This window comes from Nocardia sp. NPDC051929 (genome assembly GCF_044548645.1).
GTDB lineage: Bacteria > Actinomycetota > Actinomycetes > Mycobacteriales > Mycobacteriaceae > Nocardia > Nocardia sichangensis.
On sequence record NZ_JBIUCG010000031.1, the window covers coordinates 1 to 99645 of the forward strand.

The following is a 99645-nucleotide window of genomic DNA, read 5'->3' on the forward strand; positions in this document are numbered from 1 at the left end:
GGCTCCACTTCTACAATCACCACCGAGCCCACTCCGCCATCGGCGGTCGCCCACCGGTCACCCGACTGACCAACCTCCCCGGACATCACAGCTAGTCGGCGGACACGGCCTCCCGGATGGCTTTCACGGCGGCGGTCGGGGCGTGGCCGGGGGGGACACCTTCGACGAGGATGAGGTCACCCTCGATGTGCCGCGTGCGCAGCGGTGCGATCTCCCGGTACGCGGGCGAGTCCCACCACGCTCGCGCCTCGGCGATCCCGGGGAAGCCCAGCATCACCACGGCGCCGGGCCAGCTGCCTTCTTTCACCTCGTGCGGTGTCGCGTGCACGAGGTAGTGGCCGCCATACGGCTCGAGGGTCGACGAAAGACGTTCCATGTAGTCCGCGATCTCCGGGTGCGCGGCGGCGTCCTGCAGGTGAGCTATGGCGTAAGCGGTCATAGCGTGATCGTGGCATGGCGATCGACCACAGTCGATTACCTGCCGGGTAAGCGGCGCTCGTCTCGCGGGAGAGTGCTGGGGAACCGACGAGCGGCAATACGAGCCCGCACAGAGCGCCCCGACACCGTGGTCACGGCTGGAACCGTTCCGTGGGCGCGGCGGTCGCCGTGCGGCCGTGCACCGGGAGGAGGTGCGGGCGTTTGGCGGTACGTCCGTCGCCGGAGGAGCGTCCGGTGAGCCGCCTACCGAGCCAAGGACCTAGGAAGGTTGCGGCCCAACGTATTTCGCTCCTCACCGTCGCCATTCGGGTGTCGGCGGGCAGCGGCGGCGTCAAGGGCGCGGCCCAGCTTTCGTCGGCGCCGGCTAGACCCAAGGCGTGGGCGAGAGCGTCGGCGATGCGCTGATGTCCGAGCGAGTTGGCGTGTAGCCGGTCGGTGCTCCACAGGCGGGGATCGGTGACGGCGGCGTGGTGGGCGGTTTCGGCGAGGACGACGCCGTGCCGTGCCGCCGAGGCGCGGATGCGCTGGTTGAGCGCGGTGACGCGACCGCCGAGCGGGCGCGCGAGCGGGGTGATGCGCGCGAGGTCGGGGAAGGTCAACGTCGCCACGACCGCGCCGTTGGCGGTGAGGGCGGCGAACATCGCGTCCAAGTGTCCGGCGACCTCGTCGGCGTCGAAATTCGGCCGCAGCAGGTCGTTGACTCCGGCGACCACGGTCGCGAGGTCCGGTCGCAGCGCCAGGGCGGCATCGAGTTGCTCGGCGCGGATCTGCCGGGCGAGTTTGCCCCGAACCGCGAGATTGGCGTAGAGCAGGCCGGGATCGGCCTGCGCGAGGCGTTCGGCGAGCCGGTCGGCCAGGCCGCGCAATCCGGTCCGGTCGTCGCCGTCGCCGACGCCCTCGGTCTGACTGTCACCGAGCGCGACATAGGTTCGGTAGGTCACAAGCCCAGCTCCACATCGGTGATCGGGTAGGCCACACACGAATGGGTGTAATCGAATCGAGCGTCGGAGAGCCGGAGTTTCGCCTCCTCGGCGTTGTGCACCTCACCCTTCAGAATCCGCACCCGGCACAGGCTGCATTCGCCGGAACGGCAGGCGGCCTCGGGACGAATACCGTTGTCTTCCAGAGCGTCCAGAAGTGGACGGTTGCGCGGGGTGCGGAAGGAGGTGTTGCCGACGGTGACGGTGACCTCCTGCGCCGGATCGATACCGGCGGGCCAGTGCGATTGGGCGGTGGGATCGCTGGGCGCGCCGTTGGCCTCGAAACGGATGCGTTTGCGCGGGTGGCCCAGCGCGGTGAGCTGCCCGAGGGCGTAGGGGTACAGCGCCTGCGGGCCGCACACGTAGACCATACGGCCGTCGAGTTCGCCCACCAGCCGGTCGATGGTTTCCGCGGTGAGGAAGCCGGTGGCTCCGGTCCAGCCGGCGGCGGGTTCGGCGATGACATGGTCCACGTCGATGCCGGGGTGGGTGGCGGCGATCTCGTCCAGTTCCGCGCCGAAGATGATGTCGGAGGCGTCGCGGGAGCCGTAGATCAGGTGGAAGGCGCGATCGAGACCCAGATCGGCGATCTCACGAATCATGCTCATGGCCGGAGCCACGCCCGAACCGCCCGCGAGAAACACCACGTCGTTGCCGTGAAAAAGCGGGTTGTGGTGGAAGGTGCCCATCGGGCCGGTGGTGGTGAGCACCTGCCCGATCTCGGCGGTGTCGACGAGCAGGTTGCTGACGCGTCCGCCGGGGACACGGCGGACGGTGAGGTCGTAGTGGGTCAGCCGGGACGGGCTGGAGGAGATCGCGAACGGGCGGCTGGTGCCGTCGATGAAGACGTTCACGTACTGGCCCGCCAGGAAGGGCGGCAGCTCGAACCGGTCGGCGCGCTCGAGTCGCAAGGTCTTGGCGGTGGCGGTCTCCTCGATGATCGCGGTGACCACCAACCGCAGCCGCTTGGGGTGGTAGGCGTCGATGGTTGCGCGTGTTTCTGCGGAGTAGTCGCGCGTATCGGGGACGCGGGCATCGATCTCGGCGAGGATCTCCGCCGCCCCGTCGAACCGTTCTGCGAGTGGGTGCTTCACGTAGTGTCCTCCGATCAGGCGGCTTTGGAGCGCAGGAGACGGCGGGCGACGCGCGCACCGGCCTCCAGGGTGGGCTGGAATCCGCCGATCCCGGCCCAGGAGCCGGCCAGATGGAGTCCGGGAACATGGGTTCGGCGTTCGCTGTCGCGGAACAGCCAGCCTTCGGTGGCGTCCTGGTCGTAGCCGTAGATCGCGCCGCCCGGATGCCCCAGGTAGCGCATCATGGTCAACGGTGTCGCGACGTCGACCTCTTCGATGGCGTCGCGGATGCCGGGGGTGATGGTTTCGCACAGGTCGAGCAGGGTTTCGGCGTAGGCGAACTTGGTGCGCGCGTACTCCGATGCGGCGATGTTCTTCCAGATGTCGGCGTACTGCAACGTCATCAGGCTGACGTGCGTGGCGCCGGCGGGCGCGAATCCGATCGGCGCGACATCGTAGGAGCTGACGCAGATGCCCCGCGCGGGCTCGAACGATTTCCACGCCCGGTAGGTGCGGTCGTCGTCGGCGTCCATGTTGACGAACGTCGTGCTGGTGGTGAAACCCAGTTCGGCCGGAGTCGCGTCCAGACCCATGTGCAGCACGAAGCCGGAGACACCGATTCGCCTGGTGGCCAGATCGTTGCGCACCTCGGCGGGCACGTCGATGCCTTCGAGCATGCCGTAGGTGGTCGGCAGTGACGCGTTGGAGACAACGTCGGCGGCGGTGACCTCCGAACCGTCTTCCAGCCGCACACCCAGAACCCGGCCGGATTCGGTGAGAACGGCCTCGGCGCCGGTGTTGAACCGCACTTCGCCCCCCGCGGCGAGGAAGGCGTCGAGGATGGCGGTGGACATCGCCTGCGACCCACCGCGCACATGCCAGGGCTTGAACTCGAAGTAGGCGAACAGTGTCAGCGCCAGATCCTGGAATCGCAGTCTCGACGGCGGCTGCCCGAGATAGGTCCAGTACATGCCAAGCGCGACCTTGATGCGGTCGTCATCGAAGAACTCGTCGAGCACGTCCTTCAACGGCCGCAATCCGTACTCGAACAGCACCGGGTCGATCTGCTCGACCGGCATCCTCCGCATGGCGGCGATCTGCCAGAAGCTCACCTGCCGGATCAGGTCGAAGAATTTCGCGGCCCGGTCGCGGTTGCCGGGGAACTCGGCCTCGATGGCGGCGACCGCGCCGTCCCAGTCCGCGGGCAAGGTGAGATCCAGCCGGCCGGGAATCACGGCACGATAGAGGTCGTGTTCTTGCACGAACTCCAGCTTGTCGGCGATGCCGAGTTGCTGGAACAGCCCTTCTCGCAACGACATCGGCTGACCATCGATGCCAACGCCGGACAGCTGGTGCAACGCGACCTCGAACTCGAAACGTCCACGGCGGAAGGATGTTCCGCAGCCCCCGGGAATATTGTGCCGCTCGAGCAGGAGGGTTCGCGCGCCCGCGCGCTGGAGGGTCGCGGCGGCGGTCAGCCCGGCATTGCCCGCGCCGATGACGATGGCGTCGTAGTCGCTCACGCTCCGGCGGCTTCCCGCTCGAGCTGCGCGGCGGCCTCGGCCTTGATCCGCTCGAACTGCTCACCCATACGCGCCGCGAGGGCCTGTGCCGCCGAGAGCGGACGCACCATGACCATGAAGTCGTCGATCTTGCCGTCCTCGTCGAAGTGCAGGAAGTCGCAGCCGGTCAGCCGCTTGCCGTCGACGGTGGCCTCGAACACGAACGCGTGATCACGACCGTCCGCATCGGCGATCTCGCGCACATAGCGGAAATCTTCGAACACGCGGATCACCGCGCGCAGGATGGCCGCGGTGATCGCCTTGCCCGGGTACGGCTGGAATGCCACCGGACTGGTGAACACCACGTTGTCGGCCAGCAGCGCCTCGATAGCGGCCTCGTCACGAGCTTCCACGGCTACGCGGAAGGGGTGCATCTCCCACCTCCTATACTCAAGAAATTTAATAGGTGACTTGAACCGTATCCAGGTCGAGTCGACCTGTCCATAGCTCGAAGGACAGATATTTGATTAATCTTCTCGAGTGGTAGCCTGAGCCGATGGCGCTACGTAACGCGGTGCTGGCCGCCCTGCTGGAGGGCGAGGCTTCCGGCTACGACCTGGCCAAGAGCTTCGACGCCTCGGTGGCCAACTTCTGGATGGCCACGCCCCAGCAGCTGTACAAGGAGCTGGAGCGGATGGCGGCCGATGGCCTCATCGAGACCCGGGTCGTGCAGCAGGAACGCAGGCCCAACAAGCGCCTGCACGCCATCACCCCCGCCGGGCGCGCGGCTCTCCACGAATTCGTCGAGAAGCCGGCCAAGCCCACCGCCATCCGCGACGAGATGATGGTGAAGGTGCAGGGCATGGACGTCGAGGACGCCCCCGCCGTGCGTGCCGCGGTAGCGGACAAGCTGGAGTGGTCCAAGTCGAAACTGGCCCGCTACGAACGCCTGCGTTCCCGGTTGCTGGACGGCCGCAGCGAGCAGGCGTACCTGGCCGAGGCCGAGCGGGTCGGCCCCTATCTCACACTGCTGCGCGGAATCTCCTTCGAGCAGGAGAACATCCGATGGGGAGAGTTCACGCTGTCGGTGATCGATCGGCGGATCGCCGCGCACGTGTGACCGTCGCGGCGAAAAGCCCGCACCACCAGTCGATACGGCGTTCTTTCTACACCGGGACTCGATCCGGTTCCGGTTCGCGGTCCTCGACCCGCTCGGTCGCGCTCGCCTGCGCGAGCGGACTTACCCGATGCAGCGCCGCGTATCCCACGCTCGCCGAGACCAGCGCGACGAATACCCCTAGGTTGCTGCTGCCCAGGCCACCCGCGCGGGCGGCAGGCGTGAACAGGTAGCCGAGCAGCGGGCCGACATGCGGATCGGGCGAGGTGACCAAGCCGAGCCCGGCGATGGTCGCGACGATCAGACAGCCGACTCCGACGCGGTTCACCTTGCCGTAGCCGCCGACCGGGCTGTACAGGGCCGTCCGGTCGTAGCCGACGCGGCGACGCTGCCACAGGTCGACCACGAAGATTCCGGTCCATGCGGCCATCACCACACCGGTGGTGGTCAGGAACGCCTGGAACGGAGCGAAGAACCCGGGGGCCGCGAATGCCACATAGCCGCCGGCAGCGGCGATCAGGGCCGCGTCGATCAGAACGGTGTAGTGCCGGGATATCCGGACGCCCAACGTCTGCAGCGCGAGCCCGGAGGAGTAGAGGCCGATGATGGAGCCCGACACGAAGCCCACCAGCGCCAGGATCAGGTAGGGCACCAGAAACCAGGTGGGCAAGTGGGCCGACAGCGCGCTGATCGGATCGGTGGCCGCCGTCGCCGCGATGTCCGGATCCCCCGCCGCGAGCACCGTGCCGAGTCCCATCAGAACGAGGGCGGGAGCGGTGCCACCGAACGTGATCCAGCCGACCAGCGCGCGTTTGCCTGCGGTGCGGGGCAGGTAGCGGGTGTAGTCGGCCGCGCAGTTGACCCAGCTCAAGCCCAGCGTGTTGGCGACCAGCATCACCCCGCCCACGAACGCGCCCACGCTGACCTGTCCGTGCGTCGCGAACGAGATCCTGGGCAGCGTCAGCACTACATAGACCACCGACAGCGCGGTGAATGCGAGGGCGAACCACTTCTGGATCCGCAGGATCACGTGACAGCCGTAGATTCCGATCACCGTGGTCACCACGATGACAGTGACGAGAGTGACGACCATGAGCGGTGCGGTGTCCATATCCGGGTCGAGCCGGTGTGCCACCGTGCGGGCCGCGAGGGTCGCCAGCACCGCCGAGAAGGTCTCCCATCCGACCAACGCCAGGTAGCTCAGCAGTGCCGGAATCTTGTTGCCGTGGAACCCGAACGCGGCGCGGCCGGCCACCATGGTCGCCGCTCCCCCTTGCTGCCCGGCCAGCGACACCAAGCCGAGCAGCAGGAAGGAGAGCACCGCGCCCACCGCCGCGGCCAGCGCCGCCACATGCCAGTCCAGGCCGAGCGCGGTGACGTACGGACCGAACGACACCAGGACCACATTGCAGCTGGTGCCCGCCCACGGCCAGAACAAGGCGCGTGGCTTGCCTCGACGTTCCTCGTCCGCGACCCATTCGGCGCCCTTGCGCTCGACGGACCAGTCCGACGGTTCTGCTGAACTCCCGACCATGTCGAATCCCATCGTCGAGGTGGGAGGAACCGCCGACCCAGTCTCACCACCGTGCACCTATATAACGTGCCGTTATGTGTTGGCCCATTATAAGTGCGAGAACGCCGATGGGGAACCAAAGTTGATAGCACAACCAAAACCGCAGCGCGGTGGCTTCACGGCGTTGGAAGCTCCCGTGGACTGGTGACAGATGAGCGGCCGTGCGGTCGTCAGCTCACTAATGCCTGCGGCGACAGTGTCTTCAGCATCCCGTTCGCCCAGCGCAGTTGCCGCAGCGTTTGCGGGTGGCAGCGCTGACAGAGGTCGACCAATTCGAGGTCCTGTGCCGCTTGGGCTCCTTGGGCCAGCAGTTCCCAGTCGAGGGACACGCCCGCCGCGACGCGGTGCAGACGGCGCAGATCGGCGAGCAGAAGCAGGGCCGGTTCCGGCCGACGGCCCAACCGGGCGCTCAGACGTTCCTGCAGAGCCGCGCCGAGGGCGTCGGTGCGGGGCTCGGGGCGCAGCTTCAGCCCGTATCGGCGGCTCGCGTCGGCAAGGTCGGCGATGTGGTCGAGGGACCAGCGCCGAATGTCCAACGCCACGTGCCGGATTTCGTGTTCGGTGACGTGGCGTGCGGAGATCGCGGACAACTCCCGGGCGAGTTTGCGCTCGGATCGGTGCAATTCGCGCAGCGCGATGCGGAGTTTCATCGGTTCGGGACCTCGAGCAGTTCGTCGTCGAGTGCCGCGGTCCCGCCCACGGTGGCGGCGATCCCCGACGTGATCGGCGCGGACGCGGTGGCGGTGGGGGCAGGCGCCGGATGCCCGTCGGCGCCCGCGAGCCGTTCGAGCTCGGCGGCGGCGGTCTTGAAGATCGGCTGTTTGGAGGCGGGATCCCAGTCGGTGATGGTCATTTCGTTGGCTGCCCGCTCGTGCTCGTGCGCACCTGCGGGATCATCCCAGTAGCCGTAGTGGAACGGCACGAACAGCACGCCGGTGCGAATGCCGGTGATTCGCGCCCGTGCCCGGATCGCGCCGCGTGGCGAGGAGATCCGCACCATATCGCCTTCGGCCACGCCGAGTTTCGTCGCGTCCTCGGTAGACAGTTCCACCCACACCCGCGGGGCGGCCGCCTGCAACTGCGGCGCACGCGCCGTCTTGGTGCGAGTGTGGAAGTGGTAGAGGGTGCGGCCGGTGATCAGGGCGAAGGGATAGTCGTCGCCGGGCTGCTCGTGCGGCGGCACATAGCGGGCGGCCTTGATGATCGCCTTGCCATCGGGATTGAGTGCGCGATACTCGGTCGGTTCCACCGGCGTTCCCGTGACCAGGTCCTTGCCGTAGCTTTCGCAGTACTGCGGGGAAGCGAAGAACTCGCCGTTTTCATACAGTCGCTCGGCCCCGTCGGGATGCTCGTCGTTGCAGGGCCATTGGATGCCGCTGCCGCCACGCAGGCGTTCGTAGGTGATCCCGGTGTAGTCACAAGGCCGCCCGGCACTGCACTTCTTCCAAGCCTCGAACGCCGATTCCGGGTCGCGCCACGGCGGCAATGGGTCGCCGTCTTTGTCCCGGAAGTCCATGCGCCGGGCGTAGTCGAGGAAGATGTCCAGGTCCGCTCGCGCCTGACCGGGTGGGTCGATCGCTTTGTCGGAGATGTGCACGGTCCGATCGGCATTGGTGAAGGTCCCGGTCTTCTCGCCCCAGGTCGCCGCGGGAAGGACGACGTCGGCGAGTTCGGCGGTTTCGGTGCGGAACAGATCCTGCACCACCAGAAACAGTCTCTCCTGAGCGAGAATGGACCGGATGCGACCCAATTGCGGCAGTGACACCGCCGGATTGGTGGCGCTGATCCACAGCATTCGAATCGTGCCCTGCTCCGCGTAGCGGAAGATCTGCATCGCGTGCGTCGGGGGCGCGTAGTGCGGAATCCGGTGCGTCTCGATATTCCACAACTTCGCCAATTCGGCGACGTGCTCGTCGTTGGCCCAATTGCGGAAACCGGCCAAGTCGCCGTCCGCCCCGCACTCCCGGGTGTTCTCGGCGGTGGGTTGGCCGTTCATCTGCAATATCCCGCACCCCGGCTTGCCGAGCATCCCGCGCAGGATGTGAATGTTGTTGACCTGCACCGCAGCCGCCGTCGCCTGGTGGGATTGGTAGAAGCCCTGCAACACGGTCGACAGCAGTCGTCGCGCGGTGCCCAGCAACTCGGCCGCCCTGCGCACGTCCGCGGCGGCGACGCCGCAGATCTCGGCCACCCGCTCCGGGGTGTAGTCGGCCACCGCCGAGGCCAATTCGTCGAATCCGACGGCGTGGGCGTCGATGTAGTCGCGGTCGATCCAGTCGTGCTCGATGATCTCGCGCAGCAATCCGTTCATCAGCGCGACATTCGTTCCCGGCAGCGGAGCCAGATGCACGGTCGCGGCCTTGGCTACGGGTGTCGGGCGCGGATCGACGCACAGCAACGCCGGGGGTTGCGCTCCGGCCAGGCGGTCGAGCATGCGCGTCCACAGGACGGTCTGGGTTTCGGCGACGTTGTGTCCGAACAACGCGATGACGTCGGCGTGGTCGACATCGGTGTAGCTGCCGGGCTGGCCGTCACTGGCGAACGACTCTTTGAGTGCCTGGGCCGCGGTGGCGGTGCACAACCGCGTGTTGCCGTCGAGATGGTTGGTGCCGATCGCCCCGTGCGCGATCACACCGAGGGTGTAGTACTCCTCCAGGAACAGCTGCCCGCTGGTGTAGAAACCCAGCGCACTGGGCCCCTGCTCGGCGAGCAGCTCCTTGCTGCGCTGGACGACGCGGTTCATCGCCGTGTCCCAGTCGGTCTCGACCAAGCGCCCGCCGACACGGATCAGCGGCCTGGTCAGCCGGTCGGGTGACGCGTTCGCCTGCCATCCGAACAGGTCTTTCGGGCCGAGCCGACCGTGATTGACCCGGTCTCCCGCGCGTCCACGGACCCCGACGATGCCGCCGTCCTTGACGGCGATGTCCAGCGCATCACCGTTGCTGTGCAGGATCGACGCCGACTGTACCCACTCGTCGACGTCCTGCTCCCGGACTCCGTCCGCCAGATGCATGTCCACGCGGGCGGGCCACGGCTTTCCCGGTTCGTACGGCGTCCGGTGGCCCCAGGGTTCGGCTATGCGGTCGTGCCTGATCACGACCCGCGCATACCCCACGCATGGTGCGGCAAACAGAGTCGGCGGGGTCGTGCCACACTGGCGTAGATGGAGCGAGCGAACGCTTTCCACGACGAGAGATCCGCACCCACCGCCGGTGGGGAGAGCACTCGCACGGTGATCGTCGCCTTCGGCGCGAACGTCGCGGTGGCGGTGGCCAAAACGGTCGCCGCGACGCTGTCCGGCTCGGCGTCCATGGTCGCCGAAGCCGCACATTCCTGGGCGGACACCGGCAACCAGATCTTCCTGCTCATAGCCAACCGTCGAAGCGCTCGCACCGCGGACGCGAAACGACCCCTCGGGTACGGACGCGAGGCATATGTCTGGTCGTTGCTGGCGGCGGTGGGACTGTTCGTCGCGGGCGCCGCGGTGTCGGTGTGGCACGGGATCACCGAACTGCTGCACGAAGGTCGAGGTGGACAGGATTACGCGATCGCCTACCTCGTGCTCGGAATCGCCTTCGTCTTGGAGGGAACCTCGTGGCTACAGGCCACGCGGCAACTCGGCGGCGAGGCGGAGAGCTTCGATCAAGACATCCTCGAGTACGTACTGAAGACCTCCGATCCGACTTTGCGCGCGGTTTTCGCGGAGGACAGCGCCGCACTGATCGGCATCGTCATCGCCTTCGCGGGAATGGGGCTGCACCAGCTCACCGGCGTGGCGGCCTGGGACGCACTCGGATCGGTGCTCGTCGGCGTGCTGCTCGGGGTGATCGCCGTAGTGCTCATCGACCGTAACCGGCGCTTCCTGACCGGTGAGCCCGCCTCGCCCGAACTCCGCGCCGCCGCGGCGGCCCGCATCGAGGAGATGCCCGAAGTGGCCTCGGTGCGCTTCGTGCGCCTGGAATACGTCGGCCCTCGGCAGGTCTTCCTCGTCGCGAGCGTCGACCTGGTCGGCGACCCGGCCGAGTCGAGCATCGCCCTCACGCTGCGCGCGCTCGAGCGCGAACTCGAACGCAACCCGCATATCGCCGACGCGGTCCTCACGATCGCCGCTCCCGAGAACGACTGAAGCCGAACCTGCCGCGCCCGCTCCTCTGGGAGCGGCGGATCATACGGCGACGGTGTCGGTTTCGCGTCGCACCGCCATGACCGGACCCGAGCCACGGACGAGTAGCCGGGCGGCGAGCGCGAGCACGGCGCTGATCACGATGGTGACCGCCATCGGGATTCCGGTCGCGGTGCCGCCGAGCCCGACCAGCGGGGACACCAGGGCGCCGAGCAGGAACTGGAGCGCGCCCAACAAGGCCGAGGCGCTGCCCGCGGCATGCGGGGCCCGGCCGACGGCCAGCGCGCTCGCCGTGCCGAGAATCGTCGTGAACGAGCTGACCAGGACGAACAGCACCGGCAGGATCAGCGCCGCCGAGGCGCCCGCGGCGAACAGAACCAGCAGCGCGACGCACAGGACCAGGATCACGCCCTGCCCGGCCGACAGGATCGACTGCGGGCGGAAACGCTTGGTCAGCCGCGAGCTGAGCACGCCGACGGCCATCATGCCCAGCGCGTTGACGGCGAAGACCACCGTGTACTCGGCGGTCGACAGCCCGAGCACGTTCTCGATCACGAACGGGGACGCCGAGATATAGCCCATCAACCCGGCGAAGCCGAGCGCGAACACGAGGGTGTACCCGAGGTAGCCGCGATCGGCCACCAGGGTCCGCACCACGCGGCCGGTGGTGGCGAGCCCGCCGACGTGGCGGTGGTCGGCGGGCAGCGATTCCGGCACCACGAGCAGGGCGCCGCAGAACATCGCCAGGAAGATCGCGCTCAGGACCCAGAACTCGCTGCGCCAGCCGACCGGAACCAGCGCACCGCCCAGCAGGGGCGCGACCACCGGCGCGATGCCTCCGATGCTGGCGAACAGCGTGAAGATCCGCGCGGCCGCCGCGCCGCTCACGCGGTCGGCCGCCACTGCGCGGCCGATCACGATCCCGGCCGCGCCCGAAAACCCTTGTGCGAAGCGCAGCACGACCAGCAGCCAGATGTTCGGCGCCAGCGCGCACAGCACCGTCATGACGGTCGCGGTCGCCGTGGCCAGCAACAGCGGCCGCCGCCGCCCGAACCGGTCGGACAGCGGCCCGATGACGAGCTGCCCCAGCGCCAACCCGATCAGGAAGGTCGTCAGTGTCAGTTGCACGCTCGACGCGCCGGTGTGCAGGTCGGCGGCCAACCCGGTGAACGACGGCAGATACATGTCGGTCGCGAACGGCGCCACCGCCGACAGCAGCCCCAGCACCACCAGCAGCGGTCCCGAGACCCCCGATGCGGTCGATTTCAGCACGACGACACCTCCAGATACTTATTTATGCATAAGTAATTTATCATGGAGGGTATGGGCCGTGAATCCGATCTGCGCGAGCTCGACGCCGCACTGCGAGAGCTCTCGCGCGCCGTACATCGCGCGGCCGAGCGCTTGACCCGGATGGAGCCGCTCACCCAGGCACAGGCCGAAGTACTCCGGGTGATCGTGCACGAGCCGGGTACCGTTCCCGGGCACCTGGCCGTGGTGACCGGCATGCGACCCAGCAACGTCAGCACCGTGCTGCGCCACCTGACCGAACTGGGACTGATCGAACGCGAGACCGACCCCGCCGACCGCCGCAGCAGCCGGATCCTGCCCACCCGCAAGGCGATCGAGAATGCCGCTCGCATCGACGCGGCGCGCACCCGCCTGGTTCTCGACGCGCTGGCCACCGTCGACGAGACCGAGGTCGGCAGATTGCTGGCCGCGGTCCCCGCCCTGCGCAGCCTGGCGCACGCCCTGCACGACCGTGGCTGACCACCTGCCGAACGATCAGCGCTGCGCCGGACCCGCCGTCCGAAGTGAGCGGCGATGCCGATCGGTCGTCGTCGTGGACCATGGCCGAGTAGCGAATTCGCCTGGCAACGATGAGATCTCGACATGGCCCTGATCGAGCGCGGTGGCGGTCACCACGCGCGAGGCCGGATGGGGACCGCCACTCCGGTGACTCCTGCCGGAGGCTCGGATCGCACCCGCCGATCAGTTCGTGATGGCGTCGAACATGCCGGGCTGATAGGAACCTCCCGGCATGCGCGTGATCACGCCGAGCCGGTTGGAAGCGTTGATCATGGCGACCAGGTAGACCAGCGCGGCGATCTGGTCGTCGTCGTAGTGCTCGCGCACCTCGGCCCAGGTCTCGTCGGAGACGCCTCGGTAGGCGTCGGCGAGCCGGGTACCCTCCTCGGCCAGCGCCAGCGCGGCCCGTTCGGCCTCGGTGAACACGCTGGACTCACGCCAGGCGGCGACCAGGTTGATGCGGACCGCGGCTTCACCGGCGGCCGCCAGGTCCTTGGTGTGCACGTCGGTGCACCAACCGCAGCCGTTGATCTGGCTTGCGCGCAGCTCCATCAGCTCCATCGTGGCCTTCGGCACCGTCGACTGCAGGATCGCCAGGCTGGTGTTCGCGAACCGCTTGCCGATCTTGGCGCCGATCTCGCTGTCGTTGAGATTGATACGGGGTCCCATGACGTGGTCCTCACTCGTGATGTCGTGTGCTGTGCACTGAACGAACACCAGACGTCGGCTGCCCGAGCCTCGTAACAGCGCACCGAAGTGACCTGCGCCACTGCGTATCGGTGTTACAAGACGGCAGGGACAGGCGTCTGATGGGTGACACAGCCGAGAGGGAACAGGAGCCACTTCATGGCCGACACATCGCAGAAGACGCCGGGCGATCACCACCCCGCCCCGGCTACCGCGGCGTTCGTCACCCACCGGAATCTGCTGTTCACCGTCGCCTACGAGATGCTCGGCTCGGCCGCCGACGCCGAGGACGTGCTGCAGGAGACCTGGCTGCGGTGGGCGGGCGTCGACCTCGGCACCGTCCAGGATCAGCGCGCGTACCTGGTGCGGATCGTCACCCGCCAGTCGCTCGACCGGTTGCGGACACTGGGGCGGCGCAAGGAGTCCTACGTCGGCCCGTGGTTGCCCGAGCCGCTGCTCACCGCGCCCGACGTGGCCGAGGACGTCGAGCTCGCCGACAGCGTGTCGATGGCCATGCTGCTCGTGCTGGAGACGTTGACGCCGATCGAGCGAGCGGTCTTCGTACTGCGCGAGGTATTCGATCTGAGCTACGACGAGATCGCCGAAGCCGTCGACAAGAGCCCCGGCGCGGTCCGCCAGCTCGCGTACCGGGCCCGTGCGCACGTCGCGGCACGCCGACCGCGCGGAGTCGTTTCGCCCGCCGAGACCCGTAGCGCCCTCGAGGCGTTCCAGCGAGCGACCGAAACGGGCGATCTGCAGCATCTGCTCGACATCCTCGCGCCGGACGTCGTCCTGCTCGGTGACGGCGGCGGCGTCGTGCAGGCCACCCTCGCGCCCGTCCTCGGAGCCGACAGCGTGGCCAGGATACTGGCGGCCGGGCTGGGCAGGCTCGCCGCGGTGTCGAGGCAGCCCGCGCAGGTCAACGGATATCCGGCGCTGATCTTGCGGCGTGACGGCGAGATCGACACCGTCTTGGCGCTTCGCATCGACGACGGCCTCGTCACCGGCCTCTACGCCGTGCGCAATCCCGAGAAGCTGTCCCGCATGGAGCGCGAGACGGCGCTGTGCCGCTGACGAAGGAGAGGGTCCGGCATCGGCGCCCCGGCGTTGTAGACGGCGTCGAGGACGGGATCGTTCCACACGCCACCGGAGAGCACGGCCCCGTCGCCGGGCACGATCCGGAGCGAGGAGCCGCTGCGCTCGGCTCCCTCGAACAACCCGAGCGCTGGTAAGACTCTCGGACCCACGGAGAGCCCACTGCCACGAATGCCGCGGACAGCACCGCCCAGCGCGCCGGCAGCAACGGCAGCGCGGGCACACCGTCCTCCACCACTGCCACGCCCGGCTCGGCCCTGGCCGCCGTGTCGGCGGGCCGCGATTGCCGATCGGCATGCCCGATACGGGCGGCCAGCCACAGCGACAGCCGGTCTCGCGGAAAGACTTCGAGGTCCGCTCGATAGATCTCGGGTGGGGAGAGGTGGTTGTCGGGGAACGGTTCGGCGTCGTAGTCGCACGGGAACGAACGGAGTTGCCGAAAACAATTTTTCGATGTCCATCGATCGATTCATGCTGCGCGCGATCAGAATTCGCTTGGCCTTTGATGAAGGCTCGACTCACTGCGGTGTAATCAATGTCGGAGGGCAGCGCGAGGCCGCCGACTCGCTGACCGATATCGACCACGCGTCGGGCGGACAGCTGGGCGGGTGAGCGGCACATGGTGCGCGACCGGATCGAGGAGATCCTCTCGCGGATGGATTCGCACATGGAAATTGAGGAGTGATCGCGGCGGGGGCGCGTCCGCGGCGGGCGGCAGTCACCGATCGGTGAGCCGGAGGGGGCCGCGTATCTGGCGGGCCACCGCGCGGAACCAGCCTATGTCGTGTCGGCCGCCCTCGGCGTCGAAGGCGGGCCGGAGTTCGTACCAGCGCAGGCCGGGGCGCAGGTGATGCACGCCGTGCAGGTTGAAGCTCAGCGCCAGTACTTCCAGTGGCGCGGGCAGTTTCAGGTTCAGCGCCTCGAGCGGCTCGTCGAGATCGGTGCCGTAGTGATAGGCGTTGTCCGACAGCGAGACGATCACGCCGCGCCCGGCCAGCGCCGCGAGCAACATCCACCAGTGCGGACCGTAGGCGGCGAACGCCGCACCGTGCAGCCCTACGACGACGGCCGCGTCGACGCGGAACTGCCGGAACACCTCGGGTCGCGCGAGGCGTTCGAGTAGCGGCCCCGCCACCGTGTCCGGCCCGTCCACCGCCCGGGCGAGCCCGTGCACCGCCGCGACGGGCAACGCCGCCAGCATGATCGCCGCCACCTCGAGCAGATACAGCCCGCCGAACAGCCGCAGGTAGTACCCGGGCGCGACCTTCGCCCAGGTGGAACTCGCCGGGTCGTAGACCTCGGCCCGCTCCCGAGTCCGGTTGTAGCGGTGGTGCAGCAGGTGACCGGCTTTGAGCAGCGCGAACGGCGACCCGTACAGCACGGCGAGGACGCGGCCGTACCGGTCGTTGCGAGACCGCGAGTGGTGCAGATTGCCGTGCACGGCCTCGTGGATCACCGACCAGAATGTCGTCGTCAGCAGTAGCAACGGCAGCAGGGCCCAGCCCCATGCTGGGTCGCCGGGAATCAGCAGCGGGAGCCCGAAGAGCTGGGCGATATTCAGCACGACCGCCGTGGCGGTCAACCGCGATCCGATCCGCCGTCCGTCGTCGCGCCGCTGCGCGTGGACAGCGCCACCGGTGCACCGTTCGGTCATCTCGCCCCCGGTCACCTCTCCGGTCTTCTCCGGAAACCGAGCGTGCACGACCTGCCCCACCAACACCCCTACAGGGGCTGTCGCCGCTCTTACATCAGTGCGACGAAACGGTGTTGCGGGAGAACGGTGTACGACGGCCACCTGCCCGAGCGATCGACACCGGGACCGACGACCGATGCCCGTGGCGAGATCGGGCGTCGTGGTACCGAGACCGGAACGAACCGATAACGGTTCCATGAATCGCGGGCTCGCCCGGTGGCACGCCGGGAAAGGCGAGAACCATGAAACTGACAGTCATCGGCGGTACCGGGCGGATCGGCTCTCGAGTGGTGCGGAAGCTGGCCGCGGCCGGGCACGAGGCCGTGCCCGCGTCGATGTCCACCGGTGTCGACGTGATCACCGGAGAGGGCCTGGACCGGGCGCTGGCGGGGGCCCAGGTCGTCATCGACCTTGCGAACTCGCCGACCTTCGACGAGGCGTCGGTGGATTTCTTCCGCATCTCCATGCGCAACCTGCTGGACGCCGGAGAGAAAGCCGGTGTCGGGCATCAGGTCGTGCTGTCCATCGTGGGCGTCGACCAGGTGCCCGGCCTGGACTACTACCGGGCCAAGAGCTTGCAGGAAGACCTGCTGCGGCTGGGCCCAACGCCGTACTCCATCGTGCGCGCCACCCAGTTCTTCGAGTTCATGGACGCGGTGCTGTCCTGGACCTCCGACGACGACACCGTCCGCCTGCCCGCCACCCCGATCCAGCCGATGGCCGCCGCGGACGTGGTCGACGCGGTCGTCGAGGTCGCCACCGGCGCTCCGCTGGGCGGGGTCCGCAATGTCGCCGGTCCGGAGGTCTTCCGCCTCGACGACCTCGGCAGGCTCACCCTGGCCGCTCGGCGCGACATCCGCACCGTCGTCACCGACGACACCGCGGGCATGTTCGCGGACGTTCCCGGCGACGTTCTCACGGCGGGCCCGGACGCCCGTCTGGCCGCAACGCACTACCGGGATTGGCTCGAGAAGCACGAGAGCACCCCGTGATCGACATCGCGGCTCATTCGGTTGCCACGGTCGCCATGGACAACTCCCAGAAGTCGGCGTAGCGGCCACCGAGACGCAGCAGCTCGTCGTGGCTGCCCTCCTCCACGATCCGGCCGTCGTCCAGGAAGACGATGTGATCGGCCCGCCGGACGGTCCGCAGCCGGTGCGCGACCATCACCACCGTCCGGCCCGCCATCAGGCGTTCGATGCCCTCGTGGACGGCGGCCTCGTTCACCGGGTCCAGCGCGGAGGTCACCTCGTCCAGCAGGACGATCGGCGCGTTCTTCAGCAGGGCTCGCGCGATCGAGACGCGTTGGCGCTCACCGCCCGACAACAGTGCGCCGCCCTCGCCGACGTTCGTCGCCCATCCGCCGGGCAGCCGATCGATGACTTCGTCCAACCCCGCCGCGGTCGCCGCCGCGCGCACCTCGGATTCGGTGGCATCGGGACGGCCCAGACGCACGTTCTCCTCGATCGTGCCGTCGAACAGATAGACGTTCTGGAAGACGACGGCGATCCGTTCCATCAATACTTCGGTGCTGATCGCGCGCACGTCCACGCCGCCGACGCGCACGGCGCCGTCGTCCACGTCGTAGAACCGTGCGAGCAGTTGCAGCAGTGTGCTCTTGCCCGCGCCCGACGGTCCGACGATGGCGACCCGCTGTCCCTCGGGTACCGACAGCGACACGTCGTCGATCACGGTACGACCGCCGTGCCGGAAGGCGACGGACTCGAACGCCAGGTCGTTGCCCACCGGCCGGATCGGTTCGCGAGGTTCCGGCAGCGGCTCGGTGCGCAACACGGTGTCGAGCCCGCCCAGCACGGTACGCGCGCTGCGGAGTTTGCCGCCGATCTCCGAGAGCGACAGCAGCGGATCCGCGCAGCGGGCCACCAACACCAGCATCGCCACCATCTCCGCCGCGCCGACGTTCCCGCCGAGCGCGAGGTAGGCGCCAAGGGCCAGCAGCACGGTGAACATCGCCTGGACCGTGAGCGTCAGCCCCACGATCCCTGGCAGCGCCGACAGCACGGCACGGCGGGACGCCCGCTCCAATCCCGACAGCGCGTCGTCGAGCAGCCGGAATCGCTCGGCCGTTCGGCCACCGGCTCGCAGCACCGGCTGTGCCTGGAGATACTCGACGACTCGCCCGGTTGCCTCCTTGGTGCGTTCGACGCGTTCGGCGTCGGCGGCGGCCATCGAACGTCCCGTCCAGATCTGGATCGCCGCCACGATCGGCACCGCGGCCAGCGCGGCCAGCCCCATGTGCCAGTCGAAGGCGAGCAGCACGGCGACGATCGTCAGCGGAGTCACAGCGGCGGCGATCGTCGGCGCCAGCAGATGCGCGATCACGCTCATCGCCTGCAGCACACCCTCGCCGGCGAGCACCGACACCTCTCCGACGCGACCGGCGGTGAACCAGCCGAGCGGTAGCCGGGCCAGGCGATCGCCGAAACGGTGGTAGACACCGCGCAGCAGCGTGGTGCCCACGAGGAAGCCGGACAGATCGCTGCGATAGCGCAGCGCCGCGTAGCACGCGATCGCCGCCCCGAACGCGAGCAGCCACGGCCAGGCGTCCGTGGGCGTGCTCCCGAACAGCGCTCGCAGCACCGGAACCAGAAGTGCGTAAGACAAACCTTCCGCTACCGAGGTCGCCGTCATCAGGGCCACGGTGCGTCGTACGGGCTGGGCGTACTCGTCGCCCAGCACGCGCAGCAGCATTCGGATCATCGGCGCTCCTCTCCTCGCGATGTCTCGTCGGCGAGCGGGCGTGCAGGCACGCTCCGCTGCCTGCTCCATGGCCCGAGCTCACGCCGGAGCATGCCACCGAGGGTTTCGACCTCTTCGGTGAGCGTGGACCGGTGCGATCGCCAGAATTCGGCGAATTTCCCGTTGCGGGACAGCAATTCGCCGGGCTTGCCACGCTCGGTGATCGACCCGTTCTCCAGCAGCACGACGGTGTCCGCGTCGGCGATGGTCTCCAGCCGGTGAGCGATGACCAGGATCGTCCGATCGCCTTCCAGTGTCGCCAGGGCTCGGCGCACCGCCTGCTCGGTGTGCGGGTCGGCGAAGGCGGTGGCCTCGTCGAGCACCAGTACGGGAGTATCGGCGAGCAGTGCCCGGGCGATCGAGATCCGTTGCGCTTCACCGCCCGACAGCTCGGCCTCCGCACCGAGCACCGTGTCGTAGCCGCGCGGCAGCTCGAGAATCCGATCGTGAATGTTCGCCAGCCGGGCGGCGCGCACCACGTCGTCGCGGTCGGCCTGCGGTAGCGCCAGTGCGATGTTGTCCGCGACCGACGCGCGCAGCAACCGCACGTCCTGGAAGACGAAGGAGACCATCCGATAGAGCGCCCGGCTGCCGAGCTCGCGCAGGTCGACCCCGCCGAGCAGCACCGAACCGTGTGTGGGGTCGAAGAATCGAGGAAGGAGCTGAACCAGCGTGGATTTTCCGCTGCCCGACGGCCCGACGATCGCGGTGACCGTCCCCGGCTCCAGGACCAGGTCGATGCCGCGCAGCACCTCGTGCTCGGCGTCGTAGCCGAATCGCACCTCCCGCAGTTCCACCCGGTGCCCCTGCGGCGCGAGCGGGCGCGAAGGTTCCGGCAGCGACGGCACCGCGAGGACCTCCCGGATCCGGTCGACCGCGCGCCGGGCCGCCCGCAAGTCGTCGAAGCCGTGGCCGAGCGCCGCCACCGGTGCGGTCAGACCAAGTCCGAGCAGCAGGAAGGGCAGCAGGTCAGCCGGGGCCATGGCGCCGCCGGTGATCAGGACCGCACCACCGGTCAGCACGACCAGCAGCACGAACGGCGGCGACAACACCACCTGCATCGCCGCGCCGAGTCCGGCTAGACCCCGCACCATGCGAAGGAAGGAGTCGGTGAAATCGTCCGCGGCCGTGCGGAATCTGCGGTGCGCGCGCTCGCCCGCGCCGAACGCCTTGACCACCGAGATGCCCTGTACGAACTCGACGGTGGCACTCGCGATCCGCGCCATCCCCGCGTCGAACTCCTGCTGCGCACGCAGCCGGGCCGGGGTCATCATCAAGGGGACCAGCGCCACGGCCAGCGCGACCGGTATCAGCGTGATCAACGTGAGCCGCCAGTCGACGGTGAACAGGTAGGTCAACGACACCAGCGGCACGACGAACGCGGCGACGAGCTCGCCGGGGGTGTGGGCGATGAGTGAATGCACGGTGCCGACGTCCTTGCCCACGATCTTCGACAACTCGCCGGAGCCGCGCCGGGAGAACCAGCCGATCGGCACCCGACCCAGTCGCGCGGCCAGTTTTCGGCGCAGCGACAGTTGCACCCGGCTGTCGAGCAGGTGCCCGATGCCGGACGACGCGGCCGTGAACACCAGCCGGACGAACAACCCGGCCGCCCCCGCGATCACGATCATCCGGACATGGCCGTGATCGATCGGGCCCGGCGACAACAGCGTTCGACCCAATTCGACGACCGCGAGCAGCGGCGCCAGACCGGCGACGGCACCGATGATCTGCAGGACGACGACGACGGCGAAACCGCCCAGGTACGGGCGCAGCAACCCCGTCCCATTTCCTCCCGCCGGGGAATCGGCATCCGACGGGGGCGGTGTGGACTGCTTCCTCGCCTCGGCGAGGTCGATGGTGGTCATCGTTCTCCCCTCTTCGCAATCCCTTTGCGGCTACGCGCTTTGCGCGCCGGTCGCGGGGTGCAGCGCGCGACGCAGCGCGGCGGCGAATTCGGCGCTCTGGCGCTGGGACACATCCGCGGACAGGATCGCCTGCGACCCGTGGAACGTGCCGGGCCATTGGTGCAGCTCGACCGGCACGCCCGCTTGCAACAGACGCAGCGCGTACTCGATGTCCTCGTCGCGGTTCGGGCAGTACTCGGCGGTGGCGATGTAGGCGGGAGGCATACCGGACAGATCCGTCGCCCGCGCCGGAGCGGCGTACGGCGTCGCGGGCGCGGAACCCAGATAGTGCTGCCACATCTGGGCCACTTTCGCCCGGGTCACGAACGGCGTATCGGTGAAAGTGCGCGCCGACCAGGCCAGCTGGCGGTCATCGAGGACGGGTTGGTTGAGCAGTTGGAAGCGGATCGGCGGCCCTTGCTCGTCGCGGGCCCGCAACGCGACCGCGGTCGCGATTCCCGCCCCGGCGCTGTGGCCGCCGATCGCGATCCGCGCCGGGTCGATGCCGAGCTCGACCGCGTGCTCGGCCGTCCAGATCAGCACCGCGTAGACGTCGTCGTGCGCGGCGGGGAACGGATGTTCGGGGGCCGAGCGGTAGCCGACCGAGATCACTGTCACACCAGAGTTGTCCGCCAGCAGGCCGGCCCACGGATGTTCGGTGTCCAGATCGCCCATGACGAATCCGCCGCCGCGCAGCCAGATGAGGGCAGCGCCCTGCGCCCGGTCCGGCCGATAGATTCGTATCGGCACGTCGAAATCGCCCGGCACCGTGCGATTTTCGATCGACACGCCCGCGATGTCCGGTACCGGAAGGGCGGCGACCAACTCGGCGAGGCGCTCCCGGGCGGCGCGCGGGTCGCTCAGGTCGGCCGGGGGGAAGAACGCGACTGAGGCTTCGAGTTCGGGGTCCAAGATCATGCCGTCGATGGTCGCGCCCTCGGCACCTGCTGGGCTTCCGCCGACGGGAGTCGCCGTCTACGTGAACGCGCGTACGCCGACGGCGATCGGCTGCGCAGGTCGTCGTAGCCGAACGCGCGGCCGTACTCGCCAGTGCTATGGCATTGTGAGTCAACGTGATTCGAGTCCCAGGCCGCGAACGCCTCGGCAGCGAGGTCAACCCGCTGATCGCTACGAGGTGAAGCCGGTCAGCCCGGTCTGGTAGGCGATCACGACGAGCTGCGCTCGGTCGCGCGCACCCAGTTTCACCATCGCGCGGCTCACATGGGTGCGTGCGGTCGCGGGACTGAGGAACAGCGCGGCGCCGATCTCGTCGTTGCTCATGCCCTGTCCCACCAGCGCCAGGACTTCGCGCTCACGGTCGGTCAGCACGGCGAGCCGGTCCTCGGCGGACTTGGCTGCCCGGCGCTGCGCGGTGAACTGACCGATGAGCCGCCGGGTGATCCGAGGTGCGAGCAGTGCGTCACCAGCGGCGATCACTCGGATGGCGTGCAGCAGTTCGGCCGGGCCCGCGTCCTTGAGCAGGAACCCGCTCGCGCCCGCCTGCAAGGCGTCGAAGACGTTCTCGTCGGTGTCGTAGGTGGTGAGGATGAGCACCTTGACCCGCTCCATCCCGGCGGCCGCGGCGATCTGGGCGGTGGCGCGTATCCCGTCCAGTCGTGGCATGCGGATGTCCATCAGGACCACGTCGGGGCGGGTGGCGCGAGCGAGTTCGACGGCTTCCGCGCCGTTGGTGGCTTCACCGACCACCGTGATGTCGTCTTCCAGGTCGAGCAGAACCTTGAAGCCGGAACGGACCAGGCGTTCGTCGTCGGCGAGCACGACTTTGATGGGTGGTGTGGCGTTCACGAGCGCGATCCGACCGGGGTCAAGGGTAGGCGGGCGGTGACCTCGAACCCGCCGCCGGGACGCGGCGTCGCGTCGAGTTCACCGCCGAGCAGCCGGCAGCGTTCGCGCATCCCGACGATGCCGCGTCCGGTCGTGGTGCTGCTATCCGTGCGGACCGGTGCGGCGGCGCGACCCTCGTCGGCGACCCGTATCCGCAAGGCGTCGATGCCGGGTTCGAGCGCCACGGTCACCCTGGTCGGACCGACGTGCCGGATCACGTTGGTGATCGATTCCTGCACGATGCGATAGGCGGCGCTGCCCACCGCGCTCGGTAGCGGCGTCACCGGGGGAGTCTGCTCGAAAGCGATGTCGAGCCCGGCATCGCGGGCCTTGCCGACGAGTTCGTCGATCTGGCCGAGCCCCGGGTAGGGTTCGCGCTCGTCGCCATCACGCAGTACACCGAGGATCGCGCGCATCTCGCGCAGTGCCCGCGAACTGGTCTGCTCGATGGTGCGCAGGGCTTCCCGGGCCTGTTCCGGTCGCTTGTCGAGCACGTGTGCGGTGACCCCGGATTGCACATTGATGATGGCGATCGCGTGGGCGACCGTGTCGTGGACTTCGCGGGCGATCCGCAGTCGTTCGGCGTCGACCCGCGCTCTGGCTTCCTCGTCGCGGGACCGTTCGGCCAGTTCCGCTCGTTCTTGCGCATCGGCGGCGATGACCCGGCGGGATCGCACGGACTCACCGAGGATCGTGCTGATCACCGACGCGCCGATCCGGAAGAACACCCAGCCGATGGCTACCAGCGGCTTGATATCCGCCGCGGCGATCAGCCAGCCGACGGCGAGGACCGCGATGCCCGCACCGGCGATCATCAGCGTCCGCCGCCCGTCGCCGTAGGCGGCCAGGGTGTACAGGGCGACGAAGAGTCCGAGATAGGAAAGCCGATCGGGGAAGCCGAGACCGAAATAGATCAGACTGGCCAGCGCCGTCACGCCGAACACCGCGACCGGCTGCCTGCGGCGGGCGGCGACCGCCAGGCCGCTGACGATCAGCAGGACATATCCGAATCCCGACACCGGCGTGTAGGCCGGCTCGAGCGGCACCGGTATCGCGGCACTCTGCACCTGGATCACGGTGACGAACAGCGCCAGCAGGACATCCGGGAACCAGGCGGGCCGACGCGAGAACCAGGCGGACAGCCGTCGTGCCGCCGCCTGCTGAACCATGCCGTGAGCGTACGGCATCCGCGAGCGCTCGCGCTCCGGACCGGATGCGCGATCGACTACGACGACCGACGCAGCCGATCACGATCTCCTACGCGGATTCGCGTAGGCCGGAAGCCGAGTATGAACGGCGCGATTCGCCCATCGGCTGCCGACGGCTCCGGTTCTCCGCCCATACGGTCCACAGCGTCAGGACTGCTCTTGCTCGGGATGGGTCACGATGGTTTGCAACGAGTTCCGCAGTTGCTGCGCGGCCTGCGGACTGAGCTGTGCCAGGAACTCACGCTCGGCGGCATCGCTCGCCTCGGTGGCCCGGCGAAGAGTGTCCTGTCCGGCATCGGTCAGTGCGACCACGTTGCGACGCCGGTCGTTCGCGTCCGGCTGACGTGCCACCAGGCCCTTGCCTTCCAGAGTGTCCAGCATCGTGACCATCGTGGTGCGGTCGATGCCCAGCCGCTGCGCCGCCTGCTGTTGGGACGTGGGTTCACGGCCCGCGAGGACGGACAGCACGCCGAGCTCGCGCCCGTCGATACCGTACGGCGCCAACGCTTTCGTGTTCAGCTCGGCCATCCGCGACTGCGCGTGCTTGAGCAGGTAGCCCAACCGGCTGGTCAATTCGGGGCCCGGCCCATCCGTCCTAGACACCCGCAGATTCTATCGCTAGCCTGATCGTCAGTAGTACTGATAATCAGCTAGACGACAGAAAGGCTCGTGTGATGATCTTGGTCACCGGAGGGCTCGGGTTCATCGGCTCCCACACGGTGCGGGCCCTGCTCGACCTGGGCGAGGGCTGCGTGCTGGTCCAGCGTCGAACCGGCGAGGTACCGGCCGAGTTCGCCGGTGCGCAGGTGGCGGTGGAGCGGGCCGACATCACCGATCTGACGGCGTTGCTCGACGTGGGCACGCGCCACAAGATCACCGGCATCGTGCATCTCGCGGGTTCGATGCCCTGGCCACCCGGCTCCGACAAGCCCATCGATGGCGCGCGGAAGGCGATCGGCAGTCTGTTCAATGTGATCGAAGCCGCCGAGGCCTGGGGCGTGCCGCGGGTCGGCGTCGCGAGCACGATCGGCGTCTACGCCGGCCTGACCGGTGCGGGTCCACTGCGGGAAGACATGCCCGTTCCGCTGACCGCACCCCATCCGATACCGAGCTTCAAGAAGATCGGTGAGCTGCTCGCCGACCATTTGACCGGGGCGACCGGCATCGAGATCGTCAATTACCGAATCTCCGCCATCTGGGGCCCGCGCGGCCGACCCGCGGACCCGTTCTTCCCGGCCCCTCAGCTCGTCCATGCCGCCACCCGCGGCACCGCGCCGGACCTGTCGTCGCTGCGCTTCCCCGCTTACGCGGAAGACGCGATCGACCTGTGCTACGTGAAGGACTGCGGCCGGGCCATCGCACTCCTGCAACTGGCAGACCGGCTCAATCACCGCACCTACAACGTCGCTTCCGGCCGCGCGACTACCAACGCCGAAGTCATCGCCGCGATCGAGAAGGTCGTCCCGGACGCCGGGATCGACCTCCCCACCGGTGGGTCCGGACAACGCAACTACCTCGATATCACCCGTATCCAGCAGGACACCGGCTACCGGCCCGACTACGACACCGAACGCGCGACCGCCGACTACATCGCCTGGCTGCGCGCGGGCAATGAGCGCTGAGCGGGTTTCGTGGCCCCGCAAGCGCCGCTGGGCCGGAAGGGTTCGACGAGTTGGGCGAGATAGCCGCTGGGGTAGTCGGGCTTGGCGGCCATCCCGAGGTCGTCGCTGGTGAAGCGGCGGTCCGGGTCGTAGGAGTAGGTGCGCAACAGGTGATCCCAGAACAAGGTGAACAGTCCGAAGTTGACGTCGCCGATGCCCGCCCATTTCAAGTGGTGGAACCGGTGTGCCTGGTTGAGCGCGAGCACGGTACGCAGGGGGCCTACGCGGTAGTCGACGTTCGAATGTTGCAGTAGGAGTTGCACCGCGACGGTGAACGCGAGGGCCGAAGCTACCGAGGTGGGCAGGCCCAGCAGTACGAGCGGGGTGACACCGGCGACGGTCTCCAGGGTCTGGTGCAGAGGATGTTTCATCAGGCCGTTGAAACCGTAGGCGCGTTCGACGCTGTGGTGCACGGCGTGCAGCCGCCACAGCGCGGGAATCTTGTGGCTGGCCAAGTGGGTCAGCGTGATGCCGAGATCTGCGAGCAGAACCGCGACCAGCACCTGAATCGGGAAGGGCCACCGGTGCGGCCAGACATCGGCGGAAGGGATCAGCGCGGCCATCAGCGGCAGTGCGGCCACGCCGCCGAGGGTGAGCAGTTCGTTGACCACGGCGTGCGCGGTGTCGCGCCGACCGTCGTCGTGGGCGCGGTTCCAGTCGTCGTGGTAGGGCAGGATCCGTTCGGCGGCGAACGATGCGGCGATCGCGAGTACCAGCAGCGGCAACAGCCATAATTTGCCGGCGCCGGTGGCGATGACGGCGAGCGCGGCGCCGTTGACCGCCAAGAGCATGAACGGCACGTAGCCGTAGCGAACCAAGGTGTGCATGCCGTTCAGCGTGGGGGCCGCGGTCCCGGCGGCGCTTGAACGGATTCGCTACGGCCGCACCATGGTGACCGCACCGGCGAGTTCGGAGGGGGTGAGCCCGAACATCTCGCGACAGACTCGGGTGAGATGCGCGCTGTCGGCGAAACCCGCGGCGTGCGCGGCCTCGGTGAGCGTGCCGCCGCGACGGGCGTGGTCCATCGCTTGTCGCAGGCGCGCCCACCGCACATACGGCGGGAACGCCAGCCCGAGCTCGGCACGGAACAGATGACCGAGTCGACTCGCGGACAGTCCGACCGCGGCGGCGAGCTCGGCCAGACGCAGCGGGCCGTCGAGCAGGTCCGGCAGCAGCTCCAGCGCGCCACGCAGCGCCGGGTGCCGGGCAGCGCCGGTGGGAGCGGGATCGCCGATCAAGGCCGTCAGTGCGGCGTGCGCCAGTTGCTGGGGATCCCGCTCGCCGTCGTCGAGGTCGAGCAGTGGCAGCGCGGCCCGCGACCACGCGGTGACCGAGTCGACGGCGCTCCCGGTGCGCCGCACACAATCGGTCAGCGCGCGCCCGAGGGGCGACTGCGCGTCGGCGAAGACGAGCAATCCCGTTGCCGTGCCGGTGGTTTCGTGCGGTACACCGGGAGGGATCAGCGCCGCTCGCCCGGCCCAGGGGCGGCCGGCGTCGTCGCGCAGACCGACGGAGCCGTTGGCACTGAAGATCAATTGCGCGGCGGCATGATGGTGGCGGTGCGCGCTCCCGAGCCGCCCCGTGTACAACAATCTGCCCGGGTACAGCGTCGCGGTGCCTTGCCACATGTCCGACACCTCCCGATCCCGCTACGACTCGGCCGCCGCGGCCTCGATGGCCTGCTTCATCTCCGCGAGGCCGTATTCGGTACGAATCCGCACTTCCGGCGCGGCCGACTCCGGCAAGACGTCGGTGATCCAGATCAGTCGGCCACGCTCCCCCTCGGCGCGAACCTCGAACGAAGCGTGGTGATAGTCCAGCGCGGGCCTGGCCCCTTCGACGACGGAGTACGCCAAGCGGCGGGCCTCGTCATCGATGGAGACGATCAGTTCACGGATCACATGCCCGTCCGGGAAAGTCAGCGAACGCCGCGCTCCCTCCAGGCGGGTGTCGACGACCCGGCCGGGCAGCAGGCGTCGATGCACGGCGCCGACATCACGCACGACATCCCAGATGTGGCGCGGCGAAGCGTCGATCACGATCTCATGGCGAATCGCTGTCATGGTCCGACGCTCCCTCGTCGTGGGTCAGATCATCGTCAATCTACTCGAGCCGGGCGCCGATCACCGCCACAGACCTCCGCAGGGCAGCTCGGGCAACTCGACGTGGACATCGTCATCGATCGTGACGATCAGGTCCGGATGACTGTGCGCCAAGTCGGCGGCCAGACTCCGGGCCTGTTCCGCGCACGCCCGGTAGTCCAGGACAAGGGCGCCGGATTCGATGTGGATGTGCCGGATATGCTGCGGGTTCGTCATGTCCACCGCACTGTCCGGTGTGTTGTCGGTACGGCATGCTCCGCGCCACCTCCAGACATCGGTCGCAGCGCGGTCGAGCCATGTGGAGGGCCGAGCGTCCTATGGCTCACGTTCCAGAACTCCTCGCAACTTAGTCCGAGATCAACCCTTCGATCGCGCACTCACCAGCGCACTTATGACGAGGTGACGGTTCATCTCGGCGATCTAACGCAAAGAACAATCAGTAACTTACCAGCTATCGCCGATGCACTCCAGAAGGCTTCGAGAGCGCATCGGCGTCCGGAAGGCTCAGCGCGGCGGCTGGCTCATGTCCCGGTTCATGGTGGGGATCTCGATACTGATCGGCATCCGCAGTTCCGCCAGATAGAGCAGCGCCGCCCTGCGGAGGAATTCGTCGAACAGCCAGTAGGCATCCGGCGCGAGCGGCACCACGGGCAGCAGACCTTCACGCACGGCGATGAAAGGCCCCCAGCTCACCCGCAGCAGCGGGTCCCAGACCGGCTCTCTGGCGATGGCCAGCCCGTCGGCGATCTTGTCGCCGAGCAGGAAGCGGGTGAAGGCGCCGAGCACCGGTTTGGTGAGGACGGCGAAGTCGAGGTTCGCCCCGAGGCGCAGCAGCCGGTCGGCCAGCTTGGCGCCCTCCGGGGTCGGCGCCAGGATCGGATCCAGCACCTGCGCGGCCTGCGAATCGGCCTCCGCCCAGGAGTTCGGAATGTATTCGTCACGGATGCCGAGCATGTGCGCGCCCACCTGCCACGAATGCAGGAACGCCTCCGACTCTGCGACGGGCATCGGCACCTGCCACGCGGTCAGATGCTTCATCACGGTGGTGGGCAGGCTGTGCCAGGTGACCATCAGATCGTTCTGGCTGATCGGGATGTCCTCCTCGGCGGAGTACACCCAGTGCGGGGACTGCGGCAGCAGGTGACGCACAGCGGCATGAACCAGCCGGGTCTTCACGCAGGTCACGACCATCTCACCAGCGGGCGCGTAGGCATTCGCGGTCCCGATGTCGTAACCGAGCTTGGCGGTCTTCAAGATGCGGTCCTTCAGGTCGTGACCGCCCTTGGAGTAGTAGACCGCGCGCGCCTCCTTGGGAATGACCGTGCTCATCATGCCGCTGGCCAGCCCGTAGAGCACGCCGAGATACAGCCCGCGCTTCTTGTTGAACTCGACGGCGGTGGCCAGCTTTCCGCGATCAGCCCAGGGCGGCAGCTGACGTGCGTATTCCATGAAGTCGCGCAGATCCGGCGGCAATCCGTCCGGCAAAGGCTGCCCGTTCGCGGTCCAGGTGCGCAACAACTCGTTGACCCTCGGCACCTCCCCCCGGTCGATCAGAGAGGCGACCAACTGATCCGCCTCGGGATCCCAGACGGTGAGCGGATCGGCCCCTTCACCGGAGCCGGCCACCGAACCCTGCGGGGACCACGTCCACGGCTCCGCGCGCGCGGGGGTCGCCATGGCCAGCGCGCCGAGCGCGCCCAACACCCCACCGGCTTTCAACGCGTTGCGCCTGCTGAGTCCATCCATGTCTGCGCCACTCCTCATTGAGCCGAGCGCCGCCGTGATGATGCGACGAAAGATCGGCAGCACTCGTACATCGCCGTCGCATCGATAAGAACAGTCATTAACTTAGCAAGCACTGGCGCTTGCTGTCCCGGCTTTCCGTAACTTGCCGGCACCAATCGCACCATGACCGACACTCGGGCAGCTCCGGCGCTGAATCGCAGATGATCAGCATATTCGCCGAATTTGAACACTTGACCAGCGACTCACCGATAGAACGGCATCCGGCGTGCCATCAGGTTCTCTCCGCTTATCACCACCTGAACCAGTCGCAAATAGCTAGTCACATAGACAGTCGGTCACTCAGTCTTCTCGCTGCCGTGTCACCGCTGGATCATGACCGCCGCACAACGAAACGGGCCGGGCGGTTGTACCGCCCGGCCCGTGTTCGGTCGACGTCAGCGACCGGCGTGGCTGTGCTGTCCGCCGCGTACCTTCGCTTCGTTGGGCTGCGCTTCGGCGCCCTTGCGTCCGGCCGCACTCGGATCGGCCGAGTTACGCTCGCCGAAGCTGCCGGTGCTGGCCTGGCCGCCGCGACGCGCCTGCTCCTCGGTGTCGGAACGGTTGCCGAACTGGCCCGGGTTCTTCTGGTCTGCCATCACTTGCTCCTTTCGGTAGCGGATGAAACCGACTGTGGCTCTTGGCGCCACGTCTTCGTGCTACCCCTGCCCCAGTGCTCGAATCAGCCTCGGAGCTTCTTCACACGATCGAAAAGAACTGCCCGGAAACGGCTTCTCCGAGCCGCCCCGGGAAGCTGGTCGCGGCATCCGACCCGGCCAGACCGGCCGGGCGCCACCTGCGTATCCGGCGAGACCAACCGGGTAATCGGGACGCCGCCCCGGCGGAGTCGCGGCGAGCGCCGCCGGAAACGAGTAGTCGCCTACGCACGATCGCGCGGCCGATCGCGACGAGCATTCGGTAGCGCCACAACCGTTCGTGGACGGCAGGTGCGCGTGCGAGACAAGCCGGAATCGGTGTCCGCGGCGCCGGCTGTCAGCAGTGCAGAAAGGCCGAAGAGATGAAGAAGTACGAAGTCCAACCCGGCGACACCCTCTCCGCGATCGCCCATCGGGAGTATGGAGACGGCAGCCTGTTCCCGGCGATCGCGCGCCAGAACCATCTCGCCGATCCGAATTCGATCGATGTCGGACAACAGCTCCTGATCCCCTACATCACGCGGCGCCACCTCCTCACCACGCCCGACTCCACCGCGGCGCGGAAGCAGATCACCCAGCGCTACTACGGAACCGAGGACACCGGAGTCCAGCTGATCTGGGAAGTCGTCAACGGCGTGGCGCAACGTGCCATCCAGCCCGGCGCGTGGCTGCACATTCCGGAGCTCGCCGATGTCGGTCACCACACGGTGACCGAAAGCGAAACCCTGGCGATACTCGCCGAGCGCTGGTACGGCGACGCGAATCTCGGCGTGATGATCGAACTGGCCAACCACTTGCCCTCGGGCAGCCAACCGGCTCCCGGCCACGTGCTCGTCGTGCCCGGCCTGAACCGCCGCCGCGGCGTCGCGGGCGACACGCTGCGCTCGATGTGCGAGGACCACTACGGTCCTGCGGATCTGGACACCAGAGTGGGAGTCGTCGCGGCGGCGAATCACATCGCCGAGCCCCAAGCGCTCTTCTCCCGCCAGGTGATCCATTTCCCGTCGTGAGCGGGGTCGGCGGCTACGTCGTCGCGTGAGCGCGGCGGCGCCGGGTCCGGCGCCGGAACAGCCAGGTCGACAGGCCGGTGATCGCCAGCGCGAGCGGTGTCAGGCCGAATGCCAGCCAGATCAGTCGCCACCAGCCGTTCACCAGCCAGCCGAAGTGGGCGGGCTCGAAGACCTTGGCGTAGAAGGTGTTCGCCAGCGGCCGGTCGTGGCTCGCGTCGACCACCTTGATGTCGGAATCGTCATGGGCGTTCACGTAGACCATGACGTCACCGCTGTAGAAGAGGCGGTGCTCGCGCGGGGAGTAGGCCCCGGCGACGACGGCGCGGTAGTACGGGGCGTCGTCCGTGGGCAGCAACAGGTAGGCGAGTCGGCCCGGCGCGGCTCGATCCGCGATCGCCGTGGCCTCGCCGATGGACAGCGGGGGCCGTCGGGCATCGCTCGACCGCGGCACGAAAGACCGCTCGGTTCGTTCTAGGGTCGTGGTGCCGCCGGTCGCCACGAGCCAAGCCCGTTGCACGGCAGGCCATTCGATGGTGGTGCCGGTGATGCCCCACAGCAACAGGAACGGCACCGCGAGAATACCGATGACGTCGTGCAGGTCGCGGTCCCGGGCGAAGCGGCCTTTCCGCAGCCGGACCCGGAATCCGTGGCGCAGCCGTGCGAGTGACGGCCACCAGATGACCGCGCCGGACACCGCGAGCGATACCAGCAGGACGCCGAGCGCGCCGAGAATCACCGCGCCCCATTTGATGCCGAGGAGCGGAGCCTGATTCTCCAGGATCGGGATCGCGCCGGAGTAGCGCGCACAACCGAACGCGCAGTTGTGCAGGTTGGTCAGCCAGCCGAGAACGCCGTCGGCCAGGTTCACCTGCTCGTTGATTCGTCCGGTAGCGGGATCGACGGAGTAGGCGGCGGTGTACTTCGTGTTCCCGATCGCGATCACGCCGCCGTCTCCACCGACCCAGCCGACGTCGAAGCCGGGATCGGCGGCACGCACCATCGCGACGGCCTGTTCTGCGTCGACCACCGCCGGCGCGTCCGTGTGGCGATAGAACGAAGCGTGTTGCGCTCGGAACAATTCCGCGTGGTAGAGCAGGATCGCGCCCGAAGTCGACTGGATCACCAGGACCGAGCCGAGAATCAGCGCCGACCAGCGATGGATCGAGATCAGCCTGCGCCGTATCGGTTTCCGGGATCGCTTCGGTGATCCGACGATCCGCTTGCCAGGCTCGCGCACCACCACGGTCGTGTCCATAAGGTTAGGCTAACTTCAAAATCCGACCTTCCCAATGCGGGCACGGCAGCCAGGAGGGCTTGTCTACACCACCGCACCGGCGGATGATCTGATCAGAGTCACCCCGGACTCGGATCGACGTTCCCGGGCCGGGTTCGGATCGCCCTATCGCTCAGCCAAGGAAATCACCATGATCACCAAAGCCACGCAAGCGATCGCCGCAGCCGCTCTCGCACTGACCATCGGGGCCCTTTTCGCCCCGGCAGCCTCCGCCGCACCGGCTTCACCCGTACCGACGAACGACGCCCTCGGCTCGGTCACGGTATGCCTCAATATCCCACTGGGCCCGGCCAGCATCAGCTTCTGCATCTGAGGTCACCGCACACGCGGTACCGGCGAACGGACGCCATCCGCGCGGGCCCCGAGGGCTCGACCACGGCGGCCACGAGCGGCGTCCCGAGCAATCGAGTCGTCGGCGGGCACGCTACCCCGCCGGCACGAGGTCGACGCCGTATCCCGGGTGCATGCGCGATGCCATCCCGGTCCGGAACACCTCGACGGGACCGGCCACCTCGGTGGCGACCCCCGCGGCCCGTAGCGCGCACGCTTTGAAGGCCCGCCCGGCCGAGCTGACGCGGTGCTGGACCGAGCCGACCCGATGCTCGAGTTCCGCGGGAAGGCCCTCGCCCCACATCGTCACCTCGGTGAGCCCGCGGTCGAGACAGTCGAGCACGCCGTCACGAACCCGGCTGTCGGACCGATACGTCTCGGCGGCGACGGCGACCGCCTGCGGCCACGTCTCGCGGACCGGCGCGGCCGAGAACTGTTCGAGATCGAGCACCGTCGCCCCCAGGATGCGCAGCGGACGGATATCCGCCTGACCGGTCACCAGCACCGTGACCTCCCAGCCCGCGACGGTTCGATCGAACAGCCATCCGCCGGTCCAGCGCACGACGTCCGCGATATTCGGGGCGACCACCGCCAAGCGGTACCGATGTGGGCAGTCGCGAGCCTGGGCTCGCCATTGCGTGAAGGAGCGCGATCGTACAGCCATGGTTCCCATCCCGGTATCACCAACGAAAATATCGACAGGTCCGGCCGCGGACACCGACTCCGATGGGGTACCAACCATCGCGCCGGCCATAGCGGATCAGCGAGTCGCGCGGCCGATGGGCGGCCGCGTGCCGAACCAGCGAAGGATCCGGTGAGCGGAGACGGCGGGTGGAGGTGGATCGCCGCGCCCCTCGCCGGAAGGTTCTGCCGCACACACAGTAAGGCGGACGGCGACCTGATGACGCCGCTTCGAACGAGCCGAATTGTGACCTGCATCACTACGCAGCAATTACCTGGTCAAACCCGCCGATTCACCTACCGCACCGCGCAGTCGCCATCCCGCCACCAGCCCGCTCCCGGTCCGCGACATTCGGACACAAACGGCCGCACGCCATCCACCCCCCGCGAGACCAACGCGGACGACACCGCGCACGACCACCGAAGAACCCATCACACCAGCGATTTTCAGAACATCAATTCAGATTCGGAACTCAGCGCACGACTGGCCACACCATGAGACACGATACGTCGACGGCTTGACGACACCGCGCGCATGGTTCAGACTGATCACCTACCGGACAAACCTATCCGGATCTGCGACAGGTCCGGGATACCATCGTGGGCAATCTCTTAGCAATCGCTATATCGAGAGCCTGCCACGCGATGATTCCACCAGCGACCGAGGGGGCGGCATGGGCAAGTCGGCGTCTCGGCGACGATCCCAGGAGACGCATGCGAACGTCGACGAGACGCGCCGACCCGGACAACCCGCTCATCGCGACCGCCTTCGATCTGCGCGCGGGCGCCATCGTCCTCGCCGAATTCTGCGCTCCCCCGGCCGATCCGTTCAGCATCCGGCATCGCCTGGCGGACCTCATGCCCCTGGACGCACCGGCCCGCCCATTGCCCCGGCGCCTGCACCGGCTCGCCGTCCTGCTGCGCTGCTGCATCGACCATATGGCGATCACCGCCGAGATCGCCCAGATCCATGATCTGATCGGGCTCGCCGACGAGCTCGTCGAACTGGTGGACATCATCGGTGACTCCGCCGTACATACCGCCGAAGGCATTGTCGCCGTGTGTGATTCGGCACAGCGACAGGCACACGCCACTGCGGTGAGATCGCGCACCCGCGGCGCCGACGCCACGGTACACCGGTTGCTCGCTCGCTGGTCGGCGGAAGCCGGAATAGATTTCGCGCAACGAGAATTCGCCAACGGGCTCCTGCACGTGATCCGTTCGCTCGACCGCGTCGCCGACGCACTGGCGTCGATCGATCGCGCGGCGTGACACGCGACGGACGCGCCCCCCTTCAGCCGCGCAGAGCGCGGTCCAGCAACGCCCATGCCTGCCGGGCGGTCTCCTTCTTGGACTGCGCATCGGTCTTCGACAGCACGGCCGCCAGCATCGCCAGCGCCAGGACCACGTCCGCGGTGGTGATGTCGGCGCTGATCGTGCCGCGCTGACGCGGATCCTCCAGCTTCTCCGCGATGAGGGTGATCAGCCGTCGCGCCACCTCGAACAGGCGCATGTCGTCGGTGTTCGCGGGATGGATCATCGCGATGAACGCCGCCGAGGTGGTGATCTGATCGACCATGATCGCCAGCAGATCGTCCACGGTGACCGCGGGATCGTCCGCCAGCGCCTCGATGCCCTCGATGTTGTCCTCGAACACCGCGAGCGCGATGCTCTCCCTGGTCGGGAAGTGTCGGTAGAGCACGCCCTGCCCCACGCCGGCGGCCCGCGCGATGGAGCTGAACGGCGCGTCGAAGCCACTGTCCGCGAAAACCTCCCGCGCCGCTTGGATCAAGGCCGCCCGATTGCCGGCCGCCGCCTTCGGCCCCCTGTTCACACGGCGTGGCGAGGTCATTCGGGCAAGGTTACCGGACCATCGCCGACCGCCCCGCAGCACGCCGGAGGGCCCGGCACGGATGCCGTAATCCGACCGGATACAGCCGCGCCGTATTGACGCGGCGCGGCGATCTCACGCACACTGACCGAGTAACCGGACAACACAGTCCGGCATGGCGAGAGGGTCGGCTCGGCCCGGCTCGGCGAGTAGGGACGCCGTTGCGCCAGGCCGGATTCGACACTCGTTCGACGCCACCATGCCGCATCGGGTGGTCCGGATACACGATGACGCTGCCGTCACCGCGGCGGCCGCACCGCACGCGCTCGGGATCGACCAACAGCCGTCCGAGACCGCATCCGGACTTGTAACCGAGCACACGGGAAAGGCGCCCTCACCGCCGAGGGCCGGTACGTCCATGACTTCGTCCATCACCAGCTGGGGCCGGCGCTTCTTCGTGACCGTCGGCGCCGCAGCGATTCTCCTGCCATTCGGCATCGTCGCCGCCCAAACCGATTCCGATCCCTCCGGGCAGGTTCGCGAGGTCGGCGCCATAGCCGCGACCGCGGCCGCACGCGCCGTCTGCAATCCAGGTTCGGCCCCCGAAACAGGTTTGCAAGGCGATGTTCCCGCCGCCGACCGTGACAGCGGCCGCAGCGGCCAGGGCTACAGCTGCAACGTCACCCGGCTCGGCGCCTATGGCGGCCGCGGCGGCGGCATCAACTCGGTGACCTTCGACCACTGCGCCTACATCGGCACGTTCTTCCCTGGCGACCTGCTCGGGCCCGAAGAGGGCGTCCAGGTGGTGGACGTCGCCGATCCTACGAACCCCGTCCGCACCGCCACGCTCACCGAACCGGCCATGCTGGCAGGCACCTGGGAGAGCCTGAAGGTCAACGAGACGAGAAAACTGCTCGTCGGCACCGGGGTGCCCGCTTTGACCGGTGCGGGCCTGCTGTCGGTCTACGACCTCACCGACTGCGCGCATCCACGCCTGCTCAACCCCGGCCCGGGAACCGACCTGGCGATGCCGTTGCCGATCACGGCCCATGAGGGCGGGTTCTCCCCCGACGGCAACACCTACTGGAGTTCCGGCGTCGCACCCGGCCTGGTCAGTGCCGTCGACCTCACCGACCCCGCCGCTCCCCACGTGGTGTGGCAGGGTCTGCCCGGTCTGTCCATGCACGGATTCGGGTTCAGCCCCGACGGCAACCTCATGTACCTGGCGAACAACATGGGCGGGCTGATGATTCTGGACGTCGGCGCGGTGCAGCGCCGCGATCCCGGCCCGCAGGTGCGCGAACTGTCGCACCTCACCTGGACCGACGGCTGGGCCAGCCAGCACAACATCCCCGTGACCTATGGCGGCAGGCCGTACGTGTTCGCCACCAACGAGGCCGGATCCGGCGGCGTCAAGATCATCGATGTCGCCGAGCCCACCCGGCCGCGCATCGTCGAGACCATCAAACTCGAGATCAACCTGCCGGAGAATCAGGACACCGCAATGGCTTCCGCCGCGGGCGGCTCGCTGTTCGCCTACGACACGCATTACTGCGCCGCGGACCGGGCGGCCGATCCCACGGCGCTGGCGTGCAGCTGGACCTCCTCGGGCATCCGTGTGTTCGATGTAAGGGATCCGTCGGCCGTCCGGGAGATCGCCTACTACAACCCGCCCGCGCGCACCGGCCGGAACACCGAGCTCTGGAATTCACCGCACGCGCTCGCGTCGATCATCGGCCCGCCGGTGCTGGCCGGTCCCGCGGTGGCGCAGGCGGTGCTGCAAGGCCAGTTCGATCTCACGCAGGCGACGAGCGAACGAAGCGGCATGCTCGCCTTCGGTGATCTCTCCACGGACTGGTGCTTCTCGCCGCCGGAATGGCGGGGCAACCAACTCTGGACCACCTGCGCCGACAACGGCTTCTTGGCGCTGGAAGTGGACCGGAACGTGTACACGCCGCCCGCCGACCAGCGTTCGACCACGGGATCATGATCCGCCGCCGGTGGCTCGGGGCTGCCACGCTCGCCGCCTTCGCGGTGCTGCTGCTGGTGGCGGGCGCTGCGCTGCGGCCGTTGGTGGTCGGCGCGGACAGCACCGCCGCACCGCTGCTGGACAGCACCGAAACCGGTTTCGTCCAGGACATGATCGCGCACCACAATCAGGCGCTGCTCCTGGTCCAGCGACTAGACGGCGGGGCCGACCCGGCGGTGCGCGCGCTGGCACAACAGATCGCCGACACCCAGCGCACCGAGATCGGCATGATGCTCGGCTGGCTGCGCATGGCCCGGCTCGCGGTGACCAATCCGCACCCGATGGCGTGGATGCACGCGGAGGCCGACCACGAGCACCACGCGACCGCCGGGCACGCGACGATGCCCGGCATGGCGAGCCAGGACGAACTCGACGCGCTCGGCGCCGCGCGCGGCGCCGAGGCGGCGACCGGTTTCCTGCGCCTGATGCAGCGCCACCACTACGGCGGCATCCAGATGGCGCAGGCGGCGGATCGCCGGCTGAACGGCGGCATGGTCGAACAGATCGCCCGCGACATGATCAGCACCCAGGGACAGGAAGTCGGCCTCATCGGCTTGCTGCTGTCCCGAGAGCAGGCACCACGCTGAGATGCGCCCGGCGACTACCGCGACGGCGGCCTGTGTCGCCGGGTCACCGGTCCGGCCGTGTCTCAGCCCTGAACCACCGCATCGTGCGTGCTCTCACCACCGTTGAGGCACCACACTCGATACGGCTCCGGCGCGACTGGGCCGGGCCGCATCGCGGTGGCCCTGCGTGGGTGTTCCGAGGCCACGACATTCGGCGACCGGACGACGACGCCGACTACCGCTGCGACGAAACCGCTTGCTGCTCGGCCAGTTCGGCGAGCCGGTCGAGGGAGGCCGACAGCTTGTCCGCGGTGGTCGCGCGCGCCCGGACCTGACGCTTCTCGTCGGTGAGCGACGTCCAGTCGTAGGTGTGGGTGACCAGGGTGCGGCCCTCACCCACCGGCTCCAGTTCCCAGCGCCAGAGGTGGCCGGGCGGCTGCTTGCCCGGTTCCGACGGATGCCACGCGATGCGGCTGCCCTCGGTGAACTCCACCACGTGGTTGTCGCGCACAGCCCCGTTGGTCAGGGTGGTGCTGAACACCGCTCCGGCTTCTCGCACCCGCTGCCCCGCCGCGGCCTCGGCCAGGTTGTCGTTGCCGTCCCAGCGCGGCTGCTCGGCGGGATCGGCGATGAGCTCGAAGATCTCCGCGGGATTCGCGTTGATCTCACGGCTGGCGCTGACGATACGGGGAACCTCGTTCTGCTCGGTCACGTGCCGATCGAAGCATCCGGGTCGAGAGCCGGGCAAGCCTTCCGCTCGAGGTCGGTGTTAATTCCCCGGCGCCGATCCGGCGACCGATCCGCCTCCCGGCCACGGCGGACCGGTGCGGTAAGACTGATTCGATCCGACATCCGATCGACGAAGGGACGCGCTCATGGGCGAGCGAGTTGCAGTAGTGTCCGGCGCCGCACGAGGAATCGGCGCGGCGATCGCCAAGCGCTTGGCGGCGGACGGGCTTCGGGTCGGCGTGCTCGACCTCGACGCGGCCGCCTGCGCCGACACGGTCGGCGCGATCACCGAGGCGGGCGGCCGAGCCGTCGCGCTCGGCGCCGACGTGTCGAACGAGGAGTCGGTCGCCGCCGCCGTCGCGCAGCTGGAGAACGAGCTGGGGGCGCCGACCGTCGTCGTGAACAACGCGGGCATCCTGCGCGACAACCTGCTGTTCAAGATGAGCGTCGACGACTGGGACGCGGTGCTGAACGTGCACCTGCGCGGCGCCTTCCTGCTCACCCGCGCGGTGCAGAAGCACATGGTCGAGCAGAAGTGGGGACGGGTCGTCAACATGTCCAGCACTTCGGCGCTCGGCAATCGCGGCCAGGTGAACTATTCGGCGGCGAAGGCCGGTTTGCAGGGCTTCACCAAGACCTTGGCGTTCGAGCTGGGCAAGTTCGGCGTCACGGCCAACGCCATCGCTCCCGGGTTCATCGTCACCGACATGACCGCCGCCACCGCCGCGCGCGTCGGCGTCTCCTTCGAGGACTTCCAGAAGGCCGCCGCCACGCAGATTCCCGTGCAGCGCGTCGGCACGCCCGAGGACATCGCGCACACCGCCTCGTTCCTGGTGAGCGAGGGCGCCGGTTTCGTTTCCGGCCAAGTGATCTACGTGGCGGGCGGCCCGACCAACTGACGACCCGCCCCCGCCCGCCGTGCCGGGGCGGGCGGGGGCGGTAACGTCGCAGCACATGAATCGGCGTGGGGCTCGTCGCGGCATGACGAGCTATGTTCTCTTGCTGCCGAGCCTGATCGGTGTCGGCGCGTTCCTGGTGCTGCCGATTCTGGTGGTGGCCTGGCTCAGTCTGCACAGCTGGAACCTGTTGGGACCGATGGAGTTCGTCGGACTGCGCAACTGGCGGTCGGTGCTGGGAGACGCCGCGTTCGGCCACGCCCTGCTGGTGACGCTGGTGTTGACCGCGATCGTGGTGCCCGCTCAGACGGTGCTGGGTTTCGCGGTCGCGGCATTGCTGGCCCGGCGGCGCGGCGCGACGAGTCTCCGGGTCATGTACGCGCTGCCGTGGATGTGCGCGCCGGTGGCGGTGGGTGTGGTGTGGCAGTGGATGTTCGCTCCCACCGGTGGCGCCGTCAACGCCGCGCTCGGCCTGCGCGTGGAATGGCTCTCGGATCCGGCGCTGGCGCTGCCGTCGGTGGCCGCGGTGAGCGTGTGGGCGAACTTCGGTTACGTGGCGCTGTTCTTCGTGGCCGGAATCCGCGCAATCCCGGACGAGATCCTCGACGCCGGTGCGCTGGACGGGGCCACCGGCTGGCGCCGGATCCGCTGGCTGATCCTGCCGCTACTGCGGCCCACCATGTTCTTCGTATTGGTCACCGGCGTACTGACCGCCTTCCAGACCTTCGACACCGTGTACGCGTTGACCAAGGGCGGACCGGGCGACCGCACCGATGTGCTCGCGATGCGGATCTTCACCGAGGCATTCGACGCCGCACGGCCCGGCCGCGCCGCCGTCATGGCGCTCGTGGTGTTCGCGGTCATGTTCGCGATCACCGTGGCGCAGCACCGCTACTTCCGGGATCGGACCACCTATGAGTTCTGATCGCCTACGTTCGGCGGCCGCCTACGCGATCCTCTCGGCCGGAGCGTTGCTGACCGTGGCGCCCCTGCTGCTCAGCGCGCTCACCGCCGTGAAGACACCCGGCCAGTTCGCGACCGGGTCGCCGCTGGCCCTGCCGCATCCGGTCACCGCCGGCAATTTCCGGACCGTACTGGACTACGGCTTCGGGCGTGCGGTGCTGGTGACCGCGTTGATGACGGTGTTCATCACCGGCGGCCAATTGATCACTTCGGTGCTGGCGGCATACGCGTTCGCCCGCACCGATTTCCCGGGACGCGACGCGCTCTTCTGGGTGTATCTGGGCACCATGATGGTGCCGCCGATGGTGACTCTCATCCCGCTGTACCTGATGTTCGCGCGCCTGGACCTGCTGAACACCTTCTGGGCGCTGGTGCTGCCGTTCGTGTTCGGATCGCCGTACGCGGTCTTCTTGCTGCGTCAGTACTTTCGGGCGATTCCGCAGGAGCTGATCGGCGCCGCGCGGCTCGACGGCGCGAACACCCTCGACATCATCGTGCACGTCATGGTGCCGATGAGCAGGCCGGTGCTGGCGACCTTGACGCTCATCACGATCGTCTCGCAGTGGAACAATTTCATGTGGCCGCTGGTCGCGAGCAGCGGCCGCTCGTGGCAGGTGCTGACGGTAGCGACGGCGAATCTGCAGACCCGCTACAACGCGCAGTGGACCCTGGTGATGGCGGCCACGACGCTGGCCATCGCGCCGCTGGTGGTGCTGTTCGTGATCTGCCAGCGGCAGGTGCTGCGCTCGATCGCGTGGACGGGGGTGAAATGAGGACATCGACCCGCGTGGTGCTCGCCCTCGCACTCGCCGCGGCACTGCTGGTCGCGGCGGCCCTGTGGCTCGGCCGTGACGGCGACGGGTCCGGCCGCACCGTGGTGGGGTTGCGGATCTGGGACGAGAGTCTGGTACCCGCCTACCAGGCGTCGCTCGCGGAGTTCGAGCGGGCGAATCCGGACCTCGCAGTACGGATCACGGTGGTGCCGTGGTCGTCGTATCGGCAGAAACTCCGCTTGGACGTGGCCGGTGGCACCGCCGACGATCTGTTCTGGACCAATCTGTACGAGGACTACGCCGATGCCGGGCGGTTGCTCGACATCGGGGCGACGCTCGGTCCCGAGGCCGCGAGTGCCTGGGACCCCTCGGCGGTCGCGCAGTACACGCGCGACGGGAAGCTTTGGGCTGTACCGCAATTCGTCGATGCCGGAACCGCGGTGTACTACAACCGCGACCTGCTCGCGGCCGCGCATATCGATCCCGCCGAGCTGACCGCGATGCGGTGGAGTCCCGGCGGCGACGACACCCTGCGCCCACTGCTGCGCAGACTGGCGGCGGTCACGCCGTGGGCGTACAACGCGGGTCACGACTTCCAGTCCATCGAACTGCCCTATCTGGGCTCGAACGGAGCGCGCTTCCAAGACGACCACGACAATTTCGTCTTCGACAGCCCGCAGGGCGTGGCGGCGTTCGACTATCTGGTGCGGTTGATCGCCGACGGACTCGCGCCATCGCCCGCGGACACCAACACCAATCCCGACTTCGCGAAGAACGCTTTCTTACAGGGCAAATTGGCGCTGCTGCAGTCCGGGACATTCAATCTCGCGCAGATCTCCGAACAGGCCCGCTTCGAGTGGGGCGTCGCGCTGCTGCCCGCGGGCCCGGCGGGACGGGTGAGCACGAACAACGCGATCGGCGTCGCGGGTAACGCGGCCACCCGGCATCCCGACGCGGTGCGCCGGGTGCTGGCCTGGCTCGGCAGCGGCGCGGGCAACCGCCACCTGGCCGAGGGCGGCGGCGCCATCCCGGCAGTCGTGTCCGAACAGCAGCGCTATCGCGACTACTGGGCAGGGAAGGGCGTGGAGGTCTCCCCCTTCTTCGACGTACTCCGCGGCCCGCGCATCTCCTCTGGTGGCGGACCGGGTTTCTCGGCCGCGCTCCGCGCCGTCGACCCGATTTTCGCCGAAATGTATCTCGGCCGGATTCCGGTGCCGGAAGCGTTGTCGCGCGCCCAGGCCGCGGCCGAGGCCGCCGTCGCGCAGAACTGAGCGAACGCCGGAGAAGATCCGGCCGCCCTAGGATGTGGTGCCGCGATTCGCGGTGCGCGTCAATCCTTTCCGGTCGTAGAACGCCGTCACCGCCGCACCGGAGCACAAGCCGATGACCAGGCCGAGTAGCGCCATCCAGACACCGCGTTCCAGGCCCGCCGCGGCTCTGGCCTCGAAGTACAGGATCGCGCGGACGCCGAGGAAGACCTGATGCATCGGCTCGAATGTGGACAGCCAGGCGAAGTACGTAGGCGTCGCCTCGATGGGCACGGTTCCGCCTGCCGAGGGCAACCCCAGCACGATGAACAGGATCAGGTTGACGAGCATGCCCGCGGCGCCGAAGGCGGCGAGTATCGACAGCGCGGTGACGCCCACGGCGAGGATGGCGAACGTGGAATAGAGGAACAGCAGCAAGGCTTTGTCGATGGGCATGTCCAAAGCCGTCCCGACGCCGAGGAACACACCGGACACGATCGGCGCGGCGACGGCGAGCACGCCCCATTTCAGCAGCAATGTGCGCAGCCGGGAGATCGGAGTGGGCGGATAGTGCACATACCACGGCCCGTACTCGGTCGGCGTGAATCCGAGCGAAGCGTCCACCATGGTGTGGATGATCATGGCGCCGGTGAATCCGGCCAGCAGGATCAGCAGCGTGTAGAAGAAGGCCGACAACCCGCCGCCGGTGCCTTCGGGCAGTGGCCGATACGGCGCGATCACCACGTCGATCGGCTCGGCCAGCAGCAACTGGCTGGCTCCGGCCAACTGCGGCGCGGGTCCGCCGGAGGACCGCAGTTGTTCGTCCACCGCGGCGGTGAGCTGCTGTCCGACCGTGGTGTTGACCGCGCCCAGTGCCTGTTCGGCGATACGAAGCGTGATCTGCGTGGCGTAGGTGCCGGTGCGCGGATTGGTCTGCACGGTGATCACCGGCCGGTCGACCTTTCCGGATACCACACCGGAGGCGCCGAGGATCGCGAGCCGCTTGGTGAAATCACTCGGAATGACGATCGCACCGTAGATCTTGCCGTCGCGCATCAGCAATTGCGCTTCGGTGATGCCGATGACGCGCAGGTCGACCTTGTCGGCCGGGATGTTCGCGGTGAGCGCCGCGGTGATCTGGTTACCCACGTTGGCCGGTTTCCCGGCGAGTGTGTCGCCCGCATCCTGGTTCACGACGGCGAGCGGCAAGTCGTGCAGATTCTTTTCGGGGTTGACGACGTACCCGAGATACATCACCGATAGCAACGCCATGAGCAGCGTGACGACGACAAGGGGTCGGATCCAGGTACGGATCCGCATGGGTTTCGCTGCCATGGAACCGGCTCCTCTCGCGGCGGACAAAAGACTGCTCGGCGGCGCGGACGTATTCGGCGAACTGCTGGTTATCTTCACCCGTGCGCGCGGACATTCCGAAATCGTGGTCCGGAGTTTCGCCGGGAAACCCTGCGCGCCGTCGATCGCGAGTGGCAGGCGCTCACGCGTCGATCGCCGCGGCCAAGCGGGGTAATTGCCGCAGCGGATTGATCCGCTCGACCTCCATCCGCTGGTCCGCGTCGAAGATGTCGCTGAGTCCGGGGGCCGGATCGTGCGTGCCGGTCTGCGGCAGGGTGAGCGCGCTGAAGGGCCAGTCGGAACCGAAGACGACGTGCTCGCGCTTCCCGACGGCGAGCACACTCGCCATCGCCGCGGCCGATCCGCTGAGCGCGGTGTCGTAGTAGAAGTTCGCGATCTGGCGTTGCGTGTCGAGTACCGACGGCCTGGGCAGATCGTCGGGCCACAGTTCGCCGAGCACCGTTTGCGACGCGACGCTGACGCGGTGGGACAGGAACGGAAGTGTCCCACCCGCGTGCGCGAGCTGGAAGCGGATGTTCGGGTAGCGCTGCGTCGTGCCGGTGGCCATCATCAAGGTCGCCGCGCGCGTGGTGTCGAAGGTGAATTCTTCGAGGAAGTCCGGCAGCGGCAGCTTCGGCTTGGCCTCGGCGGGGATGGCGGCCGGATGCACGAAGACATAGGCGCGGCGTTGGTTCAGCGCGATCAGCAATGGCTCGAAACGCGGATCACCGAGGTAGACGCCGTCGTAGGCGGACAGCAACACCACACCGTCGAGGTGCAGTTCATCCAGCGCGTAGACGGCTTCCGCGACGGAGGCGGCGACGTCGGGCATCGGCAGCACCGCGAAGGCGCCGAATCGCTTCGGATGCGTTTGCAGCAGCCTTGCGGCATACGTGTTGCAGTAGCGGGCAAGGTCGTTCGCCTCCTTGCCACGCAGGAACGACACGCCGGGGTCGGACACCGACAGCGCCTGCGCCTGGATCCCGTAGTAGTCCATGAACGCCAGCGCCTGTTCCGGGGACCAATCCGGCGTCGGGTATCCGCCGATGGTGACGTGACCGTGGTCGAGCAGCGCCGCACGGTAGTCCGGTGGCAGGAAGTGGGCGTGCAGGTCGATCCGGTAGGTACCCGACGGCGCAGGTTGCCCGGTACGAGCCGGGGTCGCTCGAGCGATAGCCGACGTAGCGGCGATGCCCAGCGTTCCGGCGACAACGCCGCCAAAGGCGCGACGCCTGCTCGTCTTCCTGCGGAATCGGGAATCGGTCATAGCAGTCCTCACTCGTCCGGACGGGGAAAACGGACCGGTCCGCCGATGCTTTCCGCACCGCCGGACGGCATGCGATGAAATCATCAACTACGACGAAATATTCGTCAAGAGTAAATGATGAAATGGTCAGGACCGTGGAGAGATTCAACTGTCGAGGCGTACCTACGCAGAGACGAACCGCTTGGAAGGCGGCCGAGTCATCGCCGACAGCGGAGACGATCGGCTTCGGAGCCGCTGAAGTGGATCGAAAGGCGGAGGTGTCCGCGATCCGGTCAGGTCAAAGGTTCAGTTGTCGTACGACGCGACGCCGACCGGGCCGACGCCGAGGCACAGGTCCAGCCCCGGTGTCTCGGCGGAGATTCGCAGTGCCGAGCCGCTGCCGACGAGGCGGACGAACACGGTGTTCAGTCCCTTCCGGACCGGCGCCGACTCCGCTTCACCGTGTTCCAGGGCGACGCTGATCCGACCATCCCGACTGGCCACGTAATTGATTTGCGCGGTCCACTTGTTCGCGAGCAGGGGGCCGTCGAGACGCGGGAACACCGGCCTTGTTCCGTCGACGCGGTAGCCACAGCCGGGCTCCGGTCCGGGGAGGATGGCCCGGTTCCACCAGACCGCCGCGTCGACGATCGCACCGTCGTCGGTGATCATCCGCAAGTGCGGTGTCGCGACCGCGAACGTGCCGGGGGCGGCCACGGACGCCAGCACGCTGCTGGTCAGATTCTGCGGATAGGCCATCGGATTCAACACGTTCCACGGCACCTCCTGCTCGAGCAGGGGCGCGCCGTCCCATGCGCGCAGTGCCGATTTCACGTTGGTGACATACGTTTCGGACGGACCGACCCGCCACGATCGCACGAATGTCCAGGTGGAGCAGAGACTGCTCGCGACGAACACCGCTGTCACCGCGACCGTCAGCTGCCGGACCGGAAGCTCGATGCGCCGCGGATTCCGGGACGGCCGGGGGCGAGCCCGCACCATGAGCGCGCCCGCGGCCGCCGCGATCACCGCCGAGTCGGCGAAGTAGCGCAGCGACTGCATCAACTCCCCCGCGGTGTTCGGTCCGCCACGAGCCAACGCGACGGCCAGCTGAGCGATCACGACGTAGACGGCGGCCGTCAGCCACACCGCCCCGATCCGCTGCCGGGTGCGCATCGACAGCGCCACCACCGCGCCCAGCGTCAGCCAGGCCGCTACCACCGCCCAGCCGGGGGGATCCGCCCACGGCGTCGACGGCAGCCACCGCTCCCACACCCACGGACCGCCGGACAGCGCGGGCACGATCCCCAGGGAGGCCGCGCCGGGCAGCAGGTCGCGCAACTCGTCCCAGTCGTCGGGCAGTCCCGGCCCTGCGACCACCGCGAGATAGGCGATGGTCCAGAAGCCCAGGACCGCGGACGATCCGATCCACAGCGCCGCGCCCCGCCGCGCCACCACACGAATCGGGGACTCGCCGCCGTCGACATGGCGGACCAGCGCCGTCACGGCGAACGCCACGAACGGCACGACCGCCGACTTCTCGAAGAACAGCAACGCCACCACCAGCACCGCGACGCCGGACAGCGCGTATCGGCGGCGACCGCTCCGCACCAGCGACACCGCGTCCCCGATCACCCAGGCGAGGGCGAATTGCAGCGGCAGTGCGTTGAGTGCGGCGGCCCACCAAGCGAAAGCCGGGATCGTCAGGGGGCAGAACAGATAGAAGACCAGCGGAATCAGGAGCGGCCACCGGGGGCCCACGATGAGCAGCAGCATGCGCACCACGGCTACCGACGCACCCACTTGCATGAGCAGCAGCACCGTCACCGGTCCCGCCCAGACCAGCGGCGCGACCGCGTTCACCGCCCAGGCCGTGACGAAGGCCAACGGCATGAAGTGCCCGTCGTGGTCGTACAGCAGCAGATCGGTGGACCACAGCCCGTAGCGGGCCGCCCGGCCGACCAGGATGAAATCGTCCCAATAGAAGAAGCCGCTGTCGGCCACCCACCAGCGGACGGCCAGCTGCACCACGACCAGGCATCCGGCCACGACGACCACCGGTTGTGCCTTCGCGATCCTCCGGACGCGGCCCAGCGCCGACACCGGAGGAACGCGCGCCGACTCGGGCACGTCGAGCGCAGCAGTGTCCATGCCAACCCACCGTAGCGGCGGTCGCGCCGGGGATCGCGCCTCGACGGCTACGGAGCGTTCATGGTGCCCTCCCGCCAGCAGGGCCGATCGCCCGACGCACGGTCTCCTCGACGTCCAGTTCCGCGTCGTCCCGCAGGGCCTCGATCAGCGCGGCGCTGCCCGCGATGCCGGTCCAGGGCAGGTCGATCTCGGTCGCAACGAACCACGCCCCGTCCGCGGGCCAGATGAGATTCGGGCTGTTGATCGTCCGCGACCAGCCCGGGAGCAGGTCCGCGGCTCCCCCTGCCCTACCTGGCCGAGCGGGCCCCGCAACAGCAGATAGTCCCGCGCGGGTATGCGCAGACGCGGCCCATCGATCACCTCCGGCGGGAAGGCCGGTGCGACGGTGGGCGCTGACACGAGATCCGCGGAGCGCCGCCGCGGTCAGCAGAGTGCGGCGTCGGATGGGCGTGGTCCGGCGCGGCCATCTTCCTCCGTCCCCATCGAGGAGAATCCGGCGTCAGTGCCCGACCACACCGCTCACTTCATTCGGTGTGCTCGGCAGCGTGACGCTCGCGGTCTTCGCTCCGGTGGCGAGGTCGACGCGGTGGACCTGCTTCGCGGCGGGGTCCGAGACGTAGGCGACGTCGCCGCGGACGAACAGCGCGGGTCGCGGCTTCTGCCATTCCAGCGGTTCCTGCCAGGAACCTGTCACGGGGATCGTGCGCACGACAGCGCCCGCGACGGGATCGATCACGTGGATGCGGCCGTCGGTGCCGAGGACCAGGGCTTCGCCGTGCGGGCCACGGGCCAGCGAGCGGAAGGTGTAGCTGGTGCCCAGATCGACCAGCCGCAGCGTGCCGGTGACCGTGTCGATCAACGAGACACGCTGCGGGCGTTCGAGTTCGGCATCCTTGTCCTGCTTGTAGTCGCCGAGGACGACGGGCGAGGTCTCGCTGCCCGCCTGGTTGCCGATCCGGCCGTACTCGGTCGGGCCTGCCACCTTGGTGATCGCCCCGTTGCGGTAGACGAGCACGCCGTTCTCACAGCCGAGGACCACGGCCTCGCCCGCGGCGGTCGCCTCACCGTGCACGCCGGGGCAGTCTTCGCTGCGCGCCTTCTCGGTGCGGTTCTTGTCGAGCACCACGATCCCGGTTCGCTTCTCCTCCGTGCCGAGCGTGACGACGAGTTCGCCGTTGGCGAGTTCGATCGCGACGCCGTGGTGCGGGGCGGCCGCGCGGTAAGTGGCGGTCTGCGGCGCGCCGTCTGCGAGATCGGCCGAGTCGAACGCGACGACTTCACCGGTGCCGTCGCTGAACAGCACCGTCCGTCCGGCATGCCGGACCACGTGGCCGGGATGCGTGCCGGGGAACTCGATGCCGGTGAATCCGGCTGTGGCGGCATCGAAGACGCGGAAGCCGTCTTTCGTCGAGACGATCAAATGACGGTCGTCGCCCGCGGGGTTGAGCCGGTTGAAGCCGTCGAGCTCGACCGTGCCCGCGATTTCGAGAGTGGTTCCGTCCAGCACGTGGATTCCGCCGTCGTAGGTGATCACGACGGGATCGGTGATCCGCGGGGTGTCGCGTTCGGCGGAAGTGTCGGCCCCGCAGCCGGCGAGCACCGAGGCCAGCAGACCGATCAGGGCGGACGATGTGGTGGTTCGAGACCGAACGGGCATGAGCTACTCCGTCTTTCGTTCTGGTGTTCGGGTACTAAGCGGTGGCGAGGCCGCGGACGATCGATTCGGTGTTGGCCCGCATCATTTCCAGGTAGGTGCCCGCGCCGCCGCCGGGCTCGGTGAGCGACTCCGAATACAGCGAGATCACCTGCACGTGCACACCGGCTTGCTCGGCGAGCACACGGGCCAGACGGTCCGGCTGCGAGGAGTCGGCGAAGATCGCGCCCACCCCGGCGGCCCGGATTGCTCCGGCTAGGGCGGAGAGATCCGACGGGCTCGGTGCGGCGAGCGTGGTCCCGCCCGGTATCACGGCGCCGACCACCTCGAAGCCGAATCGCTGTGCCAGGTAACCGAAGACGTGGTGGTTGGTGACCAGCTTCCGCCGCTCGGCGGGGATGGTCGCGAACCGCTGGGTCATCCAGCGGTCGAGCCGGTCGAGTTCGGCGAGGTAGCGGTCGGCTTCGATCCGCACGGTCGCGGCGTCGTCGCCGTCGACCTGCTCGATGATCCGGTCCCGGATGACTTCCACCGCCTTGCGCACCCGGCGCGGGTCGGTCCAGAAGTGGGGATCCGGCCTGCCGTCCGCGTCGTCCGTGGAGTAGTCGATCGGATCGATCGCCGCGCCGACGGATACCCCTGCCACTCCGGATCTCTCGGCCGCCTCGACGTTGCGCAGCACACTCTCCTCGAGGCCGAGACCGTTGTAGACGATCAGGCTCGCGCGTTCGAGCCGGGCCGCCTGCTGGGCGGAGAGGGCGAAGAAGTGCGGGTCCGCGTTCGCCGGCATGAGCACGGTGACCTCGACCGCGTCCCCCGCGATGGCGCGGGTGAGATCGCCGAGGATGTTGGTGGTGACGACGACTCCGCCGCGATCGGCGTCGGCATTCGAGCATGCGGTGAGCGCGAGCAGGGCGACGGCGAACAGCGCGCACCAGTGAGCGGCACGTCTCATCGGCCGGTCTCCACCATCGCCGTGGGCACGATGTCGAGGCCGAAGGTTCTTGCGGCACGAAGGTTGTCGGCGTAGTCGATCTCGTGGATCGCTCGCGCCGCGGGATCGTTGAGGTAGGCGCGGTGCTCGTCGACGAGGATCAGCGGCGCGGGTTCTCCGTCGAGTACCGGCGCGGTGAACGGTCGCGCCGCGGCGGTCAGCCGTCCGGACACGGCGTCGTAACTGTGCAGCAGGCCGTCCGCGGTGAGGACCAGCAGTGGCGCGCCCTCGCCCGCGGTATTCGCCGCGACCACCGGGCCGGTGTCCACCGCGGTCCAGGACTTGCGCCGGACGTCGAGCACCCACACCCCGCGCAGGCCCGCCTTCGCCACCAGCGTCGCGCTGCCCGCGCGGTGGAAGAACGCGGTCGCGCGGTCGCCGTCGGAGATGCCGTGCGGATAGGGAATCTTCTCGCCGCTGAACACCGCGTTCCGGGCCGTCACCACCAACGCGCCGTCGGCGCAACCGAAGACGACACCACGCCTGGTCACCGCCGAGCCATGCGGACGCGGACACTCTTGGGCGAGGACCGAGGCGGGCGCTCCGTCTCGGGCACGAACCTCGATCCGGTCCCGGGCGGGCACGGCCACCAGCAGGTGCTCGGCGTATGGCACGGCGGCTCCGTCGGCGATCACGCCGCGCTCTTGTCGCGACCCCGCGCCCAGCGCGGACCGATCCAGCAGCGCTGTGCCACCCGCGTCGGAAACCAGTGCGGTCACCGCACTGTCGGCATACGCGGCCGACACCGGGCCACCGGCGAGGGCGCCCAGATCGCGGACGGGTGCCCGGTAGTAGTGCACGTGATCGCCGTGATCGACCGTCCATGCGCCCGCGTCCACGATCCGCACCCCGTCGCGGGCGGACAAGAAGGCGTAGCGCCCGTCGGCGGTCACGCGGCCGACGCCTTCCGCTCGGCCGAGATCGATGACGTCCGCGGTGACGAGATCGACCACCCGCACCGCGCCGGTCCCGCTGTCGACCACGACCAGACGCGGCTGCGCCTCGTCGGCCTCCTGCGCGCCCGCCACATAACCGTGCGGCGGCGTCTCCGGAGGGCCAGTAGAATCGCCTGTCCCGCAACCGATCAAGGGCGTCATCATGGCGAGTACCAGGAGCACGGCCAGTGGTCTCGGCGTCCCGCGCGAGGACCGGATCCGATCACGCACCCAGGACGACAGCGCCGAGACGAAGAACAGCGCGACGGCCGTCGCCGCGATGGTCGCCCCGGCGGCGGTGTGCGCGTGCCACGAGATCAGCAGCCCGGCGAAGGTGGCCACCGCCCCGAGCGCGGCGGCGGCGAGCATGATCGCCGGGATGCGATGCACCCAGTAGACGGCCGCCGCGGGCGGCGCGATGAGCAGACCGAAGACCAGCAATGTGCCGACGATGTGGAACGACGCGACTATCGCCAGGGTCAGCAGAGCGATCAGCGCCACGTTCGCCAGGCGAGGCCGTAATCCGAGGGTGTGCGCCTTGCGCGGGTCGAAGGTCAGCGCGACGAATGCCCGGTAGCCCAGCACCGAGATCACCGCCGCGAGAACCGTGGCCGCGACCAGGTACCACAGGTCACGTTCTCCGACGGCGAGTACGTCACCGAAGAGGAAGCCGGTCAGGTCGACCGCGAACGAGGGCGAACGCGACACGATGATCACGCCCGCCGACAGCATCCCGACGAACAGCAGTCCGATGCCGGTGTCCGCGGCGAATCGCGTCCCACGGCCGAGCACCGAGACGCCGACGGCCATCGCCGCGGCGCTGAATGCCGCGCCCAGCAACAGGTTTCCGCCGAGCAGCGCGGCGATCGCGACGCCTGGCAGCATGCCGTGCGCCATCGCGTCGCTGAGAAAAGCCATGCCGCGCAACACCACCCACGTCCCCGCCAGAGCGCACAGACACGACACGAGCAGTCCGCCCCACAACGCCCGCTGCACAAATGAAACCTCGAACGGGGCCAACCACTCCATGACGCAGCACTCTACAATGATAACGGTTTTCATTTCAATGAGTGGACGGGAGTTACATGCCGCCAGCTGTCGATATCGCCGAGGTGACGGCCGGGTACCGGGGACATCCGGTCCTGCGCGAGTTCACCGCCACCATCCCGGGCGGCCAGGTGACCGCACTCGTCGGACCCAACGGGTCGGGCAAATCCACCCTGCTCGGCGTCCTGGCCGGCGTCATCACGCCCACCGCCGGAACCGTGCGCCGCCACCATCTCCGGCGACCGGCAATCGTCGTGCAGCACAGCGGCGTTCCCCCCAATCTGCCGATCACCGTCCGCGAAACGGTCGCCATGGGACGCTGGGCGCAGCGCGGCGCATGGCGGCGTCTCACCCGGGAAGATCGCGCCATCGTCGGCGCGTGCCTCGACGGGATGGCGATCACCGACCTGGCCGAGCGCAGGCTCGACAGCCTCTCCGGAGGCCAGCGCCAACGGGCGATGCTCGCACAGGCACTCGCCCAGGAGTCGGACCTGCTGCTGCTCGACGAACCGACCACCGGTCTGGACTCGGCCGCGCAGCAGGAGATCTCCGACGCCGTCCGCCACGTCGGAGCCCACGGCGTGACGGTCGTGCACGTCACACACCGGCGCGACGACGCCCTGCGCGCCGACTATTGCCTGCTGCTGCGGGACGGCCGGGTGACCGACCACGGCGACCCGCGCACCGTCCTGCGCGGACCCACCACCGAACCGGAAGCGGCCGCCGCCGACTAGCGTGGCACTCCGGGCATACCGGCGAAGAGGATCTGGAAGACCTTGGGCGCGTTCGGTATGACCGCCATGGAAGGAGTGAACGGCGCGCCTTCGTTGGTATCCGTGACCACATAGTCGGCGTGGCTGTCGGGAACCCGGTCGAGGATCCCGGCACAGCGCGGCCCGCCGGTCGCGTTCACCTTCGGCAGATCGTCGGGATATTTGTAGGGCTGAGCGCCGTACATGAAGCTGGCGTTGAAGATGGCTCCGGGTTTGTATCCGCCGATGATGGCCTCGGCCGCGGGAAGGGCTTTCGCGATGCCGACGACTACGCAATACACCACGGGCGAGTAGGTATCGAGCAGTGAGCTGGTCGGCCGCAGGGTCGCGAGCACAGCGGTGAGTCCTTGCTCGTTCTCGGTCAGCGCCGTCCGGGTGGTGTCGGCCAACCCGACGAGGTTGAGCAGCACGGCGTCCAGGTCTTCCGCGCCCTGGGCGAGCGTCCCGCTGATCGTGGTGGCGTCGGCGGCCGTGCGCAACAGGTCGGGAGCGGTATCGGCGTAGAGCCCGGTGACCTGGCCCGCAGCGGACAGGTCCCGCCGCAGCGCGGGCAGGCTCGGGTTGATCTGCCGCAGGTAGTCGTCCGAACGAGCGAGCAGATCGCCCAGCCGGTCGCCACGCCCCTGCAACGCCGTGTCCAAGGCGGCGAGGGTGGCGTTCAGTTCGCCCGGTTCGACTTTCGCCAGCACATCACTCAGACGCTGGAACAGCGTGTTGTATTCGACGGTGACGGATTCGGCGCGGATCGTCGAGCCGGGGCGCAGCGGTGTCGGCGAAGGAGCGCTCGGCACCACGAAATTCACGTACTTGGCCCCGAATACGGTGGTCGAGCGGATGTCCACCGTCGCGTTGGCGGGCACCAGCCGCAGCAGTTCGGGATCCAGCTCGAGGTGCAGACGCGCCCGGTCGCCGCGGAACTCGACGGCGCTCACCTTGCCGAGTTCCACGCCGCGCATCCGCACCTTGGCATCGCTGTCGAGCACCAGACCGGAGCGGGGCGTCTCGACGGTGACGGCCACCGTCGAGCGGAAACGTCCGGCGTACATCGACGCGGCGACCGCGACTACCGCGACGATGAGCAGGAGCAACGCCGCTCCGGCGACTTTCAACCGCAGTAACCGCCACGTCACCAGCACGGTTTGGCTGCCGAAACTCATTCGAAACCACCGATCACTTCTCGTCACGGGCTGTGCGCGACGGCGGCACACCCGCGGCCCTGGCATCCGACTACGGTCGCGGTCCGCGGCTTGCCGGACGCTCGCTAACCGTAGTACTGTCCAGACACGTGTCCATCATAAAACTTGGACACTTATCTGGGGAAGGATTTCCAATGACTCTGGTGAAACCACGTCGGGTATCCGGAGGCGACCACGAGCACGGTCATCTGGAGGAGTTCCGCGTCGACCCGATCGGGCTGATGCGCCGGGTCCGCGCGGAGTGCGGCGACGTCGGCTCGTTCGACCTGGCCGGGCGCCAGGTCATCCTGCTGTCGGGCGCGGAGGCCAACGAGTTCTTCTTCCGCTCCGGCGACGACGACCTCGACCAGGCCGCCGCCTACCCCTTCATGAAGCCGATCTTCGGCGAGGGCGTCGTCTTCGACGCCAGCCCGGAACGCCGCAAGGAGATGCTGCACAACCAGGCGCTGCGCGCCGAACACATGCGCGGGCACGCCGCCACCATCGCCCGTGAGGTGCAGCGGATGCTGGCGCGCTGGGGTGACGAGGGCGAGATCGACCTGCTCGACTTCTTCGCCGAGCTGACCATCTACACCTCCTCGGCCTGCCTGATCGGCCTGAAGTTCCGCAACGACCTCGACGACCGCTTCGCGCACCTCTACCACGACCTGGAACGCGGCACCGACGCACTGGCCTACGTCGACCCCTACGCCCCGATCGAGAGTTTCCGCCGTCGCGATCAGGCGCGGGCCGAGCTGGTCGAACTGGTCCAGGGGATCATGGACCGCAGGGCCGCCGACCCGCCGACCGGCAAGGACGACCGGGACATGCTCGACGTGCTCATCTCGATCCCGGGCGACAACGGCGAACCGCGCTTCAGCGCCAGCGAGATCACCGGCATCTTCATCTCCATGATGTTCGCGGGCCATCACACCACCTCCGGCACGGCGGCCTGGACGATCATCGAACTGCTGCGCCACCCCGAGGTGCTCGACCGGGTCGTCACCGAACTCGACGAGCTCTACGCCGACGGCTCGGACATCAGTTTCGGCGCGCTGCGCCAGATCCCGATGCTGGAATCCGTGCTCAAGGAGACGCTGCGCCTGCATCCACCGCTGATCATCCTGATGCGGGTGGCGCGCGGCGAATTCGACGTCTGCGGTCATCGGATCGAGCCCGGCGATCACGTCGCCGCCACTCCCGCGATCTCGAACCGGATCCCGGAGGACTTCCCGGACCCGGACGCTTTCGATCCCGGACGTTATATCGATCCCAACCAAGCCGACCTCGTCAATCGCTGGACCTGGATTCCGTTCGGCGCGGGCCGCCACCGCTGCGTCGGCGCGGCGTTCGCGTTGATGCAGCTGAAGGCGATCTTCTCGCTGCTGTTGCGGGACTGGGAGTTCGAGATGGTCCAGCCGTCGGACAGCTACCGCAACGACCACTCCAAGATGGTCGTGCAGCTCGCGCAGCCCTGCACCGTCCGTTACCGCAGGCGCCGCGAGGACCACGACAGCTGACGACGTGGCCGGGCACGCGAGAGCTCCCCGTCGCGTGACGGGGAGCCCGCGTCCGGCAGCTACTCGTAGCGCACCCGCCAGCTCTTGATGCCGTTGATCCACCCGGACCGCAGCCGCACCGGATCGGACACCTGCCGCAGGCCGGGCATCGCATCGGCGATGGCGTTGAACATCAGATCGATCTCCAGCCGGGCCAGGTTCGCGCCGACGCAGTAGTGCGTGCCGGTGCCGCCGAAACCCACGTGTGGATTCGGATTGCGCAGGACATCGAACGTGAACGGATTCTCGAAGCCCTCCTCGTCGAAATTCGCCGAGCTGTAGAACAATCCGAGCCGCTGACCCTGCCGGATCCGCTGCCCGCCGAGTTCCAGGTCCTCCGTCGCGGTGCGCTGGAAGGCGGTCACCGGAGTGGCCCATCGCACGATCTCGTCGGGCGCGGTACGTGGACGCTGCTGCCGGTAGGTCTCCCACTGTTCCGGTTGATCGACGAACGCCTTCATCCCGTGCGTGATGGCATTGCGGGTGGTCTCGTTGCCCGCCACGGCGAGCAGGATGACGAAGAAACCGAACTCGTCGGAGCCGAGCGCCTCGCCGTCGACGTCGGCGTGCACCAGCTCGCTCACGATGTCGCCCACCGGGCAGGCACGGCGCTGCTCGGCCATATTCCAGGCGTAACCGAGGATTTCGGCCGAGGCCATCGCGGGATCGCCGTACTCGGGGTCGTCGTAGTTGAGCATCTGGTTCGACCAGTCGAAGATCTTCTTCCGATCCTCCTGCGGCACGCCGATCAGCTCGGCGATGGCCTGCAACGGCAGTTCACAGGCGACCTGCTCGACGAAGTCGCCGCCGCCGGACTTCCTGGCCTCGTGCACGATCCGCTCGGCGCGCTCGGTGAGCGCGGCGCGCAGGTTCTCCACCGCCCGCGGCGTGAAGCCCTTGGATATGATCCGCCGGATCTTGGAGTGCTTGGGCGGGTCCATGTTCACCAGCAGAGCGCCGGTGAGCGCCATCTGTTCCGGCGTGATGTCGCCGGGCAGGCGGATGATGGCCCCTTTCCGCTCCGAGGAGAACAGCTCCGGATGCTTGGAGATCTCCTTGATGTCGGCGAGCTTGCTGACCACCCAGTAGCCGCCGTCGTGGAAACCACCGGACGTCTCGTCGGATTGCGCGTTCCACCACACCGGGGCGGTCCGGCGTAGCTGAGCGAATTCCTCTACCGGACTTCGGTTCTCCCACAGCGCCGGGTCGGTGAAATCGAATCCGACCGGAAATGCCGGAGCTGCCATTGCTACCTCCTAGATGAAACGTGCGAGCCGGTCAGCGCGGCGAAGTGCGCCGCGCGGCGTCGGGATCGGCCTCGGCGGCCGACGCGCGGGCCGCGTCACCATCGCGCAGCCATGCGGCGGCGCGACCAGCGACCAGCGGCAATTCGAGATACGTGCGCACACCCGGCTCGGCGGCGACGACGTAGGGGATCGAGTTCACGCAGTGCATGGCCGTGGCGACGATGCCGGGGTTGCGCACCAGACCCGCGGCGGCGCTGTGCGCGTGCATACCGGTGAAGGTCACCGTCGCGCCGGGATCGCCGACGATCTCGACCTCGTATCGCTCTCCCATGGGTCCGAAGGTCCAAGGCGGGTCGAGGTTCTCGGTGCCCATGAACCAGTTCACCGCGGCCGTGATCACCGGAGTACCGCGAACGGTCCCTTCCCAGCGGAAGCGCTGCGCGGCGACGCGCCCGGGCGCGATCGGGCCGATGGGCGAATCGATCGGCGCGGTGGCCACCGCCATGTCGTGCGTCACCCGCAACCGCTCGTCGAGCGCGATGCCCAGCGCTTCGGCGATCATCCACACCGACTGGCTGTAGCCGCCCGCGAGCACGTTCGCCATGACGCTGGTCGCGGCCTGCTCCGGCGTGGCGCCGAACAGCATCCAGTCCCGGACCACTTCGGGCGCGCCATAGGTGCGGATATCGGAGAACTCTTCGGCGCGCACCGCGGTGATCGCCCCCGAGAGCGCCGACACCACCAGCGGGATCTTCTCGGTGATGCCGCCGGGATGTATTCCGGTCCCGTGCAGCGTGACTCCGGCGGCTCGGCACAGCTCGTCGTACCGTTCCCGCTCCGCGCGGCGCGGATGGAACCAGCCCAGCGGTGTGACGACGTTCTTGCCGGACCGCAGGATCGCGCGCACCGTCGCGGCGTCGGCCATGAACGGGCTGTAGAGCACGCAGTCGGCCTGCGTGGCGAGCAAGCGGTCGGCATCGGTGGTCGCGCGCACCCCGACCGGCGGGCGGCCGACCAGCTCGCCCAGGTCCATGCCGTCCTTGTCCGCGCTGTGCACCCAGGCTCCGGCCAGTTCCAGCTCGGGATGGTCGAGAATGCCCTCGATGGCGGCCCGCCCGACCCCGCCGGTCGCCCATTGGATCACCCGGATCATGTCAGTCCGCCTTGTGGTCGGGCCCTCGCCCGGCCACGTACTGTTCGGCCCACCGGTAGTCGGGTTTGCCGCTCGGAGCGCGCACGATGGTGTCGGCGACCCAGACCTGTTTGGGCACTTTGTATCCGGCCAGGAATTTGCGCACGTGCGCGTGCAGCTCGGTGAATTCGACCGGCCCGGACAGCGACACCACCGCGGCGACCTGATGCCCCCAGCGCTCGTGCGGCACGCCGATCACCACCGCGTCGAAGATCGCGGCGTGGGTCTTCACCACGCTTTCGACCTCTTCGACGAACACCTTCTCGCCGCCGGTGTTGATCACCATGTTGCCGCGGCCGATCAGCGTGATCGACCCGTCGGTCTCGGCGCGGGCCCGGTCGTCGGTGACGACCATGCGCACGCCGTCGACGGACTTGAACAGCTTCTCGGTCTTGTCGGGGTCCTTGTAGTAACCGATCGGCACGTTGCCGGTCTTGGCCAGCCAGCCTTCCGAACCGGGCGCGACGGGGCGGCCGTCGTCGTCCACGACCACCGCACCGCGGCCGGTCCGCACGCGGGGGCCGCGCGCCGGATCGTCGTCCTTCTGGGCGAACCCGATACCGCCGAATCCGGTCTCCGATGATCCGATGGAGTCCGAGACCACCGCCCACGAGAACATCTCCAGCAGCGTGTTCTTCACCGGTTGCGACAGCAGCGCGGCGCCGGAGGCGATGGCAAGCAGCGACGAGGCGTCCACCGGTTCGCTCCGATACGCCTCGATCAGCGGCCTGGCCATGGCGTCGCCGGTGATCACCATGACCTGCGGGCGTTGCTCGGCGACGGTCCGCCAGACGCGTCCGGCGTCGAAGCGGGACTCGAAGATCACGGTGTTGCCCGACCACAGCGCGGTGAAGGTGGGCATCATGGCGGCGGCGTGGATCAGCGGCGGCAGCACCAGCCAGGCACTCGGATCGATCCGGGCGCCGGTGCGGGACTGCTGGAACTCGTCGGCGACCGGTTCACCGGTGTAGAAGTCGATGCCTCCGCCGAGGACGCGCCACATGTCCTCCTGCCGCCACATGACGCCTTTCGGCATGCCGGTCGTCCCGCCGGTGTACATCATGAACAGGTCGTCGGCGCTGCGTTCGACCACCGGACGGTCCGTCGCTCCGGCGGCGACGGCCGACTCGTACGACGTCGCTACATCGTCGATGTCCGGCGAGAATTCGTCGGCGACGCGAATCATGTGCCGCAAACCGGGCGTTCGCTCCCCGGCCTCCCGGACGGCGGCGCCGTAACAGGAGTGGTACACGAGCACTTCGAGATCCGCGTTCTCGTAGACGTAGGCCAGTTCGGCGACGCCGTACCGGTAATTGATGTTGATCGGGACGGCGGCGAGCTTGAAGCACGCGATCAGCGTCTCCATCGTCTCGATGCTGTTGTGCATCTGGAAACCCACGTGCGTTCCCGCGCCCACGCCGATGCTCGCCAGATGGTGCGCGAGCCGATTGGCGCGGATGTCGAGTTCGCGGTAGGTCACGCGACGGCCGGACTGGATGAGAGCCACCCGCTCGGGCATGGCGTCCACGGAGTGCTCGAAGAGGTCGGCGAAGTTGTTGGCCATGTCGTTCCATCTCTGCGTGGTGCGGTCAGACGACGGTGAGCGGAAGGGGTATCCCCCGGTCGGTGAAGGTGAAGGCCGCGCCGGTGCTGAACCGGGTCAGCGCCACCTCCGTCGCCTCCCGGAACGGTGTGTCGCCGAGCGTGATCGCGGCATGCCAGCCGTCCTCGCCCGCGGTGAGGACCTCGGCGGAGAAACGCGGGTTCACGCCGCGGACCAGGGCGTTCAGCGGCTGCAGGTGCTCGGGGTCGAGCATCGAAGGCCACGTGCCGTCGGTGTGCGCGCCACTGGCGGCCGGGAACGTCACCGTGACCGTGTCACCGGCGGGCACGATCTCGATTCCGGTGTACGGCAGAGGATTCAGAGCGGGGTGCAACCGCAGCACCGTCGCCAGCGCGGCGGCGTCGTCACCGAGACCGAGACAATCGCGCAGGCGTTCACTGGTGAGCCCGGCGATGCCCGCGAACTGTTTACGTCCGATCTCCAGCGCCGCGTCGGCGTCCACCCGAGCGCGCACCGCGATCAGGAAACCCAGGGTGAGCAGGTGATGTTGCAGACATACCTCGTCGGCGAGCCGAACCAGCGCGGAGCGGGAGAAATCCGCGAAACGCACATCGCTGAGCAAGGGGCCGGAGTAGTCCGGCCGCCCTTCGTCGGCGGGGTCGATCGCGGCCAGATCCAGTCCGGCCGCCACCGACCCGGCGACCAGGTCGGCGTTGGCAGGCACCGGCGGCGGTACGTGCGCGGGGTCGATCACGACCGTCCACGCGCACACCGGCTTGCGATCGGCCGGACGGCGGGGCGGGCGGTGGATCGGCCGGACCTGGGCGTGCGGATTGGTGGCCAGCGCGGTCGCGTCGAAGGTCGGGTCCTCGATGTCGTGGCACATCGACACGACGAAGTCCTCGCCCATCGGTTCCACGTCGGCGAGCGCACCGCAGTGGTCGAGCCAGAACTCACCGTGGTGGTGGTCGTCGACTCGGAAACGGAAGTCCATGAACTGCGGTGGAGCGCCGATGTCCAGTTGCAGTCCCTTGAAGATGGTCTCCACGCCGTCACCCGCGAAGCCGAGCGCCCGCTGCATGCGCCGGGTGTAGACCGGGCTGGCCACCTGCCACTCCTCGATGGCGACCTCGGTCATGCCCTCGCGGCCGAACGCGGCGATCGAGTGCGCCATGCCGGAGCGGTCGATGAGGTGCCCGCACAGCAGCAGTTCGGGCAGCAGAGCGGCCAGGGTGTCGCGGTCCAGGTCGGCGAAACGGCTCTGAGGTCCGGCCATGTCGGTCACCACAGCGAGGCGGGCGATTCGCCGACGCGATACCAGCCGGGCAGCGGCGCGCCGGAAACCGAGCGCTCGATGCGCTTCTGCATCCCCGGGGTGAGCGCCTTGTCGGTGATCATCTCGACGAACAGCGCCGAGACATTGCCGAAGTCGAAGAAGTCGCGCTGCCAGGACCATTGGAAGTCGCCGCCGTAGCGGAACCAGCTACCGCCGATGCCCTCGGGCGAGTAGTTGCGCCCATCCGGACGTGTCGCCTCGCTGATCTGCTTCCAGAACCCGATGACGGTGCCGGTGCGGTCGTCGACCACGAATTCCTGGTAGGGGTAGGTCCAGCCCTCCAGGCCGGCCATCTCCTGGCCGAGGGCCAGCTCGCGGATCTCGTCGCGTCCGACGGCCATGAATTCCTGGGTGGGTCCGTAGTTCCAGCCGTAGGTGGCGTCCTCGGTGTACATCTGCGCGAGGGGCTTCCAGTCCCCCTTCTCCTCGCAGCGCTGGTTCTCCACGATCCAGCGCTGAATCATCTCGTCGAGCTCGGCGCGGTCGAAAGCTGGCATCAGTCGGTACCTTTCGGAGAGGAGTCGGTCGCGCCTTCGTCGGCGATCGACAGGGCTCGAGTGGGGCAATAACGGATCGCGTCCGCCACGGCGGGCCGGAGTTCGGCGTCCGGTACGTCGTGCAGGATCTCGACCTGCCCGCGTCTGGGCACCGTGAACACCTCGGGAGCCTCGGCTTGGCAGACCGCGTGCCCTTGGCACAGATCGAGATCGGCGCGGATTCTCATGACCGGCTCCACACGGGCCTGCGCGGCGATCCCGGCATACGGATCCGGTCGGATGGACGGCTCATCGGGTCTCCACGGTGATGGGTAGGTGCGCGAAGCCACGCACATTGGACGAATGAACCCGCGCGATCCCGGATTCGAGGACGTCGTAGGACCGCACACGCGACGCGAACTCCGTCAGCGCCACCGTCGCTTCCACACGGGCCAGGTGCGCCCCCAAACAGAAATGCACACCCGCACCGAAACTCACCAGCCCGGACCGATCGGCACGATCGAGACGGAAACTGTCACCGTCCTCGAACACCGCCGCATCCCGGTTGGCCGAACCGATCAGCAACAACACCTTCGCCCCCGCCGGAACCACCCCACCGTGATACGCGAGGTCCTCGGTCGCGGTGCGGGCGATCATCTGACTCGAGGTGTCATAACGCAAGGTCTCCTCCACCCAGTCCGACACCAAACCCGAATCCGCGACGACCTTCGCGTACTGCCCCGGATAACGCGCACCCCAATACAACGCATTACCCAGCAACTTGGTGGTCGTCTCGTTACCCGCCACCACCATCAAGAACAGGAAACCGATGATCTCCGCATCGGTGAGCCGGTCACCGCCGATCTCCGCATCCAGCAACGCCGAGGTCAGATCCTCTCTCGGAGCGCGCCGACGCTCGGCCACCATCTCCGTGTAGTAGCCCAGCAGTTCGATCGAAGCCTCGACAGCCGCCATCGGGATATCCAGCACACCGTCCTCACGGTGCACCACCAGATCCGCCAACCGGCGAATCTCCCCCCGATCCACCACCGGCACCCCCATCAGCTCGGAGATCACATCCATCGGCAACTTGCCCGCGACCTCATCGATCCAGTCGAAGACGGCACCGGACACCGCGGGCTCCAGATACGACAGCGTCAACTCCCGGATCCGGTCCTCCATCTGCGCGACACGCTTCGGCGTGAACCCCTTGAACACCAACCGCCGCATCCGCAGATGCCGCGGATCATCCATCGCCAGAAACGACATGGTCCGATGCGCGTGCCGACCCCACGCCGCCGGATCCAGCGACACCCCGTTCGCACTCGACAACCGCACACTGTCACGAAACGCCCCCACCACATCCGGATGCCGCGACAACGCCCAAAACCCCAGATCCGGGTTGTGATACAGCGGCGCCTCCTCCCGCAGCCGCCGATACACCGGATACGGATCCTCATGAAACCCGTAGTCATACGGGTCGAACACCAGCGGCCCCACCACAGCCGTCATCGCCCACACTCCAAAACCGATAACAAGTTCTCAACAAGGATCGTCCACCCAACGCTCCGTAGAGACACATAGCTGGACATGTGTCTGGACGGTACCACTGACAGTTTTTCAGGACAATCCCGAACAAGCGATCTCGCGGAAAGAAATCCGCCGTCCGATCGCCAGGCCGACACACACCACGAATCAAGAACACGTTCTTGTAGGCAGCTCGGCGATCGGACTATATTCCATACAACTGTCCAGACACGGCGGTTCGCAGCACGCGGCCACCTTCGCCGATGCCGTCACGCGGGCAGCGCACGACAGCTCGCCGAACGACCAGACAAGGATTTCCATGCGATTCGGCATCGTCCTGTTCACCAGCGACCGCGGCATCACTCCCGCCGCGGCGGCCCGAGCGGCCGAGCAGGCGGGGTTCGCCTCCTTCTACGTCCCCGAGCACACCCACATCCCGGTCGCGCGCAACGCGGCGCACCCGCAGACCGGCGACGCGTCGCTACCCGACGACCGCTACCTGCGCACGCTGGACCCGTGGGTCGCACTGTCCATGGCGGCGGCAGTCACCGAACGCATCGAGCTGGCCACCGCCGTCGCGCTCCCCGTGGAGCACGACCCGATCACCCTTGCCAAGACGATCGCCTCACTGGACCACCTCTCCGGTGGCCGGGTCGTGCTGGGGGCCGGATTCGGCTGGAACACCGACGAACTCGCCGATCACGGAGTACCCGCGAACAAGCGACGCACCGTGCTGCGCGAATACCTGGCGGCGATGCGGGCGCTGTGGAGCCGGGACGAGGCCGGTTTCGACGGCGAGTATGTGCGCTTCGGCCCGAGCTGGGCGTGGCCGAAACCGGTCCGGCGCTCGGTGCCGGTGCTGATCGGCGCGGCGGGCACCGAACGCACCTTCCGCTGGATAGCCGAGTCGGCGGACGGTTGGATCACCACCCCGGGGGAAACGGAGATCTCCGATCGTCTCGCGTTGCTGCACGAGATCTGGCAGCAGGCCGGGCGGCCCGGACGTCCGCGCGTGGTGGCCCTGGATTACAAACCCGACGCCGCACGCCTGGCCGAGTGGGACCGCGCCGGCGTCACCGACGTCGTGTACGGACTGCCGGACAAAGACGAGCCCGCGGTGTGCGCCTACCTCGAGCGGTTGTCCGGCAAACTGACCGACATCGGCCCGCCGCTCGGCGCGGCGAGCCGGCCGTAGCGAATCACGTGGCCGAACACACAACTATTTCCGCAGCAGGAAAGTTGCTCGAACGAAATAACGACACTACCATCTAGACACATGTCCGAAAGCGATTCCAGAACCGTCGAAGCCACGCGGCGGCGCTTGTCCGGAAAGCAGGCCGACACCGTCGACAAGCTCACCAGATCGGCGTTGGAAGTGCTTTCCCGGGAGGGTTACGCCGGCATGACCATCCGGATGGTGGCCGCCAACGCCAAGGTCGGCACCGCCACCGCGTACACCTATTTCTCCTCCAAGGAGCACTTGGTCGCGGAGATCTTCTGGCGCAGGCTGCGCGCACAACCCTCCCCTGTGAGCGAGGATCCGGACGCCACCGTGCGGGTGATCGCCGAACTCCGCAGCATCGCGTTGCTGGTCGCCGACGAACCGGAATTGTCCGGCGCGGTCACCAGCGCGCTGCTCGGCCGCGATCCCGACGTCGAGCATTTGCGGTCGCGCATCGGCTTGGAAATTCGCACCCGCCTCGCGCACGCGCTGTCCGGAAATCCCGACGCGGATATTCTGAAATCGCTCGAATTGCTCTACGCGGGTGCGCTGGTCCATGCCGGGATGGGCTACGAATCGTATTCCGACATCGCGGACCGCATCGAGCGGTCCGCGATGCTCATCCTGAAGTGACGCGGCGCGTTCCGCGTCACTTCAGGCCAGGCCCAATTTCAGCGACGCGCCGCCGTCGACGAACATCTGCAAACCGGTCACGTAGCGCGACTCGTCGGAGGCCAGGAACGTGACCGCGTGCGAGATGTCCGAGGACTCGACGAAGGGAATCGGCATGGCCTGCATGAAGGGAAAGGTGACCTCGGCGTCCTCGCGCGTCGGGTTCTGTACGTCGGGACGGAAGATCTGGTACATCCCCGGGTTGTGCAGCATGTCGGTGTCGACGTTGGTCGGATGCACCGCGTTGATGCGGATCGAGCTCGGCCCCAGCGTCAACGCCAAAGTCTGCGTATAAGAACGGATCATCTTCTTCGACAGGCCGTAGCCGTCGCCGCCGGGACCTTGCAGTGCCTGCTGGCCGTTGAATCCGGTCTGCGGCACCAGGCCCGCGACCGATCCCGTCACGATGATCGAGGCGCCCGCGCCCAGATGCGGCAGCGCGGCGTGCACGGTGTTCACCACGCCGACGAAGTTGACGTCGAAGACATCCACGAAGCCCTGCAACGGCACATGGTGGCCCAGCGGGCAGATCCCGGCGTTCGCCACGACCACGTCCAAGCGCCCGAGTTCGGCGACGCCCGCCGCGATCGCCGCTTGCAGCGCGGGGCGATCGCGCACGTCGACCTGTGCGGCCACCACCCGACGGCCGGTCTTGGCGACCAGTTCCTTGGTCTCGGCGAGATCCGCTTCGGTCGCCAGTGCGTATTCGTTGCTGGCTATGTCGGCGCAGATATCGAAGGCGATGATGTCGGCGCCTTCCTCGGCCAAGGCGACCGCGTGACTGCGGCCCTGCCCCCGTCCCGCACCGGTCACCAGGACGACTTTGCCGCTGACCCGATCCATGTTTCCTCCACCGTGCTCGTCGCCGGTTCCCGTCACCCCCCGCGACACGCGCCGCACATATATGGAATAGTAACCGGACATCTGTCTGGACGATACTACGGACAAAGGTATGGATCAATCACTCGTCACCGCACCCGATTCCGCGGCCGCATCCCGGCCCGAGCGGGGTGATCGTTGATGCCCAAGCGGCCACGCAACCTCGACTCCCCGCTGGTCACGACCGTCATCAAATACATGTCCAGAGCGCAGACCTGGGCGTACCGCCGGACCGGAGGGCGCGTCGGCGCGCGATGGCGGATCGGCGCCGGCTTCCGCGAGCCGGTACCCACCTTGCTGCTCGAGCATCGGGGTCGCAGATCGGGCAAGTTGTTCACCGTCCCACTGCTGTACCTCGTCGACGGCGCCGATCTGGTAGTGGTCGCCTCGCAAGGCGGGTTGCCGAATCACCCCCAGTGGTACTTCAATCTCCTGGCACATCCCGTGACCCGGGTACAGGTCGGGGCCGAGCACCGACGCGTCCGCGCCCGCGTGGCGAGCCGGGAGGAGAAGAATCGCTTGTGGCCCTTGCTCGTAGCCCTCTACGCGGACTTCGACACCTACCAATCCTGGACCGAGCGCGAGATCCCGGTGCTCATTCTTCAGCCGGAGGACCGGCCGCACTGACCCGGCGCGTCGAGCGAGGTCCGCGGCCACCCTCCCCCATGATGTTCAGCGTTCCCGGCGCGATGGGCGCCGCCCGCCCGCCGGAGCAGTGCGACGCAATCGATCGACTCGACCGAGGATGGGAGAGCGTGTGGCGAAGATGGGTAGGCGGAAACGGTCCAGGCTGATCACCGCCGGAATGCTGCGGGAGAAGCACCAGCAGGAAGAGCACGGCGCACCGGCGCGACCGGCGCCGCTGCCCCCGGACGAGGTCGAGACGGCCATCGTGCTCGATCTCGACGGGCTCGCCACGCGCGTGCGTGCGCGGCGGCGCGAGATGAAGTGGACCCAGGCGGATGTGGCGGGCAACGGCGGCCCGCCGGCCAAGGTGATCAGCGAGATCGAGCGGTCCCGCAATCCACGGCCTGGTACCGAGGTGCTCGACCGGCTCGACGCGGGACTCGAGTGGCCGCCCGGCACCAGCGCGACGATCCTGCGCGCCGAGCGGGCAAGCGAACTGGCCACGGCGCGCTGAGCGCCGGATCCGAAACTCGGCCGGTCGGAGAATTTTTCGATATCTCCGACCGGTCGAGCCGGAACGCTCATCGGTAGCTGTGGGCGCTGCTAGGCTGCTCAGCGACCCTAGACGACTGCTCTTGCGCCGCCGGAGTGCGCGGGTCCGGCCGTGCTGGACGCAGGTGTTAACCCGATGAAGGAATGGACGTAACATGCAACTCCGCGGCATCACTGCGGCAGCGATACTCGCCATCGGCTCGCTGACCGTCGGCGCGGGCGTCGCCCACGGCGAGCCCGCTCCCGACATCACCTACTCGGCCAAGATCGTCGACCAGACGGTGGTCGCCGCGCTCCGGGGCGGAACCTTCCAGTTGTCCAAGGCACTGCGCGATCAGCCCGCGGGCGACGAGAACACGCGACTAACCGAGCGCGACGGGGTGCTCGTCGATCATGGGGGCGCCCCGGCCGACATCGCGCAAGTGATCGACGTGGTAGACATCCGGGACCGCGACGGCCACGTCGCGATGACGTTGCCGCTCGACTTCCGGATCGCGGGGACCGCCATTCCGGTGCGCCCGGAGCTGAAGAAGGACAGCACCGTGCTCGAGCTGAAGCCGTCCAGGCCGGAGGGCATCGCGATCACCGAGCCACTGGTGGCCAAGCCGGTCGCGTCCATGACCGAGAACCAGCGCGCCCGTGACGAATTCGCCAGCCAGTTCGGGCTCGCCACCGCCATAGGCGGTTTCGTCGGCACCGCGATCGGCGCCACGATCGGCTGCCTGGTCACCATCGCCGTGGGCTGCGTGGCCGGTCTGCTGACCGGCGCGAGCCTCGGCGGCATCCTCGGAACCATCGCGGTCGGCGGGCCCACGCTCGTCGTGGCGGGTGTCGACCTGCTCACCACGTTGCAGGCGGCCGACGGCACTACCCGCTTCGCCGACAAGCCCGTCCAAACCGCTCCGGCCCAAACCAAGTAGCCGTGTCCCGGCGGCGCAGCAGCGCGCCGCCGGGCGGACTTCCGATCGACCGCGTCGCTACAACGGCGCGGTCGTCGTGTTCGAGCGACCCACGCGCTCGTCGTTGATCAAGTGATAGGCGCGTCCCAGATCGTCGAGCGCACGCTCCCATCTGGTGTCCGCGTCGTGGCCACGGGGATTGCGGCTGAGCAACAGCAGGACCTCGGCCGCGTCCGCAGACCGCGCGGCGGCGTCCAGCAACACCGGCACCGGTTCCACGGTGGTGCCCGCCGCCAGCGCGCCGATACGGTCGTGCAGCCAGTGCGCGTCGAAACGCGCCTGCTCCGTGGGGTTCTCCCCGTTCACCGGCAGGGTGCTGACCGCGGCGGCCCGTGCGGCCTCCTCGTCGTCCATCGTGGTGGTGACGACGTCGCGCAGCTCGCTGCTCGCGATCCGGTGTAGCAAACCGATCAGTAGGACACGTTCGGCGTCCGGACCGTGCAGACCGGTCTCATCCGCCCGTGCGCCGACCTCGTCCGGGTCGACGCGCAAGATCGACAGAACCGCTCGCAACTGCGCAATCGTTACCACTTCGTCCGCCCCTCCTCATCGTCGCGGCCCCACCATCACACCCTCGGCGACAGCCTGCCAAACGCGAGGCGCGTTAACCGTCCGGTAGCCCTTTTGCCGATACGGCGTGTCTTCACACTGCGTTCCAGGTCACCTCGAACCGCAGGGTAAACGAGGGTCCAACTTGGGTACTCCAGACATCATGAGAGCGATACCGGCGCGGGTCACTGGTGACACGACCACGCCCGCAGTGCGCGAATCCGAACACGGCGGTGCGATCGCGAGCATGAGATGGCGGCGGATCAGGGAGGTGATCGCCACCCGAACCGTCTCCGATGCCACGCGAGAGGTCTCCATCGAGGTGGGGAAACCGCAGATGGCACCGGGTGACACCGGTGTGGTGTGCGGTTTTCGCATCCAGGGAATCGGCGAACGATGGGCGCACGGCGTCGATTCCATCGCCGCGCTCTACCGCGCGTTCCAGGACATCGCCCAAGAGCTGCGGCAGGCCAACAGCCACGGTGCGCACTTCGCGGTGACCGAGCCGTCCGACCCCGGCTTCCCCGCCGCGCCCACCCGTCCCTCGCGTGCCGCCACGACGGTCGCCTACGAGCCGCAGGCGCTCATCGCGGCCCGCACCCTCTACGAAGCCGACAGCTCGTTGTCGATCATCATCGGCAGGCCGTATCTGGCGGCCGACCGGCGCAAGCACCTGTGCCGGTTCCATATCAGCAAGCAGGGCGCGTCGCTGGCCAGCGGCATCGATGAGATCCAGGCCCTGCACAGCGCGATCAGCATGATCAGCGAACGCCTCGCACTGCCGCAGGATTGGCCGGTCAGCCGCCTGTCCTGAGGCCCGCGCGCACAATTTCGCGACGAACCGCCCAGCCGGTACGGATTCGGCATCGAATCATCGGTTGGGGATCGTCGTTCGACCGGCGTAGATCTCCCAGCGCCATGAGCAGTCCGGCGGCCGTCCCCATGTCCGGAACCAGACCGTGGCGAGGCCGCGGCGTCGCCAGGAGGGAACTGCCCATGGAATTCATCTCGCCGGTGGACGCCCTGTTTCTCATCGCGGAATCACGCGAGCATCCGATGCACGTCGGTTCGCTGTCCATCTTCGACCCCGTGGAGGGCACCGGACCCGAATTCGCCCGGCGCGCGTACGCCACGCTGGCGGCCGACCGAAATTTCCACCCCACGTTCCGCAAGCGCCCGGCTCGCCTGTTCGGCACTCCACAGCTTGCCTGGACCGTGGACAGCGCCGTCGAGCTCGACTACCACGTCCAGCGGTGGGCCCTGCCGGAAGCGGGTGGCCTGGACGCCCTGACCGAAGTAACGGCGGGATTGCACAGCACCCTGCTCGACCGTCACCGGCCGCTGTGGGAAGCGCATCTGGTCGAAGGGCTCGCCGGCGATCGGGTCGGCTTGTACGCGAAGATGCACCACGCCCTCATCGACGGCGTCGGCGCCCAGCGCCTATTGCAGCGAACGCTCACCACCGACCCGGAATCCGGCGAAGCGCTGGTGCCCTGGCATCTCCCGCTTTCGACCGGGCACCGCCCTGATCCCCCGCAGCGGCAAACGCTCGGCACCCGGGCGCGCGCCCTGCTCGCCGCGGCGGGCTCGGCGCCTTCGGCCCTGCGCCTGGCCCGTACCGCGCTGCTCGAACAGCAGTTGACGCTGCCCTTCGCCGCACCGCGCACCATGTTCAACGTCCCGATCGGCGGGGCCCGCCGCTGCGCCGCCCGCTCGTGGCCGCTGGACCGGATCCGCCAGGTCAAGAAGATGACCGGCACCACGCTCAACGACGTGGTGCTGGCGATGTCGGCGGGTGCGCTGCGCACCTACCTGCTCGAACACGTCGCCTTGCCGGACAAGCCGCTGATCGCCATGGTGCCGGTCTCGCTGCGTCCCGAATCCGACGACGGTGACGGCGGGGGCAACGCCGTGGCGGCGCTGCTGTGCAATCTGGCCACCGACCTGCCCGACCCGGCCGCGCGGCTGGCGGCGATCAGCTCCTCGATGCATCGCAGCAAAGAGATCTACCGCGCGCTGTCCCCCGTCCAGGCGGTCTCGCTGTCGGCGCTGACGCTCAGTCCCCTCGCCCTGTCACTGCTGCTTCCCGCCACGGTCGCGCTGACCAGCCCGCCGTTCAACATCGTCATCTCCAATATTCCGGGACCGCGTGAACCGCAGTACTGGAATGGAGCCCGCGTCGCGGCCAGCTACCCGCTGTCGATCCCGCTCGACGGGCAGGCGGTGAACATCACCCTCACCAGCAATGCCGACAGCCTGGACATCGGCATCGTCGCCTGCCGCCGCAGCGTGCCGGACGTGGCCAGGCTGCTCGATCACCTGGAATCCGCGTTGACCGACCTGGAGGACACCGTCTACTGACCGCCGGGCGCTGCCGCCGGATGGTCAGGGTGATCCCGCGGTGCCCAGACCGTTGATCGACGGCGGCAGCTCCGGTTCGGCCGCGCCGGGACCGGCCAGCAGACGCTTGAGGATCTTGCCGGTGTCGCCGCGCGGCAGCGCCGAGAGGAAGGTGACGTCGCGCGGCACCGAGAAGCGGCTCAAGCGGTTGCGGATGTAGGTGCGCACCATGTCCGAATCCAGGCCGGACCCTTCGCGTTTCACCACGAACGCCGCGAGCCGCTGGCCGAATTCGTGGTCCGGCACACCGACCACGGCGACGTCACTGACCTGCGGCAGGTGCGCGAGCGCCTCCTCGACCGGACGCGGGAAGACGTTCTCGCCACCGGAGATGATCATCTCGTCGTCTCGTCCCGCGATGAACAACCGGCCCGCGGCGTCGAGGTAGCCGAGGTCGCCGGTGTCGAGCATGCCGTGCGCCTCGTCCGGTGGCGCGGAGTTGACGTAGCCGTCGAACAGCATGTGGTTGCCGACGAAGATGTGTCCCGTGGCGCCGATCGGGAGTCTGCGGTGGTCCGGCCCGAGCACGGCCACCTTGGTGCCCAGCGGCGGGCGTCCCGCCGTGGTCGGCGAGGTGTGCAGGTCCTCGGGGGTCGCGATGGTCGCCCAGGAGACCTCGGTGGATCCGTAGACGTTGTAGAGCACGTCGCCGTAGGCCTCCATAAACCGCTCGACGGTCGCGCCTGCCAGTGGCGCACCGCAGCTGATCATGTGCCGCAGGCTGGTGGTGTCGTAGCGAGCACGCACGTGCGCGGGGAGGTCGAGGATGCGCTGCACCATGGTCGGCACGACGATCACCGTGTTGACCCGGTGCTCGGCGATGCGGCGCAGGCAGTCCTCCGCGTCGAACCGTTCGGCCAGCACCACGGTCGCGCGCAGCGCGGTGCTCAGTTGCAGGCCGGCCAACCCCCAGGTGTGGAACAGCGGCGCCGGGATCAGCATGGTCTCGTTCATCTGCATCGGGATGCGCGACAGCAATGCCGCGATGGACCCGAAGCCCTTCGGATGCGGCCTGCGCGCACCCTTGGGCGTCCCGCTGGTCCCGGAGGTGAGCACGACGAGCCGTCCCGGCTGGGCAGGGGTGCGGAAAGTCGTGTGCCCCTCCGCCACCAGTTGGTCCACGGTCGTCCGGTCGGGTACCGGCGGACGCTCGTCGGTGTTGTAGCGCGGGATGTCGGTATGCAGATAGCGCACCAACTCCTCGAGGTCACCGTCGACGAACAGCGCCGACAGGCGGTCGCGCTGGACGATCTCCTCGATGGTGCGGCCCGCCAGCCCGGCGTTCAGCAGTGCCACGTCCACACCCAGTTTGCCTGCGGCGACCATGCATTCGACCATGGCCGCGTGGTTGCGCGCCAGCAGGCCGATGGCGTCGCCCGGGCCGAGGTCGTGCGCGGCCATCGCCGCGGCCAGCGCGTTGGTGCGCTCGTGCATGTCGGCGAAGGACCGGGTGCCGCGGTCGTCGATGATCGCGGTCCGCTCCGGGGCGTACGCCGCGCCCGCGGCGTATCCGCCCGCCAGGTTGAAACCCCATTTCGCCAGTGAGCGCAGCTGTTTGAGAGTCCGATCGAAACGAACCGGCAACACGACGCCGGTGGCCACCATCTGCCGCGCCACACCCGCGTTGCGCCGGATCGGCGAATCCTCGCCGTTGACGACCAAGGAGGTCCGCGCGCCCTTGGCGACGTCGGCCACCCGCTTCAGTCCGGCCTTGGTCCACTCGCCGATCGCCACATTGGACAGCTCGCTCACCCGCGGGTGCACCCGGCTCGGCGCGAAATACGTGACGGTGACCTTGGTGCGGTCCTCGTCGCCGTGCAGTCGCACCGACGCGAAGCTGCCCAGTGCGGCGTATTGCATCTCGAAGCTCTCGTACCACCGGCCCACGCTGATCCGGATCTGGTGGGTGCGTATGCCCGACCCGTAGGTACCGACGCGCATCTGCCAGACCACATTGCCGTCGGCGGACTGGATCTGCTCGCACGCGCCGATACCGGTGAACATGCGCGGATAAGTCTGCGGTTCGAGTAGCAGATCCCAGATGGTCTTGCGGGCGATCGCGAATTCGGCGACTACGTCGATGACATCGGTAACCAACTTGTGCACTTCTCGTCGGCCGGTTCGAAGAACTTCGGGTCGGCGGGTAGCTCCTTTGTAACGTCAGTCACAAGCGAGGTCAAGTAGCCAGGGCATCGTCGCTACTACCAGCGACACGCAGGAAATACGCTGCGATTGCCCAGCATTCACCTGAACCTGGGAACCGGCCCAAATCACCCGCGCGACGCCTGTGAATCAGCCCAACGATCATCCGAACTCCCGCCGGGCGGCGACCTCCGACCTAACGTCACAGACGCCTGCTCGGCAGGACCGAACGCTGGCTGGAGAGGTTATGGACGACAAGCCCGCACGACGAATCGCGCACGCCCGCGCCGAGGAGATCCTCGATTTCTTCGGCAAATGCCGAGCGTGCGGATATCCCGCTTACGCGGAGAGCACCACGTTGCGCTACGACAACGGCGACTTGGAGACCAAGATCATCGCCAGCTGCGCCCTGCCCTGCGGCTGGACCGGCGAGGTCTCCGCCACACCGATGACCGGCGCGGCCGCTCGTCCACGCACGTGAGCGAACTCAGGCCGCGCTCGAAACGAGTTCTTCCGGGCCGAGCGCGCGTTCGCGCAGGTCTTTGAGAATCCTGGCGAGAATGCGCGACACCTGCATCTGGGACACACCCAGCTCTTCGGCGATCTGACTCTGGGTCCGCGACTCGTAGAAGCGCATGACCAGCACCTGCCGATCGCGCGGCGGCAACTCGGCGATGAGCGGACGCACGGCCATCGCCTGCTCCAGCAGGTCGTAGCACGGCTCCTCGGAGCCCAGCGTGTCGGCGAGCGACTGCGGCGCACCGTCGCCCTCCTCTCGGCCTGCCGCGTCCAGCGAATTGGCCTGATAGGCGTTGCCCGCGATGAGCGCCTGCGTGACCTCGCCCAGGTCGACGTCCAACTCCTCGGCGATCTCCCTGGCCGTCGGCATCCGGCCGAGGCGATGCGACAACGTCTCGGTGGCCGGGCCGACGCGCAGCTGGATCTCCTTGAGCCTGCGCGGCACTCGCAACGACCACGTGTTGTCGCGGAAATGCCTGCGCACCTCGCCCATGATGGTGGGGACCGCGAATCCGAGGAAGGAACTGCCGCGCGAGACATCGAAACGGTCCACCGCGAGCACCAGCCCGACCCGGGCGATCTGCAGCAGGTCCTCGTAGTTCTCGCCGCGGCCGGAGAACTTCCTGGCGATGTGCTCGGCGAGCGGAAGACACCGCCGGGTCACCTCCTCGCGCAGCGCCGCGCGGTGCGGATCCCCCTCGTCCATCGCGGCCATCTTCTCGAACCACGGCTCGATGTTGTCGTAGCTGTCGCCCCCGCGGGTGCGCCTCGCCGTGTCATTTCCGTCGGTCGTGAACTCACGTTTCATCAAATGGTCCTCGTTCCCAACTGAATTCGATAACGGTCGGGTACCCGCCGACTTCGGAATCAAAAGGGTCACGGGAAATTGATAGGGATCGGGTGAGCATGCGCACCAGTTCCCAGCTCAACGGATCGCTGCGGAGCTCGCCGCCGACCACGGCGACGGCGTCGACACGCACGCTCATCCGGCCGAGGCCGTAGGTGAACGCGCAGCCGAGCATCGAGCCCGGCATGGCGTCCGCCAGCAGCATCGTGACCGCCTCGTTGATCGCCAAGCGGATGTCCGAGGCGGCGTCGAGCGGAACCTCGGCGACCAGGCACACGGTGTCGGTCATCGCGCGGATCAAGGCGAGGTGTCGCGCGTCGGCGGGGATCCGCACCGTGACCGTGGCGGTCTCCGTGGCGGGCGCGCCGAACGCGCACGTGATCACCCGCATCACACCGTGGCGAGCTGCGCTTGCCACATCCAGTGCAACTGCTCCAGCCGCGCCGCGATCGCCAGGAACAGATCCTGGGTCACCGGATCGGCCTTCTCGGTCGCCGCGATGCGTTCACGCAGCCGCTTGATCACGGCGGCGAGGTTGCCGACGATCGTGTCGATGACGTCGGTGTCCTGTTGCCAGCCCTCGCCGATGCCGATCGCGCCGGAATCCTTGGCCACGCTCGCGGCGCGCCCGTCCGGGCTGACTCCCACGGCGGTGGCGCGTTCCGCGGCCGAGTCCGTGAACTCCCGTGCCACGGTCACCAATTCATCCAGCGCCAGGTGCACCGACCGGAAGTTGGTGCCGATCACGTTCCAGTGCGCCTGCTTCGCGATCAGCGACAGGTCGATCAGGTCGACCACCGTCGCCTGGAGAGTTTCGCCCGCGATGCGCTGCTGCTCCGGGTCCAAAGTACTGGTGATGGGTTGCGACATGCGCTGAACCTTTCTGCCATCGATCGGGACACCGACGGTCTACCCAGCTCTGCGGCGATAAACCCCCCGGTAGCTTCCGCGGCCGGACGAAACGGGGTGTGCGCCCCGGCCCCTCGCCGGTCGCGCAGCGGCCAGAAAGAGCACGAGAACGGCGGTGACCGCCAGCTCGGCGGGCGTACCGTCATCCGCCCCGGAATGAGCGAGCACCCACAGATTTTTGCCATATCGGCAACTATTGTTGCTGACTTGACCGGTTTCCGGGCACCGTGAGGTATGACCGAGAAAGAGCACACGGACGTGGCGGCCGGCCCATCGGCGACGCCGACTCCGGCACGGGCGCGCCGGGATACCGAGCAGTTCTCCGCCGACGTCGAGCGAGCGAACTGCGAACGAGTACTCGGCGCTCGACGGCACGGCATGGATTCGCTGCTGCCGCCTCCGCAGGGCTGACCGGTTCCGGACTCCTGCTGCACTATGGTGTGATCCACACAACACGGGGAGGCGCGGTATGCCGGAACGGACAGCCACGCCCTTACGGGCGGCCACGATGCCCGACTTCGCCGATCGGATCTCGACACCGAGCTACGATCGATCCCGGATCACCACCGGCATAGTGCATTTCGGCGTCGGCGGCTTCCATCGAGCGCACCAGGCGATGTACGTCGACCGATTGCTCGAACGCGGCCTCGGGGACGAGTGGGGTATCTGCGGAGTCGGCGTGCTGCCCGGCGATCGACGCATGCGCGACGTGCTGCGGGCGCAGGACGGCTTGTACACGCTGTCGACGGTCGCGCCGGACGGCACGTGGACCACGCGCGCGATCGGCTCGCTGGTCGACTACCGGTACGCGCCGGACGATCCCGGGACCGTCGTGGCGAAGCTCGCCGCTGCGTCGACCCGGATCGTCTCACTGACCATCACCGAAGGTGGCTACCACATCGCCGCCGCTACCGGGGAATTCGACCCGGATGACCCCGGAATTCGCGCCGATCTCGCCGGGAACGCTCCGCCCGGTACCGTTTTCGGGCTCGTCACCGAGGCGCTGGCCCGCCGCCGATCCCGCGATATCGCGCCGTTCACCGTGCTGTCCTGCGACAACATCGAGGGCAACGGGAACGTCGCGCGCCGGATGTTCGGCGCGTTCGCCGCGCTGCGCGATCCGGAGCTCGGAGCCTGGGTGACGGAGCAGGTGCGCTTCCCGAATTCCATGGTGGACCGGATCACCCCGGTGACCCCGCCCGGAGCGACCGGCGAGATCGAGCGGCGCTACGGGCTCACCGACCGCTGGCCGGTGGTCGCCGAGCCATTCGCGCAGTGGGTGCTGGAGGATTCGTTCGGACTCGGCCGTCCGGCCTTCGAAGAGGTGGGCGTGCAGGTCGTCGCCGACGTCACTCCCTACGAACTGATGAAGCTTCGGTTGCTGAACGCGAGCCACCAGGCGCTGTGCTATTTCGCGTACCTGAGCGGCTATCGGCTGGTGCACGAAGCGGCACAGGATCCGGTCTTCCGGCGGTTCCTGACCCGCTACATGGACGCCGAGGCGACGCCGACGCTGCGCGCGGTCCCCGGGGTCGACCTGGGCGACTACAAGCGGACGCTGCTCGACCGGTTCGCCAATCCCGCGATCGGCGACACCATCGCCCGGCTGTGCGCGGAATCCTCCGACCGGATCCCGAAGTGGCTGCTTCCGGTTGTCCGGGCGCAGCTCGGCAGCGGCGGCCCGATCGACTGCGCGGCGGCGGTCGTCGCCAGCTGGGCACGCTATGCCGAGGGCGTGGACGAGCACGGGCACCCGATCGAGGTCGTTGACCGGCTCCGCGACCGGCTGGTCCCCCTCGCGCGGCGGCAGCGCGAGCAGCCCACCGCTTTCCTCGGCGAGCGATCCTTGTTCGGTGACCTGGTCGACAACCCCCGGTTCGTGACCGCGTATCTGGCGGCTCTGGACAGCCTGCGCACCAGGGGCGCGCACGCGACCGTCGAACAGTTGGCCGGTTAGCGCGGGGTGACGCGGGCGACCGCCCGGCAGTCCGCGCCGACCGCGAACCACACGTCCAGGCTCGAGTCGGTCCGTCGGGCGACGAGCTCGACGTCCTCGCCGCATCGCACCGGTTTCCCGTACTCGACCACCACACGGTGCGGACCCGATTTCAGTTCGGCGTAGTCGGCCAGGACTTCTTCGAGCGCGGTGAGGTAGACCGCGTTGTTCATATGGTCGAGCAGGTCTATGTCGGTGGCCCGTAGCGGGAAGGGCCGAATCTGCACCCCGGGCTCGCCCGCCGCGGGCATGGGATCGGTGAGCTCGGCTTTCCAGCGGAGCCGGTGCTCGGTCGTACAGGCCAGCATGGGGGCGAGGAACCGGTCGCTCATCCGCGCGGGTACGCCCGATTCGGTGCCGAAATGGATCAGGAAGCTCTCGGTCTCCACCAGCCCACCAGCGCTGCCGCCGATCTGGACCCGCATCGTGCACCACCGGGTCGACGTCGCCGAAGGCCATCGCCGCAACGTCGCCGACTCGCCGAATCCGAGCGGTTTGAGCGCGTCGATCACCGTCCTGCGGATCACCCACAGGCGATGGATATCGCCGTCCTCGAGGACCTCGAGATGGTCGTAGCCGACGTCCTGCAGATAGCGCGCGACACCGTCGAGTCGCAGGCGCTGGTCACGATCGGTGTCGGCGAGGCGCACGGGCCATCCCGTCTCGAACGGAGTCAGGACGGCCGGCGGTTCCGGCAGCACGCTGGGAATGCCCATGCCCGGATGATGCCAGCTATTTGCCACAGTTGTGGGCAGCACTGCCCATATCGTCATCTACACGAGAAGATGTCGCGTTTTATTAGGCATTTTGACCGGATTATCGACCATCTACGTTCGCCCGCTAACAATTAGCTTTCATTCGCCATGGTGGGTTGCCCTCGCACCCGTCGTCGCCTATTTCTTCGAACGATCCCGCTTCTCCCGCACCCGCACCGAGATGCGGACCGGCGAGCCGTCGAAACCGAACTCCTCGCGCAACCTGCGCTCCAGGAAGCGCCGGTAGCCTGCCTCCAGGAAGCCGGTGGTGAACAGCACGAACGTGGGCGGCCTGGTGGTCGCCTGGGTGGCGAACAGCACGCGGGGCAGCCTGCCGCCGCGCATCGGCGGCGGGGTCGCGGCGATCACTTCCTTCAGCCAGGTGTTGAGCCTGCCCGTCGGAATGCGCTTGTCCCAGGACTCGAGCGCGGTCTCCATCGCGGGCACCAGCTTCTGCACCGCGCGGCCGGTGTGCGCGGAGATGTTCACTCGCTGCGCCCACGGCACCCGGACCAGCTCGCGGTCGACCTCACGCTCCAGTTGCAGCCGACGATCCTCGTCGACCAGGTCCCACTTGTTGAACGCCAGCACCAACGCCCGCCCGGAATCGGCGACCAGGCTGATCACCCGCAGATCCTGTTCTGTGATCGGCTGCGAGGCGTCGACCAGCATGATCGCCACCTCCGATGCCTCCAGCGCCGACTTGGTGCGCAGCGAGGCGTAGAACTCGGTGCCGCTGGCATTGGACACCTTGCGGCGCAACCCGGCGGTATCGATGAACTTCCAGACCTTGCCGCCCAGTTCGACGAGGGAGTCGACCGGGTCGACCGTGGTGCCCGCGACATCGTGCACCACGGAGCGCTCGTCGTTCGCCAGCTTGTTGAGCAGGCTCGACTTGCCGACGTTCGGCTTGCCGACCAGCGCCACGCGACGCGGGCCGACGCCGCCGGTTCCCTCGCGCGGAGTCTCGGGAAGCACCTCGAGCACGTCGTCGAGCAAGTCGCCGGTGCCACGGCCGTGGGCGGCGCTGACCATGCGCGGCTCGCCGAGTCCCAGCGACCACAGCGCCGCCGCTTCCGCTTCCACCCGCTGGTCGTCGACCTTGTTGGCGACCAGGATCACCGGGACGGCGGAGCGGCGCAGCTTCTTCACGGCCGCCTCGTCGGTGGCGGTGGCGCCCACCACCGCGTCGACCACGAGCAGGATCGCGTCGGCGGTGTGCATGGCCAGTTCGGCCTGGCGGGCCACCGATTGCTGCAGGCCCTTCGCGTCGGGCTCCCAGCCGCCGGTGTCCTGGACCAGGAAACGCCGACCCGCCCAGTTCGCCTCGTAGGACACGCGGTCGCGGGTCACGCCAGGAATGTCCTCCACGACCGCCTCGCGGCGGCCGAGGATGCGGTTCACCAGCGTCGACTTGCCCACGTTCGGGCGGCCGACCACGGCCAGCGTCGGCATCGCGACGTGCGCCGCGTCCTCGAATTCGCCCTCCAGGTCGGCGAGTTCCCAGTCGGCTTCGTCGCTCCAGACGCCGTCGCCTGCGAGTACGTCCCCACTCATCGGTCCCCTCCGGCTCCACACGTCGAGACCTGCTGCGCGACAACGCGATACAGCTCGTCGATAACCTCGTCCATGGACAGTTCGCTGGTGTCTACCGGTACCGCGTCCTCGGCGGGGCGCAGCGGGGACACCTTGCGGGTCGAGTCGAGGGTGTCGCGGCGCTGCACGTCGGCGAGCACGCCCGCGTAGTCGTCGCCCCTGCCCTCGGCGATGTTCTGCTGATTGCGCCGGTGCGCCCGCGCCTCGGCGGACGCGGTCAGGTAGATCTTGGCGTCGGCGGCGGGCAGCACGACGGTGCCGATGTCGCGTCCCTCCACCACGATCCGCCCCGCGGCCGCCGTGATGTCGCGCTGCATGGCGACGAGCAGCTCACGCACCTCGGGCACCGCGGAGACCGCCGAAACCGCCTTGGTGACCGCGTCGCCGCGAATCTCCGACCGTACATCCTCGCCGTCCAGCTCGATCACCTCGCGGCTGGGATCGGTGCCGATGGACAGCGGCAGCTCCTTGACCGCGGCGCCGATGGCCGCGGAGTCGGTCAGTTCGATGCCCGCCCGCAGCACGCGCAGCGTCGCCACCCGGTACATCGCGCCGGTGTCGAGGTACCTGGCGCCGAGCCGGGTGGCCAGGCGCCGGGACACGCTGGACTTCCCGGTACCCGACGGCCCGTCCATGGCGACCACCAGCGGGCTCGGGCCGGCCAACCGCGCCGGCGCCTGCACCGGGATCTCCACACCGTTCACAACGACACCGCCTCGTAGAGTTTGCCGATTTCATCGCGGCCGAGTACGCGCAGCGTGCCGGGCCGCTGGTCGCCCAGCGCGACCGGGCCGATATGAGTGCGGACCAGCCGGATGACCGGATGACCCACCGCGTCGAGCAGGCGGCGCACGATGTGCTTGCGCCCTTCGTGCAACACCACCTTCACCAGAGAACGTCCCTCCCCCAGCTCGAGCACCTGGAAACGGTCCACCTTGGCGGGACCGTCCTCCAGCTCCAAGCCTTCCTTCAACCGCTTGCCGACCGCGCGATTGTTGACCTCGCCGTGCACCGTCGCCAGATAGGTCTTGGAGACCTCGAAGGACGGGTGCATCAGCCGATGCGCCAGATCGCCGTCGTTGGTGAGCAGCAGCAGGCCCTCGGTGTCGGCGTCGAGTCGCCCGACATGGAACAGCCGCTGACCCGCGGCGATACGCTCGGCCACGATGTCACCGACGCAGGGGCGCCCCAGATCGTCGGACATGGTGGACTGCCAGCCCTTGGGCTTGTTCAGCGCGACGTGCACCAGTTCCTCGCGCACCACCACGCGCGTGCCGTCGACGCGCACCACCGCGTGCTGCGGGTCGATACGCAGGCCCTGCTCGCGCACGATCATGCCGTCGACCTCGACGCGGCCCTGCGCGATCATCTCCTCGGCGGCCCGGCGCGAGGCCACGCCCGCCTTGGCGAGAACCTTCTGCAACCGCTCCCCCTCGCCCCACGGGAGCTTGGTGTGACCGCCGGACGAGTCCGGCTCCACGTTCTGGTGGCGCGCGGGCTTGGCGTTGCTCAGCAGCGGCGGCGGCGCGACCTGCCGCTGCGGCTTGGGCTTCTTCTTGCTCGCGGCCGCGTGCCGCTGCGGGTTCGGAACCGGGGCGGATCCGCGTCGGTCCGCTCGGCCCCCGCCGCCCTGCTGGGCGCCGCGGGCGGCGATACCCCGTTGGGCCGAACGAGCGTCGCGTGAGCTGGAGTTGCGGCTCGCGCCGCCTCGTTCGGGCTGTGCGCCGCGTTTCCTACGATCCGGTGTGCCATCTCGGCGAGCGGGCGTATTCATGGTGTCCTGTCATTCTTCGGTGCCGAGGTCCAAATCGGCCTCGGCGGGTTTCCTCAACCTGGTGTACCGGGGGTCCGTCTCCAGGCTCTCGTTGATCTCGTCGATCAGGTCGACGCCCGGAAGCAGGGGCGCCAGGGGTGGCAGATCGCTCAGCGAAGCGAGTCCGATCCGTTCCAGGAACAGCTCGGTGGTGCGGTACAGCGTCCCGTTGGTCTCCGGGTCCACGCCTGCCTCGGCGATCAGACCCCTGGCCAGCAGGGTGCGCATCACCCCGTCGACGTTCACGCCGCGCACCGCGCTGACCCTGGTCCTGGTCACCGGCTGACGGTATGCCACCACCGCCAGCGTCTCCAAGGCCGCCCGGGTCAGTTTCGATCGGGAGCCGTCGAGCAGCATCCGCTCCACATACGGCGCGTACTCGCTGCGAGTATAGAAGCGCCAGCCGTCACCGACGAAACGCAGATCTATCCCACTGGATCGCGCCGACAGCTCAGCGGACATTTCACGCAGGGTCCGCTCGACGCGTTCGGTGCTGTCGCCCAGTGCGGCCGCGAGCTGGTCTACCGGCGCGGGAACGTCCACGACCAGCAGCATGGCCTCCAGCGCCGAACGAAAATCGGCGTCCGCGAGCGGTTCGGGGGTGAGTTCCACCACTGCCTCACTCACGACCGCGCCTCACCGGAGTTCGCCTCCGCCGTGCGCGAACGCGCGCTGTGCTCGCTCACCCGTAGTCCTCCTCGATAGTCACGGTGTCCACCTGTTGCGCGGCCTCGTCGCCGATCCAGCTGACCGCCAAGGGACCGAGCGGATCGGGCTGATCGAACTCGATCGTCTTGCCGCGATACAGCTCGAGCAGCGCCAGGAAGCGGGCGACGATCTGGACCGGTACCTCACAGTCGGCGACCAGCTCGCCGAAGGATGTCCACGCACCCGCACCACGCTGTTTGAGCCGCTCCAGCACCAGTGCCGCCTGCTCGGCCACCGAGATCGCGTGCGTGTGCAAGTGGTCGAGCCCGACCTTGGGTACCGGACGGGGCCGGAAGGCCGCCGCGGCGATCGCGGCGAACTCGGCCGCCCCGACACCAAGCCTAACCTCGGGCAGCAGACCGGCGTAGCGCTCCTCCAGGCCGACCGCGCGCGGATAGCGGCGCAGCGCGGCCGCCTCCAGTTCGCCGAGCAGTTCGGCGACCTGCTTGAACGCGCGATACTGCAGCAGCCGGGCGAACAGCAGGTCGCGCGCCTCGAGCAGTTCGAGGTCCTCGGCGTCGGTCATCTCGCCGGACGGCAGCAGGCGCGCCGCCTTCAGATCGAGCAAGGTGGCGGCGACGACCAGGAATTCCGTGGTCTGGTCCAGGATCTTGTCCGCGCGCAAGGTGTTCTGCCGCGCCATGTTCGCGGTCAGCGCCTTGGTGTAGGCGATGAACTCGTCGGTGACCTTGTGCAACGCCACCTCGGTGACGTCCAGCTTGCGCGAACTGATCAGGGTGAGCAGCAGGTCGAACGGCCCCTCGAAGTTGCTGAGTCGCAGCCGGAATCCGGACGCGTGCGGCTCGGCCGTCGGCTGTTCTTTCGCCTCCGACGTGCCGGGCGAGGGATCGGATGCGTCCGATGTGTCCGGCGGAAAGCCAGAGGCGTCCGACCCGCCGGGCGTAGCCGACGGACGGCCACGTGCATCCGGCACGTCTGACGAACGGCCCGGTGCGTCCGGCACGTCAGCGGGCCGATCGCCCACTGTCTCGGAGTCCTCCCGCGCGACATCCTCGGTGGGCTGCGTGGATGGTTTCGGAGACGGTTCGTCCGCGCTGTCCCGTGCCGGGGAGGCCTCCACCTCCGGTGCGGGCCGAGGCGTGGCGCCTCCGACGACGGCCGGGTTCGCGCGCCGGGGGGCAGCGTCCCGGCCTGCGGCGATGAATGCGGCGGCCGCGTTGCCGAGTGCGGGACCCCGCCCAGGGCCGGCCGGGTCCGGCCCACGAGAATCGGACGCGCGGTCGTCCGGCGTGGATGTCGATCCCGCCGCGGAAGACCCTTGGCCGGACGGGTTGTGGTGGGACGCAGACGAAGGGTCCGAGTGGCCGGTCACCGGCCGGATCGGTGGATGACTTCCCGAGCCATCGACCGATACGCCTCGGCGCCACTGGATTTCGGCGCCCACGTGGTGATCGGCTCGCCCGCGACGCTGGCGTCCGGGAAACGGACGGTGCGCGCGATGGCGGTGTCGTAGACCAGGTCACCGAACACCTCGACGACCCGCGCCATGACCTGGCGGGAATGCAGCAGTCGAGAGTCGAACATGGTGACCACTATTCCGTACAGGCTCAACCGCGGATTCAACCGGTCCCGCACCTTCTCGACGGTGTCGTTGAGCAGCGCGAGCCCGCGCAGCGAGAAGTACTCGCATTCCATCGGGATGATCACGCCGTCCGAGCAGGCCAAGGCGTTGACCGTGAGCAGACCGAGCGAAGGCTGGCAGTCGATGAGGATGTAGTCGTAGCGGTTGCGGATCGGCTCCAGCGCGCGGCCGAGCGACTGTTCCCGGCCCACTTCGTTGACCAACTGGATCTCGGCGGCGGAAAGGTCGATATTGCTTGGCAGCAGGTCCATGTTCGGGACCCTGGTCTGCATCAGCACGTCGTCGATCGACACCTTGGAACCGATGAGCAGGTTGTGCACGGTCAGGTCGAGATCGTGGTGGGCGACGCCGAGACCCGCCGACAGCGCGCCCTGCGGGTCCAGGTCGACGAGCAGGACGCGACGTCCGTATTCGGCCAGTGCGGCACCGAGATTGATGGTGGAGGTGGTCTTGCCGACGCCGCCCTTCTGGTTGCACATGGCCACGATCAGCGCGTCACCGTGCTGGCCGACCGGCGGCGGGTCCGGCACCAGCCGCAACGGCCGTCCGGTCGGGCCGAGCGTCGCGTCCTCCGGGACCGGCTCCACTCCATGGCCCCACAGCGTTTCCGCCGCGGCGTCCGAGTACGGACCCGGTCGCGAGCCCGTAAGCGGCTCCGCCCCAGCACCCATCGGCGGCTCTGCCGCGCCGGCTGTCGTCACGATCCGCTGCTCCTTATACGTCCTTGCCGGTTGCCTCGCCGAGCGTAGCGAGGCCGATCGGTGCCGACCTCGCTTTCGTGCGGTCCAGCTCTCGATAGACGCTACCGCTTGACGGCACTCGAGTGCCGCGCCTGCGCGCGGCGTGTTCGTGCCGCGCTGGTCAGCGCCACTGCGGTCCGCCATCGAAATGAACGTCGAACCGGTCGTGCAACTCGTTCATGCTGTCCCAGTCCGCCTCCCCGCGCGCGATCCGGCCGAGTTGCCGGAAGTACTCGAAGCGGACGATACCGGGTGTGAGCACAGCCAGAAACTCGGCGGGCCCTTCGGCGGTGGCCCCGAAGGCGTGCACCGTGCCCGGCGGAACCACCACCAGACCACCTTCGCTCACCGCGGTTCTGGCGCCGTCGACGAGAAAATCTATTGTGCCGCCCAGCACATAGAAGATCTCGGTCGACTTCGTGTGATGGTGCGGCCGGGTGCCGTCCGCACCCGCGGCCAGGGTCAGCCGATTGGCGCCGAAGAGCCCTTCGGAGTTCTCGCTGTCCTCCAACAGCCGGAAGGAGCCGCCGCCGGGCAACGGAATCGCCTCGACATCGGACTCGTGGACGATGAAAGACTTTGCCATGCAATTCACCTCGCGTTGTGGTCGGGAACCGAGCCGTCGGTGACAGCACCGCGCTCACCCGGCGAACCAGCACAACCGGACTACAGTCCACTTTGTTCCGTCACATCGCGCACGCGAAGTTCCCGACGCGTGCAACGGATTACCGGGCGCGGGGATGCGCGGTGGCCCAGACCTCGCGCAGGGTGTTGACCGTCACCAAGGTGTAGATCTGGGTCGTGGTCACCGAGGCGTGGCCCAGCAATTCCTGCACCACCCGCACATCGGCGCCGCCGTCGAGCAGATGGGTGGCGAAGGAATGGCGCAGGGTGTGCGGTGACACCGCCGCCGCGATGCCCGCGCGTTCGGCGGCGGTGTGCAGGACCTGCCAGGCACTCTGCCGGGACAGCCGGGCGCCGCGTACATTCAGGAACAGGGCTCCCGCGTTGGCTTTTCCGCGTGCGGCGAGCACGGGCCTTCCCCGCACCAGATACGCGTCCACGGCGGCGAGCGCGGGCCGCCCGATCGGCACAAGACGCTGTTTCCCGCCCTTGCCGCGCAGGACGACCGCCCGTTCCTCGATGTCGAGATCATCGACGTCCAGCCCGACCGTTTCCGAGATCCTGGCGCCGGTGGAATACAGCAATTCAAGCAGCGCGCGGTCACGCAGGCCGCGTGGTCCGCCGTCTACGCCCGCAGCGGGATCGCCTTGGCCGCCGCCCGCCGCCTCCAGCAGTTTCAGCACCTGGTCGTAGGGCAGCGCCTTGGGCAACCTGCGCCCCGGCGCGGGCGGCTTCACCGCGTGCGCCACATCGGTGTCGGTCAAACCCTCCGCGGCGGCGAAGCGATGCCAGCCGCGCACCGCGATCAGCGCGCGGGCCACCGAACTCGCCGCCAGCGGCGGGTGCCCGGGACCGCCCGAGCGCAGCGCCATGGTGAACTCCGCGACGTCGGACTCGTCGACCCGGTCGAGCGAGCCGATGCCGCGCCCGGTCAGGAAGTCCAGATACCGACCGAGATCACGCCGGTAGGCGTTCAGGGTGTTGCGCGCGACGCCGCGCTCGACGGTGAGGTGGTCGAGATAGGTGTCGAGCTCGCGACCGAGCACCTCCGGTCAGTCTTCGGACTTCTGGGCCGCCTTGCGGCGGAGGAAATTCGTCGGCTGCCCGTCCCATGGCGCGTCCGGCGGCCGCGGTTCGATGCCGTCCGCCCGCGCGGCCGCCAGGGCGAGCACGCCGGCGACCGCGGTGGCGTTGACGATCTCCCCGCTCAACGCCGCGCGGACCGCCGCGTCGACCGGCATGCGGACCACTTCCAGGTCCGCCTCCTCGAATTCCGGCTCCGGACGATCGGTTTCGTACAACCCGCGAGCCAGGTAGATCCGCAACGCTTCGTCGGTGAACCCGGGCGAAAGCGCCACGTCCACCAGGACCGCCCATTCCCGGGCCGCCAGCCCGGTCTCCTCGGCCAGCTCACGACGCGCCGCGAGCAGCGGGTCCTCCCCGGGCACGTCGAGCAACCCGGCGGGCAGTTCGAGCAGCCGCCTGCCGATCGGATGGCGGTACTGGTTGATCAGCACCACGTTGCCGTCGTCGTCGATCGCGGCGACCGCGACGGCGCCGTGGTGCTCGATCACCTCGCGCTCGACGACTCGGCCACCCGGCATCCGCACCTGGTCGAGCCGCAACGCGAGGATCGCGCCGCTGTAGACGGTTCTGCTGGATTCGATCTCGAAGTCGTGGCTGCCCGGCTCGGCAGCGCCCCCGTTGGTCATGCCACTACGCCTGTTCCGCCGCACCCGCCAGTTCTTCGCCCGGAATGTCCACCGGAAGTCGTTCGGCCGCTTTGTATTTCAGCGCCGCCGAGATGAGCGCCGCGAACAGCGGATGCGGGCGGGTCGGCCGGCTCTTCAATTCAGGGTGCGCCTGCGTGGCGACGAAGAACGGATGCACGTCGGCGGGCAGCTCGACGAACTCGACCAGGTGCCCGTCCGGCGAGGTGCCGCTGAACTTCAAGCCGCTCTCGGCGACCTTGTCGCGATAGGCGTTGTTCACCTCGTAACGGTGGCGATGACGCTCGGAGACGTGCTCGCTGCCGTAGGCCTGGGCGACGACCGAGCCCTTCTCCAAGGTCGCCGGGTAGGCGCCGAGCCGCATGGTGCCGCCGAGGTCGGCCTCACCTGCCACGGCCTGCTCCTGGTCGGCCATGGTGGAGATGACGGGGTGCGGCGTGTCCGGTTCGAATTCGGCCGAGTTGGCCTCCGCCAGCCCCACCGTGCGCGCCGCCTCGATCACGACGCACTGCAATCCGAGACACAAGCCGAGCAGCGGAATGCCGCGGGTACGCGCGTAGTGGATCGCGCCGACCTTGCCCTCGATGCCGCGGATGCCGAAGCCGCCGGGAATCAGCACGGCGTCCACGTCGCGCAGCGCGTGCTGCGCGCCCGCGGGAGTCTCGCACTCGTCGGAGGGCACCCAGCGGATGTTCACTTTGGCCCGCGAGGCGAACCCGCCCGCGCGCAGCGCCTCGGTGACCGAGAGGTACGCGTCGGGCAGATCGACGTACTTACCGACCAGCGCGACCTCGACCGTCTCGCGCGGCGCGTGCACCCGGTCGAGCAGGTCGCCCCACACCGTCCAGTCCACGTCGCGGAACGGCAGGCCCAGCCTGCGCACCACGTAGGCGTCCAGGCCCTCCCGGTGCAGCACCCGCGGGATGTCGTAGATCGACCGCGCGTCCGGCGTGGAGATGCAGGCGTCGACCTCGACGTCGCACATCAGCGCGATCTTGCTCTTCAGCCCCTGCGGGACCTCACGGTCGCAGCGCAGGATCAGCGCGTCGGGCTGGATGCCGATATTGCGCAGCGCCGCCACCGAGTGCTGAGTCGGCTTGGTCTTCAGCTCCCCGGAGGGCGCCAGGTAGGGCACCAACGAGACGTGCAGGAAGAAGACGTTGTCCCGGCCGACGTCGTGGCGGATCTGGCGGGCGGCCTCCAGGAACGGCTGCGACTCGATGTCGCCGACGGTGCCGCCGATCTCGGTGATCACCACGTCCGGCGTCTGGCCCTGCAGATCCGGGCCGCGCATCGCGAGGATCCGGCTCTTGATCTCGTCGGTGATGTGCGGGATCACCTGCACCGTGTCGCCGAGATACTCGCCGCGGCGCTCCTTGGCGATGACCGACGAATAGATTTGCCCGGTGGTCACGTTCGCGTCGCGGGACAGGTCCCGATCGAGGAAGCGCTCGTAGTGGCCGACGTCCAGGTCGGTCTCCGCGCCGTCCTCCGTCACGAACACCTCGCCGTGCTGGAAGGGGTTCATCGTGCCGGGATCGACGTTCAGATACGGGTCGAGTTTCTGCATCGTGACGCGCAGCCCACGCGCCGTCAGCAGCTGACCGAGGCTGGAGGCGGTAAGACCTTTACCCAATGAGGAGGCGACACCACCGCTGACGAAGATGTGCTTCGTGTCCGTTCGCGCCTGAATCCGTGTTTGACCCACGGGTCTTCACGGTAACACGAATCCGCCCGTCCGTTCGAATGCCACGCGCGTTTGCCCGCCGATCGCGGGACATCGATCAGAGCCCGCGCGGCCGGACTGTGGGGCACGTCTCGTCGCGGTAGCGGACGTGCGGAGGAAGCGGGTGCCGCGACGCCCGTGACAGCGATCGGTCCGGGCCCGGCGTGCGCATCCTCCAGTTGCCCGACGACAGTCTTTTGGCTGGTCAGCCAGGCACGACGGCCAGGGTGAGCGAGGCGGCCTCGGCGCCGGTGCCGTAGCGTCCGGCGCCCCCGTTGAGCTGTTCGGTGAGCGCGAGCGCGGTGGTGACCCGGCCGAGTTCCCGCTCGACATTGTCGACGGTGCTCACCTGCGCCGCGAGCGCCGCGTCGGAGCGGACCACGGCGATCGGCCCCTGCCCGTCGGCAGCGCCCGCGCGACCGGCGAGCACCACTCCCGCGCCCCGGCCGCGCAGAGCGCCCGCGAAGCGCGCGGTATTCGAGCCGACGCCGTCCCGGGCCGCGGCGGCGCCATCGCCGGTGATCACGACCGCGAGCTGCGCGGGTCGCACCGGCGTGTCACCGTAGGCGAGGAAGCCGCCGCCGCGCAGGGTCTCCAGAACCAGCCCGAGTTCCTCCGGGGTGCTCCGGGTTTGCCCGTTGGCCGGATCGAGCAGCAGTACCAGGCCGAGCAGATCACCGGCCATGCTGCCCTGATCCACCGCGCCGGTACGCAGCTGCGCCCCGGCCGGGATGACGTTCGTGACGGCCGTGCGCATCCGATCGCCTTCGCTGCCGTCGGCGAACGCCTCGGTGAGCGCGATCCGTCCCGTGACGCCCGCGCCCGCGGCCGCGAGCGCTCTGGTCACCGCGTCGACGTCCCCTGGATCGGCGTCCGGGGTCGTGAACACGACGACACTGCGGTCGGCCAGCGCACCGCCGAGAATGCGGCCCGACGAACCGGCGATGAACCGGTCGGCGGCCGTGGTCTGCTCGTCGAGCAGGCGGTTCCGCTCGGTCAGTGCATCGACCTGCTGCCGCAGGTCGGCCTTGTCCGCCCGCAAGCCCGACAGCAGATCCGCCGCGAGCGTCTGGGATCCGAGCACCACACCGATCGCGAGCGCGAGAAAGATCGCGACGATCGAGATGGCGTGCTGGCGCATCGAAATCATCGTTCTCCTCAGAATTCTCGAGCTCCGACTTGCCCCTGCGCCCACCGCGCGAAGCGGTTCCAGTTGTCCACACCCCAGTCCAGGACGTCGCCGCCGCTGTTGGACGCCAGCAACACGACGATCACCGCGACCAGCGCGGCGAGCACCACCAGCGCGACGGCGACTCCGGACACGCGGTTGCGGTACAAGGTGGCCACCGCCTTGGCGTCCATCAGCTTCGTGCCCACCTTGAGCCGAGTCAGGAAGGTGGCCGGATTGCTGTCGCGGCGGCCCCGGTCGAAGAAGTCGTCGAGCGAGGCGGGCGCTCCCGCGGTGACGATCAGCGCGGCTTCGTGATGCTCGGCCAGCAGCAGCGCAAGATCGGCGGGCGAACCGGAAGACGGGAAGGTCGTCGCGCCGATGCCGAGGTCCTGGATGCGTTCGAGGCCCTTGGCGTGACCATCGGTGTCGGCGGGCAGGATCACCTCGGCGCCGCACTTCATCGTCGCGGTGGTGATCTCCTCCGGATCGCCCACGATGACGTCGGGCCGGTATCCACGCCTGCGCAGAGTGTCCGCGCCGCGCCCCACCCCGATCAGGATGGGGGCGTATTCCTTGATGAACGGCTTGAGCCGTTGCAGATCCTCCGCGTGGTCCGGTCCGTCGGCGACGACCACCACGTGCCGTTGCTTCATCACCAGATCCAGTTCCGGGACGCCGAACCCGTCGATGAGCAGCGCGCTCTCGGTCCGGATGAACTCGATGGTGTTGCCCGCGAAGGCCTCGAGGTGATCGGCCAGACCGTTGCGCGCCTCGATCATCCGCTCCGCGATGGCAGGCCCGGTGAGCTCGATGCCCTCGACGAGCACCTCGGGTTCCTTCTTGATCAGCCGATCGGCGTAGACCACGCCACCGTCGACGCGGACCTTGACACCGTCTTTGATCCGCTTGAACGCATCCGAACTCACCGTGTCCAGCAGCAGGATCCCATGGGACACGAGTGCCTCGGGGCCCAGGTTGGGGTAACGGCCGGAGATGGACGGCGAGGTATTGATCACCGCGCCGACGCGTGCCTCGACCAGCCGGTCGGCGGTCATCCGATCGAGGTCCATCTCGTCGAGGACGACGATGTCGCCCGGCCCGACCCGGCCGAGCAGCCGCCGGGTGTCGCGATCCACCCGGGCCGTCCCGATCAGACCAGGAAGCGTTTCGGTGTTTCTCGACAACAGCGCCGGCATCTTCATGCAGCGATGATGACCGCAAACCCTCAACCATTGGTGGAGGCGCGCCGTCTCACACAGCCCCATTCGATATCACGCTATGTACTGGCAATCCCATTTCGCCGACAACACCGCCGTCACTCGATTCACGAAATAATCCCTGCATTTGTGTAGTAAGGCAGCGAATTATCCACAAACTGCCGAAGGTCTACCATCAGGCAACCCCCCACCAATCGACCCAGTCAGCAATCGAGTTGCGAATCCCGCTTCGAGTCACACTGACGGCGCGGCACAGTGCGATTCCAGTACATAGCGAATAGCTCGCTACTCATCACCGGAAGCGATCTGATGCGGAGCGACTTCGCCAGCACGCGAGGACTCACCGCGCCCATCGCTGCGGCGGAGTTCGCGCCTCGATCACCGGTCAGCACCACTTCGCCTGCGGACGGCACACAGTCCAGCCACTGCCGTCCGGGCGTTGGGTGCGAGACCAGGCCGTTTCGCCAGCGCCGTCGCTCGCGCCACTTTCGTCGGGTCGCGGCATGTTCTGCCGGTGATACTCACGCAGGGCATGCTGATGCTCGTTCTGTCGCAGCGGATTCGGGTCGGAGTGTCGGTATCCGAACGGATCGATCTTGTGCCACCCCGTCGAGTCGCCGTGCGAACCCGAACGCCCTGAGTGGTCGGAGCGCGACAAGGACTCCGCGGCAGCGCCGCCCGCCGCGGCGACCGTTCCGGCGGCGAGGCCGGCGACGAGCAGGGCGAATGCGCCCTTCTTCGGCCTTTCCCGGCCACCTCCGGTCGCCGAGCCGCGACGACCCGGTTCCCCCGTCGCGATCGTCACCGTAGGAACACTGCGCATGATGGCCCCTTTGCCTCGGCGCTTCCCATGTTCAGCGGAATTCACCCGCCGTTCACTTACTGACTTCAATAGTAGATTACTAAACAGACATTACGGACAAGGATTCGCTCGACATCTGCACCAGACGCGAAAATCCTTGATACACAACCTTTTGACCGCAGCGGACTACCCATCGCTCCGGGGCCACCCTCGGGTCCGGCAACCGAGATCCGCATCCGTGACTAGACATTTCACGGACATCACCAGTAGATCTGACCGGTTATGCGCTCGACGCCCGTCGTCACAGCGCATCGACTCGGACACTTCGCGCCCCGGCGGCAGCGGCGCGGAACACCGGCCACCCGAACGGCTCGCCGCCGATTGTGATGCGGACGACACGATCGCCGAGCCGCGCCCGCTGTACCTATATGCTGCCCGTCACACGTAACTGGAAGAGGAGAATTCATGGCCAGCACCACCGTCGACGCCGTCATCGCCGCCCCGCGTGAGGTCGTGTACCGGCTCTTCGCCGACCGCGAGAGCATAAGCCCCTACGTTCCGGTGCAGGTCAAGCTGGTCAAACCCGGCCTGACCGAGCGGGAGGGCGTCGGCGCGCAGCACCTGATCGGCCTCGGCCCGGTCGGTGTCACGGAGGAGATCACCAAGCTCGTGCCAGGTGAGCGAATGGAGTACAAGATCGTCAAGGGCGCGCCGGTGAAGCGGCACGTCGGCATCGTCACCTTCGCCGACGCCGACAACGGCACTCTCGTCTCCTACACGATGGAGTCCGATCCGTCGCTTCCGGTGCCGGCCAAGGTGCTCGAGTTCGGTTTGAAGAACCTGATCGGCCAGTTCATCAAGGGCGCGCAGAAAGCGGTGCGCTGACCCGCGCGCTCAGCGCGTGGCCACCTCGGCGCCCGCTTTCTCGGCGCGCGCCGTCGCCAGCAGTTCCTCCGCGTGTGCCCGGCCGGTCTCGGTGTCGTCGAGACCGGCCAGCATGCGCGCCAGTTCCACCACCCGCTCGTCGTTGGTGAGCGCACGGACGCCACTGTTGACAGTGCCCTTGCCGTCGTCGGATTTGTCGACCACCAGGTGGGTGTCGGCGAACGCCGCCACCTGCGGCAGATGGGTCACCACGATCACCTGGTGGGTACGCGCCAGCCGGGCCAGCCTGCGGCCGATCTCCACCGCGGCTCGCCCGCCGACGCCCGCGTCGACCTCGTCGAACACCATCGTCGCTCCATGCTCGGACCCAGCGAGCACCACCTCCAGCGCCAGCATCACCCGGGACAGCTCACCGCCGGACGCGCTCTTGCTCAACGGCAACGACTGCGCGCCCGAATGCGCGGCCAGCCGGAACTCGGCCTCATCGACGCCTGTGGACCCCGCGTGCAATTCCTTGCCGTCGACAGTGAGCGGCGCCGAGTCCTGCGCGCCCGCGAGCATCGGCCGCACCTCGACCTCCAGACGCGCCTTGCCCATGGCGAGACCACCCAGCTCGGCACTCACCGCGGTCGCGAGCTTGCCCGCCGCCTTGGTCCGCGCGGCGCTCAGCTTCTTCGCCGCCTCCCGCACCCGTTCCGCGGCGGTGTCCACCTCGGCGGCCAGCTTGGCCAGCGCCTCCTCGGAAACGTCCAGCGAGCCGAGCCGGGTGCGCGCCTCCTGCGCCCAAGCCAGTACGCCATCGATGTCCGGCGCGTACTTCCGGGTCAGTGTCTTCAATTCCGCCTGGCGGGTGAGCAGCGAATCCAGCGCACCCGGGTCCGAAGGCAGGTCCGAGAGATACCCGCTCAGCTCGGTGGTCACGTCGACCACCACGGCGATGGCGTCGGCCAGGCGCGGCGCGAGCGCGACCAGCGCCGGATCGTCGGCGGCTTCGATGCGGGCACGCGCGGCGCCGAGCGCCTCCAGCGCGCCGGAACCGTCCTCGGGCGCGTCGGCGGGCCCGGCCAGCGCGCCGTGCGCGGTGGCCGCCGCCTCCCGCAGCGAGTCCAGATCGCTGAGCCTGCGCACCTCGTCGACGATGCGCACGTCCTCGCCGGGTTCCGGCGCGATGGCGTCGATTTCGTTCAACGAGTGCTCGAGTCGCTCGGCCTCGAGGGCCAGTTCCCGGCTGCGAGCCGTCCGTTCGAGCAGTTCGGTGCGGGCGTCGAGCCACGATCGGCGCAGCACCTGGTATTTCCGCAGCAGCGTACCCACCGCGTCGCCCGCGAACTGGTCCAGCGCCGACAACTGCTGGTCGGGGCGCTGCAAACGCAGCTGATCGTTCTGACCGTGCACGGTCAGCAGGGGGGCGGTGAAATCGGCCAGCACCGAGGCTGGGACGCCGCGGCCACCGAGATGCGCACGCGAGCGTCCGTCGCTGCCGACCGTGCGGATCGCGATGACGCTGCCGTCGTCGTCCTGCTCGGCCGCGGCCGCCTCCAGTACCCGCGCGACCTCCGCGCGGGCGGCGTCGTTGACGTCGTCGATGGTGAACCGGCCCTCGACCACGGCACGGGACGCGCCGAGCCGGACCCGGCCCGCGTCCGCGCGCGCACCGCTGAGCAGATGCAGGCTGGTCACCACCATCGTCTTGCCCGCGCCGGTCTCGCCGGTCAGGCAGGTCAGTCCCGCGTGGAACTGCGCGGTCGCCGTGGAAATGACGCCAAGCCCGTCAATCCTGATCTCTGTCAGCACTTGTGCTCTCCGTTCGCCGTCGGCCACGCCAGCCTGTCACGGGCAATTGGAACTTGCGCACCATCCGGTCGGCGAACGGTGCGGAGTCCAGCCGCACCCAGCGCACCGGTCGAGCGCCGCGAACCGCTTCGACCCGTCCACCGCTGGGCAGTGCGAGCGTGCGCCTGCCGTCCAGGAAAACTATCGCATCGTGTCCGGTCGCCACGGACTCGACCGCGATCCGGGAATCCGGGCTGGTCACCAGCGGTCGCGCGAACAGGGCATGGGCATTGCTCGGAATCACCAGCAACGCTTCCAGTTCCGGCCACACCACCGGGCCGCCCGCGGAGAAGGCGTAGGCGGTCGATCCGGTCGGTGTGGAGATGAGGATGCCGTCACAGCCGAACGACGAGACCGGGCGCCCGTCGACTTCCAGCACCACTTCCAGAACCCCCATGCGCGAAGCGTTCTCGATGCTCGCCTCGTTCAGCGCCCATCCGCTGTCGACGACCTCGTCCTCGATCCGCACGGTGACGTCGATGGTCATCCGGTGCTCGATCGTGTAATCACGTCGGACCACCTGCGCGAGCGCCTCGTCCAGGTGCTCGGCCTCGGCCTCGGTGAGAAACCCGATGCGGCCGAGATTGATCCCGAGCACCGGCACCCCGGCCGGGCGCGCCAACTCGGCGGCACGCAGGAACGTACCGTCGCCGCCGAGCACGAGCACCATCTCGCAGCCGACCGCCGCCTCAGCGCTGTGCTCGACCACGCGCACCGGAAAACCGCCCGGCTCGGACTCGAACCGCGTGCTGTCCGCTTCGTCGGCGAGTACACGCAGGCAGATGCCCGCGTCGGCGAAGATCTTCGCCACCCGGTGGGCGGTTTCGATGATCTCCGCGCGACCGGGATGCGACACCAGCAAGATCTCCCGGCCGCAGGGCTCGGCCAGCGCGTTCACTGTGGACCCTCCTCAACCGCACGCTCGACCAGCGCGGCGACCTGCTCACCGTCGTATTCGAACGGCCCGTCGGTACGCAACCACAAGAAGTATTCGACATTGCCGGACGGGCCCGGCAGCGGGCTCGCCACGACACCGGCGGTACGCATGCCCAGTTCCGCGGCCGCGGCCGCCACCGTGCGCACCGCCTCGGCGCGCAACGCGGGATCACGCACCACGCCGCCCGAACCGACCCGCTCCTTGCCGACTTCGAATTGCGGTTTCACCATGGGCAGCAGGTCGGCGCCCGGCGCGGCGCACGCGGCCAGCGCGGGCAGCACCAGGCTCAGCGAGATGAACGACAGGTCGCCCACCACCATTTCGACCGTGCCGCCGATGGTTTCGGGCGTCAGGTTGCGCACGTTGGTCCGATCGAACACCCGGACCCGCTCGTCGTTGCGCAGGCGCCAGACCAGCTGGCCGTAGCCGACGTCGACCGCGAGGACCTCCCGCGCCTCCCGTGCCAGCAGCACGTCGGTGAAACCGCCGGTCGAGGCGCCCGCGTCCAGACAGCGCTTACCCGCTACGGACAACCCGTCCTGCTCGAACCGCTCCAGCGCCCCGAGCAGTTTGTGCGCACCGCGCGAGGCCCACGACACCTCGTCGGGCTCGTCGCGGACCACCAGCGGGGTGCCCGTCTCGACGGCGGTCGCCGGCTTCACCGCGACCGTTCCAGCTATCAGGACGCGGCCCGCGCCGATCAGCTCGACCGCGTGTTCTCGCGATCTCGCCAACCCGCGGCGAACCAGTTCCGCGTCCACCCGCGCGCGCCTGGCCACCTCAGATCTTGTCCACCGTGGCCAAGGCCTGTACCAGCACGTCATGTGCCTGCTCCAGGATGCGAGCGCGACGGGTGATGTCGACTCCGGCTTCGGCGCTGTCGGTCGCGACTCCGCTTCGGCCGGGGAAGTCGAGTTCGGCGAGCAGGCTGTCGACCTCGCCGCGAATTCGATCCGGATCGGCAGGCTCCGGGCGCCCTTGCGCACCCGGCAGGTGCTGACCGGGCAGTGGGGCCCCTGGGCGGGGACCCGGTGCACCGGCGCCCGTACCGGGGCCGTGCGGACGAGGCGTTGGAGTAGTCATCGTGGCGTCAACGCTATCGGATTTCCGAATCGGACGCGCGGACCGTCACAGCTCGCCCCGGGTTGCGCTGAAGCATCTCACCGAGATCGGCTTCCGGCTCGGCGGCAACGACCGCGTGGTTGAGGGCGTCGAGCGAGTCGGCGACATATGTCGGGATCTGCCCGTCCGGGGCTTTCCGGAGTTCGTCCAGCGTGCTGACACCGGTGAGCACAAGCAACGAGTCCAGACCGACACGGTTGGCGCCCTCGATATCGGTGTCGAGACGGTCGCCCACCACCAGAGCGGAGCGGGAACCGGCCCGGACGAGCGCGTCCTCCAGCAGCGGCGCATACGGTTTGCCCGCGACGATCGGCTCCCGATCGGAGGCGGCGCGCAACGCCGCGACCATCGCACCGTTACCGGGCGCGAGGCCGCGTTCGTTGGGCAGGGTCCGGTCGGTGTTGGCCGCGATCCACAGTGCGTCCGCGCGCAGGGCGTAGGCGGCTTCGGCGAGGTCCGGCCAAGAAGTGTGGGGTGAATGTCCTTGCACCACAGCGGCGGGCGCGTCCCCGTCGAAGCGCCGGATCGGCCGAAGTCCGACGCCGTCCACCTCGGCGGCCAGGTCGTCGGTGCCGACCACCAGCACGTGCGCACCCGGGTCGAGCCGCTCGGCCAACAGCCGCGCCGCTGCCTGGGCGCTGGTCACCACGTCGTCGGTGGATGCGGGAAACCCGAGTTCGGACAGATGCGCGGCCACCACCTGCGGTCCGCGGCTGGCGTTGTTGGTGACGTACACCAGCCGCTGGTCCGCCTGCCCGTCCGCCGCCAGCGCTTCCGGCGCCCCTTCGATCACCGCGTGACCGCGATACAACGTGCCGTCCAGATCCAGCAGCAGGGCTCGGTAGCGCTCTCGTAGTCGCTTCACACCACTCTCACTCCCTGTCACCGATCGGCACCGTGCCGACGCATCACCGCCGGACCCGCGGTCCGCCGAGTCCGAGACACCGACACTACGCCAGCGAGCGGACCGGAAAGACGTGGCGTCAGCCACTCCCGCAGCGTCGGATCACATACCCCGACGGCGGTTTCCGACCAGCGGCCACGTCCTCGGTATGCCCGCGTCCGCCGGGCAATTCGCTCCGGACTCGGTATCACCGGGAGCGACCCGGACACGGGGTGAGGTCATGCAGTCGAAATCGCCTCAGCGCGATGCCGACAGGCTGCACAACCCCGCATGCGCAGTGTTCTTCCGGTGACGATCGCGGCAGGGGGAGCGGGTCGTCGCGGCCCGGCGACCAGAGGCAGCCGGGAAAAGTCGAAGCAGGGGGCATCCGCGCTGCTCATCGCCGGACTCGCCGCAGGAACGGTCGCCGCGTCCGACAGAGGGCGCATTCGGACGGCCCACGATCCGCCTCGACCGGGCCGAGTCCCGGCGACGACCTCGCGGGACCGGCACAGCATGGGCAACACACCTTCCGGACACCACAGCGCCTCGGGTTGCCCGTAATCCACGAGATGAGCCTGCCGGTTTCTCCGATCGAGACCGCGCCGCACCCGATCCGCCACGACAGACCGCGGAGGCCAACCCATCTCCCCGGGACCGAATCGCGGTGATGACCTCGCGGGACCGGCACAGCATGGGCAACACAGCTTCCGGACACCACAGCGTCTCCGGTTGCCCGTAATCCACGAGGTGGGCCTATATGCTCGGCAACTCCGCCATGACGCGCCGCCGAGGGTAGCCCGCCTCCGTGGCTGCGATCGCAGGTTCAGATGTCGGTGTCGCCCGTGAGTTCGGCGGCGCGTTCTTCGGCGTCCGTCTCCGCGTCCAAATCTGCGGAGGCGGCGTTCAGGAACCAGGTAAGGCCCTCGTCGGTTCGGCCGGCGGCGACCAAGGCGTCGGCGTAGGCGTAGAAGAGGCGGGCCGCGGCCGAGCCCGTCCGAGACGGGTCCAGATCAGAGGTCTGGAGGGTCACGACGGCCTGGTCGTACTGGCCCAGGTCCATGCGCGCGCCTGCCACGACGATGCGCAGTTCGGCGGCATCGTCTCCGCGCAGGGCGCGCGCCTCGTCACTGCGACCGAGCTCGATCGCGCGCTCGGGACGCCCCAGGCCGCGCTCGCAGTCGGCCATGACCGCGAGCAGTCCCGAACCACCGGACATCCGGCGCGCGGTACGCAACTCCGACAAGGCCTCCGCCCATTCACCGGCGTGGTAGGCCACCACTCCCGCGGTCTCGCGCACGACCGCGATCCGCCCGGCACGCTGCCGTGCAGCCCTGGCATGCGCGAGAGCGAGCCCGGGATCGTCATCGAGCAGCCGCACCGCCATCACCAGGTGCCGGGCGACCGTCTCCGCATTGCCTTTGTCCAAGCTGAGCAGATCCCGCCGCACGGCGGGGTCGAGATCGGTCGCTTGCACCTCTTCCGGCAGATCGGGTTCTTCCGGCCGCGGCGGGCGGCGGTCGAGCGAACGGCCTCCGCCGACACGAGCGCCTTCGCCGCCCCGGCGGCGTTCCTGCGGCGCCTCACCACGCGGTGCCGATGCCTCGCGGCCCACGTCGCGCCGACCTTCCCGGTCCGGTCCCTGGCGACGGCGATCGTCGTCACGGCGCTGGAAACCGGACTCACCACGCCGTCCGGCGTCGCCGCGATCCTCGAAGTCGCCACGCCGCTTGAACGCACCCCGCTCGCCCGTTTCGCCGCGGCGGGCATCACCTCGATCGCCGAAATCGTCACGGCGACGGTCGGATCCACCGCGCGGGGAATCACCACGACGGAATCCGCCGCGACTACCCGAATCACCGCCAGGGCGGAAGCCACCCCGCGATTCATCGCGCCGCTCTTCGGAATCACTCCGGCGTTTGAAGCCACCGCGCTCACCGGAATCCTCGTACCGCTTTGAGCCACCGCGGTCGCCCGGACCGCCTCGACCGGCGGCGCCACGGCCCGTGGGCTCGTCCCGGCGCTGGAAACTCCCGCGCCTGGGCGGCGCGTCACCACCGCGACGAAAACCACCGGTGTCACCAGGCCGGTCGCCGGAGTCCCTGCGTCCGAATCCGCCGCGCTCGCCGCCGCGCTTGTCGTGACCTCCGCTGTCCCCGCGACGATCGGACCCGCCGGAATTGTCTCGGCGCTGGAACCCGCCTCGGTCGGACGAACCCTCTCGTGCACCGTAACCGCCCGAATCACCGCGGCGGCCGTAGCCGCCGCGTTCCCCGGAGTCACTTCGACGGTTGGATCCCCCACTGCGGCGGCCCGCGTCCTGGCTGTCGCCTCGCCGGCCGGACCCGGAATCGGGAGCGCCGCGCCGGAAGGGCTTCCGATCGTCGTTTTGTTCCGGCACGGTGCTCCCTTTCTGTTTCGAAAAGTCGATATTGCCCACAGATTCAATCACGTACCAACGGTGGGGCGCGGGCACGGCGGCTTCGCCGACGCTCCATCAGGTGCTCAAACGACGATAGGGGACCCAGAGTCTGGGTCCCCTATCGTGAAAGGATGTTCCGGCGGTGTCCTACTCTCCCACACCCTGTCGAGTGCAGTACCATCGGCGCTGGCAGGCTTAGCTTCCGGGTTCGGAATG

The 99645-nt window shown here is 68.4% G+C and carries 95 protein-coding genes and 1 pseudogene; 29 read left to right on the plus strand and 67 right to left on the minus strand.

Going from position 1 to position 99645, the window contains the following annotated elements; all coding sequences use genetic code 11:
- Positions 1 to 91: 91 nt before the first annotated feature.
- The 5 genes from ACIHAX_RS33625 to ACIHAX_RS33645 all read right to left on the minus strand — a co-directional run bounded on the left by ACIHAX_RS33625 (position 92) and on the right by ACIHAX_RS33645 (position 4427).
- A complete protein-coding gene (locus tag ACIHAX_RS33625; protein ID WP_397281623.1) occupies positions 92 to 439 on the minus strand; it encodes a DUF1330 domain-containing protein in 348 nt (115 codons plus the stop codon).
- A 130-nt stretch (positions 440 to 569) separates the two neighbouring features.
- Positions 570 to 1379: an SGNH/GDSL hydrolase family protein gene (locus tag ACIHAX_RS33630; RefSeq protein ID WP_397281625.1), complete on the minus strand. Its 810-nt coding sequence runs from the start codon at positions 1377 to 1379 to the stop codon at positions 570 to 572.
- A complete protein-coding gene (locus ACIHAX_RS33635) occupies positions 1376 to 2512 on the minus strand; it encodes a 2Fe-2S iron-sulfur cluster-binding protein (protein ID WP_355081626.1) in 1137 nt (378 codons plus the stop codon). The genes ACIHAX_RS33630 and ACIHAX_RS33635 overlap by 4 nt, the downstream gene beginning before the upstream one ends.
- Before the next feature lie 14 nt (positions 2513 to 2526).
- On the minus strand, positions 2527 to 4014 hold the full coding sequence (locus ACIHAX_RS33640; protein WP_397281628.1) for a phytoene desaturase family protein: 1488 nt from the start codon (positions 4012 to 4014) through the stop codon (positions 2527 to 2529).
- Positions 4011 to 4427: a nuclear transport factor 2 family protein gene (locus ACIHAX_RS33645; RefSeq protein ID WP_355081647.1), complete on the minus strand. Its 417-nt coding sequence runs from the start codon at positions 4425 to 4427 to the stop codon at positions 4011 to 4013. The genes ACIHAX_RS33640 and ACIHAX_RS33645 overlap by 4 nt, the downstream gene beginning before the upstream one ends.
- Positions 4428 to 4549: 122 nt before the next feature.
- Between ACIHAX_RS33645 and ACIHAX_RS33650 the strand changes: the two genes are divergently transcribed.
- The gene (locus ACIHAX_RS33650) at positions 4550 to 5113 is read left to right on the plus strand and encodes a PadR family transcriptional regulator (RefSeq protein ID WP_355080075.1); all 564 of its coding nucleotides are present in this window, start codon (positions 4550 to 4552) and stop codon (positions 5111 to 5113) included.
- A 46-nt stretch (positions 5114 to 5159) separates the two neighbouring features.
- On the opposite strand, the gene ACIHAX_RS33655 is transcribed toward ACIHAX_RS33650, so the two are convergent.
- The 3 genes from ACIHAX_RS33655 to ACIHAX_RS33665 form a co-directional block, all read right to left on the minus strand.
- Positions 5160 to 6644 carry a cytosine permease gene (locus ACIHAX_RS33655; protein WP_364436461.1) on the minus strand — a complete coding sequence of 495 codons (1485 nt, stop codon included), beginning with the start codon at positions 6642 to 6644 and terminating at the stop codon, positions 5160 to 5162.
- 209 nt (positions 6645 to 6853) lie between these two features.
- Complete coding sequence (locus tag ACIHAX_RS33660) at positions 6854 to 7333, minus strand: hypothetical protein (RefSeq protein ID WP_397281631.1); 480 nt, start codon at positions 7331 to 7333, stop codon at positions 6854 to 6856.
- Positions 7330 to 9777, minus strand: coding sequence for a molybdopterin oxidoreductase family protein (locus tag ACIHAX_RS33665; protein ID WP_397281725.1), 2448 nt, complete (start codon positions 9775 to 9777; stop codon positions 7330 to 7332). Before ACIHAX_RS33665 ends, ACIHAX_RS33660 begins: the two co-directional genes overlap by 4 nt.
- A gap of 69 nt (positions 9778 to 9846) precedes the next feature.
- Between ACIHAX_RS33665 and ACIHAX_RS33670 the strand changes: the two genes are divergently transcribed.
- On the plus strand, positions 9847 to 10809 hold the full coding sequence (locus ACIHAX_RS33670) for a cation diffusion facilitator family transporter (protein ID WP_397281633.1): 963 nt from the start codon (positions 9847 to 9849) through the stop codon (positions 10807 to 10809).
- A 39-nt stretch (positions 10810 to 10848) separates the two neighbouring features.
- Here the strand turns inward: ACIHAX_RS33670 and ACIHAX_RS33675 are convergent, their stop codons facing one another.
- Positions 10849 to 12078, minus strand: a complete 1230-nt coding sequence (locus tag ACIHAX_RS33675) for a multidrug effflux MFS transporter (protein WP_364436452.1) — start codon at positions 12076 to 12078, stop codon at positions 10849 to 10851.
- Between the two features lie 51 nt (positions 12079 to 12129).
- On the opposite strand from ACIHAX_RS33675, the gene ACIHAX_RS33680 reads away from it, so the two are divergent.
- Positions 12130 to 12576 carry a MarR family transcriptional regulator gene (locus ACIHAX_RS33680; protein ID WP_364436449.1) on the plus strand — a complete coding sequence of 149 codons (447 nt, stop codon included), beginning with the start codon at positions 12130 to 12132 and terminating at the stop codon, positions 12574 to 12576.
- A 222-nt stretch (positions 12577 to 12798) separates the two neighbouring features.
- On the opposite strand, the gene ACIHAX_RS33685 is transcribed toward ACIHAX_RS33680, so the two are convergent.
- Positions 12799 to 13284: a carboxymuconolactone decarboxylase family protein gene (locus tag ACIHAX_RS33685; protein WP_364436447.1), complete on the minus strand. Its 486-nt coding sequence runs from the start codon at positions 13282 to 13284 to the stop codon at positions 12799 to 12801.
- Positions 13285 to 13461: 177 nt separating this feature from the next.
- On the opposite strand from ACIHAX_RS33685, the gene ACIHAX_RS33690 reads away from it, so the two are divergent.
- Both ACIHAX_RS33690 and ACIHAX_RS33695 read left to right on the plus strand, forming a co-directional pair.
- Positions 13462 to 14376 carry an RNA polymerase sigma-70 factor gene (locus ACIHAX_RS33690; RefSeq protein WP_355080084.1) on the plus strand — a complete coding sequence of 305 codons (915 nt, stop codon included), beginning with the start codon at positions 13462 to 13464 and terminating at the stop codon, positions 14374 to 14376.
- 474 nt (positions 14377 to 14850) lie between these two features.
- Positions 14851 to 15009 carry a hypothetical protein gene (locus tag ACIHAX_RS33695; RefSeq protein WP_397281636.1) on the plus strand — a complete coding sequence of 53 codons (159 nt, stop codon included), beginning with the start codon at positions 14851 to 14853 and terminating at the stop codon, positions 15007 to 15009.
- Between the two features lie 106 nt (positions 15010 to 15115).
- Here the strand turns inward: ACIHAX_RS33695 and ACIHAX_RS33700 are convergent, their stop codons facing one another.
- Complete coding sequence (locus tag ACIHAX_RS33700; protein WP_397281638.1) at positions 15116 to 16099, minus strand: fatty acid desaturase family protein; 984 nt, start codon at positions 16097 to 16099, stop codon at positions 15116 to 15118.
- Between the two features lie 233 nt (positions 16100 to 16332).
- Here ACIHAX_RS33700 and ACIHAX_RS33705 point away from each other — a divergent pair, with 233 nt between their 5' ends.
- The gene (locus tag ACIHAX_RS33705) at positions 16333 to 17082 is read left to right on the plus strand and encodes an SDR family oxidoreductase (RefSeq protein WP_397281640.1); all 750 of its coding nucleotides are present in this window, start codon (positions 16333 to 16335) and stop codon (positions 17080 to 17082) included.
- 13 nt (positions 17083 to 17095) lie between these two features.
- Here the strand turns inward: ACIHAX_RS33705 and ACIHAX_RS33710 are convergent, their stop codons facing one another.
- The 6 genes from ACIHAX_RS33710 to ACIHAX_RS33735 form a co-directional block, all read right to left on the minus strand.
- Positions 17096 to 18811, minus strand: coding sequence for an ABC transporter ATP-binding protein (locus ACIHAX_RS33710; protein WP_397281642.1), 1716 nt, complete (start codon positions 18809 to 18811; stop codon positions 17096 to 17098).
- Positions 18808 to 20718 (minus strand): ABC transporter ATP-binding protein, encoded by a 1911-nt coding sequence (locus ACIHAX_RS33715; protein WP_397281644.1) that lies wholly within the window; start codon positions 20716 to 20718, stop codon positions 18808 to 18810. Before ACIHAX_RS33715 ends, ACIHAX_RS33710 begins: the two co-directional genes overlap by 4 nt.
- Positions 20719 to 20748: 30 nt before the next feature.
- Entirely contained in the window at positions 20749 to 21675 is a 927-nt protein-coding gene (locus ACIHAX_RS33720) for an alpha/beta hydrolase (RefSeq protein ID WP_397281646.1), read from the minus strand.
- A 210-nt stretch (positions 21676 to 21885) separates the two neighbouring features.
- Positions 21886 to 22563, minus strand: a complete 678-nt coding sequence (locus ACIHAX_RS33725; protein WP_355080095.1) for a response regulator transcription factor — start codon at positions 22561 to 22563, stop codon at positions 21886 to 21888.
- On the minus strand, positions 22560 to 23771 hold the full coding sequence (locus ACIHAX_RS33730) for a sensor histidine kinase (RefSeq protein WP_397281649.1): 1212 nt from the start codon (positions 23769 to 23771) through the stop codon (positions 22560 to 22562). The genes ACIHAX_RS33725 and ACIHAX_RS33730 overlap by 4 nt, the downstream gene beginning before the upstream one ends.
- 186 nt (positions 23772 to 23957) lie before the next feature.
- The gene (locus ACIHAX_RS33735) at positions 23958 to 24413 is read right to left on the minus strand and encodes a MarR family winged helix-turn-helix transcriptional regulator (protein WP_397281651.1); all 456 of its coding nucleotides are present in this window, start codon (positions 24411 to 24413) and stop codon (positions 23958 to 23960) included.
- Between the two features lie 71 nt (positions 24414 to 24484).
- Here ACIHAX_RS33735 and ACIHAX_RS33740 point away from each other — a divergent pair, with 71 nt between their 5' ends.
- On the plus strand, positions 24485 to 25432 hold the full coding sequence (locus ACIHAX_RS33740; RefSeq protein ID WP_397281653.1) for an NAD-dependent epimerase/dehydratase family protein: 948 nt from the start codon (positions 24485 to 24487) through the stop codon (positions 25430 to 25432).
- Here the strand turns inward: ACIHAX_RS33740 and ACIHAX_RS33745 are convergent.
- The 6 genes from ACIHAX_RS33745 to ACIHAX_RS33770 form a co-directional block, all read right to left on the minus strand.
- Positions 25396 to 26298 carry a sterol desaturase family protein gene (locus ACIHAX_RS33745; RefSeq protein ID WP_355080103.1) on the minus strand — a complete coding sequence of 301 codons (903 nt, stop codon included), beginning with the start codon at positions 26296 to 26298 and terminating at the stop codon, positions 25396 to 25398. The two genes, ACIHAX_RS33740 and ACIHAX_RS33745, sit on opposite strands and share 37 nt — an antisense overlap.
- 48 nt (positions 26299 to 26346) lie before the next feature.
- A complete protein-coding gene (locus ACIHAX_RS33750) occupies positions 26347 to 27099 on the minus strand; it encodes a helix-turn-helix transcriptional regulator (protein WP_397281655.1) in 753 nt (250 codons plus the stop codon).
- 21 nt (positions 27100 to 27120) lie between these two features.
- Entirely contained in the window at positions 27121 to 27534 is a 414-nt protein-coding gene (locus tag ACIHAX_RS33755; RefSeq protein WP_356965550.1) for an SRPBCC family protein, read from the minus strand.
- 60 nt (positions 27535 to 27594) lie between these two features.
- Entirely contained in the window at positions 27595 to 27789 is a 195-nt protein-coding gene (locus ACIHAX_RS33760) for a hypothetical protein (protein ID WP_355080109.1), read from the minus strand.
- Between the two features lie 288 nt (positions 27790 to 28077).
- Entirely contained in the window at positions 28078 to 29319 is a 1242-nt protein-coding gene (locus ACIHAX_RS33765) for an oxygenase MpaB family protein (protein WP_364436411.1), read from the minus strand.
- Between the two features lie 434 nt (positions 29320 to 29753).
- Positions 29754 to 29954, minus strand: coding sequence for a hypothetical protein (locus tag ACIHAX_RS33770; RefSeq protein ID WP_355080113.1), 201 nt, complete (start codon positions 29952 to 29954; stop codon positions 29754 to 29756).
- 419 nt (positions 29955 to 30373) lie between these two features.
- Between ACIHAX_RS33770 and ACIHAX_RS33775 the strand changes: the two genes are divergently transcribed.
- The gene (locus tag ACIHAX_RS33775; RefSeq protein WP_397281658.1) at positions 30374 to 31021 is read left to right on the plus strand and encodes a LysM peptidoglycan-binding domain-containing protein; all 648 of its coding nucleotides are present in this window, start codon (positions 30374 to 30376) and stop codon (positions 31019 to 31021) included.
- Between the two features lie 13 nt (positions 31022 to 31034).
- Here the strand turns inward: ACIHAX_RS33775 and ACIHAX_RS33780 are convergent, their stop codons facing one another.
- A complete protein-coding gene (locus ACIHAX_RS33780) occupies positions 31035 to 32276 on the minus strand; it encodes a PepSY-associated TM helix domain-containing protein (protein WP_397281660.1) in 1242 nt (413 codons plus the stop codon).
- 169 nt (positions 32277 to 32445) lie between these two features.
- Here ACIHAX_RS33780 and ACIHAX_RS33785 point away from each other — a divergent pair, with 169 nt between their 5' ends.
- Positions 32446 to 32628, plus strand: coding sequence for a hypothetical protein (locus ACIHAX_RS33785; RefSeq protein ID WP_355080119.1), 183 nt, complete (start codon positions 32446 to 32448; stop codon positions 32626 to 32628).
- A 111-nt stretch (positions 32629 to 32739) separates the two neighbouring features.
- Here ACIHAX_RS33785 and ACIHAX_RS33790 read toward each other — a convergent pair whose 3' ends face one another.
- Positions 32740 to 33309 (minus strand): hypothetical protein, encoded by a 570-nt coding sequence (locus tag ACIHAX_RS33790; RefSeq protein ID WP_364436401.1) that lies wholly within the window; start codon positions 33307 to 33309, stop codon positions 32740 to 32742.
- Positions 33310 to 34040: 731 nt separating this feature from the next.
- Here ACIHAX_RS33790 and ACIHAX_RS33795 point away from each other — a divergent pair.
- The gene (locus ACIHAX_RS33795; protein WP_364436398.1) at positions 34041 to 34598 is read left to right on the plus strand and encodes a hypothetical protein; all 558 of its coding nucleotides are present in this window, start codon (positions 34041 to 34043) and stop codon (positions 34596 to 34598) included.
- A gap of 22 nt (positions 34599 to 34620) precedes the next feature.
- Here ACIHAX_RS33795 and ACIHAX_RS33800 read toward each other — a convergent pair whose 3' ends face one another.
- Positions 34621 to 35178, minus strand: coding sequence for a TetR/AcrR family transcriptional regulator (locus tag ACIHAX_RS33800; protein ID WP_397281663.1), 558 nt, complete (start codon positions 35176 to 35178; stop codon positions 34621 to 34623).
- Positions 35179 to 35575: 397 nt separating this feature from the next.
- On the opposite strand from ACIHAX_RS33800, the gene ACIHAX_RS33805 reads away from it, so the two are divergent.
- Both ACIHAX_RS33805 and ACIHAX_RS33810 read left to right on the plus strand, forming a co-directional pair.
- Entirely contained in the window at positions 35576 to 37147 is a 1572-nt protein-coding gene (locus tag ACIHAX_RS33805; protein ID WP_397281666.1) for an LVIVD repeat-containing protein, read from the plus strand.
- Positions 37144 to 37773 (plus strand): DUF305 domain-containing protein, encoded by a 630-nt coding sequence (locus ACIHAX_RS33810; protein ID WP_397281668.1) that lies wholly within the window; start codon positions 37144 to 37146, stop codon positions 37771 to 37773. The genes ACIHAX_RS33805 and ACIHAX_RS33810 overlap by 4 nt, the downstream gene beginning before the upstream one ends.
- A 214-nt stretch (positions 37774 to 37987) precedes the next feature.
- Here the strand turns inward: ACIHAX_RS33810 and ACIHAX_RS33815 are convergent, their stop codons facing one another.
- The gene (locus tag ACIHAX_RS33815; protein WP_355080128.1) at positions 37988 to 38464 is read right to left on the minus strand and encodes an SRPBCC family protein; all 477 of its coding nucleotides are present in this window, start codon (positions 38462 to 38464) and stop codon (positions 37988 to 37990) included.
- Between the two features lie 163 nt (positions 38465 to 38627).
- On the opposite strand from ACIHAX_RS33815, the gene fabG reads away from it, so the two are divergent.
- The 4 genes from fabG to ACIHAX_RS33835 are packed head-to-tail and all read left to right on the plus strand — an operon-like array spanning position 38628 to position 42384.
- A complete protein-coding gene (gene fabG, locus ACIHAX_RS33820) occupies positions 38628 to 39380 on the plus strand; it encodes a 3-oxoacyl-ACP reductase FabG (RefSeq protein ID WP_355080129.1) in 753 nt (250 codons plus the stop codon).
- A gap of 55 nt (positions 39381 to 39435) precedes the next feature.
- Positions 39436 to 40302: a sugar ABC transporter permease gene (locus ACIHAX_RS33825; protein ID WP_364436388.1), complete on the plus strand. Its 867-nt coding sequence runs from the start codon at positions 39436 to 39438 to the stop codon at positions 40300 to 40302.
- Entirely contained in the window at positions 40292 to 41113 is an 822-nt protein-coding gene (locus ACIHAX_RS33830; protein WP_397281671.1) for a carbohydrate ABC transporter permease, read from the plus strand. The genes ACIHAX_RS33825 and ACIHAX_RS33830 overlap by 11 nt, the downstream gene beginning before the upstream one ends.
- Positions 41110 to 42384, plus strand: coding sequence for a sugar ABC transporter substrate-binding protein (locus ACIHAX_RS33835; RefSeq protein ID WP_364436382.1), 1275 nt, complete (start codon positions 41110 to 41112; stop codon positions 42382 to 42384). Before ACIHAX_RS33830 ends, ACIHAX_RS33835 begins: the two co-directional genes overlap by 4 nt.
- 27 nt (positions 42385 to 42411) lie before the next feature.
- Here ACIHAX_RS33835 and ACIHAX_RS33840 read toward each other — a convergent pair whose 3' ends face one another.
- The 6 genes from ACIHAX_RS33840 to aztB all read right to left on the minus strand — a co-directional run bounded on the left by ACIHAX_RS33840 (position 42412) and on the right by aztB (position 51722).
- Complete coding sequence (locus tag ACIHAX_RS33840; protein WP_397281673.1) at positions 42412 to 43695, minus strand: YhgE/Pip domain-containing protein; 1284 nt, start codon at positions 43693 to 43695, stop codon at positions 42412 to 42414.
- A gap of 160 nt (positions 43696 to 43855) precedes the next feature.
- Positions 43856 to 44980: an amidohydrolase family protein gene (locus tag ACIHAX_RS33845; RefSeq protein ID WP_364436376.1), complete on the minus strand. Its 1125-nt coding sequence runs from the start codon at positions 44978 to 44980 to the stop codon at positions 43856 to 43858.
- 285 nt (positions 44981 to 45265) lie between these two features.
- Complete coding sequence (locus ACIHAX_RS33850) at positions 45266 to 47110, minus strand: hypothetical protein (RefSeq protein ID WP_397281676.1); 1845 nt, start codon at positions 47108 to 47110, stop codon at positions 45266 to 45268.
- Positions 47111 to 47609: 499 nt separating this feature from the next.
- Positions 47610 to 48767 carry a zinc metallochaperone AztD gene (gene aztD, locus ACIHAX_RS33855; protein ID WP_397281678.1) on the minus strand — a complete coding sequence of 386 codons (1158 nt, stop codon included), beginning with the start codon at positions 48765 to 48767 and terminating at the stop codon, positions 47610 to 47612.
- A 34-nt stretch (positions 48768 to 48801) separates the two neighbouring features.
- Complete coding sequence (gene aztC, locus ACIHAX_RS33860; RefSeq protein WP_397281680.1) at positions 48802 to 49719, minus strand: zinc ABC transporter substrate-binding protein AztC; 918 nt, start codon at positions 49717 to 49719, stop codon at positions 48802 to 48804.
- Positions 49716 to 51722, minus strand: coding sequence for a zinc ABC transporter permease AztB (gene aztB / locus ACIHAX_RS33865; protein WP_397281682.1), 2007 nt, complete (start codon positions 51720 to 51722; stop codon positions 49716 to 49718). The genes aztC and aztB overlap by 4 nt, the downstream gene beginning before the upstream one ends.
- A 56-nt stretch (positions 51723 to 51778) precedes the next feature.
- Between aztB and aztA the strand changes: the two genes are divergently transcribed.
- Positions 51779 to 52474 carry a zinc ABC transporter ATP-binding protein AztA gene (gene aztA, locus ACIHAX_RS33870; protein ID WP_397281684.1) on the plus strand — a complete coding sequence of 232 codons (696 nt, stop codon included), beginning with the start codon at positions 51779 to 51781 and terminating at the stop codon, positions 52472 to 52474.
- Here the strand turns inward: aztA and ACIHAX_RS33875 are convergent.
- Positions 52471 to 53670 carry an MCE family protein gene (locus ACIHAX_RS33875; RefSeq protein ID WP_397281687.1) on the minus strand — a complete coding sequence of 400 codons (1200 nt, stop codon included), beginning with the start codon at positions 53668 to 53670 and terminating at the stop codon, positions 52471 to 52473. The two genes, aztA and ACIHAX_RS33875, sit on opposite strands and share 4 nt — an antisense overlap.
- 173 nt (positions 53671 to 53843) lie before the next feature.
- Here ACIHAX_RS33875 and ACIHAX_RS33880 point away from each other — a divergent pair, with 173 nt between their 5' ends.
- Complete coding sequence (locus ACIHAX_RS33880; protein WP_364436353.1) at positions 53844 to 55208, plus strand: cytochrome P450; 1365 nt, start codon at positions 53844 to 53846, stop codon at positions 55206 to 55208.
- A 59-nt stretch (positions 55209 to 55267) separates the two neighbouring features.
- On the opposite strand, the gene ACIHAX_RS33885 is transcribed toward ACIHAX_RS33880, so the two are convergent.
- The 7 genes from ACIHAX_RS33885 to ACIHAX_RS33915 all read right to left on the minus strand — a co-directional run bounded on the left by ACIHAX_RS33885 (position 55268) and on the right by ACIHAX_RS33915 (position 62574).
- Positions 55268 to 56494, minus strand: a complete 1227-nt coding sequence (locus ACIHAX_RS33885) for a cytochrome P450 (RefSeq protein ID WP_397281690.1) — start codon at positions 56492 to 56494, stop codon at positions 55268 to 55270.
- 31 nt (positions 56495 to 56525) lie between these two features.
- Positions 56526 to 57647: a dihydrodipicolinate reductase gene (locus ACIHAX_RS33890; protein WP_397281692.1), complete on the minus strand. Its 1122-nt coding sequence runs from the start codon at positions 57645 to 57647 to the stop codon at positions 56526 to 56528.
- Between the two features lies 1 nt (position 57648).
- A complete protein-coding gene (locus tag ACIHAX_RS33895; RefSeq protein ID WP_364436344.1) occupies positions 57649 to 59250 on the minus strand; it encodes an acyl-CoA synthetase in 1602 nt (533 codons plus the stop codon).
- A 25-nt stretch (positions 59251 to 59275) separates the two neighbouring features.
- On the minus strand, positions 59276 to 60526 hold the full coding sequence (locus ACIHAX_RS33900) for a hypothetical protein (RefSeq protein ID WP_356965575.1): 1251 nt from the start codon (positions 60524 to 60526) through the stop codon (positions 59276 to 59278).
- Positions 60527 to 60531: 5 nt separating this feature from the next.
- Positions 60532 to 61083 (minus strand): nuclear transport factor 2 family protein, encoded by a 552-nt coding sequence (locus tag ACIHAX_RS33905; RefSeq protein ID WP_355080159.1) that lies wholly within the window; start codon positions 61081 to 61083, stop codon positions 60532 to 60534.
- Positions 61083 to 61310, minus strand: a complete 228-nt coding sequence (locus ACIHAX_RS33910; protein ID WP_355080160.1) for a ferredoxin — start codon at positions 61308 to 61310, stop codon at positions 61083 to 61085. The genes ACIHAX_RS33905 and ACIHAX_RS33910 overlap by 1 nt, the downstream gene beginning before the upstream one ends.
- Positions 61311 to 61371: 61 nt before the next feature.
- A complete protein-coding gene (locus tag ACIHAX_RS33915) occupies positions 61372 to 62574 on the minus strand; it encodes a cytochrome P450 (RefSeq protein ID WP_397281695.1) in 1203 nt (400 codons plus the stop codon).
- A gap of 334 nt (positions 62575 to 62908) precedes the next feature.
- On the opposite strand from ACIHAX_RS33915, the gene ACIHAX_RS33920 reads away from it, so the two are divergent.
- Both ACIHAX_RS33920 and ACIHAX_RS33925 read left to right on the plus strand, forming a co-directional pair.
- Complete coding sequence (locus ACIHAX_RS33920; protein WP_355080775.1) at positions 62909 to 63784, plus strand: LLM class F420-dependent oxidoreductase; 876 nt, start codon at positions 62909 to 62911, stop codon at positions 63782 to 63784.
- Between the two features lie 81 nt (positions 63785 to 63865).
- Entirely contained in the window at positions 63866 to 64444 is a 579-nt protein-coding gene (locus tag ACIHAX_RS33925; RefSeq protein ID WP_397281698.1) for a TetR/AcrR family transcriptional regulator, read from the plus strand.
- Positions 64445 to 64465: 21 nt separating this feature from the next.
- Here the strand turns inward: ACIHAX_RS33925 and ACIHAX_RS33930 are convergent, their stop codons facing one another.
- Positions 64466 to 65326: a mycofactocin-coupled SDR family oxidoreductase gene (locus ACIHAX_RS33930; RefSeq protein WP_356969761.1), complete on the minus strand. Its 861-nt coding sequence runs from the start codon at positions 65324 to 65326 to the stop codon at positions 64466 to 64468.
- Positions 65327 to 65503: 177 nt separating this feature from the next.
- On the opposite strand from ACIHAX_RS33930, the gene ACIHAX_RS33935 reads away from it, so the two are divergent.
- The 3 genes from ACIHAX_RS33935 to ACIHAX_RS33945 all read left to right on the plus strand — a co-directional run bounded on the left by ACIHAX_RS33935 (position 65504) and on the right by ACIHAX_RS33945 (position 67461).
- Positions 65504 to 65989, plus strand: coding sequence for a nitroreductase family deazaflavin-dependent oxidoreductase (locus tag ACIHAX_RS33935; RefSeq protein ID WP_397281700.1), 486 nt, complete (start codon positions 65504 to 65506; stop codon positions 65987 to 65989).
- A 130-nt stretch (positions 65990 to 66119) separates the two neighbouring features.
- The gene (locus tag ACIHAX_RS33940) at positions 66120 to 66503 is read left to right on the plus strand and encodes a helix-turn-helix transcriptional regulator (RefSeq protein WP_356969765.1); all 384 of its coding nucleotides are present in this window, start codon (positions 66120 to 66122) and stop codon (positions 66501 to 66503) included.
- Positions 66504 to 66696: 193 nt separating this feature from the next.
- On the plus strand, positions 66697 to 67461 hold the full coding sequence (locus tag ACIHAX_RS33945) for a hypothetical protein (RefSeq protein ID WP_355080765.1): 765 nt from the start codon (positions 66697 to 66699) through the stop codon (positions 67459 to 67461).
- A 57-nt stretch (positions 67462 to 67518) separates the two neighbouring features.
- Here ACIHAX_RS33945 and ACIHAX_RS33950 read toward each other — a convergent pair whose 3' ends face one another.
- Positions 67519 to 68013 carry a hypothetical protein gene (locus tag ACIHAX_RS33950; RefSeq protein WP_355080763.1) on the minus strand — a complete coding sequence of 165 codons (495 nt, stop codon included), beginning with the start codon at positions 68011 to 68013 and terminating at the stop codon, positions 67519 to 67521.
- 199 nt (positions 68014 to 68212) lie between these two features.
- Between ACIHAX_RS33950 and ACIHAX_RS33955 the strand changes: the two genes are divergently transcribed.
- Both ACIHAX_RS33955 and ACIHAX_RS33960 read left to right on the plus strand, forming a co-directional pair.
- Positions 68213 to 68863, plus strand: coding sequence for a DUF6968 family protein (locus tag ACIHAX_RS33955; protein ID WP_355080761.1), 651 nt, complete (start codon positions 68213 to 68215; stop codon positions 68861 to 68863).
- A gap of 182 nt (positions 68864 to 69045) precedes the next feature.
- Positions 69046 to 70410 (plus strand): wax ester/triacylglycerol synthase family O-acyltransferase, encoded by a 1365-nt coding sequence (locus ACIHAX_RS33960; protein ID WP_397281703.1) that lies wholly within the window; start codon positions 69046 to 69048, stop codon positions 70408 to 70410.
- Between the two features lie 24 nt (positions 70411 to 70434).
- On the opposite strand, the gene ACIHAX_RS33965 is transcribed toward ACIHAX_RS33960, so the two are convergent.
- Entirely contained in the window at positions 70435 to 72546 is a 2112-nt protein-coding gene (locus ACIHAX_RS33965; protein ID WP_397281705.1) for an AMP-binding protein, read from the minus strand.
- A 292-nt stretch (positions 72547 to 72838) separates the two neighbouring features.
- Between ACIHAX_RS33965 and ACIHAX_RS33970 the strand changes: the two genes are divergently transcribed.
- Positions 72839 to 73072 carry a hypothetical protein gene (locus tag ACIHAX_RS33970; RefSeq protein ID WP_355080757.1) on the plus strand — a complete coding sequence of 78 codons (234 nt, stop codon included), beginning with the start codon at positions 72839 to 72841 and terminating at the stop codon, positions 73070 to 73072.
- Between the two features lie 6 nt (positions 73073 to 73078).
- Here the strand turns inward: ACIHAX_RS33970 and ACIHAX_RS33975 are convergent, their stop codons facing one another.
- Genes ACIHAX_RS33975 through ACIHAX_RS33985 form a run of 3 tightly spaced genes read right to left on the minus strand, consistent with a single transcriptional unit; the run spans position 73079 to position 74827 of the window.
- Positions 73079 to 73918, minus strand: a complete 840-nt coding sequence (locus ACIHAX_RS33975) for an RNA polymerase sigma factor SigF (RefSeq protein WP_355080756.1) — start codon at positions 73916 to 73918, stop codon at positions 73079 to 73081.
- Positions 73908 to 74348 (minus strand): anti-sigma factor, encoded by a 441-nt coding sequence (locus ACIHAX_RS33980; protein ID WP_397281708.1) that lies wholly within the window; start codon positions 74346 to 74348, stop codon positions 73908 to 73910. The genes ACIHAX_RS33975 and ACIHAX_RS33980 overlap by 11 nt, the downstream gene beginning before the upstream one ends.
- Positions 74348 to 74827 (minus strand): DNA starvation/stationary phase protection protein, encoded by a 480-nt coding sequence (locus tag ACIHAX_RS33985; RefSeq protein WP_364438596.1) that lies wholly within the window; start codon positions 74825 to 74827, stop codon positions 74348 to 74350. The genes ACIHAX_RS33980 and ACIHAX_RS33985 overlap by 1 nt, the downstream gene beginning before the upstream one ends.
- A 273-nt stretch (positions 74828 to 75100) precedes the next feature.
- Between ACIHAX_RS33985 and ACIHAX_RS33990 the strand changes: the two genes are divergently transcribed.
- Positions 75101 to 75277, plus strand: a complete 177-nt coding sequence (locus tag ACIHAX_RS33990) for a hypothetical protein (RefSeq protein ID WP_364438599.1) — start codon at positions 75101 to 75103, stop codon at positions 75275 to 75277.
- Positions 75278 to 75374: 97 nt separating this feature from the next.
- Complete coding sequence (locus ACIHAX_RS33995; protein ID WP_397281727.1) at positions 75375 to 76823, plus strand: mannitol dehydrogenase family protein; 1449 nt, start codon at positions 75375 to 75377, stop codon at positions 76821 to 76823.
- Here the strand turns inward: ACIHAX_RS33995 and ACIHAX_RS34000 are convergent.
- The 14 genes from ACIHAX_RS34000 to ACIHAX_RS34065 all read right to left on the minus strand — a co-directional run bounded on the left by ACIHAX_RS34000 (position 76820) and on the right by ACIHAX_RS34065 (position 91368).
- On the minus strand, positions 76820 to 77635 hold the full coding sequence (locus ACIHAX_RS34000) for an acyl-ACP thioesterase domain-containing protein (protein ID WP_356969778.1): 816 nt from the start codon (positions 77633 to 77635) through the stop codon (positions 76820 to 76822). The two genes, ACIHAX_RS33995 and ACIHAX_RS34000, sit on opposite strands and share 4 nt — an antisense overlap.
- A gap of 120 nt (positions 77636 to 77755) precedes the next feature.
- On the minus strand, positions 77756 to 79174 hold the full coding sequence (gene der / locus ACIHAX_RS34005) for a ribosome biogenesis GTPase Der (protein ID WP_355080744.1): 1419 nt from the start codon (positions 79172 to 79174) through the stop codon (positions 77756 to 77758).
- Positions 79171 to 79848: a (d)CMP kinase gene (gene cmk / locus ACIHAX_RS34010; protein ID WP_355080779.1), complete on the minus strand. Its 678-nt coding sequence runs from the start codon at positions 79846 to 79848 to the stop codon at positions 79171 to 79173. Before cmk ends, der begins: the two co-directional genes overlap by 4 nt.
- 65 nt (positions 79849 to 79913) lie before the next feature.
- Positions 79914 to 80987 (minus strand): pseudouridine synthase, encoded by a 1074-nt coding sequence (locus ACIHAX_RS34015; protein WP_355080742.1) that lies wholly within the window; start codon positions 80985 to 80987, stop codon positions 79914 to 79916.
- Between the two features lie 9 nt (positions 80988 to 80996).
- Entirely contained in the window at positions 80997 to 81653 is a 657-nt protein-coding gene (gene scpB / locus ACIHAX_RS34020) for an SMC-Scp complex subunit ScpB (RefSeq protein WP_355080740.1), read from the minus strand.
- A gap of 55 nt (positions 81654 to 81708) precedes the next feature.
- Positions 81709 to 82515 carry a segregation/condensation protein A gene (locus ACIHAX_RS34025; protein WP_355080777.1) on the minus strand — a complete coding sequence of 269 codons (807 nt, stop codon included), beginning with the start codon at positions 82513 to 82515 and terminating at the stop codon, positions 81709 to 81711.
- A 548-nt stretch (positions 82516 to 83063) separates the two neighbouring features.
- Complete coding sequence (locus ACIHAX_RS34030; protein WP_379256306.1) at positions 83064 to 84008, minus strand: ParA family protein; 945 nt, start codon at positions 84006 to 84008, stop codon at positions 83064 to 83066.
- Between the two features lie 190 nt (positions 84009 to 84198).
- Positions 84199 to 84663 (minus strand): cupin domain-containing protein, encoded by a 465-nt coding sequence (locus tag ACIHAX_RS34035; protein WP_397281712.1) that lies wholly within the window; start codon positions 84661 to 84663, stop codon positions 84199 to 84201.
- A 139-nt stretch (positions 84664 to 84802) separates the two neighbouring features.
- Positions 84803 to 85747 carry a site-specific tyrosine recombinase XerD gene (gene xerD, locus ACIHAX_RS34040; protein ID WP_364438607.1) on the minus strand — a complete coding sequence of 315 codons (945 nt, stop codon included), beginning with the start codon at positions 85745 to 85747 and terminating at the stop codon, positions 84803 to 84805.
- Positions 85748 to 85753: 6 nt separating this feature from the next.
- Complete coding sequence (locus tag ACIHAX_RS34045; protein WP_355080733.1) at positions 85754 to 86413, minus strand: NUDIX hydrolase; 660 nt, start codon at positions 86411 to 86413, stop codon at positions 85754 to 85756.
- A gap of 4 nt (positions 86414 to 86417) precedes the next feature.
- A complete protein-coding gene (locus ACIHAX_RS34050) occupies positions 86418 to 88139 on the minus strand; it encodes a CTP synthase (protein WP_355080731.1) in 1722 nt (573 codons plus the stop codon).
- A 223-nt stretch (positions 88140 to 88362) separates the two neighbouring features.
- Positions 88363 to 89307 carry a copper transporter gene (locus ACIHAX_RS34055; RefSeq protein ID WP_397281715.1) on the minus strand — a complete coding sequence of 315 codons (945 nt, stop codon included), beginning with the start codon at positions 89305 to 89307 and terminating at the stop codon, positions 88363 to 88365.
- A gap of 8 nt (positions 89308 to 89315) precedes the next feature.
- Complete coding sequence (gene steA, locus ACIHAX_RS34060; protein ID WP_355080727.1) at positions 89316 to 90530, minus strand: putative cytokinetic ring protein SteA; 1215 nt, start codon at positions 90528 to 90530, stop codon at positions 89316 to 89318.
- Positions 90531 to 90930: 400 nt separating this feature from the next.
- Positions 90931 to 91368: a hypothetical protein gene (locus ACIHAX_RS34065; RefSeq protein ID WP_397281718.1), complete on the minus strand. Its 438-nt coding sequence runs from the start codon at positions 91366 to 91368 to the stop codon at positions 90931 to 90933.
- A 444-nt stretch (positions 91369 to 91812) separates the two neighbouring features.
- Here ACIHAX_RS34065 and ACIHAX_RS34070 point away from each other — a divergent pair, with 444 nt between their 5' ends.
- Positions 91813 to 92232: an SRPBCC family protein gene (locus ACIHAX_RS34070; RefSeq protein WP_397281720.1), complete on the plus strand. Its 420-nt coding sequence runs from the start codon at positions 91813 to 91815 to the stop codon at positions 92230 to 92232.
- Positions 92233 to 92241: 9 nt separating this feature from the next.
- On the opposite strand, the gene recN is transcribed toward ACIHAX_RS34070, so the two are convergent.
- The 6 genes and pseudogenes from recN to ACIHAX_RS34100 form a co-directional block, all read right to left on the minus strand.
- Positions 92242 to 94026, minus strand: coding sequence for a DNA repair protein RecN (gene recN / locus ACIHAX_RS34075; RefSeq protein ID WP_397281722.1), 1785 nt, complete (start codon positions 94024 to 94026; stop codon positions 92242 to 92244).
- Entirely contained in the window at positions 94004 to 94963 is a 960-nt protein-coding gene (locus ACIHAX_RS34080) for an NAD kinase (RefSeq protein ID WP_355080722.1), read from the minus strand. Before ACIHAX_RS34080 ends, recN begins: the two co-directional genes overlap by 23 nt.
- Positions 94960 to 95781: a TlyA family RNA methyltransferase gene (locus ACIHAX_RS34085; RefSeq protein WP_355080720.1), complete on the minus strand. Its 822-nt coding sequence runs from the start codon at positions 95779 to 95781 to the stop codon at positions 94960 to 94962. Before ACIHAX_RS34085 ends, ACIHAX_RS34080 begins: the two co-directional genes overlap by 4 nt.
- A gap of 1 nt (position 95782) precedes the next feature.
- Complete coding sequence (locus ACIHAX_RS34090) at positions 95783 to 96085, minus strand: hypothetical protein (protein ID WP_355080718.1); 303 nt, start codon at positions 96083 to 96085, stop codon at positions 95783 to 95785.
- Positions 96086 to 96098: 13 nt separating this feature from the next.
- A complete protein-coding gene (locus ACIHAX_RS34095) occupies positions 96099 to 96989 on the minus strand; it encodes an HAD-IIA family hydrolase (RefSeq protein ID WP_355080717.1) in 891 nt (296 codons plus the stop codon).
- Positions 96990 to 97833: 844 nt separating this feature from the next.
- Positions 97834 to 98898 (minus strand): annotated as a pseudogene (locus ACIHAX_RS34100) (tetratricopeptide repeat protein); the annotation flags it as partial.
- Between the last annotated feature and the right edge of the window lie 747 nt (positions 98899 to 99645).

Bases quoted from the DNA above. Each gene is read 5' to 3' on its own strand.
- ACIHAX_RS33840 (WP_397281673.1), bottom strand. From the start codon at position 43,695: ATGGCAGCGAAACCCATGCGGATCCGTACCTGGATCCGACCCCTTGTC.
- ACIHAX_RS34090 (WP_355080718.1), bottom strand. From the start codon at position 96,085: ATGACTACTCCAACGCCTCGTCCGCACGGCCCCGGTACGGGCGCCGGT.
- ACIHAX_RS33680 (WP_364436449.1), top strand. From the start codon at position 12,130: ATGGGCCGTGAATCCGATCTGCGCGAGCTCGACGCCGCACTGCGAGAG.
- ACIHAX_RS33745 (WP_355080103.1), bottom strand. From the start codon at position 26,298: ATGCACACCTTGGTTCGCTACGGCTACGTGCCGTTCATGCTCTTGGCG.
- ACIHAX_RS33995 (WP_397281727.1), top strand. From the start codon at position 75,375: ATGCCCGACTTCGCCGATCGGATCTCGACACCGAGCTACGATCGATCC.
- ACIHAX_RS33900 (WP_356965575.1), bottom strand. From the start codon at position 60,526: ATGGCCGGACCTCAGAGCCGTTTCGCCGACCTGGACCGCGACACCCTG.
- ACIHAX_RS33690 (WP_355080084.1), top strand. From the start codon at position 13,462: ATGGCCGACACATCGCAGAAGACGCCGGGCGATCACCACCCCGCCCCG.
- ACIHAX_RS33740 (WP_397281653.1), top strand. From the start codon at position 24,485: ATGATCTTGGTCACCGGAGGGCTCGGGTTCATCGGCTCCCACACGGTG.
- ACIHAX_RS34065 (WP_397281718.1), bottom strand. From the start codon at position 91,368: ATGCGCAGTGTTCCTACGGTGACGATCGCGACGGGGGAACCGGGTCGT.
- aztB (WP_397281682.1), bottom strand. From the start codon at position 51,722: ATGGAGTGGTTGGCCCCGTTCGAGGTTTCATTTGTGCAGCGGGCGTTG.
- ACIHAX_RS34070 (WP_397281720.1), top strand. From the start codon at position 91,813: ATGGCCAGCACCACCGTCGACGCCGTCATCGCCGCCCCGCGTGAGGTC.
- ACIHAX_RS33720 (WP_397281646.1), bottom strand. From the start codon at position 21,675: ATGATCTTGGACCCCGAACTCGAAGCCTCAGTCGCGTTCTTCCCCCCG.
- ACIHAX_RS34030 (WP_379256306.1), bottom strand. From the start codon at position 84,008: ATGGGTGCTGGGGCGGAGCCGCTTACGGGCTCGCGACCGGGTCCGTAC.
- ACIHAX_RS34055 (WP_397281715.1), bottom strand. From the start codon at position 89,307: ATGATTTCGATGCGCCAGCACGCCATCTCGATCGTCGCGATCTTTCTC.
- ACIHAX_RS33800 (WP_397281663.1), bottom strand. From the start codon at position 35,178: ATGACCTCGCCACGCCGTGTGAACAGGGGGCCGAAGGCGGCGGCCGGC.
- ACIHAX_RS33730 (WP_397281649.1), bottom strand. From the start codon at position 23,771: ATGGTTCAGCAGGCGGCGGCACGACGGCTGTCCGCCTGGTTCTCGCGT.
- ACIHAX_RS33830 (WP_397281671.1), top strand. From the start codon at position 40,292: ATGAGTTCTGATCGCCTACGTTCGGCGGCCGCCTACGCGATCCTCTCG.
- ACIHAX_RS34045 (WP_355080733.1), bottom strand. From the start codon at position 86,413: ATGACCAACGGGGGCGCTGCCGAGCCGGGCAGCCACGACTTCGAGATC.
- ACIHAX_RS33750 (WP_397281655.1), bottom strand. From the start codon at position 27,099: ATGTGGCAAGGCACCGCGACGCTGTACCCGGGCAGATTGTTGTACACG.
- ACIHAX_RS33670 (WP_397281633.1), top strand. From the start codon at position 9,847: ATGGAGCGAGCGAACGCTTTCCACGACGAGAGATCCGCACCCACCGCC.
- ACIHAX_RS33910 (WP_355080160.1), bottom strand. From the start codon at position 61,310: ATGAGAATCCGCGCCGATCTCGATCTGTGCCAAGGGCACGCGGTCTGC.
- ACIHAX_RS33885 (WP_397281690.1), bottom strand. From the start codon at position 56,494: ATGGCAGCTCCGGCATTTCCGGTCGGATTCGATTTCACCGACCCGGCG.
- ACIHAX_RS33710 (WP_397281642.1), bottom strand. From the start codon at position 18,811: ATGATCCGAATGCTGCTGCGCGTGCTGGGCGACGAGTACGCCCAGCCC.
- ACIHAX_RS33805 (WP_397281666.1), top strand. From the start codon at position 35,576: ATGACTTCGTCCATCACCAGCTGGGGCCGGCGCTTCTTCGTGACCGTC.
- ACIHAX_RS33880 (WP_364436353.1), top strand. From the start codon at position 53,844: ATGACTCTGGTGAAACCACGTCGGGTATCCGGAGGCGACCACGAGCAC.
- ACIHAX_RS33645 (WP_355081647.1), bottom strand. From the start codon at position 4,427: ATGCACCCCTTCCGCGTAGCCGTGGAAGCTCGTGACGAGGCCGCTATC.
- ACIHAX_RS33990 (WP_364438599.1), top strand. From the start codon at position 75,101: ATGACCGAGAAAGAGCACACGGACGTGGCGGCCGGCCCATCGGCGACG.
- ACIHAX_RS34035 (WP_397281712.1), bottom strand. From the start codon at position 84,663: ATGGCAAAGTCTTTCATCGTCCACGAGTCCGATGTCGAGGCGATTCCG.
- ACIHAX_RS33765 (WP_364436411.1), bottom strand. From the start codon at position 29,319: ATGGATGGACTCAGCAGGCGCAACGCGTTGAAAGCCGGTGGGGTGTTG.
- ACIHAX_RS33705 (WP_397281640.1), top strand. From the start codon at position 16,333: ATGAAACTGACAGTCATCGGCGGTACCGGGCGGATCGGCTCTCGAGTG.
- ACIHAX_RS34000 (WP_356969778.1), bottom strand. From the start codon at position 77,635: ATGACGATATGGGCAGTGCTGCCCACAACTGTGGCAAATAGCTGGCAT.
- aztC (WP_397281680.1), bottom strand. From the start codon at position 49,719: ATGAGACGTGCCGCTCACTGGTGCGCGCTGTTCGCCGTCGCCCTGCTC.
- ACIHAX_RS33760 (WP_355080109.1), bottom strand. From the start codon at position 27,789: ATGACGAACCCGCAGCATATCCGGCACATCCACATCGAATCCGGCGCC.
- ACIHAX_RS33970 (WP_355080757.1), top strand. From the start codon at position 72,839: ATGGACGACAAGCCCGCACGACGAATCGCGCACGCCCGCGCCGAGGAG.
- fabG (WP_355080129.1), top strand. From the start codon at position 38,628: ATGGGCGAGCGAGTTGCAGTAGTGTCCGGCGCCGCACGAGGAATCGGC.
- cmk (WP_355080779.1), bottom strand. From the start codon at position 79,848: ATGGACGGGCCGTCGGGTACCGGGAAGTCCAGCGTGTCCCGGCGCCTG.
- ACIHAX_RS33975 (WP_355080756.1), bottom strand. From the start codon at position 73,918: ATGAAACGTGAGTTCACGACCGACGGAAATGACACGGCGAGGCGCACC.
- ACIHAX_RS33625 (WP_397281623.1), bottom strand. From the start codon at position 439: ATGACCGCTTACGCCATAGCTCACCTGCAGGACGCCGCCGCGCACCCG.
- ACIHAX_RS33850 (WP_397281676.1), bottom strand. From the start codon at position 47,110: ATGGACACTGCTGCGCTCGACGTGCCCGAGTCGGCGCGCGTTCCTCCG.
- ACIHAX_RS33695 (WP_397281636.1), top strand. From the start codon at position 14,851: ATGTCCATCGATCGATTCATGCTGCGCGCGATCAGAATTCGCTTGGCC.
- ACIHAX_RS33915 (WP_397281695.1), bottom strand. From the start codon at position 62,574: ATGACGGCTGTGGTGGGGCCGCTGGTGTTCGACCCGTATGACTACGGG.
- ACIHAX_RS33655 (WP_364436461.1), bottom strand. From the start codon at position 6,644: ATGGTCGGGAGTTCAGCAGAACCGTCGGACTGGTCCGTCGAGCGCAAG.
- ACIHAX_RS33835 (WP_364436382.1), top strand. From the start codon at position 41,110: ATGAGGACATCGACCCGCGTGGTGCTCGCCCTCGCACTCGCCGCGGCA.
- ACIHAX_RS33785 (WP_355080119.1), top strand. From the start codon at position 32,446: ATGATCACCAAAGCCACGCAAGCGATCGCCGCAGCCGCTCTCGCACTG.
- ACIHAX_RS33650 (WP_355080075.1), top strand. From the start codon at position 4,550: ATGGCGCTACGTAACGCGGTGCTGGCCGCCCTGCTGGAGGGCGAGGCT.
- ACIHAX_RS33980 (WP_397281708.1), bottom strand. From the start codon at position 74,348: ATGCGGGTGATCACGTGCGCGTTCGGCGCGCCCGCCACGGAGACCGCC.
- aztA (WP_397281684.1), top strand. From the start codon at position 51,779: ATGCCGCCAGCTGTCGATATCGCCGAGGTGACGGCCGGGTACCGGGGA.
- steA (WP_355080727.1), bottom strand. From the start codon at position 90,530: ATGAAGATGCCGGCGCTGTTGTCGAGAAACACCGAAACGCTTCCTGGT.
- aztD (WP_397281678.1), bottom strand. From the start codon at position 48,767: ATGCCCGTTCGGTCTCGAACCACCACATCGTCCGCCCTGATCGGTCTG.
- ACIHAX_RS33935 (WP_397281700.1), top strand. From the start codon at position 65,504: ATGCCCAAGCGGCCACGCAACCTCGACTCCCCGCTGGTCACGACCGTC.
- ACIHAX_RS33660 (WP_397281631.1), bottom strand. From the start codon at position 7,333: ATGAAACTCCGCATCGCGCTGCGCGAATTGCACCGATCCGAGCGCAAA.
- ACIHAX_RS33920 (WP_355080775.1), top strand. From the start codon at position 62,909: ATGCGATTCGGCATCGTCCTGTTCACCAGCGACCGCGGCATCACTCCC.
- ACIHAX_RS34015 (WP_355080742.1), bottom strand. From the start codon at position 80,987: ATGAATACGCCCGCTCGCCGAGATGGCACACCGGATCGTAGGAAACGC.
- ACIHAX_RS33895 (WP_364436344.1), bottom strand. From the start codon at position 59,250: ATGGCCAACAACTTCGCCGACCTCTTCGAGCACTCCGTGGACGCCATG.
- ACIHAX_RS33780 (WP_397281660.1), bottom strand. From the start codon at position 32,276: ATGGACACGACCGTGGTGGTGCGCGAGCCTGGCAAGCGGATCGTCGGA.
- ACIHAX_RS33810 (WP_397281668.1), top strand. From the start codon at position 37,144: ATGATCCGCCGCCGGTGGCTCGGGGCTGCCACGCTCGCCGCCTTCGCG.
- ACIHAX_RS33985 (WP_364438596.1), bottom strand. From the start codon at position 74,827: ATGTCGCAACCCATCACCAGTACTTTGGACCCGGAGCAGCAGCGCATC.
- ACIHAX_RS33955 (WP_355080761.1), top strand. From the start codon at position 68,213: ATGAGAGCGATACCGGCGCGGGTCACTGGTGACACGACCACGCCCGCA.
- ACIHAX_RS33775 (WP_397281658.1), top strand. From the start codon at position 30,374: ATGAAGAAGTACGAAGTCCAACCCGGCGACACCCTCTCCGCGATCGCC.
- ACIHAX_RS33825 (WP_364436388.1), top strand. From the start codon at position 39,436: ATGAATCGGCGTGGGGCTCGTCGCGGCATGACGAGCTATGTTCTCTTG.
- ACIHAX_RS33715 (WP_397281644.1), bottom strand. From the start codon at position 20,718: ATGACCACCATCGACCTCGCCGAGGCGAGGAAGCAGTCCACACCGCCC.
- ACIHAX_RS33945 (WP_355080765.1), top strand. From the start codon at position 66,697: ATGCAACTCCGCGGCATCACTGCGGCAGCGATACTCGCCATCGGCTCG.
- ACIHAX_RS33905 (WP_355080159.1), bottom strand. From the start codon at position 61,083: ATGCCAGCTTTCGACCGCGCCGAGCTCGACGAGATGATTCAGCGCTGG.
- ACIHAX_RS33930 (WP_356969761.1), bottom strand. From the start codon at position 65,326: ATGGATCGGGTCAGCGGCAAAGTCGTCCTGGTGACCGGTGCGGGACGG.
- ACIHAX_RS33925 (WP_397281698.1), top strand. From the start codon at position 63,866: ATGTCCGAAAGCGATTCCAGAACCGTCGAAGCCACGCGGCGGCGCTTG.
- ACIHAX_RS33890 (WP_397281692.1), bottom strand. From the start codon at position 57,647: ATGATCCGGGTGATCCAATGGGCGACCGGCGGGGTCGGGCGGGCCGCC.
- ACIHAX_RS33960 (WP_397281703.1), top strand. From the start codon at position 69,046: ATGGAATTCATCTCGCCGGTGGACGCCCTGTTTCTCATCGCGGAATCA.
- ACIHAX_RS33770 (WP_355080113.1), bottom strand. From the start codon at position 29,954: ATGGCAGACCAGAAGAACCCGGGCCAGTTCGGCAACCGTTCCGACACC.
- ACIHAX_RS33790 (WP_364436401.1), bottom strand. From the start codon at position 33,309: ATGGCTGTACGATCGCGCTCCTTCACGCAATGGCGAGCCCAGGCTCGC.
- ACIHAX_RS33875 (WP_397281687.1), bottom strand. From the start codon at position 53,670: ATGAGTTTCGGCAGCCAAACCGTGCTGGTGACGTGGCGGTTACTGCGG.
- ACIHAX_RS33845 (WP_364436376.1), bottom strand. From the start codon at position 44,980: ATGACCGATTCCCGATTCCGCAGGAAGACGAGCAGGCGTCGCGCCTTT.
- ACIHAX_RS33685 (WP_364436447.1), bottom strand. From the start codon at position 13,284: ATGGGACCCCGTATCAATCTCAACGACAGCGAGATCGGCGCCAAGATC.
- der (WP_355080744.1), bottom strand. From the start codon at position 79,174: ATGAGTGGGGACGTACTCGCAGGCGACGGCGTCTGGAGCGACGAAGCC.
- ACIHAX_RS33755 (WP_356965550.1), bottom strand. From the start codon at position 27,534: ATGACAGCGATTCGCCATGAGATCGTGATCGACGCTTCGCCGCGCCAC.
- ACIHAX_RS33795 (WP_364436398.1), top strand. From the start codon at position 34,041: ATGCGAACGTCGACGAGACGCGCCGACCCGGACAACCCGCTCATCGCG.